The sequence below is a fragment of the Phytohabitans aurantiacus genome (assembly GCF_027923225.1).
Classification (GTDB): Bacteria; Actinomycetota; Actinomycetes; order Mycobacteriales; family Micromonosporaceae; genus Phytohabitans; species Phytohabitans aurantiacus.
Genome location: NZ_BSDI01000019.1, coordinates 1 through 115343, shown reverse-complemented (window position 1 = coordinate 115343; position 115343 = coordinate 1). Strand labels below are relative to the sequence as shown.

General features: G+C 69.3%; 95 protein-coding genes, 1 tRNA gene and 1 pseudogene (1 of these 97 running past the window's edge). 53 read left to right on the top strand and 44 right to left on the bottom strand.

The features are described from left to right. The 3 genes in view from QMG73_RS20980 to QMG73_RS20970 are tightly spaced (at most 3 nt apart) and all read left to right on the top strand, a layout consistent with a single transcriptional unit that may run on beyond the window. On the top strand, positions 1 to 15 hold the final stretch of the coding sequence (locus QMG73_RS20980; RefSeq protein WP_281898165.1) for a carbohydrate ABC transporter permease. 876 nt of this gene lie to the left of the window's left edge; 15 of the gene's 891 nt are visible here — the last part of the coding sequence; its start codon lies beyond the left edge, outside the window; it ends in the stop codon at positions 13 to 15. Continuing rightward, positions 12 to 824, top strand: coding sequence for a carbohydrate ABC transporter permease (locus tag QMG73_RS20975; protein WP_281898164.1), 813 nt, complete (start codon positions 12 to 14; stop codon positions 822 to 824). The genes QMG73_RS20980 and QMG73_RS20975 overlap by 4 nt, the downstream gene beginning before the upstream one ends. A 3-nt stretch (positions 825 to 827) precedes the next feature. Further along, complete coding sequence (locus QMG73_RS20970) at positions 828 to 2033, top strand: ABC transporter ATP-binding protein (RefSeq protein ID WP_281898163.1); 1206 nt, start codon at positions 828 to 830, stop codon at positions 2031 to 2033. Between the two features lie 46 nt (positions 2034 to 2079). On the opposite strand, the gene QMG73_RS20965 is transcribed toward QMG73_RS20970, so the two are convergent. Both QMG73_RS20965 and QMG73_RS20960 read right to left on the bottom strand, forming a co-directional pair. After that, positions 2080 to 3291: a pyridoxal phosphate-dependent aminotransferase gene (locus QMG73_RS20965; RefSeq protein ID WP_281898161.1), complete on the bottom strand. Its 1212-nt coding sequence runs from the start codon at positions 3289 to 3291 to the stop codon at positions 2080 to 2082. Between the two features lie 87 nt (positions 3292 to 3378). Then, the gene (locus QMG73_RS20960) at positions 3379 to 5271 is read right to left on the bottom strand and encodes a chorismate-binding protein (protein ID WP_281898160.1); all 1893 of its coding nucleotides are present in this window, start codon (positions 5269 to 5271) and stop codon (positions 3379 to 3381) included. Between the two features lie 200 nt (positions 5272 to 5471). Here QMG73_RS20960 and QMG73_RS20955 point away from each other — a divergent pair, with 200 nt between their 5' ends. The 3 genes from QMG73_RS20955 to QMG73_RS20945 all read left to right on the top strand — a co-directional run bounded on the left by QMG73_RS20955 (position 5472) and on the right by QMG73_RS20945 (position 9984). Then, complete coding sequence (locus QMG73_RS20955; RefSeq protein WP_281898159.1) at positions 5472 to 6866, top strand: FGGY family carbohydrate kinase; 1395 nt, start codon at positions 5472 to 5474, stop codon at positions 6864 to 6866. Between the two features lie 236 nt (positions 6867 to 7102). After that, a complete protein-coding gene (locus QMG73_RS20950; RefSeq protein WP_281898157.1) occupies positions 7103 to 9565 on the top strand; it encodes a sensor histidine kinase in 2463 nt (820 codons plus the stop codon). After that, complete coding sequence (locus tag QMG73_RS20945; protein ID WP_265253267.1) at positions 9562 to 9984, top strand: roadblock/LC7 domain-containing protein; 423 nt, start codon at positions 9562 to 9564, stop codon at positions 9982 to 9984. Before QMG73_RS20950 ends, QMG73_RS20945 begins: the two co-directional genes overlap by 4 nt. A 7-nt stretch (positions 9985 to 9991) precedes the next feature. Here the strand turns inward: QMG73_RS20945 and QMG73_RS20940 are convergent, their stop codons facing one another. From QMG73_RS20940 to QMG73_RS20930, 3 genes are read right to left on the bottom strand one after another with little or no spacing between them, the layout of a single operon-like run. After that, positions 9992 to 11470, bottom strand: coding sequence for a serine/threonine-protein kinase (locus QMG73_RS20940; RefSeq protein WP_281898153.1), 1479 nt, complete (start codon positions 11468 to 11470; stop codon positions 9992 to 9994). A 21-nt stretch (positions 11471 to 11491) separates the two neighbouring features. Further along, positions 11492 to 12481 carry a phosphotransferase family protein gene (locus QMG73_RS20935; RefSeq protein ID WP_281898151.1) on the bottom strand — a complete coding sequence of 330 codons (990 nt, stop codon included), beginning with the start codon at positions 12479 to 12481 and terminating at the stop codon, positions 11492 to 11494. A gap of 56 nt (positions 12482 to 12537) precedes the next feature. Next, complete coding sequence (locus QMG73_RS20930) at positions 12538 to 14025, bottom strand: GH1 family beta-glucosidase (RefSeq protein ID WP_281898149.1); 1488 nt, start codon at positions 14023 to 14025, stop codon at positions 12538 to 12540. Positions 14026 to 15069: 1044 nt separating this feature from the next. On the opposite strand from QMG73_RS20930, the gene QMG73_RS20925 reads away from it, so the two are divergent. Continuing rightward, positions 15070 to 17994, top strand: a complete 2925-nt coding sequence (locus tag QMG73_RS20925; RefSeq protein ID WP_281898147.1) for a glycoside hydrolase family 48 protein — start codon at positions 15070 to 15072, stop codon at positions 17992 to 17994. Positions 17995 to 18623: 629 nt separating this feature from the next. Here QMG73_RS20925 and QMG73_RS20920 read toward each other — a convergent pair. Continuing rightward, the gene (locus QMG73_RS20920) at positions 18624 to 19223 is read right to left on the bottom strand and encodes a hypothetical protein (RefSeq protein WP_281898145.1); all 600 of its coding nucleotides are present in this window, start codon (positions 19221 to 19223) and stop codon (positions 18624 to 18626) included. An 803-nt stretch (positions 19224 to 20026) separates the two neighbouring features. On the opposite strand from QMG73_RS20920, the gene QMG73_RS20915 reads away from it, so the two are divergent. Then, positions 20027 to 21073 carry an acyltransferase family protein gene (locus QMG73_RS20915; RefSeq protein WP_407676831.1) on the top strand — a complete coding sequence of 349 codons (1047 nt, stop codon included), beginning with the start codon at positions 20027 to 20029 and terminating at the stop codon, positions 21071 to 21073. Here the strand turns inward: QMG73_RS20915 and QMG73_RS20910 are convergent. Next, positions 21030 to 22850: a Xaa-Pro dipeptidyl-peptidase gene (locus QMG73_RS20910; RefSeq protein WP_281898143.1), complete on the bottom strand. Its 1821-nt coding sequence runs from the start codon at positions 22848 to 22850 to the stop codon at positions 21030 to 21032. The two genes, QMG73_RS20915 and QMG73_RS20910, sit on opposite strands and share 44 nt — an antisense overlap. A 100-nt stretch (positions 22851 to 22950) precedes the next feature. On the opposite strand from QMG73_RS20910, the gene QMG73_RS20905 reads away from it, so the two are divergent. Next, positions 22951 to 23124, top strand: coding sequence for a hypothetical protein (locus QMG73_RS20905; RefSeq protein ID WP_281898141.1), 174 nt, complete (start codon positions 22951 to 22953; stop codon positions 23122 to 23124). A gap of 3 nt (positions 23125 to 23127) precedes the next feature. On the opposite strand, the gene QMG73_RS20900 is transcribed toward QMG73_RS20905, so the two are convergent. From QMG73_RS20900 to QMG73_RS20855, 10 genes are all read right to left on the bottom strand, one after another. After that, on the bottom strand, positions 23128 to 23727 hold the full coding sequence (locus QMG73_RS20900) for a ClpP family protease (protein ID WP_281898139.1): 600 nt from the start codon (positions 23725 to 23727) through the stop codon (positions 23128 to 23130). A gap of 59 nt (positions 23728 to 23786) precedes the next feature. After that, on the bottom strand, positions 23787 to 26051 hold the full coding sequence (locus QMG73_RS20895) for a tetratricopeptide repeat protein (protein WP_281898137.1): 2265 nt from the start codon (positions 26049 to 26051) through the stop codon (positions 23787 to 23789). 28 nt (positions 26052 to 26079) lie between these two features. Next, a complete protein-coding gene (locus QMG73_RS20890) occupies positions 26080 to 27825 on the bottom strand; it encodes a hypothetical protein (RefSeq protein WP_281898135.1) in 1746 nt (581 codons plus the stop codon). Then, complete coding sequence (locus tag QMG73_RS20885; protein WP_281898134.1) at positions 27822 to 29066, bottom strand: ABC transporter substrate-binding protein; 1245 nt, start codon at positions 29064 to 29066, stop codon at positions 27822 to 27824. The genes QMG73_RS20890 and QMG73_RS20885 overlap by 4 nt, the downstream gene beginning before the upstream one ends. A 121-nt stretch (positions 29067 to 29187) precedes the next feature. After that, positions 29188 to 29802 (bottom strand): ATP-binding cassette domain-containing protein, encoded by a 615-nt coding sequence (locus QMG73_RS20880; RefSeq protein ID WP_281898132.1) that lies wholly within the window; start codon positions 29800 to 29802, stop codon positions 29188 to 29190. An 87-nt stretch (positions 29803 to 29889) separates the two neighbouring features. After that, positions 29890 to 30684: a hypothetical protein gene (locus tag QMG73_RS20875; protein WP_309299505.1), complete on the bottom strand. Its 795-nt coding sequence runs from the start codon at positions 30682 to 30684 to the stop codon at positions 29890 to 29892. Between the two features lie 11 nt (positions 30685 to 30695). Further along, positions 30696 to 31010 carry a type VII secretion target gene (locus tag QMG73_RS20870; RefSeq protein ID WP_281898131.1) on the bottom strand — a complete coding sequence of 105 codons (315 nt, stop codon included), beginning with the start codon at positions 31008 to 31010 and terminating at the stop codon, positions 30696 to 30698. Continuing rightward, positions 31007 to 31747, bottom strand: coding sequence for a hypothetical protein (locus tag QMG73_RS20865; protein ID WP_281898130.1), 741 nt, complete (start codon positions 31745 to 31747; stop codon positions 31007 to 31009). Before QMG73_RS20865 ends, QMG73_RS20870 begins: the two co-directional genes overlap by 4 nt. Next, the gene (locus QMG73_RS20860; protein WP_281898128.1) at positions 31744 to 32190 is read right to left on the bottom strand and encodes a hypothetical protein; all 447 of its coding nucleotides are present in this window, start codon (positions 32188 to 32190) and stop codon (positions 31744 to 31746) included. The genes QMG73_RS20865 and QMG73_RS20860 overlap by 4 nt, the downstream gene beginning before the upstream one ends. Positions 32191 to 32866: 676 nt before the next feature. Then, a complete protein-coding gene (locus QMG73_RS20855; protein WP_281898126.1) occupies positions 32867 to 33520 on the bottom strand; it encodes a DUF3159 domain-containing protein in 654 nt (217 codons plus the stop codon). 134 nt (positions 33521 to 33654) lie between these two features. Here QMG73_RS20855 and QMG73_RS20850 point away from each other — a divergent pair, with 134 nt between their 5' ends. Continuing rightward, entirely contained in the window at positions 33655 to 34449 is a 795-nt protein-coding gene (locus QMG73_RS20850; RefSeq protein ID WP_281898125.1) for an SDR family oxidoreductase, read from the top strand. Positions 34450 to 34511: 62 nt separating this feature from the next. Here QMG73_RS20850 and QMG73_RS20845 read toward each other — a convergent pair whose 3' ends face one another. The 5 genes from QMG73_RS20845 to QMG73_RS20825 form a co-directional block, all read right to left on the bottom strand. Then, complete coding sequence (locus QMG73_RS20845; RefSeq protein ID WP_281898122.1) at positions 34512 to 36725, bottom strand: DUF3488 and transglutaminase-like domain-containing protein; 2214 nt, start codon at positions 36723 to 36725, stop codon at positions 34512 to 34514. Next, positions 36722 to 37861, bottom strand: a complete 1140-nt coding sequence (locus QMG73_RS20840; protein ID WP_281898120.1) for a DUF58 domain-containing protein — start codon at positions 37859 to 37861, stop codon at positions 36722 to 36724. Before QMG73_RS20840 ends, QMG73_RS20845 begins: the two co-directional genes overlap by 4 nt. A 13-nt stretch (positions 37862 to 37874) precedes the next feature. Next, the gene (locus tag QMG73_RS20835) at positions 37875 to 38900 is read right to left on the bottom strand and encodes an AAA family ATPase (RefSeq protein WP_281898118.1); all 1026 of its coding nucleotides are present in this window, start codon (positions 38898 to 38900) and stop codon (positions 37875 to 37877) included. Between the two features lies 1 nt (position 38901). Further along, positions 38902 to 41529 carry a fibronectin type III domain-containing protein gene (locus QMG73_RS20830; RefSeq protein ID WP_281898116.1) on the bottom strand — a complete coding sequence of 876 codons (2628 nt, stop codon included), beginning with the start codon at positions 41527 to 41529 and terminating at the stop codon, positions 38902 to 38904. 204 nt (positions 41530 to 41733) lie between these two features. Then, complete coding sequence (locus tag QMG73_RS20825) at positions 41734 to 42777, bottom strand: fibronectin type III domain-containing protein (RefSeq protein ID WP_281898114.1); 1044 nt, start codon at positions 42775 to 42777, stop codon at positions 41734 to 41736. Positions 42778 to 43090: 313 nt separating this feature from the next. Here QMG73_RS20825 and QMG73_RS20820 point away from each other — a divergent pair. Next, positions 43091 to 43174 (top strand) — tRNA-Leu (locus QMG73_RS20820). Here the strand turns inward: QMG73_RS20820 and QMG73_RS20815 are convergent. Then, positions 43156 to 44898, bottom strand: a complete 1743-nt coding sequence (locus QMG73_RS20815; protein ID WP_281898112.1) for a recombinase family protein — start codon at positions 44896 to 44898, stop codon at positions 43156 to 43158. The genes QMG73_RS20820 and QMG73_RS20815 overlap by 19 nt on opposite strands. 467 nt (positions 44899 to 45365) lie before the next feature. Between QMG73_RS20815 and QMG73_RS20810 the strand changes: the two genes are divergently transcribed. The 3 genes from QMG73_RS20810 to QMG73_RS20800 are packed head-to-tail and all read left to right on the top strand — an operon-like array spanning position 45366 to position 47395. Beyond that, on the top strand, positions 45366 to 46223 hold the full coding sequence (locus QMG73_RS20810) for a hypothetical protein (RefSeq protein ID WP_281898111.1): 858 nt from the start codon (positions 45366 to 45368) through the stop codon (positions 46221 to 46223). Between the two features lie 18 nt (positions 46224 to 46241). Further along, complete coding sequence (locus QMG73_RS20805; RefSeq protein ID WP_281898110.1) at positions 46242 to 47060, top strand: class I SAM-dependent methyltransferase; 819 nt, start codon at positions 46242 to 46244, stop codon at positions 47058 to 47060. Then, positions 47057 to 47395, top strand: a complete 339-nt coding sequence (locus tag QMG73_RS20800; RefSeq protein WP_281898108.1) for a hypothetical protein — start codon at positions 47057 to 47059, stop codon at positions 47393 to 47395. The genes QMG73_RS20805 and QMG73_RS20800 overlap by 4 nt, the downstream gene beginning before the upstream one ends. A 992-nt stretch (positions 47396 to 48387) precedes the next feature. Here the strand turns inward: QMG73_RS20800 and QMG73_RS20795 are convergent. Further along, entirely contained in the window at positions 48388 to 48585 is a 198-nt protein-coding gene (locus QMG73_RS20795) for a hypothetical protein (RefSeq protein WP_281898107.1), read from the bottom strand. Between the two features lie 105 nt (positions 48586 to 48690). On the opposite strand from QMG73_RS20795, the gene QMG73_RS20790 reads away from it, so the two are divergent. The 3 genes from QMG73_RS20790 to QMG73_RS20780 all read left to right on the top strand — a co-directional run bounded on the left by QMG73_RS20790 (position 48691) and on the right by QMG73_RS20780 (position 51813). After that, on the top strand, positions 48691 to 49029 hold the full coding sequence (locus QMG73_RS20790; protein WP_281898106.1) for a PadR family transcriptional regulator: 339 nt from the start codon (positions 48691 to 48693) through the stop codon (positions 49027 to 49029). A gap of 33 nt (positions 49030 to 49062) precedes the next feature. After that, entirely contained in the window at positions 49063 to 50208 is a 1146-nt protein-coding gene (locus tag QMG73_RS20785) for a hypothetical protein (RefSeq protein ID WP_281898104.1), read from the top strand. A 645-nt stretch (positions 50209 to 50853) separates the two neighbouring features. Then, a complete protein-coding gene (locus tag QMG73_RS20780) occupies positions 50854 to 51813 on the top strand; it encodes a hypothetical protein (protein WP_281898103.1) in 960 nt (319 codons plus the stop codon). A gap of 751 nt (positions 51814 to 52564) precedes the next feature. On the opposite strand, the gene QMG73_RS20775 is transcribed toward QMG73_RS20780, so the two are convergent. Beyond that, positions 52565 to 52741 carry a hypothetical protein gene (locus QMG73_RS20775; protein ID WP_281898102.1) on the bottom strand — a complete coding sequence of 59 codons (177 nt, stop codon included), beginning with the start codon at positions 52739 to 52741 and terminating at the stop codon, positions 52565 to 52567. A 359-nt stretch (positions 52742 to 53100) separates the two neighbouring features. Between QMG73_RS20775 and QMG73_RS20770 the strand changes: the two genes are divergently transcribed. The 4 genes from QMG73_RS20770 to QMG73_RS20755 all read left to right on the top strand — a co-directional run bounded on the left by QMG73_RS20770 (position 53101) and on the right by QMG73_RS20755 (position 59535). Then, positions 53101 to 55833: a hypothetical protein gene (locus QMG73_RS20770; protein ID WP_281898100.1), complete on the top strand. Its 2733-nt coding sequence runs from the start codon at positions 53101 to 53103 to the stop codon at positions 55831 to 55833. Positions 55834 to 56050: 217 nt separating this feature from the next. Continuing rightward, positions 56051 to 57280, top strand: coding sequence for a CHAT domain-containing protein (locus QMG73_RS20765; RefSeq protein WP_281898098.1), 1230 nt, complete (start codon positions 56051 to 56053; stop codon positions 57278 to 57280). After that, positions 57277 to 57774, top strand: a complete 498-nt coding sequence (locus QMG73_RS20760; protein ID WP_281898096.1) for a hypothetical protein — start codon at positions 57277 to 57279, stop codon at positions 57772 to 57774. The genes QMG73_RS20765 and QMG73_RS20760 overlap by 4 nt, the downstream gene beginning before the upstream one ends. 51 nt (positions 57775 to 57825) lie before the next feature. Next, a complete protein-coding gene (locus QMG73_RS20755; RefSeq protein ID WP_281898095.1) occupies positions 57826 to 59535 on the top strand; it encodes a hypothetical protein in 1710 nt (569 codons plus the stop codon). 118 nt (positions 59536 to 59653) lie between these two features. Here QMG73_RS20755 and QMG73_RS20750 read toward each other — a convergent pair whose 3' ends face one another. The 6 genes and pseudogenes from QMG73_RS20750 to QMG73_RS20725 all read right to left on the bottom strand — a co-directional run bounded on the left by QMG73_RS20750 (position 59654) and on the right by QMG73_RS20725 (position 67062). Next, a complete protein-coding gene (locus tag QMG73_RS20750) occupies positions 59654 to 62983 on the bottom strand; it encodes an error-prone DNA polymerase (protein ID WP_281898094.1) in 3330 nt (1109 codons plus the stop codon). Between the two features lie 27 nt (positions 62984 to 63010). Further along, entirely contained in the window at positions 63011 to 63832 is an 822-nt protein-coding gene (locus tag QMG73_RS20745) for a hypothetical protein (RefSeq protein WP_281898093.1), read from the bottom strand. A gap of 33 nt (positions 63833 to 63865) precedes the next feature. Next, positions 63866 to 65092 carry an IS110 family RNA-guided transposase gene (locus QMG73_RS20740; RefSeq protein ID WP_281898306.1) on the bottom strand — a complete coding sequence of 409 codons (1227 nt, stop codon included), beginning with the start codon at positions 65090 to 65092 and terminating at the stop codon, positions 63866 to 63868. Between the two features lie 220 nt (positions 65093 to 65312). Further along, positions 65313 to 66014, bottom strand: a pseudogene (locus tag QMG73_RS20735) (DNA polymerase Y family protein); the annotation flags it as partial. Continuing rightward, positions 66011 to 66706, bottom strand: a complete 696-nt coding sequence (locus QMG73_RS20730; RefSeq protein WP_281898092.1) for a hypothetical protein — start codon at positions 66704 to 66706, stop codon at positions 66011 to 66013. The gene QMG73_RS20730 and the pseudogene QMG73_RS20735, both read right to left, overlap by 4 nt. Positions 66707 to 66870: 164 nt before the next feature. After that, the gene (locus tag QMG73_RS20725) at positions 66871 to 67062 is read right to left on the bottom strand and encodes a hypothetical protein (RefSeq protein WP_281898090.1); all 192 of its coding nucleotides are present in this window, start codon (positions 67060 to 67062) and stop codon (positions 66871 to 66873) included. Positions 67063 to 67443: 381 nt separating this feature from the next. Here QMG73_RS20725 and QMG73_RS20720 point away from each other — a divergent pair, with 381 nt between their 5' ends. The 4 genes from QMG73_RS20720 to QMG73_RS20705 are packed head-to-tail and all read left to right on the top strand — an operon-like array spanning position 67444 to position 73274. Next, positions 67444 to 68904 (top strand): tyrosine-type recombinase/integrase, encoded by a 1461-nt coding sequence (locus QMG73_RS20720; RefSeq protein WP_309299504.1) that lies wholly within the window; start codon positions 67444 to 67446, stop codon positions 68902 to 68904. Next, a complete protein-coding gene (locus QMG73_RS20715) occupies positions 68888 to 70795 on the top strand; it encodes a hypothetical protein (RefSeq protein WP_281898089.1) in 1908 nt (635 codons plus the stop codon). The genes QMG73_RS20720 and QMG73_RS20715 overlap by 17 nt, the downstream gene beginning before the upstream one ends. After that, a complete protein-coding gene (locus QMG73_RS20710) occupies positions 70792 to 72870 on the top strand; it encodes a hypothetical protein (RefSeq protein WP_281898088.1) in 2079 nt (692 codons plus the stop codon). Before QMG73_RS20715 ends, QMG73_RS20710 begins: the two co-directional genes overlap by 4 nt. Beyond that, entirely contained in the window at positions 72867 to 73274 is a 408-nt protein-coding gene (locus QMG73_RS20705) for a hypothetical protein (RefSeq protein ID WP_281898086.1), read from the top strand. Before QMG73_RS20710 ends, QMG73_RS20705 begins: the two co-directional genes overlap by 4 nt. Here the strand turns inward: QMG73_RS20705 and QMG73_RS20700 are convergent. Next, the gene (locus tag QMG73_RS20700; protein ID WP_281898085.1) at positions 73271 to 74092 is read right to left on the bottom strand and encodes a phosphatase PAP2 family protein; all 822 of its coding nucleotides are present in this window, start codon (positions 74090 to 74092) and stop codon (positions 73271 to 73273) included. The genes QMG73_RS20705 and QMG73_RS20700 overlap by 4 nt on opposite strands. A gap of 21 nt (positions 74093 to 74113) precedes the next feature. Beyond that, the gene (locus QMG73_RS20695; RefSeq protein WP_281898084.1) at positions 74114 to 74647 is read right to left on the bottom strand and encodes a nuclear transport factor 2 family protein; all 534 of its coding nucleotides are present in this window, start codon (positions 74645 to 74647) and stop codon (positions 74114 to 74116) included. A gap of 167 nt (positions 74648 to 74814) precedes the next feature. Between QMG73_RS20695 and QMG73_RS20690 the strand changes: the two genes are divergently transcribed. From QMG73_RS20690 to QMG73_RS20660, 7 genes are all read left to right on the top strand, one after another. Next, positions 74815 to 75396 (top strand): TetR/AcrR family transcriptional regulator, encoded by a 582-nt coding sequence (locus tag QMG73_RS20690; RefSeq protein ID WP_281898083.1) that lies wholly within the window; start codon positions 74815 to 74817, stop codon positions 75394 to 75396. An 80-nt stretch (positions 75397 to 75476) separates the two neighbouring features. Beyond that, positions 75477 to 76058: a TetR/AcrR family transcriptional regulator gene (locus QMG73_RS20685; protein WP_281898082.1), complete on the top strand. Its 582-nt coding sequence runs from the start codon at positions 75477 to 75479 to the stop codon at positions 76056 to 76058. A gap of 22 nt (positions 76059 to 76080) precedes the next feature. Continuing rightward, entirely contained in the window at positions 76081 to 78450 is a 2370-nt protein-coding gene (locus QMG73_RS20680; protein ID WP_281898081.1) for an MMPL family transporter, read from the top strand. 34 nt (positions 78451 to 78484) lie between these two features. After that, positions 78485 to 79420, top strand: coding sequence for an SDR family NAD(P)-dependent oxidoreductase (locus QMG73_RS20675; RefSeq protein ID WP_309299503.1), 936 nt, complete (start codon positions 78485 to 78487; stop codon positions 79418 to 79420). A gap of 36 nt (positions 79421 to 79456) precedes the next feature. After that, positions 79457 to 80974: a DHA2 family efflux MFS transporter permease subunit gene (locus tag QMG73_RS20670; protein WP_281898078.1), complete on the top strand. Its 1518-nt coding sequence runs from the start codon at positions 79457 to 79459 to the stop codon at positions 80972 to 80974. 29 nt (positions 80975 to 81003) lie between these two features. Further along, entirely contained in the window at positions 81004 to 82245 is a 1242-nt protein-coding gene (locus QMG73_RS20665) for a metal-dependent hydrolase (protein ID WP_281898077.1), read from the top strand. 397 nt (positions 82246 to 82642) lie between these two features. After that, positions 82643 to 82861, top strand: a complete 219-nt coding sequence (locus QMG73_RS20660) for a hypothetical protein (RefSeq protein WP_281898075.1) — start codon at positions 82643 to 82645, stop codon at positions 82859 to 82861. Here the strand turns inward: QMG73_RS20660 and QMG73_RS20655 are convergent. Then, positions 82851 to 83477 (bottom strand): NAD(P)-dependent oxidoreductase, encoded by a 627-nt coding sequence (locus tag QMG73_RS20655; protein WP_281898073.1) that lies wholly within the window; start codon positions 83475 to 83477, stop codon positions 82851 to 82853. The two genes, QMG73_RS20660 and QMG73_RS20655, sit on opposite strands and share 11 nt — an antisense overlap. 223 nt (positions 83478 to 83700) lie before the next feature. Here QMG73_RS20655 and QMG73_RS20650 point away from each other — a divergent pair, with 223 nt between their 5' ends. Next, positions 83701 to 84630: an ATP-dependent DNA ligase gene (locus QMG73_RS20650; protein ID WP_281898304.1), complete on the top strand. Its 930-nt coding sequence runs from the start codon at positions 83701 to 83703 to the stop codon at positions 84628 to 84630. 415 nt (positions 84631 to 85045) lie between these two features. Here the strand turns inward: QMG73_RS20650 and QMG73_RS20645 are convergent, their stop codons facing one another. The 5 genes from QMG73_RS20645 to QMG73_RS20625 form a co-directional block, all read right to left on the bottom strand. Further along, positions 85046 to 85594, bottom strand: coding sequence for a hypothetical protein (locus QMG73_RS20645; protein WP_281898071.1), 549 nt, complete (start codon positions 85592 to 85594; stop codon positions 85046 to 85048). A gap of 273 nt (positions 85595 to 85867) precedes the next feature. Then, entirely contained in the window at positions 85868 to 87106 is a 1239-nt protein-coding gene (locus tag QMG73_RS20640) for an IS110 family RNA-guided transposase (RefSeq protein ID WP_281898069.1), read from the bottom strand. Positions 87107 to 87442: 336 nt separating this feature from the next. Then, the gene (locus QMG73_RS20635) at positions 87443 to 87988 is read right to left on the bottom strand and encodes a helix-turn-helix domain-containing protein (protein WP_281898068.1); all 546 of its coding nucleotides are present in this window, start codon (positions 87986 to 87988) and stop codon (positions 87443 to 87445) included. A 141-nt stretch (positions 87989 to 88129) separates the two neighbouring features. After that, the gene (locus QMG73_RS20630; RefSeq protein WP_281898067.1) at positions 88130 to 89368 is read right to left on the bottom strand and encodes a cytochrome P450; all 1239 of its coding nucleotides are present in this window, start codon (positions 89366 to 89368) and stop codon (positions 88130 to 88132) included. A gap of 104 nt (positions 89369 to 89472) precedes the next feature. Then, entirely contained in the window at positions 89473 to 90300 is an 828-nt protein-coding gene (locus tag QMG73_RS20625) for a DUF6545 domain-containing protein (protein WP_281898065.1), read from the bottom strand. Between the two features lie 818 nt (positions 90301 to 91118). Here QMG73_RS20625 and QMG73_RS20620 point away from each other — a divergent pair. Continuing rightward, on the top strand, positions 91119 to 93194 hold the full coding sequence (locus QMG73_RS20620) for a putative bifunctional diguanylate cyclase/phosphodiesterase (protein ID WP_281898063.1): 2076 nt from the start codon (positions 91119 to 91121) through the stop codon (positions 93192 to 93194). 36 nt (positions 93195 to 93230) lie between these two features. Here QMG73_RS20620 and QMG73_RS20615 read toward each other — a convergent pair whose 3' ends face one another. Both QMG73_RS20615 and QMG73_RS20610 read right to left on the bottom strand, forming a co-directional pair. Next, on the bottom strand, positions 93231 to 94070 hold the full coding sequence (locus tag QMG73_RS20615; protein ID WP_281898061.1) for an SAM-dependent methyltransferase: 840 nt from the start codon (positions 94068 to 94070) through the stop codon (positions 93231 to 93233). Between the two features lie 32 nt (positions 94071 to 94102). Continuing rightward, positions 94103 to 94537 carry a hypothetical protein gene (locus QMG73_RS20610; RefSeq protein WP_281898059.1) on the bottom strand — a complete coding sequence of 145 codons (435 nt, stop codon included), beginning with the start codon at positions 94535 to 94537 and terminating at the stop codon, positions 94103 to 94105. Between the two features lie 551 nt (positions 94538 to 95088). Between QMG73_RS20610 and QMG73_RS20605 the strand changes: the two genes are divergently transcribed. The 15 genes from QMG73_RS20605 (at position 95089) to QMG73_RS20535 (ending at position 107309) form a co-directional block, all read left to right on the top strand. Continuing rightward, positions 95089 to 95418 carry a helix-turn-helix domain-containing protein gene (locus QMG73_RS20605; protein ID WP_309299506.1) on the top strand — a complete coding sequence of 110 codons (330 nt, stop codon included), beginning with the start codon at positions 95089 to 95091 and terminating at the stop codon, positions 95416 to 95418. Positions 95419 to 96299: 881 nt separating this feature from the next. Further along, a complete protein-coding gene (locus QMG73_RS20600) occupies positions 96300 to 96701 on the top strand; it encodes a hypothetical protein (RefSeq protein WP_281898055.1) in 402 nt (133 codons plus the stop codon). Positions 96702 to 96740: 39 nt separating this feature from the next. Next, positions 96741 to 98030 (top strand): tryptophan 2,3-dioxygenase, encoded by a 1290-nt coding sequence (locus tag QMG73_RS20595; protein ID WP_281898053.1) that lies wholly within the window; start codon positions 96741 to 96743, stop codon positions 98028 to 98030. A gap of 136 nt (positions 98031 to 98166) precedes the next feature. Next, positions 98167 to 98961, top strand: a complete 795-nt coding sequence (locus QMG73_RS20590) for an ABC transporter permease (RefSeq protein WP_281898051.1) — start codon at positions 98167 to 98169, stop codon at positions 98959 to 98961. Between the two features lie 102 nt (positions 98962 to 99063). Further along, positions 99064 to 99579: a hypothetical protein gene (locus tag QMG73_RS20585; RefSeq protein ID WP_281898049.1), complete on the top strand. Its 516-nt coding sequence runs from the start codon at positions 99064 to 99066 to the stop codon at positions 99577 to 99579. Between the two features lie 135 nt (positions 99580 to 99714). After that, complete coding sequence (locus tag QMG73_RS20580) at positions 99715 to 100380, top strand: hypothetical protein (RefSeq protein WP_281898047.1); 666 nt, start codon at positions 99715 to 99717, stop codon at positions 100378 to 100380. Between the two features lie 86 nt (positions 100381 to 100466). Next, positions 100467 to 101282 carry a hypothetical protein gene (locus QMG73_RS20575; RefSeq protein ID WP_281898045.1) on the top strand — a complete coding sequence of 272 codons (816 nt, stop codon included), beginning with the start codon at positions 100467 to 100469 and terminating at the stop codon, positions 101280 to 101282. Between the two features lie 5 nt (positions 101283 to 101287). Next, positions 101288 to 102016 carry an SAF domain-containing protein gene (locus QMG73_RS20570; protein WP_281898044.1) on the top strand — a complete coding sequence of 243 codons (729 nt, stop codon included), beginning with the start codon at positions 101288 to 101290 and terminating at the stop codon, positions 102014 to 102016. 5 nt (positions 102017 to 102021) lie between these two features. Then, entirely contained in the window at positions 102022 to 102948 is a 927-nt protein-coding gene (locus QMG73_RS20565) for a hypothetical protein (protein ID WP_281898042.1), read from the top strand. Further along, positions 102945 to 104246, top strand: coding sequence for a CpaF family protein (locus tag QMG73_RS20560; RefSeq protein WP_281898040.1), 1302 nt, complete (start codon positions 102945 to 102947; stop codon positions 104244 to 104246). Before QMG73_RS20565 ends, QMG73_RS20560 begins: the two co-directional genes overlap by 4 nt. Before the next feature lie 5 nt (positions 104247 to 104251). Beyond that, positions 104252 to 105115 carry a type II secretion system F family protein gene (locus QMG73_RS20555; RefSeq protein WP_281898038.1) on the top strand — a complete coding sequence of 288 codons (864 nt, stop codon included), beginning with the start codon at positions 104252 to 104254 and terminating at the stop codon, positions 105113 to 105115. Further along, the gene (locus tag QMG73_RS20550; RefSeq protein ID WP_281898036.1) at positions 105112 to 105981 is read left to right on the top strand and encodes a type II secretion system F family protein; all 870 of its coding nucleotides are present in this window, start codon (positions 105112 to 105114) and stop codon (positions 105979 to 105981) included. The genes QMG73_RS20555 and QMG73_RS20550 overlap by 4 nt, the downstream gene beginning before the upstream one ends. A gap of 59 nt (positions 105982 to 106040) precedes the next feature. Then, positions 106041 to 106259, top strand: coding sequence for a hypothetical protein (locus QMG73_RS20545; RefSeq protein WP_281898034.1), 219 nt, complete (start codon positions 106041 to 106043; stop codon positions 106257 to 106259). 82 nt (positions 106260 to 106341) lie between these two features. Beyond that, positions 106342 to 106758 (top strand): TadE/TadG family type IV pilus assembly protein, encoded by a 417-nt coding sequence (locus QMG73_RS20540; RefSeq protein WP_281898032.1) that lies wholly within the window; start codon positions 106342 to 106344, stop codon positions 106756 to 106758. A 125-nt stretch (positions 106759 to 106883) separates the two neighbouring features. Further along, positions 106884 to 107309 carry a TadE family protein gene (locus QMG73_RS20535; protein ID WP_281898031.1) on the top strand — a complete coding sequence of 142 codons (426 nt, stop codon included), beginning with the start codon at positions 106884 to 106886 and terminating at the stop codon, positions 107307 to 107309. 73 nt (positions 107310 to 107382) lie between these two features. Here the strand turns inward: QMG73_RS20535 and QMG73_RS20530 are convergent, their stop codons facing one another. Next, positions 107383 to 108531, bottom strand: a complete 1149-nt coding sequence (locus QMG73_RS20530; RefSeq protein ID WP_281898030.1) for a hypothetical protein — start codon at positions 108529 to 108531, stop codon at positions 107383 to 107385. A 333-nt stretch (positions 108532 to 108864) separates the two neighbouring features. Here QMG73_RS20530 and QMG73_RS20525 point away from each other — a divergent pair, with 333 nt between their 5' ends. The 3 genes from QMG73_RS20525 to QMG73_RS20515 are packed head-to-tail and all read left to right on the top strand — an operon-like array spanning position 108865 to position 113573. Continuing rightward, positions 108865 to 109338, top strand: coding sequence for a hypothetical protein (locus QMG73_RS20525; RefSeq protein WP_281898029.1), 474 nt, complete (start codon positions 108865 to 108867; stop codon positions 109336 to 109338). 27 nt (positions 109339 to 109365) lie between these two features. Further along, positions 109366 to 112596 carry a hypothetical protein gene (locus tag QMG73_RS20520; protein WP_281898027.1) on the top strand — a complete coding sequence of 1077 codons (3231 nt, stop codon included), beginning with the start codon at positions 109366 to 109368 and terminating at the stop codon, positions 112594 to 112596. Then, positions 112593 to 113573, top strand: a complete 981-nt coding sequence (locus QMG73_RS20515; RefSeq protein WP_281898025.1) for a DUF2637 domain-containing protein — start codon at positions 112593 to 112595, stop codon at positions 113571 to 113573. The genes QMG73_RS20520 and QMG73_RS20515 overlap by 4 nt, the downstream gene beginning before the upstream one ends. Positions 113574 to 114249: 676 nt before the next feature. Here QMG73_RS20515 and QMG73_RS20510 read toward each other — a convergent pair. Beyond that, positions 114250 to 114543 carry a hypothetical protein gene (locus tag QMG73_RS20510; protein WP_281898022.1) on the bottom strand — a complete coding sequence of 98 codons (294 nt, stop codon included), beginning with the start codon at positions 114541 to 114543 and terminating at the stop codon, positions 114250 to 114252. A gap of 216 nt (positions 114544 to 114759) precedes the next feature. Beyond that, positions 114760 to 114966 carry a DUF4262 domain-containing protein gene (locus tag QMG73_RS46410; RefSeq protein ID WP_407676830.1) on the bottom strand — a complete coding sequence of 69 codons (207 nt, stop codon included), beginning with the start codon at positions 114964 to 114966 and terminating at the stop codon, positions 114760 to 114762. Between the two features lie 73 nt (positions 114967 to 115039). Between QMG73_RS46410 and QMG73_RS20505 the strand changes: the two genes are divergently transcribed. Then, a partial coding sequence (locus tag QMG73_RS20505; RefSeq protein ID WP_281898020.1) for a hypothetical protein occupies positions 115040 to 115343 on the top strand: 304 nt, incomplete at its 3' end.

Genomic DNA, 115343 nt, shown 5'->3' with positions numbered 1-115343 from the left:
GAGGGGCGGCGATGAAACTCCGGTGGGGACTTCTCGACGCGGTCGTGGTGGTTTTCGCGCTGCTTCCGGTGCTGTGGATCGTGTCGCTGTCGTTCAAGACGACGGCGACGCTGACCGACGGCAACCTGATCCCTCGCGAGTGGACACTGGAGAACTACCGCACCATCTTCCAGACCGACCAGTTCGTGCGGGCGCTCGTCAACTCGATCGGCATCGCGCTCATCTCCACCACGATCGCGGTGGTACTGGGCACGATGGCGGCGTACGCGGTGGCCCGGCTGGACTTCCCGGGCAAGGGCGCGCTGGTCGGCGTGTCACTGCTCATCGCCATGTTTCCCCAGGTGTCACTGGTCTCGCCGCTGTTCGACATCGAGCGGCAACTCGGAATCTTCGACACCTGGCTGGGACTGATCCTGCCCTACATCACGTTTTCGCTGCCGCTGGCCATCTACACGCTGTCGGCTTTCTTCAAGCAGATCCCGTGGGACCTGGAGAAGGCGGCCAAGATGGACGGTGCGACTCAGGCGCAGGCGTTTCGCAAGGTGATCGCGCCACTGGCCGCACCGGGCGTGTTCACCAGCGCGATCCTCGTGTTCATTTTCTGCTGGAACGACTTCCTCTTCGCCATCTCGCTGACCTCGACGGAGCGGTCCCGTACCGTGCCGGCGGCGCTGTCGTTCTTCACCGGCGCCTCCCAGTTCGAGGATCCCACGGGAGCGATCTCGGCGGCCGCCGTCGTGATCACGATCCCGATCATCCTGTTCGTACTGTTCTTCCAACGCCGGATCGTCGCGGGCCTGACGTCCGGTGCGGTTAAGGGGTGACTCATGGCCGACATCGTGCTGGATAAGGTCAGCAAGAAGTACCCGGACGGCACCGTCGCGGTCCGCGACGTCGACCTCGAGATCGCCGACGGTGAGTTCGTGATCCTGGTCGGGCCGTCGGGCTGCGGCAAGTCGACGATCCTCAACATGATCGCCGGGCTGGAGGACATCAGCTCGGGTGACCTGCGCATCGACGGCGAACGCGTCAACGACAAGGCGCCGCGCGACCGTGACATCGCGATGGTGTTCCAGTCCTACGCCCTGTACCCCAACATGACCGTGCGGGAGAACATGGCGTTTCCGCTGCGGCTGGCGAAGCTCGACAAAGCCACCATCGACGAGAAGGTCAACGACGCGGCCAAGGTACTGGAACTGACCGCTTTGTTGGACCGCAAACCCGCCAACCTGTCCGGTGGGCAGCGGCAGCGGGTCGCGATGGGGCGGGCGATCGTGCGCAATCCCAAGGCGTTCCTCATGGACGAGCCACTGTCCAACCTGGACGCCAAGTTGCGCGTGCAGATGCGCACAGTCGTGTCGCGGCTCCAGCGGCGGCTCGGCACCACCACCGTGTACGTCACCCACGACCAGACCGAGGCGATGACGCTCGGCGACCGGGTCGTCATCGTGCGGGCCGGCGCCATCCAGCAGGTCGGCGAGCCGCAGCAGCTGTACGACCACCCGGCGAACCTGTTCGTGGCCGGGTTCATCGGGTCACCGTCGATGAACTTCCTGCACGCGTCGGTGGCGGATGGCCGCCTGCGTACCGCACTGGGCGACCTGCCGATCGGGTCTCGGGTCCGGGGTCTGCTGTCGGACGCGCCCGAAAACTTGATCATCGGGATCCGGCCGGAGCACTTCGAGGACGCGGCGCTGGTCGACGAGGCGGCGCGGGCGAAGGGCACGGAGTTCGAGGCGCCCGTCGAGCTGGTCGAGTCGATGGGGTCCGACAAGTACGTTTACTTCACGGTGGAAGGGGAGCGCGCCACGTCGGCGGAGTTGGAGGAGTTGGCGGCCGACGCGGGCGCGTCCGACCTGCCGACCGGCGGCGGAGCCAACCTGGTGACGCGGCTGTCGGCGGAGTCGGCGGTGAAGGAGGGCGAGAACTGGCGGGTGTGGGTCAACCTGGAGAAGATCCACCTGTTCGACCCGTCCAACGGGCGCAACCTGACCCTCCACGAAGGCCGGGCAGCCGGCGTGACAGCGGAGTAGCACGCGCGGGGCCGCCCAGGCGGGAGGGCGGCCCCAACGCGAGGGCTCAGTTCGCGCTGGCCAAGCGGTGGCTGCGCGACGACGGGTACGGGATCAGGTTGTCGGCGGGTGAGGTGAGCGGCGACTCGCTCTCCCCGTGCAGGACCCGGCCGTAGCTCAACATCCCATCGACCAGCAGCCGCACGTCCTCGATCGGGCGTACGACGAAACGCAGGAACTGGCTGGTCATGCCGAGCTTGTTGCCGCACTCCCGGACGAAGAGCCCGTGCCGGGTGAGCAGGAAGTCGCGCAGGGCGACCCCGCTCCACCCGACGGGCAGCTTGACCAGCAGGAAGTTGCCCTGCGAGGGGAAGACGGTCAAGCCGGGCACGCGAGACAGCTCGTCGGCCATCTGGTACCGGTCGCGGGAGAGCAGGCGCAGGCTCTCCCGGTACTCGGTGTCGTAGTCCTGGATCATGTGGACGACGGTCTCGGCGAGCGAGTTGAGGTTCCACTTTGGCAGGACCTTGGCGATTTTGCCGGCGATGCCGGGGTTGGCCACCAGGTAGCCGAACCGGATGCCGTGCAGCCCGAAGTTCTTGCCGAGGCTCTTGAGCACCACGACGTTGGGCCGGATCGCCGCGTCGGGGCCGACCGACGGTTGCCGCTCGGCCTCGACGAAGTCGATGAACGACTCGTCCACGACCACGAGGTCCAGGTCGCTGAGCGCGTCGACGAAGCGAAGCACCTCCCGGCGTGGCAGGAACCCGCCGTCCGGGTTGTTCGGGTTGCAGATGACCGCGACCCGGGAGCCGCGGGCGCGGATGAACGCCACGTACTCCTCCAGGTCCAGCGCGTACCCCTCCGACTCCTGCAGCGGATACATGTCCACCCGTTTCCCGGTCTCCAGCGGCTGGTCGGTCCAGCGGCCGAAGGTCGGGATCGGGATCGCGACGCTCTCCTTGATCATCAGGTGGTCGAGCCACGTGATGAGCTCCGTCGAGCCGTTGGCCATCGCCACCGTCTGCGGGTGCAGCCCGAGTACGCTGCACAGCTTGTTGGTGATCGAGCTGGAGTCGCTCGGGTAGTACTTGAGGATCGACTCCAGGTTCTGGGCCAGGTGCGCGAACATCTCCGGTGTGGGGAAGTACGGGTTGCACGGGATGCAGAAGTCGACAAGCGGTGTGCCGTTGTCGCCCATGCTCCTGTTCAGAGCGAACACCGACGGGCTGTGCGCGCCTGTACGAAGCAGTCCCAGATCGACGCTGCCGTGACGCACGGATCCTCCTCAGGTGGGCGATGTCGTGGACCGGTACGGGCGGGTCGATTGGACTGGTTCAAACTCTCACCGAGGTTTAAGGCCGAGCTAAGCCACCTCCGAGGTAAGGGACGAGCCGAGGTGCGCCAGCAGGTCCTGGAGGACGGCGACACCGTCCTGGCTGAGCACCGACTCCGGGTGGAACTGGAGCCCGGCGAACGCCGGCCCGCGCAACCCGTGCACCGCCCCGTCGAGCGGGTCGCGCGCGATCTCGACCCGTCCGTAGGGAGTTTCCACGAATGACGCGAGCGCGAGAGCCGTGAACGTCGAGTAGAACCCGACCCGCCGCCGCGCGCCGAACAGGTCGATCTCACGCTGTAGCCCCTGGTAGGTGGCCTCGCGGCGGTGCAGTGTCAGGCCGAGCAGCCCGCACAGCAACTGGTGGCCGAGGCAGACCGCGAGCAGCGGCTTGCCGCTGTCGAGGCGGTCGGTGACGACGCGCCGCATCGCGGTCATCTTGGGGTCGTCGCGAAGCGTCGGGTCGCCGGGGCCGGGACCGGCGATGACCAGGTCAAAGTCGTCGAGGGGCTCGACAAGGGACCACGGGCACAGCGTCACCGACAGGCCCAGCGCTCGCAGCTGATGCGCCAGCATCCCGGTAAACGTGTCCTCACCGTCCACGATCAACGCCCGCGGCGCCACGGACGCAGGCGAGGACAGGGACGGCGCGCGCTCCTCCAGCCAGAACCGCGCCAGGTGCGCGTTGCGAGCCGCCAGCGCCGCCCGTACCTCCGGGTCCTGCGCCAGGCCCGCACCCGCCGCCTGCGAGCGCGGCGCCGCCGGGCGCAGGCCCAGTGCGGCCAGGACCCCGGCGGCCTTCGCATGCGTCTCGGCCACCTCGCCGGCGGTCGTCGAATGGCGTACCAGGGTGGCGCCCACCGGCACCCGGACCACCCCGTCGGGCGTGAACTCGGCCGTGCGGATCAGGATCGGCGCGTCCAGCGTCTGCCGGCCGGCCTCGTCGTGGCCCAGCAGCGCCAGTACCGCCGCGTAGTACCGCCGGCCGCGCCGCTCGTGGCGTGCGATGACCCGGCACGCGTTTTCGATCGGGCTGCCGGTCACCGTCGGCGCGAACATCGTCTCGCGCAGCACCTCCCGCACGTCCAGCGAGCCCCGCCCGGCCAGCAGGTACTCGGTGTGCGTCAGGTGCGCCATCTCCTTCAGGTACGGGCCGACGACCTGGCCGCCCTGCTCGGCGACGGTGGCCATCATCTTCAGCTCCTCGTCGAGCACCATGTAGAGCTCGTCGATCTCCTTGGGGTCGGCGAGGAACCGCAGCAGCTCGTCGCGGTCGGCCGGCCCGTCGGGGTGGCGGAAGGTGCCGCTGATCGGGTTCATCATCACGAGCCCGTCTTCGACGCTGACGTGCCGTTCGGGCGTCGCGCCGACCATGGTCCGCTCGCCTGTGTGCACCAGGAACGTCCAGTAGGCCCCCTTCTCGCCCACCAGCAGCCGCCGGAACGCGGAAAGGGCCGCGCGCAGGGGATCCGCGACGCGGGCCGTGTACGTGCGGTGGATGACGAAGTTGGCACCCTCCCCGCGCCCGATCTCGTCCCGCAGCACCGTGTCGACGATGCCGCCGTACTCTTCGTCGCCGATGTCGAAGCCGCCGCCCGTCGCGGCCACCGGGTCGGCAGGCAGCGCGGCCAGGGCCGCGTCGAGCCGCACCTCAGCCCGGGAAGAGATGAGCAGGCACTCCAGCGGGGCGCCGTCGTCGACGCACGCGAAGCCGCGCTCCATGACCTGCCGGTACGGGACGAGCGCGAGCGTCCGCGGCCCCGGTGAGCCGGACGGGAGGGGGATATCGGCGAGCCGGTCGACGGTGGTGACGTCGCCCGTGTACACCTCGATGTGGTCCGCGCCTTCGCGGCGCAGCAGCGCGAAAGGGCGTGCGTGCGATTTGGCGACTTGTGCGGCGATCAACTCGGTGATCAGATCCATGTCGTCCATTCCTCGGTGCCGGGGGCCGCTCCGGGCGGACAGCCGGTCCGTCAAAATGAACGGCGGCCGCCTCGCTGGGCGGCCGCGTTGGTAAGTGCTACGCGCGGGTGGGATTGGCCGCCAGTGTGGCGGGCCACCAGGAGTGCAATCGCGCGAGCATGGGCAGCAGCGTAGCAGGCCGCCGATTAGGGTTGCTGGCGATGAACATCCTCGCGCTTGACCTGGGCACGTCGTCGGTACGCGGACTGGTGCTGGACGGCGCGGCCAAGCCGCTGCCGCAAGCTCTCGCGCGGCGGAAGGTCGCGGTCGCCGTCGACGACGACGGCGCGGCGACGATCGACGCGCCGGCCTATCTGGCGGCGCTGGTCGAGTGCCTCGACGAGCTGTCGGCGGCCGGCCGGCTCGACGGGATCGCGCTGGTCGCGGCGTCGTCGCAGTGGCACTCGGTGCTGCCGGTCGACGCCGCGGGCGCGCCGCTGGGCCCGCTGGTGACGTGGCTGGACACCCGGCCGGCGCCGCTGCCCGGTGTCGACGGCCCGGCCGACGCCGACGCGTTCCACCAGCGCACCGGCGCCTGGTGGCATCGCTTCTACTGGAGCGTGAAGCTGCCGTGGCTGCGCGCGATGTCCGGCAGCGCGCCGGCACGCTTCCTGGGCCTGCCCGAGTTCGTGCTGGGCGAGCTGCTCGGTGACGCGCCGATGTCGGTCTCGCAGGCGTCCGGCACGGGGTTGCTCGACATTGGCGCGCTGGCGTGGGACGGCGAGGCGTGCGCGCTGGCCGGCGTTCACCCCGGCGAGCTGCCCGCCCTGGCGCCCAGCGACTGGCAGGGGCGGCTGCGGCCGGAGTACGCGAAACGGTGGCCGGGGCTGCGCGAGGCGGTGTGGGCGCCGCCAACCGGCGACGGCGCGGCGTCGAACGTCGGCTCGGGCTGCGAAGATCCGACCCGGGCCGCGGTCACGGTGGGCACGTCGGCGGCGGTGCGGCTCGTGCAGGCGGCGCCAGCCGGTACGCCGTTGCCGCCGCTGCCGCACGCGCTGTGGCGCTACCGCGTCGACCATGACCGGATCGTGACCGGCACGGCGTACTCGGCGGGCGGCAACCTGTACGAGTGGGCGCGGCGGGAGCTGCGACTGCCCGAGGGCACGGCCCTGGAAGAGGCGCTCGCCGCCGTAGAGCCCGGCCAGGAGGTGCGTGTCGACCCGCGGCTGGGCGGCGACCGGCCACCGGGGCTGGCGCCGGCGGGCAGCGGTGTGCTGGGCGGGATCGGCTTCGCCACCAGCGCCGTCGACATCTTCGCCGGGCTCATGGACGGTGTGTGCCGCATGGTGGCGCGCGACCTCGCGGCGATCGAGTCCACTGTCGACAGTACAGTCGAAGTGGTGCTCGGAGGCGGCGCCGTCGCGGCCTCGCCGTGGTGGCGGCGGGCCTTCGAGATGGCGCTCGCACCGCGGGCCGTGACGCACGTGACCAACCCCGAGGTGGGTGCGACGGGAGCGGCGCTCGTCGCGTTGCACGCATTTCCGCAAATCGTACGGATGGGGGAGGGTGGCTCATCGGGATCGGCAAGATCCGGTGGGCCGCAGCGTCTTTTGTGAGCTTGGTATATATCCTTCGTGAGCTCGACCCCGGGTCCGGCGTTGACAGTGGGCGGTCGGCTGATTGGATGGACTGGCTCTCCGGGGACTCCAGCGGCCGGCGGATGTAAGGGGGAGGCGTGGTAGGTGCTGCCCCGGAACCGACCGACCGGACGGTTCCGAATCATCGCCGAAAGTTGGATGTCCGGGTTATCCCGCATCGTCGGCGTTCGCGCGTGCATGTACGCGATTGGCGTATGCGCACGAAACTCGCCACGGTGCTGGTGATCCCGTCGCTGGCCTTCATGGTCGTCGCGGGCGTGCAGACGTTCTCGCTGATCGGCCAGGCGACCGTGCTCGACGAGTTCGCCGACGAGGTCGCGGTCGGCCAGCAGATCACCACGCTGGTGCACGACCTGCAGACCGAGCGTGACCGCACGGCCGGCGACCTGGCCGCGCTGGCGGCCAACAAGTCGACCACCCCTCAGGTCGAGGCGGATCTCCAGCAGTACCAGGAGGTTTCCGACCGGTCGGCCGCCGAGTTCCGCTCCGCCGCCGAGCCGCTCGCCGGTGGCGCCGCCGCCTGGCGCACGTCGTACAACCGGGCCACCGACGCGCTCGACGACCTCGGCACGCTGCGCGGTTCGGTGTCCAGCGGCGCGGTGAGCACACAGACCGTGTTCGACACCTACACGCGCGGCATCGACGCGCTGCTCACGCTGCTCGCCCAGCCCACTCCCGGTGTCGAGCGGCCCGAGCTCAACGAGATCGTGGTGCGGTACGTCGAGCTGTCCCGCATCAAGGAGGTCAGCTCCCAGCTGCGCGCCAAGCTCTTCGCGGCCGCCAGCGCCGGCCGGTACGGCCCCACCGACCAGGTCGAGCTCACCGACCTGCGGGCCCAGCAGCTCGCCGCGGTCGCCGACTTCCAGGCTGCGGCCACCGACGCCCAACTCGAGCGGTACGACCAGGCGGCACGGGACCCCAAGTTCGCCGCCGCGGTGGCGATGGAGCAGACCACCATCCCCAGCGGCACCGGCGGCGCGGCGGTGCTCGACCCGTTCCGCTGGTGGTCGCTCAGCGAAGACCGGCACGACCTGCTGCGCGAGGTCGAGCGCGATGTGCTCGGCGACGCTGTCGACGAGGCCAGCTCGCGCAGCGGCGCCCAGCTGCGCACCACCATCCTGGTCGCGGGCGCGGTGCTGTTCGTACTGGTCATCGCCCTGCTCATCTCGGTCGCCATCGGCCGTTCGATCGCCCGGTCGCTGCGGGTACTGCGCGGGCACGCCCTCCAGGTCGCCCAGCAGGAGCTGCCCGACGCGCTGGAACGGCTGCGCGCCGTCAACGCCGGCGTGCCCACCATCGAGGTGTCGCCATCGGCGGTCCGCTCGATGGACGAGGTCGGCGAGGTGTCGGAGGCGTTCGTCGCCGTACACCGCAGCGCCGTCAACCTGGCCATCGAGCAGGCCGCCATGCGGCGCAACGTCAACGCCATGTTCGTCAACCTGGCCCGCCGCAGCCAGGTACTGGTCGAAAGGCAGCTCGAACTCCTCGACGAGCTGGAGAAGAGCGAGGTCGACCCCGACCAGCTCGCCAACCTGTTCAAGCTCGACCACCTCGCCGCGCGCATGCGACGCAACGACGAGAGCCTGCTGGTGCTCGCCGGCACCGAGGCGCGCCGCCGGTGGAACGAGCCCGTCGCGCTCTCCACGGTCGTGCTCGCCGCCGCCGCGGAGATCGAGGAGTACACGAGGGTCCGGCAGGACGCCTTCGACCAGGTGTGGGTCGTCGGCCACGCCGTCGGCGACCTCGTGCACTTGCTCGCCGAGCTGCTGGAAAACGCCACGCACTTCTCACCGCCGTTCGTGCCGGTGCACATCACGGCACAGTCCGCACCCGGGCGCAGCGCGGTCATCGAGATCACCGACGAGGGTCTCGGCATGACCGACAAGGCGATCCGCGAGGCCAACGCGCTGCTCGCCGAGCCGCCGGCCGCCGACGTGGCGGCGTCCGAGCGCATGGGCCACTTCGTGGTCAGCCACTTGGCCGCGCGGCACGGCATTCGAGTACAGCTCAGCGCGGGAGCCAATCGAGGGCTGGTGGCGACGGTACGGCTCGCGCCCGCCCTGCTGGCACCCGCGCCGCCGCCGCGCGAGCTGCCGGAGCCGGCCGCCCGGCCGATGCTGACCGCCGTGGCGGCGGCCGTGCCCGACTCGGTGAGCCGGGAACTTCGCTTGAACGTGGCCCCAGCGGTGATCGGGGCCGGATCGTTGGTCGGTGCCGGTGCTGGGGGCAGCACTGGTTCTAGCGGCGCGGGTGGCGCCGCGGCTCTGTCCGCCGCGCGGCGGACCCAACCGACCCGCGCGGAAGACGTGCTCAAGTCGGCCGGCGCCACCGCGTCCGCCACCGGCAGCACGTGGTGGTCGGGGGAGCCACCGACCGGCGCCGAGCCCGAACTCGGCTCCACACCGCCACCGGCGACCCCGGTCACCGGCGGCGTCATGGCCAGCGGCCTGCCAGCGCGGGTACCGATGGCACAACTTCCCGACCAGGCCGACACTCCGGCGCCGCCAGCACCCCAGGGGCTGCCGGAGCCGGACCCGGAGGCGGTCGGGAGCATGCTCGCCAGGTTCTACGGGGGAGTGCGTAGGGCGGAGGCCGAGGATACGACCGACACCGCCGCGAGGCTCGTCGCGGGGCACGTGAACCAGGAGGCACGATGAGTGAGCTCAGTCAAGACGCGCGAGATCTGAGCTGGCTGGTCAGCGCGTTCGCCGACCGTACGCCAGGCGTGGCGCACGCGATCGTGGTCTCCTCCGATGGGTTGCTCGTCGCCGTTTCCGGCCACCTGCCGCGCGGCCACGCCGACAAGCTGGCCGCCGTGACGTCCGGCCTGATGAGCATCACCATGGGCGCCGCGCAGATGTTCGACAACGACGTGGTCAAGCAGACCGTGGTCGAGCTCGGGCGCGGGTACTTCCTGGTGATGGCCATCCGCGACGGTTCGATCCTGGCGACGCTGGCGGCGGGCGACGCCGACATCGGCGTGGTGGGATACGAGATGGCGCGGCTGGCCAAGCAGGCCGGCGAGATGTTGACCCCCGCTCTCCGCGCCGAGCTACAGGGCGCCCTGCCCCGTTAGGTCGCCGCTAGGTCGACAGGAGTGGGTTCAGGGCCAGGGTCAGTTCGAACCTGGCCTCCTGATCCAGCGAGTCCTCGGTGAACTCGTTGATCTGTTCGAGGAGTTCGGCGGCCTCGCGACGCAGGTCGTCGGGGTCGCGGCCGAGGGTCTGGCGCAGGTCGTCGACGCCGTCGCGCAGGTCGTCTGCCGCGTCGTCTTCGACCCGGCCGGCGGCGATCGCGGCTTCCAGGGTCTCGTCGACCAGGGCCACCACCTGGGCCGGTGACGTCTGCGTCGGCTCTGGCGCGGCGGTGCCCGGGCGGGCGGGGCCGGTGGCGCGCGGCCGGCCCGCGGCGCCGGGGTCCTGAGGCGGCACGAACGACGCTATCGCCGCCGCTGTCAGGCCGCCGGCCAGGAGCAGGCCGGTGAGCAGCATCAGCGAGGGCCGCAGGCGGCGGCGCCGGGGTGCGACCACGGCGCCCGGGCGAGGCGGCGGGGCAGACGAGGGAACCGCGCGGGCTATGGCGGTGCGCGGCCCGGCAGACGGCGCCCGACCGCCGCCGGGATAGCGGGCGTCACCGGAGAACGAGTCGCTGGGCGCCGCCGCTGCCCGGGCCACGCCCCGCTGGTACGTCGGGCCGGCGGGACGGCGGATGTCGACGGAGCGGCGTTCCTTGGCCGGTGTGGCGGCCGCCTCGAGCGCGTCGGCGACCTGTTGGGCACGCGGGCGGCGGCCAGGGTCGCGCGACAGGCAGGCGAGGCTCAGGGCCGCCACCGCGGGCGGGAGATCGGGCACGGTGGGCGGGGCGAACGTGGGCCCCATCCGGTGGGCGGCTTCGGCCTCGTCCCAGGTGACCACCGGCAGCGGCGGTTCGCCGGTCAGCGCCTCGTACAGCAGGGCGCCGAGGGCGTACACGTCGGCGGCGGGGTCGGGCGGGCCGGCGGTGAGCCGCTCCGGCGCGGCGTACGCGGGCGTGCCGACCAGCCACGCGCCGTCGACGTCGGGGCGGGTGCCGGAGAACGCGGCGATGCCGAAGTCGAGCACCTTCGCGCCGGTGTCGGTCAGCATGACGTTGCCGGGTTTGACGTCTCGGTGAACGACACCCATCCGGTGTGCGGCGGCGAGGCCGGACGCGACCTGGGCGGCCATCCGCACGGCGTCGGGCCAGGGCAGCGGGCCCTGGGTGAGCCGGTCGGCGAGATTCTGCCCTTCGAGCAGCTCCATCACCAGGAACGGCACGATGGCGCCGTTACGCAGCGTTTCCTCACCGTAGTCGTAGACCTGGGTGACGTGCGGGTGGGTGAGCTTCGCCGTGGCTCTTGCCTCGCGCCACGTGGCGGCCATCAGATCGGGGTCGTCTTCGAAGGTCGCGGTGAGCGCCTTGACCGCCACCGGCCGGTCGAGCACCTGGTCGATGGCCAGCCAGACCTCGGACATCCCGCCGACGCCGATCTGTTCGACGATGTCGTACCGGTCGTGCAAGAGCAGCCCGGGCGCGAACGTCATGCCGCTAAGTGTGTCCGACGTTCAGAGCATCGCCAACTGTGCCTCAAGGCGCTCGCTCAGCCACGCCTCGTAACTGTCGCGCTCGGGGCCGTCCCAACCACGGGTCGCTCCTTCGATCGCCATGATTACGTAGAGGTACGTGGTGTAGAGGTTGAGGCGCCGCCGCACGCTGCTGGTCAGGGCGAACGGCGCTCCGCTGCCTTCGGCGTACCCGGCGAGCAGCTCGGGCGCGTCGGCCAGATCGCGAAAGAGGGCCAGCGATACGAACTCGGCCACCGGGTCACCGAAAAATGCCCGTTCGCCGTCGATCAGACCGGTGACCCGGCCGTTGGAGTCGACGAAGACGTTGCCGTCCCACAGGTCGAAGTGGACCAACGCGGGACGGTCCACATCGTCCAGTACGTCGGCGTGGCGGCGCAGCAGCTCGCCGATCCGCTCGGGCGCGGCGGGCAGCGGCTTGCCCAGGCGTGACGCGTCGGCCAACAGGTCGTCGACCATCGCGCCGAACGCCGCCCGCCACGATCGCTGCCAACTGTTGCTGCCGCGCAACGGGTACCCGTACCCGGGACCGGTGATGGCATGCAGGCGGGCGGTGATCGCGGCGACCTCCGCGCGCGCCACCGCGATCTGGGCGGCCGTCAGGCCGTCTTTGCTGGTGTGCAGGTCGGCGCCCGGCACTAGGCTGAGGAAGGCGTAGTCGCTGCCGATGAGCGTGCGGTCGAAGTCGGCGAACACCACCTCGGGCACGGGGATGCCGGCGACCGCGGCGCGGCGGTAGAAGTCGGCCTCGGTGCGCATGAGGTCGACCTCGTGGGTGAGCAGGTCGAGCCCGGGCGGCGGTGCGACCTTGAGCACCAGCGGGCGCCCGTCGACGGCGACCGAGTACGCGGCGTTGTAGGTGCCGTTGGTGAGCTCGCGCCATTCGTCCAGGGCCGCGGTGGAGCCGAAGCCACGCCGCACCAGCGCGACCAGCTCGTCCTCGGTGATCTGGCGTTTGGTCAGGCTCTGCAAGCGGTCCTCCAAAGAAACATGGGGGCGCGCGACGCGCGCCCCCATGAAAGATAAGGTCAGACCGCGTTTTCCGCGATCACTCGCTGGTACCAGCGGGCGCTGCGCTTGAGGATGCGCTGCTGGGTGGCGTAGTCGACGTAGATGAGCCCCCAGCGCTCCTCGTAACCCTGGTCCCACTCGAAGTTGTCGAGCAGCGACCAGACGTGGTAGCTCTCCAGCGGCACGCCGTCGCCGATCGCCCGGTGCGCGGCGGCGAAGTGGTCGCGCAGGAACGCGACCCGCTCGACGTCGTCGATGTCGTTTTCCGGCCCGAGCACATCGGGGCAGGGCAGGCCGTTTTCGGTGACGGTGAGCGGGATCGGGCCGTAGTCGCGGTGCACCCGGGTGAGGATGTCGTACATGCCCTCGGGGTAGATCTGCTGCCAGAACGCCTTGGTGGTGGCGTGCCGCTGCTCGGTGCTGCCGTCGCCCTTGACGTAGATCGGCGTGTAGTACTGCACGGCGAGCAGGTCGACCGGGGTGTTGATGATCTCCAGGTCACCGTCCTGGATGGACTTCGCGAACGGGCTGTCGGGCCCCTGGGCGGCGAGCACGTCGGCGGGGTAGTGGCCGCGCAGGGCGGAGTCGAGGTAGAGCCGGTTCTCGTACCCGTCGTAGAGTCGCGTGGCGGCGAGCGCCTCGGGGCTGTCGTCGGCCGGGTAGCAGGGGTGCAGGTTGAACGCCGGCCCGATCCGGATGTTGCTGTTCATGCCGCGCAGCCGCTGCACCGCGAGGCCGTGCGCGAGCTGGAGGTGGTGCGCGACCTGGTAGGCCGTGGGCTCGTCGGGGATGCCGGGCGCGTGGTGGGCCTGGATGTACCCGTTCTGGACGACCGTCTTGGGCTCGTTGATGGTCAGCCATACCGGCACGGCGTCGCCGAGGGCCGCGTAGACGGCCTCGGCGTAGTCGGCGAACCGGTACGCCGTCGCACGCGATGCCCAGCCGCCCTTGTCCTGCAGCGCCTGTGGCGTGTCCCAGTGGAAGAGCGTCGCCATCGGCTCGATGCCGCGCTCGTGCAGCCCATCCACCAGGCGGCGGTAGAAGTCGAGACCGCGCTGGTTGGGCTCGCCGGTGCCGTCTGCCTGGATGCGCGGCCAGGAGATCGAGAACCGGTACGAGCGCAACCCGAGGTCGCGCATCAGGTCCAGGTCTTGCGGGTACCGGTGGTAGTGGTCGACGGCGATGTCACCGGTGTCGCCGTTGCGGGTCTTGCCCGGCGTGTGACTGAAGGTGTCCCACACCGACTCACCGCGGCCGTCGTCCTTTGTGGCGCCCTCGATCTGGTACGCGGACGTGGCTGCTCCCCAGCCGAATCCTTCCGGAAACGCCAAACCGAGCCGGGCATCCGGCTCGGGTCCTGGGAAGTGCTGGTCGGTCCGGGTGGAGTCGGCGCCATCGGCGGGGCTGGCCTCGTGGGCGGCGCCGTTCGACGCGGGCGCCGGTAACACACCGGACGCGGACTGCACGGCGGGGCGGTCATCGTGCCGCCTGGTGGGTACGGACATCTTCGGGTCTCCTCGGTGGTGTTCCCATCCCCATGGTCTGGGAGCGCTCCCAAGGCTAACCCGGATCGTGGCAGATGGAAATGGGGTGATCGGGTAGCGATGCGCCCGGTGCTCCGGTTACATCGCTGGCCGGCTGGCCGCTGAGGGCGGCGTGCACCGGCCCTGGCGCGCGCGGCGGCGGCGCCGTGCGTCAGGGTGGAACTAAAGAGGTGGCAGATGTCGGTCGGCGCTGACCGACCAGGGTGGCTGTCTGGTGGTCGGTGGCGAGAGGTAAGGCACGTCCGATTGCCGATAATGCCGACTCGGTCGACCGGTTAAGCGCAGTCGACCGATTCCCCTCCTTTATGAGGGGCTTAGCGTGGGGACGGGGAGGGCAACCCCCGTCCCCACCATCGTTACAAACATGGCGTCTGAGGAATCTGCCTCCTCGACACACATGTCGCGCGGGAGCCGGGCCACGCGAGTGGCTCTGGTTCCACCTCCTCTCGACCGGGGGGTGAGACGCTGGCGGCGGAGTCCGGGCTGGCCCGCCGTCAGCTCTGCGGCTGAGATGGCTGGGGACTGGACCGTCGGTGTCGGTACAGTCCCATGTACTTGCATTGACATCAATGGAAGCGCTCCCATCGACGTTGGTGAGGACTGTAGTCCGCGTCACGGGTTTGTGAAAGACCCAAAACAAGATCGAAACAACACGCCAACCCTTGTGAAACTCCACTGTGCCGCTAGATCGCAGGTCAGGGCACGTCTGTCGATGTCACGAGGGACGGGAAAAAGCCGTCTCTTGCTGCGGGAGCGCTCCCATGCAAGACTGTCGAACACCGCGCAAGGGAGCCAAACAACTGCGCGAGCGGCGGGCCGCCGAGGGCATCCCCATCGGGAACGGCGCCCAAATGTGAACGGCGTGCGTCGTTCGCCACCCGGTCCGGGACGGGCTGCCCCACGTAACCAGCGCCTTCCGCCCTACGCGCCGCTCTCACCATCGCGTAGAAGGTGCCCCGCCGAGGCCCCACGGGCTCGGCCAGGTCCGCGAGGAGACACCCCACGATGAAGCTCACCGCAAGAAAACGCCGAGTGGCCATGGTGGCCGCTGGCGCGTTGGTCGCGGGCGGGATGGTCGGCATACCAGTCGGCATGGCCTACGCCGCGACCTCCTGCGACGTTGTCTATACGACCAACGACTGGAGTACCGGCTTCACCGCGAACGTGACGATCAAGAACGTCGGTGACCCGCTCACGAGCTGGAGGCTGGGCTTTACGTTCCCGGGCAACCAGCGCATCACGCAAGGATGGTCGGCCACCTGGAGCCAGGCCGCCGGCAGCAACCAGGTCACCGCCACGAACCTGTCGTGGAACGGCAACCTCGCCACCGGCGCGCAGACGTCGATCGGTTTCAACGCCTCGTACTCCGGCACCAACGCCAAGCCGACGGCATTCACGATCAACGGTGTCACGTGCAACGGGGCGGCCAACACCGCGCCGACCGTCAACATCACCAGCCCTGCCGACAACGCGAACTTCACCGCGCCGGCCAACGTCAACCTCGCGGCCACCGCGACGGATGCCGAGGGCCCGATCGCGCGCGTCGAGTTCTACCGCAACGGCATGCTGATCAACACCGACAGCGCGGCGCCGTACGAGTACATGATGAACGGCCTGCCCGCCGGTTCGTACACCGCACAGGCTCGGGCGTATGACAGCGCCGGCCTCACCGGCACCGACGAGGTCGCGTTCACCGTCACCGGCACCAGTACCAACAGCGTCGTCACGCCGCCGACCCTGACGGTGGCCGAGGGCAGCAGCTCCGCCCTGAACGTCAAGCTGAGCGCCGCGCCGACCGGCAACGTGACCGTCAACCTCGCCAAGACCGGCGACGCCGACGTCACCCTCGGCGCCCCCAGCGCGACGATCACGCCCCAGAACTGGAGCACGGGCGTCAACGTCCCGGTGAACGCGGCGCAGGACGCCGACGCCACCAACGACACGGCGTCCATCACCGCCAGCGCCACCAACTACACGCCGTCGGTCACCGCGGTGACGGTCCAGGACGACGAGAACACCCAGGGGCCGGGCCAGTACGGCGAGGAGTTCCTGGAGCTGTACAACAAGATCAAGGCACCGGCCAGCGGCTACTTCAGCCCCGAGGGCATCCCGTACCACTCCGTCGAGACGCTGCTCGCTGAGGCGCCCGACCACGGTCACGAGACCACCTCCGAGGCGTTCAGCTACTGGCTGTCGCTGGAGGCGATGTACGGCCGTGCCACCGAGAACTGGGCGCCCTTCAACAACGCCTGGGCGGTCATGGAGCGCTACATCATCCCGACCGAGACGCAGGGTGGCTACAACCCGAACGACCCGGCCGACTACGCGCCCGAGGCAAACCAGCCCAGCCTGTACCCCCAGCAGGGCGGCAAGCTCGACTCGACGGTCCCCGTCGGCCAGGACCCGCTCTACAACGAGCTGACCCAGACCTACGGCAGCAACCGCGTGTACGGCATGCACTGGCTGCTCGACGTCGACAACGTGTACGGCTTCGGCAAGTGCGGCGACCGCACGACCCGCCCGGCGTACATCAACACCTACCAGCGCGGCCCGCAGGAGTCGGTCTTCGAGACCGTGCCGCACCCCTCCTGCGAGACGTTCAACTTCGGCCGCACGGGCAACGGCGGGTACCTGCCGATCTTCCTCGGTGACTCGTCCTACACCCAGCAGTGGCGCTACACCAACGCCCCCGACGCCGACGCGCGCGCCATCCAGGCCGCGTACTGGGCGCTGAAGTGGGCCAAGGAGCAGGGCCAGCAGTCGGCCATCGCGCCGACCATCCAGAAGGCCGCCCAGATGGGCGACTACCTGCGGTACGCGATGTACGACAAGTACTACAAGAACCCTGGCTGCGCCTCGCCGACCTGCGCCGCGGGCACCGGCAAGAGCAGCTCCGCGTACCTTCTCTCCTGGTACTACGCCTGGGGCGGCCCGCAGGGCAGCAGCAACTGGGCGTGGCGCATCGGCTCCAGCCACAACCACGGCGGCTACCAGAACCCGTTCGCGGCCTGGGCGCTGTCGACCACACCGGAGCTGATCCCGCGGTCCGCGTCGGCGCAGGGTGACTGGGCGACCAGCCTCAACCGGCAGATCCAGTTCTACACCTGGCTGCAGTCGGCCGACGGCGCGATCGCCGGTGGCGCGACCAACAGCTGGAACGGCGACTACAGCGCCCGCCCGGCCGGCCGCCCGACCTTCTACGGCATGGTGTACGACGACAAGCCCGTCTACCACGACCCGCCGTCGAACCAGTGGTTCGGCTTCCAGGCGTGGAGCATGGAGCGCGTCGCCGAGTACTACCACGAGACCGGCAACGCGCAGGCCAAGGCGCTGCTCGACAAGTGGGTCGCGTGGGCCATCGCCAACACCACGGTCAGCGGGTCGAACTACCAGATCCCGTCGACGCTGAGCTGGAGCGGTATGCCGGGTGGCAACTGGACCAGCAGCACCACGTCGGTCAACAACGCCAACCTGCGCGTCACGGTCGTCGACCGTACCCAGGACGTCGGTGTCGCCGGCGCGTACGCCCGGACGCTGATCTACTACGGCGCGAAGTCCGGCAACACCCAGGCCCAGGCCACCGCGAAGGGGCTGCTCGACGCGCTCCTGCTCCACAAGGATGCCAAGGGCGTGTCGGTGCCGGAGACCAAGGCCGACTACAACCGCTTCGACGACGCCTACAACGCCAGCACCGGCCAGGGCCTGTACATCCCGCCGGGCTACTCGGGCGTCATGCCGAACGGTGACCCGATCAACTCCAACAGCACCTTCCTCAGCATCCGCTCGTTCCTGCGGAACGACGCGGACTGGCCGAAGGTGCAGGCGTACCTGAACGGCGGCGCCGTACCAACGTTCAACTACCACCGGTTCTGGGCGCAGGTGGACGTCGCCATGGCACTGCACGACTACGACCGGCTGATCGGGGACTGACTCCGATGAGCCGCCCCGGGATGAGGGGTCTCTCCTTCCCCCTCATCCCGGAGCCCCAATAGACAGTCCGATTCCCACGGTCGGGCTGGCTAGCGGCCTGATTCCCACGGTCAGGCCAACCAGTGGTGGGCCGGCCGGATTGGCCAACGCAGCGGTCCGGTCGGCCCACCACCCCCTACAAGACCTCCGGGCGGGTGCACCACGGTGCACCCGCCCGGCTCCATTGCGGCGCGCCCTGCGCGCTTTCCGCGCGGCGCGCTGAGCGCGTTTTCCGCGCGGCGCGCTGATTTCCGTCGATCAAGGGCGAATGCACGTGGTTGGATCTCTTTTCCGCGTGTGTTCGCCCTCAGGCCGGCCCGGCACGGCGTGTCGCCACGCCGCTTCCGTCGATCAAGGGCGAACGCACGCGCTTGGATCTCTTTTCGCGTGTATTTGCCCTTGATCGTTGCGAATGCCCTTGATCGGCGGGCGCCGCGCGCCCGCGGCGGCGGAGGCTGTTCGCCGTTCCGCTGCGGCTTGCGGCGGCGGACGCGGTCCGTTGTTCCGGCGCGCTCGCGGCGGCGCTGTTCGTTGTTCCGCTGCGGCTCGCGGGTGCGGACGCTGCGCCTTCTGCCCCGTCGGGCGCGCGGTCAGCGGCGGTAGCAGCGCCACGAGAAGGGATCGCGCCGGTTCGAGGTCTCGGCGAAGGCGCCGCGACCGTACGTGGCCAGGCACGCCGCGGACATGTCGACGACCTCCGGTGAGCGGTTCCAGCGCTGGCACCACCAGTTCCCGTCGCCGTTCTCGCCCGGCTTCGCCCAGGCCTCGTCGCGCTGGCAGTAGCCGCCGACCAGCTGCCACAACCCGTCACCGGACTGCGGCCCCAGCACGGTCAGCACGGCGGCGGTCGAGGTGGACGGGCGCGGGGCCGCCGTCGTCGGCGAGGCGGTGGCGCGCTTGCGCGGCGCCTGCGTGGTCCGGCTGGGGGAGGGCTTCGGCGTCGCGGACGGCGACGGCGCCGCCGTGGGCGTGGTCAAATCGGGCGTCGCGCCGGGTGCACTGCTCGCGACCGCCACCGGCTCAGCCGAGTTCCACGTGAGTCCGGTACCCGACACGAACGGCACCGAGCAGAGCAGTACCACGACACCGAGCCCGATCGCGGCGGCCAACCAGGCGTAGTCGCGCACCATCCGTGGGAGCCGGACTCGGGTCACCGGACGATCGGACGGTGCGGTGACGTCGTCGGGCACGGGCGCGGGCCTCCTTCAGGCGATCAAGCGGACCGGCCGCCACTCTAGTCACTGCCGTTCCACCCCGGGCCGCCCGACCGGCTGGAAGGACAGAGACTCACGGCGCTCTCCCGCGAACGTGAAATTGGGGGTACCGTGATGAGTGGAGAGGCCGCTTCCCCCGTGGCGGCCTCTCCCGCTATCTACGGCGCCGTATCGCGTTTGATCGAGGGCGCGTACCGTCCTCCGTCCTGCTTCCTGCGCAGAGCAAGCGCCCTCGTTCGTCCGCCGGCCTCGGGCCGGCGAAGCGCCCGCCTTGCCCGCCTCGGTCGCCGCGCAGCCGCCGCCGATCAAGGGCATTCGCAACGATCAAGGGCAAATACACGCGGAAATGCGATCGAACCACGTGCATTCGCCCTTGATCGGCGTGCAGGGCGTGGCGACACGCCGTGCCGGGCCGGCCTGGGGGTGGACGCGCGCGGAGAAGAGATCCAATCACGTGCATTCGCCCTTGATCGGCGGCGCCCGCGAGCGGGGCGGCGCGGCGCGGTGTGGGGTGTGCGCGGTGCGGGGGTGTGCGCAGTGCGTGGTGCGGTGCGCGGCGCGTGGGTGCGCGCGGCGCCCCCGCGCGGCGGGCGCGGGGTGGGTGCGGCGAGCGGGCGCCCGCGCTGGCGTGGGGTGCGGCGGGCGGGCGCCGGCGCTGGCGGGCGGGGTGGGTGGGGGTGTGGGGGTTTAGGGTGGATGGCGTTTTGTGCCGTCGCTAGAGCGGGAGAGACGTCCTGGCCGAGCCATCAGCCGCTGCCCGGCTGCCCTCGCTGACCGGATTGCGGTTCGCTGCCGCACTCGGCGTGTTCGGCCTGCACGCGTACTCGTTTGTGCCGCTGGTCGACCCGGCCGGCCGCTGGACCGCGAAGCTGCTCTTCGACGCCGGTGACCTGGGCGTCTCGTTCTTCTTTGTGCTGTCGGGCTTCGTGCTGACCTGGTCAGTCGGGCGGCGCGGGCCGCTGCGGTTTTGGCAGGGCAGGGTGGCGAGGGTCTATCCGGCGCATCTGGTGGCGATGGCGCTCGCGGTCGGCTCGCTGGTGGTGACCGACCGGATACCGCCGGTGTTCTGGGAGCCGCTGTTTGCCGGTGCCGCGCTGGTCAACGCCTGGTACACCAAGGATTTTTACTACCTTGGCATCAACCCCGTGGCCTGGTCTCTGTCGTGCGAGATGTTCTTCTACCTGTGCTTCCCGCTGCTGCACGCGGGACTGCGCCGGCTGCGCCCCGCTGGCCTGTACGCGATCGGCGCCGCCATCATCGTCGCCGCCTGGCTGATGCCCGTGCTCGCGACGGCGGCCGTGTCGCCGGACCGCGAGCGCTGGTTCGTGTACATCTTCCCGGTGACCCGGATGACCGAGTTCGTACTGGGTATCGTGCTGGCCCGCCTGGTGATGGCCGGCGCGTGGCGCGGACCGGGGCTGCGCCTGGCGATGCTGCTCTTCGCCGCCAACTACCTCACCGTCGGTCTGATGCCGGCGCAGATCCGCGACACCGCCGCCACGATCGTCGGGACGGCGCTGCTCATTCCGGCCGCCGCGCTGGCCGACCTGAGCGGGGCGCGGTCGTTCTGGCGGCACAAGGTCGCGGTGCACCTGGGCGAGATCTCGTACGCGTTCTTCCTGGTGCACCTGACCGTCATCGTGACCGCCGTGGAACTGTTTGAACTGCGCGGGCCCTGGCGGGCGTGGCCGGCGGTCGGGCTGACCGCCGGCCTGCTGCTCACGTCCTACGTGCTGGCGTGGCTGCTGCACCGCTTTGTCGAGGTGCCCGGCATGCGCCTGCTCAGCCCGCGCCGCCGCGCGCCAGCGGCAGCGTCACCCGGCTGACGCCGAGTGTCACGTCGACTTCGGTGCCGGCCCGGTAGCGCAGCGTGTAGTCGCGGTCGGTCGAGATCAGTACGATGCCGAGCCGGTGACCGGCGGGGAAGACGTGATCCTGCGGCTGCATGCCCCACTCGAACGTGTACTGCTTGCCGGGCGTGATCGGCTCACTGCGCCAGATCGACTTGCGGTTGCGCACGTCGAGCCAGCCGCGGCTGACGATCTGGTACGGCGTCACCGCGGTGTTGTGCACGTACCGCTCGAAGCAGCCCGGGTCGCCGGGGATGCTCGGGCCGAGGCAGTCGACCTCGCCGGTGGGGCGGCTGCCGAACACGCGCTCGCCATCGCCAAAGTCGACGAGCAGCGCGGTCAGGTACGGCGAGCGCCCGTCGAGGCCGGCCCGCACGCTGAGCTCGGGGGTGCCGGACAGGTGCAGCGGCGCCGCCAGCGGCTCGGTCAGGAACGCCAGCCGGTTGGTGCCGGAGGGGTCTTCGACCAGCTCCTCGGCGGTGCGGCTGGGCGCGTCGACGAACGTGGCCGCCTGCCCGATGCCGGCCGGTTTGCGGGTCAGCGCGTCCGGCCCCAGGAAGTACGACGCCGGCTTGCTGCCCGGTACCGGCCAGGTGCGGTAGGTCTGCCACTGGTTCGGCACGAGCTCGACGTCGGCCATCGGCTCGGACATGACGCCGTTCCGCACGCGGTACAGCCAGTAGTCGAACCACCGGTGCAGGGTCTCGACCCACTCCGCGCGCCGGAAGTAGAACGGGGTGGTGTGCCCGCCCTGGTGCAGCCAGATCTTGCGCGGCACGCCGTTCGCCGCGAGGGCGTCCCACCACTGCCCGAAGTGCTGCGTCTTGACGTTCCAGTCGTTGAGGCCGTGCACGAGCAGCACGCTGGCCTTCACCTTGTGCGCGTCGGGCAGGTAGTCGCGCTCGCGCCAGAACCGGCTGTAGTCGCCGGTCTCCCGGTCCTGCTCGCGCTCCAGGTCGGCCATGACGCCGGCGCACACCTCCGGGTTCTGCCTGGTCAGCACCGCCTTGGCGAGGATGTCGGTGTCTTCGCCCTGGAAGCCACCGGGTGCCACCACACCACCGTTGGCGCGGTAGTAGTCGTACCAGGAAGAGATGGCCGCGATGGGCACGATGGTCGTAAGGCCTCGCACGCCGGTGGAGGCGACCGCGTTGGGCAGCGTGCCGTTGTACGACGCGCCGGTCATACCGACGCGGCCGCTGGACCACCGGGCGGCCGCCGGCCGCCCGTCTTCGTCGAAGCCGCGCGCCCGGCCGGTCAGCCAGTCGACGACGGCCTTCATGCCGAGGGTCTCGTTGCGCCCGCCGGAGGTGGGGCAGCCGTCGGAGCCGCCGCTGCCCACGCTGTCGGCGACGACGACCGCGTATCCCCGGGGCACGAAGTAGTTGTCGAGGTACCCGTAGAAGAGGATGTCTTCCTCGGACCGGGTGCTCGACCGCCGCGCGGAGGCGCCCGGGTCGTCGCGGTCGATGTCGTCGTGGTTGGGCACGTTGTGGATGCCCGCCCAGTAGGGGCTCGGCTCGAAGATCGTGGGCACCTTCAGGCGCCCCTCGGTCTCCTTGGGCCGGATGATCCGCGCCTCGACCCGGTCACGCCGCCCGTCGAAGTCGCTGTCGACCTCTGTCTCGATGAAGACCCGCTCGCGGATCGCCTGTGCGTAGTCGAACACCGGCTGCGTGACGCCTCCGCTGATCACCACGCCCGCCGCCTGTGCCGGTGTGGCCGGCGCCGCCACGACGAGTGCCGTGCCCACAAGTGCAGCGCACATTAACCGTCGCACAACGAAACCTCCCCATCCGTCGATGTGCCCCGAGGCTATCGCCCGAGTGTGACGGCGGGGGCACAATGACGGTATGAACGAGTCGTTCACCGATGAGGAGTTCGCCTTCCTCCGTCATGTGCGGTTCGGCGAGTTGCCGGAGCGGATCAGGCCGGAAGACGTCGTGCCGATGACCGAGACCGATCCTCGCCGCGACCGCCCCGAGCCCGACCCGTACCCCGATCAGGTGCTGCCGAGCGCTGGCTGAGGGTTACGGCAGGGCGGGCACCTGGCGGGCGCCGCTGATCACCTTGTCGATGAAGCCGTAGCGCACGCCCTCTTCGGCGGTGAACCACCGGTCGCGGTCGGCGTCTTCGACGATCTGCTCGTACGTCTGGCCGGTGTGGCGGGCGATCATCTCCAGCAGCATCCGCTTCGTGTACACCATCTGCTCGGCCTGGATGGCGATGTCGGCTGCCGTGCCGCCCATGCCGCCCGAGGGCTGGTGCATGATGATTCGCGCGTGCGGCAGCGCGTAGCGCTTGCCGGGCGTGCCGGCGCAGAGCAGGAACTGGCCCATCGAGCCAGCCATGCCCATGGCCACAGTGGACACGTCATTGCCGATGAACTGCATGGTGTCGTAAATGGCCATGCCCGCGTACACCGAGCCGCCCGGCGAGTTGATCCAGAGGCTGATGTCGCGCTCGGGGTCTTCGGCGGCGAGCAGCAGGAGCTGCGCGCACAGGCGGTTGGCCACCTCGTCCGTGACCTCGCTGCCGAGGAAGACGATGCGCTCCTTGAGCAGCCTGTTGTAGACAGAGTCGTCGAGGGATGCGGCCGCTGAGGCACCGCCGCGGGCGTGGGTCGTCATGTCTGTGACGCTAGCGCCGCGCGTACCGCAAAGTCTCACGCGTTCGCTGTCAGCGCACCTCAGTCAGCCAGGCGATGGTTGGCCTCCGCGGCGCCCTCCGCGTCGCCCACCTCCTCGCAGACGCCGGCGGCGTCCTGCCAGCGCTCGCGGGCGCGGGTCGGGTGGTCCATGGCCAACTCCGCGTCGCCGAGGTGGAGAAGGGTACGGCCGAGCGCGGCGTCCGGGCGGCGCTGAGTGCGCAGCCGCAGGGCCTCGGTGAGCAGCTCGCGGGCCGGCTCGCCGCGCGGCGGGTCGGTGTTGACCATGGCCGCCCCGGCGTTCAGCAGGGCCGCGGCCCGCCCCGCCGGGTCGTCGATCACCTCGTACACCTCCAGTGCCGCCGCCCACGCGTGCGCGGCGTCCAGGTGCTCGCCGAGCCGCCACTGCGCGAGCACCAGGTTGGTCAGCGCGGCCGCGTACCCGCGCCGGTCGCCGGCCGCCTCGAAGGCGTTCGCCGCCTGCACGAGGTGGTGACGGGCCTTGGAGGGCTCGCCGCGGGCCAGGTAGGCGGCGCCGAGCCCGAGATGGGTCAGCGCCTGGCCGGCGCGGTCGCCAGGGGAGCGGTGCTCGCGCGCGCGGTGCAGGTGCTCGATCGCCGTGTCGACCTCGCCCTGGTCGAGCAGGGCCAAGGCGAGATTCGTGCGGGCCTGCGCCTGCCCGCGCCGGCCGCGTTCGGTGACAGCCAGCGTGAGTACCGCGGCCGCGCCGTGCGGGTCGCCCCGACGGCGCCGGATCACGCCGAGCTCGTTGTGCGCCCAGCCGGCGACGGCGCTCCGATCGCCGCCGAGCCGGGTTCCCAGGGCCGCCTGGCACACCTGCTCCCACTCGTCGGTGCGGTTCTCCGCCGCGTACCAGGCGCACAGCGCCACCGCGAGCCGGAACCACCATCGGCGTACCCGGCGCGGCAACGGGTCCACAATGGTCGCAGGACCGTCCGGTGAGGCGGTGACAAGAGCACGCAACAGGTCGTGGTGCAGGACGAGCCACTCCGCGTCCTGCCGCTCGGCTTGGCGGGCCAGGTGCCGCATCAGCCGCGCGTACGCCCAGATCCGCCGCCGCGCCGGCTCGTCGTGGCGCAGATGCAGGCGGGCGTACCCGGACAGCAGCGGCCGGACCTCGTACCGCCCGCCCTCGGCCGCGCTGACGAACCCGCCGTTGGCCAGCTCCTCCAGTGCCTGGTCGGGATTGCGGCGCAGGGCGGCGATGGCGGGCCGGTCGAGCGGCCCGGGTGCCAGTGACAGCAGCCGGAACAGGCGGCGGGCCGGCCCGCTGAGCGCCCGGTACGCGATGTCGCGCTCGGCGAGCAGCGGCAGCGCCTCGGCGTGCGGCACCTTCTGGTGCGCCGGGGCGGTGACGACGTGCCGCAGCGTCGCCAGTACCTCTTCGGCGCGCCAGCCGCGGTGCCCGATCTGCTGCCCGAGGGCGCGGATCGCGTGCGGCTGCCGGCCACACAGCTCGACAAGGTCCTTTGTGGACGGCTCGGACGGTGCGGTGCGGCGCCCGGCGGCGGCGCGCGCGTCGGCGAGCAGCCGGACCGCGTCGGTGCGGTCGGGCTCGCCCAGCCACCGCACGGCAACACCGTCGACAGTGGACAGGCTGGGCGCGCCTGCCATCAGCAGCCGGGCCTGTGGCGCGGGCGGCAGCAGGTGGCGCACCTGAAGGGGATCGGCGACGTTGTCCAGTACCAGAAGCACCTTGCGCTCGCCGAGCCGGGCGCGTAGCTCGGCACCGGTCGCGGCGAGGTCGGCCGCGCGGGGTGAGCGCGGCGGGCGGGCGCCGAGCTTGCGCGCGACCGCCGCCAGCACCTGCCGGGGTCGCATCGGCCGGCCGTAGGCGCGCAGGTCCAGGTACATCTGCCCGTCGGGGAAGCGGTCCCGCACCGTGTTGGCGGCCTGTACCGCGCACGCCGACGTGCCGACGCCGCGCCGCCCCACGAGAGCGACCGCGTGCTCGGACTCCAGCGCCTCGCGCGCCCATTCGACGTCGGCGTCCCGCCCCGCGAACCCGTACGTGTACGGCAGGTCGGTGGGCACGCCGGCGCGCTGGCGCGGCACCGGGGGCGGCGGGTCCTCCCACTCGGCGGCGCGGCGCTTGCGGAACTCCAGTGCCAGCAGCACGATCGCGGCGACCGCCGCGAGCCCGCCGGCCACCAGCCACGTGACCGGGCCGAGGTTGCTGCCCACCGCGTCGGCGATGAGGTCGGTGGCGATACCGCCGCTGAGCGAGCCGATGACGACGGCGGCGGCGCTGACGCGTTGCCACCGAGGCGCGGGCTCTCGCGTCACCGTCGCGCCCCCTTCGCGAAAGCCGCGCTCACTTCAGCGCCCCTGACACGAGACCACCCACGACCTGGCGGCGGAAGACGAGGACCAGCACGAGAGGTAGCACCGAGGCGACCACCGAGCCGGCGGCGACCAGCCCGCTGTTGGATACGAACTGTCGCGTCTGCCCGTACAGCGCCAGCCCGAGCGGCACCGCGTCGGGCCCTCCGAAGTGGAGACCGACCACGAAGTCGTTCCACACCTGCACGAACTCCAGCACGCAGACCGCCACGACGGCCGGTACGGTTGCCGGCGCGAGGCGGGCGAGAACGCTCCACTCTCGACGGCCGGCGAGGCGCGCCTGCCGCACCCGGGCCATCGGCACGTCGGCGAGCGCGTTGCGCAGTACCAGCACCGCGAACGGCACGCCCAGCGCCACATGCACCAGTGCCAGCCCCACGAAGGTGCCGGCCAGCCCAGCCCTGTCGAGCACCTCGGTGACCGGCCCGGCGATGACCTGTACCGGCACCACCGCCGCGCCGAGCAGCAACACGGCGGCGGCCTGCGCTCCCGGCGGCGACAGCCAGGCCAGCGCGTACGCGGCCAGCAGCGCCACGACGAGCACGGTGACCGTGACGACGGCGGCGAGCGCGGCGGTCAGCGCCAGCGATCTGGTCAGGCCGCCGCCCGCGAACAGTTCGCGATACGACGCCAGGCCGATCGGACCGGTCCACCAGCCGCGGGTGGCCGCGTCGCGCGGCGCGTGCAGCGACGTCGCGACGAGCACGAGCAGCGGGATCGCCCACCAGACGGCGGCCGCGGGCGGCAACAGCCGCCGGACCAACCGCGGCGCCCGCCATTCCGAGCCGGTTTCACGCACGGGCGTGGCGGGTGCGGGCGGCGGCCACGCCTGGCGTGTCCACAGTGCGGCCGCCAGCATTCCTAATAGGACAACCGCCAGCCACAGCACACCCAGCGCCGCGGACGGCCCGGTCACCGTGCCGCTGGAGGTCTGCCAGATCCGCACCGGCGCCACCATCGCCTCGTCGATGACCGATCCCGGCGCCATCACCAGGATCAGGTCGAACGTGCGCGAGGTCGCCAGCGCCACCAGCGCGAACACGATCGCGACCGTGCGCCGCAGCAAGGGCCGCCAGCGCGCGTCACGGAAGACGTCGAGCCGGGTGCCGCCGTACGCCCGCACCGCGTCGGCCAGCGCCAGCGGCAGCGCGTCGAACGCGGCCCGGAACACCAGCACCGCCAACCCCACCCACGCCCACACGAACGCGGACATCAGCGCGATCGTGATCAGCTCCGGCCCGAGCCACAGCGCGCCGGTCAGCCAGGTGGCCGTGCCCCGCTCCGGATCCGGGTCGTAGAGCAGCCGGAACGTCACGCCCGTCACCACGAGCGGCAGCGCGATCGGCGCGACGAGGATCAGCGTCACGATCCGCCCGCCAGAGGAGCGCCGCGACGCCGCCGCCAGTACGAAACCCAGCACCGTCACCACGGCCGGAACCACCATCGCCCACAGCAGCGTCCGGCCGAGCACGCTCCAGCCGTCGTCGGACAGTGCCGTGCGGAAGTGTTCCAGGCCAACGAAATCACCGCCCGCGGTGACGCTGGCGTGGCCGGTGCGCAGCACCGGCCAGAGCACCAGGCCGCCGAGCAGCAGGGCCGCCGGCAACAGCAGCGCCGTCGAGGTGCCGATGGCCGGGTACGCCCTGCCGCGTCGGGCCGGACCGACGTCATCGAGGACCACGGTCTCGCCCAGCAGCACGCCGCGTTCTGAGCTCATGCCGTCGCCTTCTTAGCGGTCGCGTTCAGCTGCGCGACGGTGTCGTCCACGGCACGCCGCAGGTCGGCCGACGGTGTGGTGACCGCCGCGAAGAAGTCTTGCAGGATCTTCCACACGCCCTGACCGTCGAACCCGGTGAAGCTCCCCGGCAACTGGTCGGACAGGTCGAAGCGCAGCCCGTCGACCGGTTCGCGGACCTCGGCCGCCAGCTCGCGGGGCTGCCCCGCGGGGTAGAGGCCGAGCGGCACCAGCCGGTTGGGTGACAGGTACCCGCCGCCGGCGATCCACGGCCGGAACGCGTCGGGCCCGGCCAACCACCGCACCAGGTCGCGCCCGCCGGCCGAACCGCGCAGCACGACCGCGGCGTCGCCGCCCACGACCAGCGGCTGCCGGCCGGCGAACGCGGGGAACCGGAACGTGCGCGGCGCCTCGTCCTGGAACTGCCGCGCGACGCCGGCCACGAAGTCGCCCTCGAAGACGGTGCACGCGTCGCGGCTGGCCACCACCTGGATGACCGACTCCTCGTTCTGGGTAAGCAGCGCGCGCCGCCCGCCGCCGGGAAAGGCGCCGGGGACGCTCCACATGCGAGCGAGTGCGGCCAGCGCGTCGCGCACCTGCCAGGCGTCCCACAGTGGCTTGCCGGCGGCCAGATCCTGGTACAGGCGCTGGTCGTCGAAGCTGGCCAGCAGGTTCTCCAGCCAGTCGGTGAGCACCCAGCCGTCGGCGGCACCGATGGCCAGCGGCGCCGGACCGCCATCCGCCGCGCGGGACTCCACCATGGCCAGCAGGCCGGACCAGCTGTCTGGCTGATCAGTCAGTACCGATGGCAGGTGCCAGAACAGCGACTTGTGCGCCGCCTTCACCCACACGCCGTAGAGCACACCGTCCACTGTGATCAGGTCTGTCCAGGCCGGCGCGTACCGCTCGCCCAGGGCGGTGTCGAGCGGTTCCAGCCAACCATCCCGGGCGTACCCGGCGACCAGTCCCGGCCGGGGCAGGATGGCGACGTCGGGGCGGGCGCCGGCCCGGTCGCGGGCCCGCAGCAGGGCGTCGATGTTGTCGCCGGCGCTGATGACGCGCACGGGTTCCGGGTATCCCCGCACGACCTCGCGGAAGCGTGCCAGCTCCCCGCCGCTCCACACGACGGCGACCTCCAGCGCGCCGCCGCTCTTCCCGCAGCCGGCGAGCGCGGCCGCGGCTCCGCCCGCCGCTACGCGAAGCAGCCCTCGACGACTGGTCATGCGCCGCCTCCCGCAGTCGGCCCGGAGTCGAGGGAGCGCAGCGACCGAGCGCAGGGTCGGCTACAGGGAGGCTTCGGGGCGCATGACCCGCGCGAGCGGAGGCGAGCGCCGGCTAGCACAGTCACGCCACCACCGTCATCGTGATGTCGGCGTCGGCGGGCATGTCTTCGTCGGCCGTGCAGACCAGGACAGCCATGGCGGGCGCGGTAGGCAGGCTGGCCCGGGCGAGCAGGTCACGCAGCCCCACCCAGGTCTCGACACCCGGCGGCAGGTCGACGACCAGCGCCTCGGGCAGGCACACCGCGGCACGGGCGACGGCCGCGCGCAGCCGCTGCCCGTCGGAGAGCTGATGGGGGAGCAGGTTGAGGGTGGGTACCAGTTCGAGGCGGGAGGTCAGGGTGGCGGCCCAGTTGCGGGACAGCTCGCGCACCGTCTCACGCCGCCGCAGCCCGTACTCCACATTGGCCCGTACCGTCAGGTGCGGCAGCAGGCCACCACCCGCGGGCACGTACCCGATCTGCCGCGTGGCGGGTGGCTGGCCGGTGACGTCGCGGTCGCCGACGACCACCCGACCCGAAACAGGCGCGGCGAGGCCGGCGACCGTGCGGGCGACGGCGGTGGCGACCTCGGGGTGTGCCGGCACAGTGCCCAGCTCACCAGCGCAAACCCGCCCCGAAAGCCTTACCCGCGCGCCGCGCGCCGGCACGCCGACGACGACCTCGTGCAGAGCCAGCATTCCGACCACCTCCCCCCAGAGACGGGCAGACGGTAACCGGACCGCAACCTATCCGCAACCCTCCGCGCTGTGCGCTGTGGAACCCCTTTACTGTGTCAGCGACCAATCGGCGTCGCCGTCGGTAACGGAGGCATCGTCGTAGGTCGAAGTTTGCGACCGTGGCCAGTGGCCCTCAGGGAAGGTGGTGAGATCGACGGCTTCGCCGTGTAGGTTGACCATGGCGGTCGCCTGGGCACCCAGGAATCCCAGCAACGTCAGTACCGCCGTGCCAATGATGGCGGTGCTGACGCCCGCCTCCTCCAGGACGAGTGCCGCGCCCGCCCACGAGAACACCGCCGTTCCGAAGGCAACGAGGGCGGTAATGGCGGCCGCGACCAGCTTGACGATCACGGCCACGAGCGTGGCGTAGAACGCCAGCCCAACGACCGCGCAGCCGAGCAGGTTGTTGGAGGTGCTTCCCGCGATGGAGGCGATGCGCCCCGCCGCCTGTGACTGGGCATCGGCGACGGCGACGTAGGCGTCCCGGCCCGCCCCGGACCAGTCGGAGTTGTCGATGACGAGGTTCTGGCCACTCAGAGCGCCGGAGATGCCAGTGGCCGCGCCGCGTACGTCCTGCCACTGCCAGGAATCGAGGAACATGTGTATCGGAGCGGTAGCGCCCTTGAGGAGGTCGATGAACAGGTCGAGCAGCTTGCGGCCGATCTCCACAGTCTTCTCGGCGAGCCATACGACCGCGTCCTGGACGTGTGCCGGGATGTACCAGTGGCCTACAGCAGCGGTCGCGACCGGGATCATCTGGTCGAGGTTGCTGGAGAAGTCAGCCATCCCGGTCCTGATATCAACGATGACGGCCTCGAACTGGGCCTTGCTGAAGTCCGCCACGATCCGCTCCGTCAGTAGAGGTTGTGTATCTCGTGCGCGTTGCTTTGGTCTTCGCGGTCGTAGGTGTCCGCGGCGGACCGGAGGGTCCGGGCGATCTCGGTCTTCGCGGTCTGACCTTCTTGGCACCGCGACCGCACCGCGTTGACGACGTCGTTGTAGGGCGAGACCACGAGCTGGAACAGCCCAGCCTCAATCCGACCGAGTTCCATGCCTGCGACCTTCGTCGCCAACTTCCCGATCACGACGCTCTGGTCGTCCCACTCTCGGGCCTCGGTACGCAGCGTCTCGGTGGCGATGTGGACTTCATGCGGAGTCGGCTGTGTCATCGGGCATCCCTTCTGCTCGACTTGGCGACGCTCCGCAGCGCCGTGAGCGCCTCGCCGACGAGTTGGCTGAAGGCGTCCGGATTCGGTTGCTTGGCCTGTGCGTCAAGGGCAGTCCGCGCGTTGCGCAGGGCCGTGGTTAGAGCCGTGGTCAGAGTCTTGCCGTCTTGCCGCGACGCCCACGCCGCTTTGACCGCGCACGCCTGAAGTCCAGCACTAGACAGTGTGACCGAGACGTTTCCCGGCGGGTCAGTGCCCACCCCGACCGGCGGTTCGCCGGTTGACTGCTTCCGCAGCCGGTCGGCGGCGCGCAACGCGTCCTCAGCGACTTCCGTGGCATCGCCGGCGGTATCGAAATCTCCGCCCATGGGCGGAGGCAACGCTGGGCCGTTCCTGTCACGAGACAGCTCGGCCTGGGCCTCCAACTCCGCGACGCGGGACCGCCAGGACATTGCATCCAGCGCATCCTCCCAGGCCCGCATGCCCGAGACGACCGCGGCGGTGAACGCATCGAGGACGGCTTGCCCCACAGACTCCGGTCCGAGGCGACCACGCCACGCGGATTCGACACGGATCGCGGTAGGCAGCCCATCGGCCGCGATCGAAACCCGGATCTGGCCGGTTGAGTCCGAGCCTTCAGAGCCCTGTGGCGCGTGGGCTCGCAGTTTGGCCATCAGGTCCCGCAGCCCGTTGACCTCTTGCTGGACGCGCTGAAGCTTTCCCAGGATCTCCTCGCTCATGGTGCTCCCACCGACCGGCTCGTGCGATCCTTTGAGGACTGGTAGACGCGGCCGGCGAGCACCACGACGAAGATCGCGGCCTGGAGCAGCGCGATGCCCATCGCGGCGTACGCCCCGCTGAGGAGTAGCCCGATCGCCGGCACCGTCGTAGCGCCAGCCACCGTGATCAGGAGCAGGACCGCCAACCGCCGCGCCCCCACCGAGACGTTGACGGGCCACGCGACCACGACGCCCCAGACCGTGATCGCGAATGCGGCGCCCATAACGAGCTGCGTGCCGGGAACCTTCAACAGCGCCGAGCCGGCGACATCCTCGGATACCGTGCACACCCACGCGGTAGCCGCGAATCCGATGCCGGCGATGAAACCCCAGAGCACCAGGAGCGTCCGGCTGCCGCGAGGTGCGGTGGTCGTCAACCCACCCACGATCACTCCCGAAGCCATATGAGGAAGCGTTCTGTAACAGAAAGCAAGCGTAGCGTTATATTGATGAGTGTGCTGTCTTGTGGCGGACTGACGTCGCACGCCCTGTCTGTCTTTGTGTCTAGCGCCCGTGAGGGCGACCATGGCCAGACAACCGGAAAGTCAGAGTTGTCCCAAGGCCGCCAGATGCGCCATTTTTTGGCATGGGCAAGCGCTTCCGGGTGTCGAGGTCCGTCCGCATCGGTCTGTTGCGGCGGCGACTGGGGCGATTCGCTGCCCCGGAGGGGCGCCAGGTCGCCGCGGCGGGGCCGCGCGTGTGTGGCCGGCTGGGTGCCGGCGTGTCCGTGCCCGTCGATCAAGGCATTTGCGTGGATCAAGGGCGAACGCGCGCGAAAAGGAGATCGAACCGCGTGCATTCGCCTTGATCGGCGGGGGAGAGCGCGAGAGGGCGCGGGAAGAGAGCGTGACCAGGATGTGGGCTACCGCGACGTACATCGCGGTGAAGACCGTTGCTCCCGCGGCCTCACCCTGCGCGATTCACGGTCAACCCCCGACGGTGTGGTTCGTGTGGACGCGTGGGGTGAGGCTGCGGGAGCGACGGTAGGGACCGCGACGAGCGGCGCGGCAGCTCAAAATCTCTGGATCTATCGGGTTGCTGAGACCTATATGGACGGACGGACCTCAACACCAAAGCTCTTTAGTCTGTTGTGGACATCGCGGGTTGCGGCTCTGTGACGGGATGGCGGATGCCGGGGTGACCGTCGGGAAGGGTGCGGCGCAGCACCCACCAGCTCACCGCGAGGCAGGCGGCCACCAGCGGCCAGGTGAGCGCCGCCCGGGCCACGCCGAGCGCCACCACCTGATCCGCGGCGTACAGCGGCAGGAACACCGCCAGCCGCACCGCGTACTGCAGCACCCACACCCAACTCGCCCGGCTGTACGCGCGCACGAGGGCCGGGTCGCGGCGCCACCGGGTGCGCTGGCCGAGCACGGTGCCGACGACCACGCCGAGCAGTGGCCAGCGCAGCACGATGCTGACCGTCCAGACGAGCGCGCTGGCCGCGTTCGACACGAGCTGGACCAGGAAGAAGTCGGCGGCCCGTCCGGTGCGCAGCGCGATCATGGCGGCTAGGCAGACAGCCAGCAGGCCGACGAGCACCGCGCGGGGCCGGTCGCCACGGCGCAGCCGCCAGCCGGCGACCGCCACGCCCACGGCCAGCGCGACGATCACGCCACCCCACACCGACTGGCCGGTGACGAGCCATCCAGCGACGAACGCGACCGGCGGCAGCGTGGCGTCGATCGCGCCTCGCCGGCCGCCGAGCAGATCCGCGAGCGACTCGTCCTTCATGGTTAGGCCAGGCTAACTTAGCGCCGCCGTGCCGTCACGCCTCGCCCCCTCTTCGTGATCAGGGCGTCCCTCAAGTCGCCCTAACGACTTCAGGGACGCCCTGATCACGAAGGGGGCTGTGGAAGGATCGGCGCATGCGGATGGCCGGGCGGGTCGTGGTGGTCACGGGCGGGGCAGGCGGCATCGGTGCGGCGCTGGCCCGCCGGTTCGCCGCCGAGGGCGCAGAGGGCGTCGTCGTCGCCGACATCGACGGGGCCGCGGCAGACGCCGTGGCTGGGCCGCTCGGCGAACGCGCCATCGCCGTCGAGGTCGACGTCGCGGACGAGGATCGGGTACAGGCGCTCGTGGCGGCCGCCGAGGCGCGGTACGGCCGGATCGACCTGTTCTGCGCCAACGCGGGCATCACCGTGGGCACCGGCATCGAGGCGTCCGGCGCCGAGTGGGCGCGGGCGTGGGCGGTCAACGTGCTCTCCCACGTGTACGCGGCTCGCGCCGTGCTGCCCGCGATGCTGGCCCGCGGTGAGGGGTACCTGCTGCACACCTGCTCGGCGGCCGGCTTGCTGACCGCGGTGGGCGACGCTCCGTACACGGTCACCAAGCACGCCGCGCTCGGCCTCGCCGAGTGGCTGGCGATCACGTACGGCGACCGCGGCATCCGGGTCAGCGCCCTGTGCCCGCAGGGTGTGCGCACGCCGATGCTCGACGACGGGCTGGCCGCCGGGCACGTGGGTGCCCTGGTCACGGCCGCGTCCGGTGCGGTGCTGACCCCTGACGAGGTGGCCGACGCGGTGGTGGACGGCCTCGCTGCCGAACGCTTCCTGATCCTCCCGCACCCCGAGGTAGCGAGTTACACCCGCAAGAAGGCCGCCGACCCCGACGCCTGGCTATCAGCGATGCGCGCTCTCGCGGCCCGAGCCGACTCCCCGTGATCAGGGCGTCCCTCAAGTCGTTAGAGCGACTTCAGGGACGCCCTGATCACGGGGGTGGGTGCCTAACGGCGGCGGTGCCAGCGCAGTGGGCCCGGGTGTAGTGACCACAGCACCCGGCGCCACCACGAGCGCCGCGCCCGCAACTCGCTCGCGTACGCCACCGCCTGCGCGCCGGCCCGCTCGGCCTGCGCCTCGTCGGTGGAGAACGGCGCGAACGTCGCCACGTTGACGGCCTCGGCGAGGTCGACCAGGGGCGGCGCCGCTGACCGTATCCGCGTCGCGCGCCTGCCCTCGGCGGCGACCGTGGCGTGCGCGGCGACCTCGGTGGCGTCCAGGTGCGAGCCCGCAGGCCGCCCGGCGAGCCGGAGCGCGTCGTTGACCTCCAGCCAGGCCCCGGCGATCCGTTCGGCCGGCGGACCGCGCTCCAGGCGGCGCCGGCGCAGCGACCGCCGCATCACGAGTACGACCAGCGCGGCCCCACCCACGAGGAACACCACCAGGCCGGTGACGCCGCCGGCGACCATCGCGCCGGTGAGCCCGCCACCGCTGCCGCCACCGGAGGCGACCGGGGTGGCCGACTCGCTGGGCGCGTCGGTAACTGGTGCCTCCGTGGGCGGCTCGGTGGGGTCTTCGGTGGGCGGCTTGAAGTCTTCCTCGACCGGGCGCGGCGTGGTGTTCGGCTTCGGCATCGGGTCGAACGGCACCCAGCCCACGCCCTCGAAGAGCACCTCGGGCCAGGCGAGCGCGTCGCCACCGCGTACCGGGCCGGTGCCGGTGGCCGACTCGAAGCCGACGACCACCCGGGTCGGCAGGCCCATCAGCCGGGCCAGCAGGGCGTACGACGCCGCGAACTGCTCGGAGGTGCCCTTCTGGCCGCCGCCGTTGCTGGGGCCGAAAAGGAAGAAGTTCAGGTTCGGGTACGCGTGGCCGCTCGGGGAGTCGGCGACCACCCGGTAGTGCGTGGCGAGGAACTCCTCGATGGCGACCGCCCGCTGGTACGGAGCGCCGTTTTCGTCGGCGATCTGATCGGCGAGGCTCTGGATGCGCTCCGGCACCTCGTCGCCGACCTTCAACATCCGGGCCACCGCCGCGCCGGACGGCACGTCGGCCGCTGTCAGCAGGCCACCGTCCGGGCGCTCGCGCGTGGACGTCACCGTGTACCGCAATCCGGCGCTCAGCCCCTCGGGGCGGATCAGCGTGCCGGTCGCCGGGTCGTACGCCACCCGGGCACCGTCGACGGACGTGGGGGTGGCCGCCGCGGGCAGCAGCTGGCCGGCGAGGTCGGCGATCGTGATCTGCTGCGCGACGGTGTCGACCTGCGAACCGGGCGCGACCGTAGGCGTGGGCAGGATCCGACCGGCGTTGCGGTAGGTCGCGCCGACCCGCCAGGTGATCCCGTCGTAGTCGCTGAGCACCGCCAGCCGGATCCGCAAGTCGCCGCCGGGCTGCGATTCGAGGTCGAACAGGCGCTGGTCGGGGGCGAGCGCCCAGCCGGAGATCCGGATCAGCGGGTTCTCGTCGAGGCTGTCGACCTGCGGCGGCTCCACGTATCGCCGGGGGTCGACGGGCTTGGTGGCCACCTGGGCGGCCACCACCGGACCGACGGCCGCCGCGAGCGCCACGATCACGGCCAGCCCCGCCGCGGCGCCGGCCGCCACGCGTACCCGAATGGCAGCCTGGACCGGCGCGGCGAGCTCGCCGGCCGCGGTGGCCGACGTGCGACCGGTCGCCGCCAAGCCCAGCGCGGCGACTGAAGCGAACGCGAGCGCCGGCCACACCGCGGCCTCCGCGTTGGGGCCCACGACGTAGAGCGTGCCGGCGAAGAGCAGCGCGGCGGGCGCGTATCCGAGCAGCACCCGACCGGCACGGTGGGCGATCTCCGCGCCCGCGAGCCCGGCCAGCCACGCGCCGACGACCGGCACGAGCACGGTGTCGGGCGTCGGCTCGACCGGGATCATCGCGGTGAGCAGGCGGGGGATGCCGTTGCGGGCCGCGTCGGTGAGCACGTCGGCGAGGCTGCCGGGCAGCTGCGCGCGGCGTGCCGTGACAAACACGGCGAGCACCGTGTACGCCGCCATGCCGACCACCGACAGCGGCGCCACAAGCCACGAGGGGAGCCTGCGGATGGCGACGCTGATGCCGACCGAGCCGATGGCGGCCCCCGCCACGAGCTGGGGGAGCAGCGAGCCGGCGTAGATGCGGCCCAGGGCGACGCCGGTCAGGGCGATGAGCGCGGCCAGCGTCACGGGTATCGCTGCCGCCTTGACGAACCTCACCAGCGCTGCACCCCCTCCCAGCGCGCGGCGAACTCGGGCCCGTCGGCGGCGTCGAGCACGAGCACGCCGTCGCCGCCGGCCGCCGTCGGCCCCTGGCCGCCGAACATCCCGACCACGACCGCCGGATACGGCCCGCGCAGCGCCCCGACGAGCCCCAGGTCGGCGCGGGCACCGGGTCCGGTGAGGAACACGAGCGTGTCGCCGAGCCGGTCGCGGCGCAGCCGGTCGGCGGTGCCGCGCAGGTCGCCGTCGCCGTGCAGTTCGGCCTCGGCGAGCCGGTCGAGGAAGTTACCGCCGCTGGTGCCGCCGCCGCTGGCCATCTGGAGCGTGACCGGTACGTCTTCGCGGACCGCCGCGGCGACGATCGACGCGGCCGCCTCGCACGCGGACTCGAACGTCTCCGCGACGCCATCGATGAGCTTTGGGTGGGCGGCAGCGCGGTCGTCGAGCAGCACGACGATGCGCGGCAGGCTGGTGTCGAGGTCTTCGCGCACCATCAGCTCGCCGACCTTGGCGCTCGTGCGCCAATGCACGCGGCGCAGCTCGTCGCCGACCACGTACTCGCGCAGTGAGTCGAACGTGATCGTGCCGTGCGACACCTTGTCGACGCGGCCGTCGAGGCTGCGCGCCACTCCTGACGGCACCGCGGTGAGCAGGTGGATGCGCGGGTGCACCCACACCTTCGCGGTGTCGCCGTGCGAACGGGCCAGCGAGACCAGCCCCAGCGCGTCGCGCCGGGTCACCCGCAGCGGGCCGACCGGGATCACGCCGCGGCGCTCGGTCGGCACCGGGTAGCTGACCGTCGTGTCGTGGCCGGAACGCAGCCGCAGCAGGGGCACCGGCACCGGCCTGGATCCGCACCGGTCTTCGGCGATCAGGCTGGTCGACCCGACCCGCCCGGTGTTGCGCACGGTCAGCGTCATCGTGGCCGCCTCGCCGCGCGCCACCCGGTCGGGGTCGGCGACCCGGCTGACGTCGAGCCGGGGCCGCCACGCGGCGTGCGCGAACGCGCAGCCGGCCGCGATCGCCGCCGCGCTGCCCAGCAGTGTCAGCTCCGGGTACCCGAACCAGAAGCCGGTGACCAGCAGCGCGACCCCGCTCGCGAGCAGGCCGATACCCCGTGCGGTGAGCCTCATCGTGCGGCCCTGGTCAGGATGGAGAGCCGGCTTGGTGGCCGGCCGGCAACGGCACCGGTACCGCCTGCGCGGCGTCGCGGACAACGTCAGCGGCCGTCACCCCGCGCAGTTGGGCGTCGGAGGTGAGCATCAACCGGTGCGCGAACACCGGCTCCAGCAGCGTCTTGATGTCTTCCGGCAGCACGAAGCCGCGCCCCTCGATCAGCGCGTACGCGCACGCCGCCCGGGTCAGCGCGATCACGCCACGAGGGCTGACCCCGATGCGTACGTGCGTGTGCTTGCGGGTCGCGGCGGCGAGCCGGACCGCGTACGCGTAGAGCGGCTCGGCGATGTGCACCCGCTGCGCCATCGCGACCATCTGGCCGATCGTGTTGGTGTCGGCGATCGCTTCGAGGGCCTCGGGGGAGCGCATCGTCGCGCCCCGCAGCACCTCGATCTCGACGGCCTCGGACGGGTATCCCACCGACAGCTTGACCAGGAACCGGTCGAGCTGCGCCTCGGGCAGCCGGTAGGTGCCGTCCATCTCCACAGGGTTCTGCGTCGCCACCACCAGGAACGGGCGCGGCACCGGGTGCCGCGTGCCGTCGATGGTGACCGTGCGCTCCTCCATCACCTCCAGCAGCGCGGACTGCGTCTTGGGGGAGGCGCGGTTGATCTCGTCGGCGATGACGACGTTCGCGAAGACCGGCCCGGGGTGGAACTCGAACCCCCGGGTCGCCTGGTTGAAGATCGTCACGCCTGAGACGTCGGAGGGCAACAGGTCGGGCGTGAACTGGATGCGTCGCCACTGCCCGCGGATGGTCGCCGCGATCGAGCGGGCCAGCGTGGTCTTGCCGACGCCGGGCACGTCTTCGAGCAGGATGTGGCCCTGCGCGAAGAGCGCGGTCAGCGCCAGCCGCACCACCTCCGGCTTGCCGAGCACCACCGAACCGATGTTGTCGGCGAGCCGGGCGGCGAGCTGCGCGAACCATTGCACGTGCTGGGGCGTGAGCCCCTCGGGCGCGTGCTGGTGGTTGACGTGATTGACGGTCGCGGTCATGTCAGCAATTCGGGAGGATGTCGATGTTGTCGCCGGCTTCAAGGTCGAACCAGGCCCACGGGATGTAGTTCTTCCCGCTGTAGTCGACTTGGATCCACCAGGGGCTTTCCTTGTTGTCGTTGTAGATCCAGGCGTTGATGTTCTGGCCCGACTTCTTGCAGAAGGCCTTGAGCCGGCTTCCTGGCGAGGCCCAGCCGACCTGGTTGCTGCTCTGGCTGGTGCTGGCGAAGATCTCGTTGCCGTTACGCGCGTTGGGGCGGTCGGAGTCGCAGTACGTGCGTTGGTCGCCGTCCGGGCCGTTGTTGCAGGTGGCGATGCCGAAGACGGCGTCCGTCGTCTGGCTGCCCTGCGCGGTGGTCGTCCCGGCGGCGTTCTTCGCGGAGACCGTGAAGTCGTAGGCCGTGCCCGGGCTCAGGCCGGTGACCGTCAACGACGTGCAGCTGCCACTGTCGGTCTTACCGCCGGCATCCAGGCTGCACGTCGCGTTGCCGCCGCCGTCTTCGACCCGGAAGGTGACGGTGACGGCCGACGTGGTGGCCGACTTGCCGGTGACGGTCACGCCCGGCTTCGCGACCGTGCGGGCCGTCTCGGTGGCCTCCGCGCCCTCGCCCGCCTCGTTGACCGCGCGCACCTTGACCGTGATCGTCTCACCCTCGCCGAAGCCGCCGACCTCGACGCTCGTGCCGTCGGTGACGTCGACCTTCTTGCCGCCCGCCTCCACGACGTACTTCGTGATGGGCCGGCCGTTTTCCACGGCGGCCGCCCACGCGGCCTTGACGGTGCCGGCCTTGTTCTGCACGGTCGTGACCGTCAGGCTCTCCGGCTTTTCCGGTGTGGTGAAGGGCACCACGCTGTTGCTGATCGGGGACGCCTCGGACGCCCCGCCCTTCTCATTGACCGACACGACCTGGAACGCGTACTGGTTGCCGTATTCCAGCTGCCCGGCCGGCACGACCAGTTCGGTCTTGGTCGACTCGCCGGCTGGCGCGGTGGCCCCGGCGGCGACGGCGGTCACCGCGTACTTGCGGATGTCGTAGCCCTGCCCGTTGGCCTCCGGCCACTTGACCAGCACGGTGCCGTCCGGCCGAGCCTCGGCGGTCACGCTCGTCGGCGCGTCCGGGATCTCGGACGTGGGCGTGACCGGGTTGCTCTGCTTCGCCGGCCCGGCACCCTTGGCGTTGACCGCGTGCACGGAGAACCGGTACTCCTCGCCGTTGGTCAGCCCGGTGACCTCGATGGAGCGCTGGTTGGCGCCGACCGAGACCTCCTTGTCGGCGCCCTCCACCACGTATCGCGTGATGGCCGAGCCGTTGGGCGGCGCGGGCGACCAGCTCACCCGGGCGGTGGTGTTGCCCGCGGTGGCCGTGACCGTGCGCGGCGCGCCCGGCTTGCTGACCGGCGGGTCCTCGCGCTTCGGCGGCGGGGGAGCCGGCGGCGGGTCGCCACCCAGCACGTCGTTCGCGTACTTGTCGACGGTGCGCACCTGGTGCTTGTCGTCGACCACGGTGGCCATCTGCGAGTTGGGCGCGTTGATGAACAGGTAGTTCTCCCGCACCTCCATCTCCAGCGGACCGCGCGCGTCTTCGATCTTGAACTGGCTGATGGGGCGACCATTGGTATCGAACACGTACACCGTGCCGCTGTCGTTGTCGGCCGCGTAGAACCGGCCCGCCCAGGCGACCGCCGGCTGCAGGCCGGAGCCCTTGCCCGGTACACCGAAGTCCTTGACGTGACCCTTGTCGACCGCCCAGACGTGGCGCTGCTCGGGCACGGTGACCGGCACCTGCGTGCCGTTGGTGCGCGGCGGCAGCGAGCCCAGGCCGTCCATAGTCAGCGGGGTGCTGCTCTGCTTGTCGCCGTCGATCGTGGTCAGCGTCTTCATGGTGCGGTTGAGGACCGCGACGCCGTGGTCGAGCGTGGAGATCGTCAGGTCGTGGCTCGGGTTGGCGACGTCGACCGTGCGCACCCGCTTGGGGCTCAGCCCGCCACCACCCTGGCCGCCCGCCGAGACCGGCTCGGCCGGCAGCGGCGCGGCCGTGACCGCCGAGACGGTGCCCTCGCTGGGCACGGCCAGCCACAGGTTGCCGTCGCCGTCGAACTGGCCGCCGGTCAGCCCCGGCGGGTAGTTGACCGGCTCACCGATCGGGGCCAGTGTGCGCGGGTCGAGCTGGCGGACGATGCCCTGGACGGCATCGATCACGAACGCCGCGTCTTCCTGCAGCGCCACGCTCACGCCAACACCGGCCGTGGTCTTGGTGGTCGCGGTGATCTGGAGCGTGGCCAGGTCGAGCGAGCTGACCTGCCCGGTGTTGAGGTCGCGCAGGATCAGGAAGCGGTCGGTCTGCGCGACCTGCATCGTGTGGTTCTGCCCCTTGGGGATCTGCAGCCGCGTGTCGACCCGGCCGGTCGTGCCGTTGACCCGTGCCATCTCGCTGCGCAGCGAGCTCCACAGCCAGGAACTCGCGTCGTAGTTGGCCACCGCGTGGTCGGCGGCCCCCAGACCGAGAATCGTGAGGCCCATGGCCGCGACGAGCGTCACGACCGTGCCGATCGTGACGAGCCCCCCGCGCCCCAGCGATCTCCGCTTCGTCGCCGCGACTTCTGCCGTGCCGTTGCCTGTGGTGACCACAGTCGGCCGTCCTCCCCACCCCGTACGCGAGCCCCCCGGCCCGCGCGATTGTCGTTGGCGTTTCTCCCCCAGGGCCTGTCAGCCAACCGACAGGCCACGAACCGCGTGTCATCATAGGACGTGCTCGTCAATGCCGGTACCCGCTGTTGAAAACCTGTGGATAACTCCACGACCTCGGCGTATGCGGTTTTGTGTAGCGGTGGACTATCGCTTCGGAGTCGGAGAACTCCGGTCCGTACACACTTGGCCCGACGTGGCGAAGATATCGGTGCTGTAATACGCAACTACAGTGAAGCAATAACTGAGCCGCGCATTGAGACCATTCACTGTGTACGAGGTTTCGCCCGGACTCACGTTGGCCATCGCCCGGTGCGGCTTGCCCGCCTGCGCGCCCGCCACGATGAAGGGCACCGCACCGTCCGACGGGTCCTTCCAGGTGATCGTGATGACACTGCCCTCGTCGCGAAGCCGCAGGTCAGTCGGAGGGTCGCCGCCCAGCTTCGGCCCCTCGGTCTGCTTGGTCTGCGGCGTGCCACCGTTACTGTCGAGGAAGAGTTGGATGCCGACGAAGCCGGCGGCGAGCACCGCCGCGGCAGCCGCGATCATCGCCGCGACGGTCGCCGCTCGCACCCGCCGTTGCGGTCGCGGCGGATCTTGGCTGCTCTGGTACCGCGGTTGTGGTAGCGGCATTGGTGCGGGGTGTGGTATGGGCTGATGCGGGGGCGGCTGAGGTGGTGCCGGCGATTGGAAAAGTTGTAGATGTGTGATCGACGGCGGATTGTGCTGCGGCTCCGATGACACCGTGAATTCGGACGACTGCGGAGCATCACCTAAATACTCGCGCGCCGCCCGCACCGTCCAGTGATCGTCGCCGAGCACGGCGGGCCCCGCGGTGGCCACCCGCCCGAACGCCCGGCGAGCCTCGTGCCGGTTGCCCAGCTCCTCCGCGACCCCGCCCAGGTCGAACGAGATCGCCAGCATCAGCGGATCGCCGTCCCCATAGCGCAACTGCCCAGCGGCGTACGCCTCCTCCAGCACCCGCCGCGCTGACGCCGGGTCACCGGCCTCCCGATGCAGCCCGGCCAGCGCGTGCGCGGTCGCCAGTACCTCGGGATGATCGTCACCGAGCCCCGGCTTGTACGTCTCGAGCGCATGATCGAGCATGAGGCGGCCGGTGTTGAGATCGCCGGCGTCGCGCAGGGCGTGGGCCTTCTGCTGCGCCGCGGCGAGGGGAGACGGCTGGGACACGCCGGACATGGTATGTCCCGCCCACATCTCGTCTTGTCCCACGGCGGTGATGTCGTTGGCGTCACTTGGGGGGTCGATATGGGCGTCTCCGACGCCGTAGGGCCCGCGGAGGTGACCGTGACGTGGCGATCTCCGGCAGTATGGTGCAGTCTGTCCGGATTGAGCCGGCTGCCCTTTCCAGACAGGGCGCGCCGGGTCGGGCCTAGCTGTGCGTGGCCCGGCACGGGCGTGTACAGTGATGCCCCGTGCGGCCCGCCGGGCAGCTACCGGGCGGTGCGCCGCTGCGGGGCGTCCCGGTAGAGTGGACGCACAGGTCCGGGTGGCGGAATGGCAGACGCGCTAGCTTGAGGTGCTAGTGCCCGTATAGGGCGTGGGGGTTCAAGTCCCCCCTCGGACACGAACCGAATCCCAACGGTGCGGCCCAAGATCGATTTGGGCACGCACCGTTTGTGTTTCTGGGGTGTAGGTCAGGTGTAGGCCGAGGCTGCGGTAGACCTCCAGTTTGTGTTCCGGCTCGGCGTCTCGCAGGGCGGTGACCATGTCGCCGAGTTCCTCGACGATGGCGATCATCTCCTCTTGGGTGATGCGACCAAGATCGTCCGGGGTCTTGGCTGCCGTTGCCGCTTGCTGGCGTTGCTCGGCACGCTTCCGCTCGGCCTGGCTGTCGGCGATCCAGCCGGCGACGACCACCGGGTCCGCACCCGCGTCCAGCGCCGCCCGGTACTGCGCCAGCTTCGCGTCACATTCGGCCGCGGTTGGCCCAGCCGGTGTCGTGGCAGTTGCGGTAGGCATGCCTACCGCTGCCTGGTCGAGCAGCTTGGTGATGGTGTGGCGACGCTGCGAGGGGCCGAACTCGCCGACCAGCCAGGTGTCCAACGGTTTGACCAACATCTCCTCGCGCATGATCACGTTGCGGGGATGGTCGACCTTGTTGGCCAGCGCGTACTCCTGGGGAAATCGGCAGCGGTAGTAGGCGACTCCGTGGGAGTGCTGGCCTTGCATCTTCCGGCCGCAGACGCCGCAGAAGACCAGGCTCTTGAAGACGTACGGATGACGCGACCGGTGCGCCCGCTTCGGCGCGGTGGCGGTGCGAGCCCGCCGGGTCAGTGTTTCCTGGACGCGGTCGAAGTCCGCCTGGTCGACCAGCGGCTCGTGCACCACGTCCTTGGAGACCAGCCATTGGTCGCGGCCGTTCCACCGCATGACCGCGGTGTGCCCGAGGGCGACGTCATCGACGTCGAGCAGCACCTCGTCGGTGCGCTGCTTGTTCCAGACCTGTAGGCCGGTGTACCGAGGGTTGGTCAGGATCACCCGGATGGCGGTCTTGGACCACGCCAGCCCGTCCCGGTGACTATTTCGGGCGCGGTCATACGCGGACGGGCACGGGATGTCGTCACGGGTAAGTGCCTCCGCGATGGCGAACATGCCGAACCCGTCCAGGTACATGGCGAAGATCCGCCGTACGACCGGCGCGGTCTGCGGGTCGGGGGTCAGGCCACGCAGGTGCTTGCCCTGCGCGGCCTTCGCTGGGTTCGGGTGGAGACCGAGGTCTTTGAGCATGTAGCCGTATGGCGGCCGCCCGCCGAGGTAGCGGCCTTCGAGGAGGGTTTGGGAGGCCATGGCGGTGCGCACGCGGACTTTGATCCGGTTCCGTTCGCCCTTGCTCATGCCGCCGAACACGGACATGACCAGGTCGTGGGCCTCGTTGTCCGGGTCGATCGGGCCACCGATTTCGGGCACCCAGAGTTGGACGCCGAAGTGGTGGAACAGCGGCAGGGTGAGCCCGAACTGGTTGCCGTAGAAGGCGCGGTGCGGTTCGCCGATCACCACGGCGGTAAAGCCGCGCCGCGGGTCGCGCAGCGCGGCCAGCAGGCGGCTTGCCTCGGGTCGTCGTTGCCAGGGCAGTGACCGGCTCTGTCCAATGTCGAAGAACTTCTCGACGACTTCCCCGCCGCGTGGGGCGATGAGGTTGGTGGCCAGGGACAGTTGCCAGCCCAGCGACGACTCGGGGTCCTGATTGTCCTCAGTGGACACCCGGCCGTAGAAGGCGAAGCTCAGCTTCGGTGCGTCGAAGCTGAGCCTCGCGAGGTCATGTGTCAGCCGTTCCGGGTCTATAGTCATTCTTCCTCTCCTGAGTTGTCGGTGGTGCCTTCGCGGCGCTTGCGGTGTACCGCGATGAGAAGCCGCAAGAATGCTCGCGCGGCGATCGGGCTGAATTCTGGTGGGTCCGACGGCACGATTACGGACGGCTTTCCATCGGGCTCAGGTGCCGCGTTTTCGTTGCTGTCACAATGGTAGCTTCGCTTGATCGAGCCTGGTCGATCGGCTTTTTTCTCTTTCAGGACGATTCTCTCTCATGCATGTTTTCGACGGTGGGCTACGTTCTCTCCCCACGCTTTTCTCCTCTCTGGTGGGGTTTTGGATTGCCGTGCGCGGACGGCGAAAGGCGTCGGCAAGTTCGGGCAGCGGTGTCATCGCCTGGGTCCTGCTGCTGCGGTCGCTGCCGAGCGGGCGCAGCCGCAGGCGGAGACCTCACGTTCTTCGGGCGTGTCCCGTACGCCGACGTCTCCAGCCTGTACCAGCGCTCGTTGGCGACGGTCCTGCTGTTGCCGGACCGGTACGCGGCGGTTGGGCATGTCACGCAGCGGCTGTTCGAGGCGGTCCTCCGTGGATGCCTGCCGCTCGTGCCAATCAGCATCCGCGACGGGGACCGGTTCGTCCCCGGCGACCTGCTCGTCCACGACGGCGCGCACGTGTTGAGCACGATCACGGAGTTGGCGAAGGTTGCCGGCAGCGACCGGCACGCCAGCCTGCTGGCGCAATGCCTGGATCGGCTCGACCTGTTCCGGCTGTCCTGGCAGCTCAACGTCGTCGTGGACGCTCTCGCCGGGTTGACCGGCCCGGCTCCACCGCCGTCACCTGGGCGCCGGCTACCGTCGCAGGTCATGGACAGGATCGCCATCATCGGCTGCGGCGGCTCCGGCAAGACCGTCCTGGCCCGCCGGCTCGGGGCCGCGCTCGGCCTGCCGGTGACCAACCTCGACAGGCTGTACTACGACGACGGCTGGAACCCCACTCCGGCGGACAAGTTTGCCGCCGCCCAGCAAGAGCTCGTCGCCGGCGATCGGTGGCTGATTGAGGGCAACTACGCCTCCACCCTGCCCATCCGGCTGGCCCGCGCGGACACCGTCATTTTCCTCGACCTGCCCGCCGCGACGTGCCTGGCCGGCATCGTCCAAAGACGCTGGCGCTACCGCGGCGGCCAGCACGCAGACGGCGTCCACGACCGCATCACCTGGTCGTTCATCCGTTACATCCTCGGCTACCGGCGCAGCATGCGCCCCCGCGTCACCGGCCTCATGGCCGAACACGGCCGTCACGCCCGGTTCGTACGACTTACCAGCCGACGCCGGGCAAACCGGTTCCTGCGCCACCTCGAAACGTAAAGCCCCCGGGAGCGCGATATGGCCACGCCGACGAGCCCGTTCACCGACCGCGCCATCGTGCGCGGCCAGTTGTACGCCACCCCGGATCGCCTCAACGACCGGACGAACGCCCTGCGCCGGGCGAAGATCAGCGGCCCGAACGCCGCCGTCACCCTGGCCACGCTCGCAGCCGAGACACTCCCAACCGCGCGGCGGATCATCGACATCGGCTGCGGACAGGGCACGAGCACCCTCCACCTGGCTCGCCAATACCCTGCGGCCGCCGTCTGCGCGGTCGACCTGTCCCCAGCTCTGCTCGGCGTCGTCCGCCAGCGAGTGCCCGAGTGCGAGCAGATCGCCGGTGACTTCCACCATCTGCCGATTGCCTCCGCCAGCATCGACCTGGCCGTGGCCGCATTCTGCCTATACCACTCCCCGCACCCCAGAAGGGCATTGGCGGACATCGCCCGCTGCCTTCACCGGGACGGGCGGCTAATCGTCGCCACCAAGTCAGCGGACAGCTACCGCACCATTGACATCCTGATGTCGCGCAGTGGGCTGGACCCGGAAGCGTCACGACGAGCGAGTCTCTACCAGACCTTCCACAGCGCGAACGCTGGTGTCGTGGCGATCACCGCTGCCCTGCGTGTGCTGCGTCGGGTCGACGAGGTACACACGTTCCGGTTCGCCGACCTCGAGCACCTGGCCCAGTACGCGGCCACCAACCCCAACTATCACCTCGGCCCCGAGCTGACGGCCGACCCGGCGCGGCTCGCCGCCGCGCTACGCGAACGACTGCCCGACACCACGGCAACCACCACCTCCACCGTCACCTACCTCGTCCTCGAACGCCCATGAGCCCGGCCGTCCACACCAAGCACTACACCGACCCGACACGCGGCACCGCCGCGCGCGGCCACCTGCGCTGGCTGACGAGCCCGCCCAGCGGAGTACGCCTGCCACACCTACACCCAGGCGACGGCACAACGCTCATCTTCGAATACGTCGCAGGACCCAATGCGGCGCCCACCGATCTGCCGGCGGTGGCGACCACGCTCGGGCGGTTGCACGCCGCCGCGTACGCCCACGAACTGCGTCACGCCCGCCTCGAACAACCATTTCGCACGGCGACCGGTCTTGTTATCCCTGCCTCGATCCCGAAGCAGTCGCCGAGTTTCGAACGATTCGGTTGACCACTTTGGACCCGCTCTATCGGGAGGACGCAGACGGGAACGACGACTTGTCGGACGACGAGATGGACGACGAGGTCGAAACGGTGTTCCATGACGAGGTGCGAGCCCGCGCCTCCGCTGACCGGCGCCGACTAGATCTGGAAGACCGCAGACAAACGTAGCCCTGCTGGACTGCGAGCGCTGCGGTGAGCCTCCGGACTGTGCGGGTGAGGTTCACTTCCAGAGCCGCATTGCGCCGCCCCGCTGGTTGAGAGTTGGTCGGAGTCGTCGGTTGGTCCCAGGACACAGGCCGTGATCGCTCGACGGGGCTGCCCACGTGCGCGGGGAGGATCGAGGCGTAGGTATCGGCGGTGATGGCGATGCGGAGGTGCCGAGCACGGCTTGGATGTCCCGCGTGTCCTTGGCCATCCTGCTCGCACGGCGGCACCGCCTTCAGTCCATGCTTGCGAGCACCACACGCCGTTACCCTGCGACCGCATCCTGCGGACTTTTAATCCTCACTAAGCGACTTTGTATCCGTTACCGAGCGTAAAACGCCGTCGTCCGGATTCTCGCCCGCTAATCCACGTGGAGGGCGCCGAGTATCGGCAGGTCAGGGTAGTCATCACGGGTCGTAGTCGCCCGACTGGCAGTCGCGCGCTGCTCAAATCCAAATTCTAGGCGTGAATTCCAGCCAGGGTCGTTGGCATCCGAGCACCCACGGAGCACCCATGGGGTCGGGGTTCGGGTCGGCTGGTTCCTCGGTGGTGGCGCCGCCACCGCGGCGGTGCTGCGCAAATACGGTTGATCAAGCCCTACGTGACCTCGAACGCGAGGTTGTACGCCTCACGTCGAAGCTCGGGCATCCAGTCGACCATTTCGGCGGCGACGCGTCGATGCTCTGGATAGGGCAAGGCTCCGGTTGGCGCACGCGGCAGGCGAGCGCGGCATCCCCCTTTTTTTGGGCTTAACCGCATGCCGTCGCGTCACGTCGGGTAGCCCCGACGCCTTGGTCATGCAGCCAGGAACAGGCCGATGACGGCTAGAACGAGTGTAAAAGCGCCGCCGAAGGCCATGCCGCCCGCGATGATGGCGGCCGCGGGGCGCTGACCTGACAGCCACGCCAGGACACCGCCGGCGACACCGACGATGACTGAGAACAGCAGCCCGACCGCGAGCCAGAGCCCGAGTAGGCCGAGGTCGATCTTCACGGTGTCCTCCACCTCGTAGGCGATTCAATAACTCTACATATAGCAGAGAAGGACTATAACGAGAGATCGGTCTCAAGTCGAGCGCGACGAGGTACAGTGGTCTACATGGAGGACATCAGGCTGACCAGCACCACGGTCCTGGTGCTACAGGTTCTTTACGAGCAGCACGTCGTGTACGGGCTTCAGGTAGCACGCGACACCAAGTTGATGACCGGCACCGTGTATCCGATCTTGACCCGACTCGAGCGGGCGGGATGGGTGGCGAGCGAGTGGGAGGCCGGCGATGACGCGGACGACGACCGCGGCGCCCGGCGCCGGTTCTACCGGCTAACGCCGCCCGCCCGTGAACACGTTAGTGAACTGCTTGCCAAGCGGACGCGAGAGCAAGAGCGTGCGCAGGAGCGGGCAGCGCGTCTTCGGCCCATCCCGGGCGTCCAGCCGTAATCGAACGACGACTCGCGAGGACGGATTACGCCCGTGGATCTCCTCTTCAACCCGGCCTTCTGGGTTAGCACACTGTTCACGCTCTTGGTCACCGCCGCCGCTACTAACGTCTTCGGGCGGCTGGCCGACTTCCGCGAACTTCGGGCCAACGAAGAGGTCCAAGCTCTCATCGACGGCGTCGAGACCGTTGAGGGCGGTGCCGAGCTTGCCCGGCGCTGGTCGCGTGCATACGACATCACTCCCCGCCGCTTGCGTCCATGGCGCGCACGGAAGATCGCTGAGGAGGCGCGCGCGTTCCATGCCGCCCATCGCGATGAACACCACACGGGTTTCGCAGAACGGGCTCACTCCGAAAGTGAGGAAGGCGGCGTAGATCAGCCGTTCAACAGCGCCGGACCAACTCCGACAGCAACGGCCACCAACGCGGGCGTGTCCTTGGCGGAGGAGAGCAAGGCAGTCGTCGTGCCGGGCGTGAGCTCGGGCGTGTCCTTAGCGGAGGAGAGCAAGGCAGTCGTCGTGCCGGGCGTGAGCTCGGGCGTGTCCTTGGCGGAGGAGGACAAGGCAGTCGTCGTGCCGGGTCGGACCGCGATCGTCGCGCTCACCGAGGAGGCGAAACCAAGCCCCGAACAGGCAGAAGACCCCGTGGCCTCTAAATCCTCAAGGGCAGTGGTCGAGGCGTTTGCCAGTGTTATGTACCTCGCTGTCGCCGCCATCGCCGGTGGCGAGGAGGGCCGACAAGTCGCCCGCCAGCTCAGGTGGGACCGACCGAACTTCGACGAGCCGTATCACCTGTTCCGCGAAGCCGTTTCGAACCTGGGCGGTGCGTTCACCATCCGGCGGGATCGGATCGTCAGCCGTATGAGGCGCACGCTGCGACGACGACTCCCGGCGCTATCGCCAACGCTCTATGCGCTGGTCGATGCCGTGGTCGCGAGCACATTCTGGTCAACAGCCGTCACAGCAGTGGCCGTGGCTATCCCGTTCGTCGCCTGCTACAACTTCCTACACCGCGCGATCGCACTGCTACTAGTCCTTCCGGCGGGTATGGCGGCCGACCGCGGCAAGGAACGCGCTAGAGCCTGGTGGCGGACGCGGCAAGCGCGTCGACGCCGCCTACGCCCCCCACCGTCGAAGACCCCTCCTCCGCCACAAGGCCCGACAGGACGGCCACCTTTCTAGCCTCGGTGATGCGGTGTCGCCTCATCGATCACGTTGCCCAGGGGCCACCTTTGTGGTGCGGGTGCTGTCCGAGCCAGTGCCGCATTGACTGACCCATGAAAACCTCGCGCTCGGTTCACGGTCGCACTCGGCCACCACGTCCGCTATGTCGACCCGACGCCCGAGGAAATGGCAGCCGCCTGATCAACCGCCATGGCCTGCCCCCAAGCATGGCGAGGTAGGCAGTCGAGACGATGACCTGCCTGGCCTCCGGCGCCTGGGGCGCCCCGACCACCGCCGTCGCGGATCTCACCGGACGCGAACCACACGCGTTCCAGGACTGCCTCGCCGACCACCTCGCCGCGTTCCGCCGGCAGCAACGCCGACGACGGCGGCGAGTAGCAGGACTGCAGCGGCGCGCGGGCTCGGCAGTGGCTGGGATTGATGAGGCTCGGTGGACAGTTGCGTTATCGAATCGCCTCGGCAGCTACAGCGAGGCGGTGCGGCGTCGGTCGAATCTGCGTTGCCGTCCTCGCGAGCAAGACAAGCCAAGCGGGGCGTACCCGTTCGCGATCCCCGCCGCGGTGGACAAATCGGATGCGCTGACAGGTCACGAGGGCGGACGATGGCCCCCAACCCTGACGAACGAGAAGTGAGGTTCCTGCGATGAACGACGCTCCCGACGTTCGCCTGCTCGCGCGGGCCGGCCGGGTGTGCCTGGACCAGGCCGACGCGTTGCAGCAGACCCTGGTCCGGGTGCACGGGGCCATCCCGCCGCCGGGATCGGCGGCCGGTGGCGACGAACGGGCGCTGCTGTCCATGGTGCGTAGCCAGGATCGGCAGAGGTTGTGGGCCGACTGTGTGCTGACTGCCATGCACCAGGGTGTGCACGTCGCCGACCACGTGCGTTCGCTGGGCCTGTTGCTCTCGCACGTGCGGGAGCAGAGCGCACCGGTTTATGCGCACGCCACGCTGGCCCGCGGCGCGGTCGAGTCGGCCGCCTGGCTGCGGTGGCTGCTCGCCGACGGCGAGCCGTTCCCTACCCGGTTCGGTCGGGGGATCGCGCTGCTGATCGAGGACATTGGAAAGGCCGCCCACGCGGCTGAGCAGTTGTCCGGCAAGTCGTATCTGCCAAAGCCGGCGCTCGTCGAGGAGCACAGGAAGCAGGAGCTGCTAGGCCGGCTGGCCGCTGCCCGGATCGAGACAACGCTCAACGCGCCCGGCACGGCGGTCGCCGCCGTCCGCGTCAACCCAACCACAGATCCGATCCCAGTAAGCAGGCCAGTTAGCGGACTGGTGCAGGATGCCTTTGCCGACCTGCCTGCGGTGTACAGCCTGCTGTCTGGGGTCGCGCATGCCCGCCCCTGGGGTCTCGCTGACAGCGCCCAAGTCATTGGCCGTGACGCGTCCTGGCGAGCGGACCCGGTCGTGGTTACCAACTCCGTACTGATTTGCCTGCTCGCCGCGCATCGGACAGCAGCGATCTTCGCCGCCTACCGAGGCTTCCCCGACGACGCGGGCGTGCAGCAGATGCGGCGCCGCCATGACGACCTCGACCGAGAACTGGTCACCTTCGGTCGCCGCAACGGCCATCTCGCCGTACTGCGACGGCCGACTTCTACGTGACCAATACACCGAGTTGGTACTCGAAGCGCTCGGCCCCGATGCCGGCCTTCCGCAGGCCTTGTGGCCGCACGGCCCGATGTAGAAGGAAGGCTGTAGCCCCGCTCCGCCCCTTCGCCATGGCGGTGGGAGCCGATGGACCAAATGGCTCGTCCGTTGTCGGTGTAGAGTCTCGGCGCTGATGGCATATCGCAGCGCCTCGACCTCGGGTTCCGGGCCTTGTCTCAGGCGGTGTCACGGGGGTTGAGTCTCAAACTGAAGGCATTTCCTCGGCTGCCCCGGCGCCCACGTAGTGCCGTAGGGCACCTCCAGAATCGGCCACGCGGGTACGCCCGAGCCACTGGGCACGGGGCCGCTCGGTTCCGAAGGACCGGGACGGCACCCGAGCTCGGGCGTCAGGAGCGTCGAGTTGTGACCACGGCGGCGGGACAAGAGGTACCCGTAATACTTGGCAACCCGCCTGTGCGTGTGCGGGCATGGCGCTTGTTGGGCGGACCACAACTTGCCGCTGTAGGCGGCTGGTCAGCCTTACGGCGTTCGGCCGGTGCCTGGGCGCCCATTCGAGCGCGTAGTCGGCAGGTGCTCCCAGCCAGGTACGCCACAGGTGAGGTTTGGGCTTCCGGAACTTTGTCGGTCTCAGTCATCGCCTCGAAGTTGCGATACTTTCTTCGTGTTCGAGCCGTTCATCAAGGGCGGCATCAGGTGGTCTTTGCCGCCCCATGATGAACAGCAGCGGAGCGTGGTCGTCCAGGTTCTAATCTGGTCGGCCGAGGTCTCCTGGTGGCCAGGCTTCCAGTTGGCTATCGGACCGTAGGTTCCACACCCAGTAGCCGGACGCCGGGATGTGGAAGCCGTCGTACGCGGCGTCGAACTCGTCCCGACTGACCGTGTTGGTGAACGCATAGTGGAACTGCTCCTTGGCGAAGCCCACCGCGCAGTGTCGGTTACCGGGTTATTGACGATCGGGAACAGGGACTTGATCTGGGACGGCGGATTAACCCGCCGCCCTCGGGTGGCGCCGAGTCGATCACCGCAGCGGCGGAGCCCAACCCGCGATTGACCAGGAATGGGTGATGGTCTCGCCGAAAAAAGTGGGCCATGATGATCGGTGGACGGTCCTCGAACTACGCCGCTGCTATTCGTCGCTCGTCGGGTTTGTGTTGGCGCGTCGTCGCTGCAGTGGCTGCTTGGTCGAGAGGCTATTGCGGCGTTATCACGACGGCATGGTGACGCTGGCCGATACCTGACTGAAGGTGCGACCTTCTGTGGCTTCGGCGGGATCCTAGATGCATGCCCACCGAACTGGCATTCCAGGCCGACACCATGATCCAGCCGGGCGATCCGGTGTCGCTTGGCAGGGCTCTGGTCCGGCCGTATGAACGGATCCGGCTGCTCGCGCTCTGCCCGTACGACGCGCAGGCCGACGTGGAGGTCGTGCTGACCCACGTGGTTGGCGAGGGCGGCGCCGGCCCGCTGGACCGGATTGTGCTGGTGCCGGGCAGTCTGCTCAATCGGGTGTACGACGTGCCCGGCGAGGTCCTCGCCGTGACCGCCACCTCGATGGCGGACGCGCCGACCGGCGCGATCGTCTACCTCTGGGGTTTCCGCTCGGGTGAGGGCTCGCCACCGGCCCCGCCGCGGCCGGCTCCGGTGACCGCCCTACGCATTAGCGCCGTCCTCGGCGACGGGGCCGGCACCGTGCTGGAACCGCTAGGCGCGGGCGTATTGGTTGCGGTGGACGGCGGCCCGATCGAGATGACCGACGACTCCGGCGAGGTTACCGTCCCGGTCGAGCCGGGGACCCATCAGATCAAGGCCGACCTGCCCAGCATGCTCGTAGGCATCACCGCGGCCGAGGCGGTCGCCGGTAGCACGACCAAGGTGACGATCGCGCTGGTGGAGTCAGCAGACCGGACCGAGCCGGTGGACCTGAACGTCGCCGAGCTGGTCAACGGGGCGCTGCCGCTGGACGCCGCCACCATCACAATCGGCTTCGCCCGACCCGACGGGAGCCCGGTGCACATCGAGACTGCGGTGCAGGTGGAGGCGTCGGCAGCGGGCACCGTCGAAGACCTGACCGACTACTTCACGGTGGACGGCGGGACCCTGATCGCGACCGGAGCGTCCGCGACAAACGTGGTGGCCGTGATCGCCGGCCTGACCAGCGACGCCCGGCTGTACGCGCGCGCAATGGACGCCGACGGACATGTTTACGAGGACGACGTTGTCGTGGGGGCCGGTGTTTATCGAGTCGAAGGTCTCCTGGTCGCGCCAGCCTCGGCGATCGACCTGCCGCTAACCGGCCTCACCATTTCCTCCGAGTCCGCCAACGGCACGCAGAACCAGGTGGAAAGCGCGGCGGACGGCACGTTTTTGCTCGCCGACCGGCCCGGCGGGATGATCGCCGTACGGGTCGCCACTGAGCACGACGGCCGGGTGTTCACCGCCGAGGCGCTGTTCCCGGTCGACGGCGACAAGCAGCTGACAGTGCGCCCGCTCACCACCGCGGACGTGCAGGCCGGGGTCGCCGAGTTCGAGGTCGTGAGCCTCGCGCCGCCGCCGCTGTCCCGCTCCGCGGCCCGGTCAGAGCCCGACACGCCGGCGCCGATCACTGCTCTGTCTGCCGACGCCAGCGTGTCTGTGACGGCCGTCGGCGAGGGACAACGGGTCACTGCGGTAGAGACTGTCACCGTCCCGCAGGGCACCGGCACGGTGCTACTCGACTACGCCGTGAGCACCGCCGAGTACCCGAAATGGGTGCTGGAGCAGAGCCGGTTCAACGACACATGGGACGTCCTCCTGCTGGCGGACGGCGGCACCGTACTGTTCCGCCTTGGCCGCTGGGTGAACAGCCAGCTCTGGACTGCGCCGACCTGGAACGCGACCGGCGGCACTGGCACTTACCAGGAAGAGATCGACGTGTCAGCTCTGACCGCCGACGCCGACGCCGGTCTCACGCTGCGGGCCTCCGCCACCAACATCGGCGATGACCTCCTGCCCACCCAGCTCGTCGCCGCGATCGCCGCGGTGCGCCGGTTCGCTATCGAGAGCGTGGACTGGCCGGACCCGGACCGGTTCGTCAGCATCCCTCGTCCCGGCGTGAACAACACTTTCCCCCGCCGGCTTTCCGTCCAGTACGCCAAGCCGGAGGACTATCAGCTGACTGGCCTGACCGTCGAGCTGTTGGACAGCACAGGTACGGCACTGCAGACGATATTTGATGGCGGCCTGGACAGCCCCCGGGTGACGCTCGTTGGTGACGACCGGCTGGAAGTGTTTGTCACCTTTGACCCGGGGGCGCCAGCCTGCGAGGTGGAGTCGACGCCGCCGCCATCCGACACCGTCGGATACCGCGTAGTGCTTCGCGGCACCGACGAGAACGGCGCCGCGAAGGAGACCGATCCAAAGGACCACACCGGCCTCGTCGCGCTATGGCGGATGCCCGACAACATGCCCCGGTACTCCCGGCGCGAGCTGGGCGGCGACGACTGGTCGCGGCGGTTTACCTACGAGTGGCTCGATGCGCATCGGCTCACCATCACCGCGGTCAACGACATCTCTGGCGAGCACGGCGGCTATTTCAACCCGCACACCAGCCACCGGCAGGGCTACGACATGGACGTCTTCCACCCGCTGCCGTTGCTCCCTCCGGGGTCGTCCGGGGGCCAGAACTACTTCGCCCTGGCCGCCCTGAGTCGACGCACGCTCGCCGGCGACCAGGTCGCGCTCGGACAGCTCAAAGGCTGGGTCGCCTATACCCGGCAGTGGCTCGACGCGATGATCGCGGACCCGGACGTGTTAAAGATGTGGTACCTGCACGGCTTCGGCGACACCTTCTCCGGCGTAACCGAGCTGCGCGCCGGCTGGGGGGAGGAACTGCTGACCAGCGGCGGGTACGCCGGGCCTGGCGGCCACACGATCGACCTCGGCCTGGGCTGGTGGCCGAACCGCACCAGCACAAAAATCGGCTTCGACAATGGCCACAACGACCACGTGCACGTCCGGCTGCGGCCGGCCCCGTGACCTGGCCGGCCACAGTGAACTCGCGCCTTTATAGGAGTCTGTCAACTTCCTGGCCGGTGGGTTGCGGACGGAGGAAACCCGACCAGACAATCGCGGGATCTCCACTAACCCCGAATTGCTTTTCTCATTCGCAAGATCGAGCCTGCGTTTCCGTTGATAGGGCGTTCGATGGGCTCCCAACACTCGCCGTACGGTCGGAACTAGGTGGTGGACCCGATTGAAAGTCGATGACTTAAGCGTTCACGCTCTGCTTTACTCCGTGCATCACGACTCGCTGCGGGCGCTGTGGATCGAGGATGAGGATCGCCGAGAGGTCGTCCTGTGTCGCACCGACGAGTTCCTGCACGAGGCGGACGCCCTGCGCGAGGAGCTGGGCCGCACATTTGAGGTCGCGATCGGCAGGATGCCATTGCTCAACCGGTTCATGACAACGTGGGGACGCATGCTCGTGCCGGCGGAGATTCGCGCCCATCCGCCTGACGTGCTCGTCGTCGTGCCGCACGCCCTGGTGCACGACCTGCCCCTGCACCTCGTCGTGACTGACATCGGAGGCCCGCTCGGCACAGTCTGTGGAATCGCGTACTGCAGCGGGATGACCCTGTTCCAAAGATGCGCGTCGCGTAATCCCTTGCGACGACTTGACCTCGACACCTGGCGGTTCGAAGAGGAGGCGGCGCCGCGGGGTCACCGGACCGGACGCACCCTGCGGGTCGGCGGGGTCGACGTCTTGGCCGCCCACGACGACGGGTTCGAGCGGCTGGCGGCCGCCCTTGCCGCGTCCTTTCGGGATGGAGAGGTCACGACGGTGGGTGGCCAGGACCAGGAAGGGGCGTCCTGGATGCGGCCCATGCGCCTTGACCGCCGCTTCGTCCTCTCCCAATTCGACGCGCACCGTGAGTCCCTCGTCGACCGCGGACCCGACGTCCTGTGCATCGTGGCGCACGGCGATCTCGATCTGGAGCGGCATCAGCTCTCCGGCCTGCTGCTGGCTGCACCGCCACGCGGCATCGGGCTGCACAAGGTGGATTTCACCGTCGACGGGAAGCGGGTCAGGCGCACCCTCCTTCCGCTGCGAGTGGCCCCGCCGGTTAACACGGCGCTGGTTACCGAGGTGCTAACGGCAGCGGAGTTGGAGCTGTCGGGTACCAGCAGCAGCGAGCTTGTCTGTCTGCTGGGCTGTTCGGCCGGATCGGGACGGCTGCTGCAGGCCGATGAGCCAGCGAGCTTGGCCGAGTCGTTTTTGAAACTCGGCTCGCCGTCGGTCGTGGCCCCAATGTGGGATGCCCACGTCGATGCCACCTACGAATGGATGGCCTGCTTCTTCGAGGCGTGGATACAGCGTGGCAAGCCGAAAGCGCTCGCTGGCCGGGACGCAACCGCCGAGGTGTCTACTCGATACGGCCCTGAGCGCGCTGGCGTTCTGACGTTGAGAGGAGACTGGCTGTGACTGGACCGGTGACCGCAGGGGATCCGTGGGGTCGGCTGCACGAGCTGAGCGATCCGGAATGGCAGGCCCTGACGGACGCGACCTTCCACGTGATCCAGGACGAAGCCGACGGGGCAACTCTAGTGGACGCGACGAGCCCGCCGGTCTGGCTTCGCCGCCAACTCCGGTCGGAGTTAGCCAGCGAGGGCCTGCCCACGGACGACCGGACGGTCGATCGGCTCGTGACAGATGACCGTACCGCGCGACAGGTATCGCTGGCGATCATCGAGGGGATCGCCAGCGATCCGGATCTTAGGGAACGGATCGAGCAGGCATACCGTGCACGCCGCGGCATGATGGTCATCGAGGGTGGCGTGCTCATCGGCGCCGCGCTGCTCCTGCTGGTCGCCAAGCTCCGGCGGATCCGGGTCGAGAAGGGCAAGCTCGACGTGCAGTTCTACCAGGCGAGCGACACCGCGTTACAGCAGGTTCAGGACATCCTGGGTCAGCCCTGATGTGCCGCGGGCCTACGCCCGCACCTATAGCGGACACCGAAGCGGGGTTCGATGTTGACGCAAGTCCTCCACTGGGATTTGGTGCGCGATCCGTGGTTCTTCGATTTCGGGCGTGACGCTCTGCCCGACCCCACCGCGATCGCGCTCTACCAGTTCTGGGGAAGGGCGGAGTACTCCGAGGTCGCGGACGGGTTGCGCCTTCCCCACCAGCGCCGGGAGCAGATGACCGATTGTTGGATGACGCTACTGCGCGGTCGCCGGGTGGGTTCCTACGACACGTGGCAGCACATCGCCCGCGCGTCCCGCGACGTCGCGGCATCGAATCCGGTGGCGGCCGCCATCATCGCGCTCTACGCGTTGGCATGGTGGGAGGGACAACTGGGGACTCGCCTCTACCAGGAGCGGTGGCCCCACCTACCGTACGGACTGCACCCGAGCTGGCATCTGTTTCCCCTCGTTGCGGCGCAGAACCTCCTGGAGTCGAATGCCATCTGGGCGTCGCGGCGCCTGGCCCGCACCGTAGTCGGGGCTGTCGAGAACTCCAGCGGTTGGAACGGCGACCGCAACCCGGACGTCACCGCGGACTGCAGGGCGACACTGCGAAGTGTCGATCGCCGGTACACCGAATGCGTTGACAACCTTGCCTGGGAACTGCGCGAAAGCTGCCGCACCGAGCAGCCGAACTTCCGGCCCGAGGTGGCCGCCCTGTTCTGGAGCCTGGGCGACGTGCCGCACGCAAACCTGTTGCGCGACACACTGCTCGTGCCCTCGCGTGAGGTGATCAACCGCTTGGTCCAACGGTCGATGCAGGTAATCCACCTCGATCCCGGCGTGCAGTGGATTTGGCTGGGGCTGCGTGACCGGCCACCGTTCCGGTTGCGAGAGCACCGTGAACTTTTCGTGTCCATCAACATGGTCTGGAGCGACATGCGAAGCCTCGATCTCCAGCGCGGGGAGATCGAGGGTGAGCACCTCGTCGACCTTCATAGCACGAGCGAGGTGACCCCCAGCCGGGCATATGCCAGCGCCATCGTGGAGTTCCACGCAAGCGGCGTGACCCCCACGACGCTGGCGCAGCTGTCGGACGCGCACCTGGCGAACGCCGGGCAGTTCGGACTGCATGCCCCGGAGTCCCTGCTCCGGCTCCGATCGCTGCTGACCCTCCTGGTCGACCCCGCCGAACTCGGCTCCGGGACGCGGTCGCGGAGCGAGTTGTGGGAGATCCTCGCCGGTTTCGCCGCCGACATCGTCGAGGCGCGTGAACGAGACCGGCGTGACGCCTACGACCGCAGGCTCGACATTCCCTTCTACTACGTCGAACGTAGCTACCCGGGATCGCTGGCGCGCGCACTCGATCTGACCGAGCGCTACAGGGCAGCGGGTCAGTGGTACTGGCGGTATGTACTGGCGCACCCGGCCGAGTCGACCAAAGCCGAAGCGCGGCATCTGCTCGCACGCGAGCGGCAGCTGGTAGAGGAGCTGCGCAGCAACCATTTCCTGCGCCTTCTCCCCTTCCTCCCCCAAGGGTACGGCCGACTCGTCGCCTCCGATTTCGGCGCGGGTGGCGAAGGCGATGCCAGCCACGTGGAGCGCGACCTACAGCGGCTCGCCGAGGCGGCCCGCGACACCGCGCAATACCTGGCCGCCGAGCTTGACGACGTGGCGCAGCGGTTGGCCGCAATCGATCAGTGCTACGCGGCGGCACGCCTGCCGCGGCACGCCACGGTCGATGACTTCGCGGCCCTACTCAAGCCGAAGTAGCGCCACCACCAACGAGTCCAGTCCCACATCGGTGTCGGAAATGACATCCATCCGACATCGGTGATGGGATTCCGACATGGAAACGGGACCCTACAGTCGGCGACGTCAGGGGCGGCGGTCACCGGAAGTCGCGCGACGCTGGGCGGGTTGCGATGGTCAGGGGGCGTAGCTGGTCGGCGACGAGGTTGAGGACGCCGGAGGCGGATTCGAGGATGCCGCGGACGAGTAGTGCGGAGCTGGTGCGGGCGATCTTGCGGTAGCGGTTCCACGTGCCCTCAGAGACGACGACGTTGAGCATCCCGGTTTCGTCTTCGAGGTTGATGAAGGTGATGCCGCCGGCCGTGGCGGGGCGTTGTCGGTGGGTGACGAGCCCACCTACGAGAATTCTGGTCTTGTCGGGGACGGTCTTGAGTCGGGCGATCGGTAGCGCGCCTTGCGAGTCGAGCGTGGCGCGGATGAGGGCGATGGGGTGGTTGTCCGGGGACAGGCCGGTGGCCCAGATGTCGGCGACGAGGATGTCCACATCGTTGAGACCTGGCAGGGGCGGGGCGGTGTGGCCGGTGATGGTGCCGGGGAGGCGGTCGGGTTTGTCTTGGCTGGCGGCGCCGGCCGTCCACAAGGCTTCGCGGCGGTTGATGCCGAAGCAGGCGAAGGCGTCGGAGGTGGCGAGCGCTTCCAGGTGTGCGGTGGATAGTTCGGCGCGGCGGGCAGTGTCGGCGATGCTGGTGTACGGGCCGTCTTGGGTGCGGGCGGTGACGATGCGGGTGGCGGTGTCGTCGGTGAGGGTGCGGACCTGATCGAGGCCGAGGCGGATGGCGGGGCCGTCGAGTCCCCAGTGGTGTGGTGGTTCGCGGGGTGCGGAGCCCCACCGGGTTTCTGGTGTGGATTCGAGGGTGGCTTTGACGTGGGAGGCGTTGATGTCGGGGCGGCGGACTTCGACGCCGTGTCGGCGGGCGTCGTCTACAAGGGACTGTGGGCTGTAGAAGCCCATTGGTTGGGCGCCGAGTAGGGCTGCGGTGAACGCGGCGGGGTGGTAGCGCTTGAGCCACGCGGAGGCGTAGACCAGGTAGGCGAAGCTCATGGCGTGTGATTCGGGGAAGCCGTAGTTGGCGAACGCGGACAGTTTCAGGTAGATGTCGTCGGCGACCTCGGGGTTGATGCCGTTGGCGGCCATGCCGTCATACAGCCGGGCCTTGAGTTTGGCCATGCGTTCGGTGGAGCGTTTGGAGCCCATCGCGCGGCGCAGTTGGTCGGCTTCGGCGGGGGTGAAGCCGGCGCAGTCGATGGCGAGCTGCATCATCTGTTCCTGGAACAGCGGCACCCCCAACGTCTTCTCCAGACTCGGCCGCATCAGGGGATGGCCGTACACGGGTTCCTCCAGGCCGTTCTTGCGCCGAATGTACGGGTGCACCGATCCGCCTTGGATCGGCCCGGGGCGGATCAACGCGACCTCGACGACCAGGTCGTAGAAACAGGTCGGCTTCAACCTAGGCAGGGTCGACATCTGCGCCCGCGATTCGACTTGGAAGACGCCGACGGTGTCGGCGGCGCAGAGCATCGCGTACACCTCCGGATCCGTGCAGTCCAGACTTCCGAGGTCCAATGTGGATTCGAGGAAGTCGAAGGCGTAGTGCAGCGCCGACAGCATGCCCAAACCGAGCAGGTCGAACTTCGTCAACCCGATCTCGGCGCAGTCGTCTTTGTCCCACTGCAGAACGGACCGGCCGGGCATGCGCGCCCACTCGACCGGGCAGACCTCGGTGACGGGCCGGTCGCAGATGACCATGCCACCGGAGTGGATGCCCAAATGTCGGGGCGCGGAGAGAAGGGCGGTGGCGTAGGTGACGACGGGTTCGGGGACGCCTTCGACGGCATCGGGGGTGAGGGCGTGCCAGCGGTCGATGTGTTTGCTCCAGGCGTCTTGCTGGCCGGGGGAGTGGCCGAAGGCGCGGGCAACGTCCCGGATCGCCGAGCGGGGCCGGTAGGTGATGACGTTGGCGACCTGGGCGGTGTGCCGGCGGCCGTGCTTTGTGTAGACGTATTGGATGACTTCTTCGCGGCGGTCGGATTCGATGTCGACGTCGATGTCCGGCGGCCCGTCCCGCTCCGGGGCGAGAAAGCGTTCGAACAGTAGGCCGTGGGCGACGGGGTCGACGTTGGTGATCCGCAGGGCGTAGCAGACGGCGGAGTTGGCGGCGGAGCCGCGGCCTTGGCAGTAGATGTCGTGGTCGCGGCAAAACTTGACGATGTCCCACACGACCAGGAAGTAGCCGGGGAAGGCGAGCTGGTCGATCATCGCCAGCTCTTTGTCGATCTGCCGGTAGGCGTCCGGATGCGCCTGGACGGGCCCATATCGTTGTTGGGCGCCTTGGTAGGTGAGGTGACGCAGCCAGGAGGTTTCGGTGTGCCCGGCGGGCACGTCGAACGGCGGCAGTTTCGGCCCGATCAGGCTCAGGTCGAACGCGCATTCGGCGCCGAGGCGGGCCGCGGTCGGGACAGCGGTCGGGTAGCGGGCGAACCGGGCGGCCATCTCCACCCCGGAACGCAGATGGGCGGTCCCGGCCGCGGGCAGGTAGGGGTCGAGGTCGTCGAGGGCGGAGCGGGCACGGACCGCGGCGACGACGGTGGCCAGCCGCCGCCTCGACGGCGCGTGGTAGTGCACGTTGTTCGTCGCGACCACCGGCATCCCCGCCTGCTGGGCGAGAGCGGCGAGGGCGTCGTTGCGGTCCCGGTCCAGGGGGTCGCCGTGGTCGATCAGCTCGACCGTCACATGGTCTTTGCCGAACAAGGCGACCAGGCGGTCGAGCTCGCGGTTGGCGGCGTCGGGTCCGCTGGCGGCCAGGGCGGCGGGGACGGTGCCTTTGCGGCAGCCGGTCAGCACGGTCACGTGCCCGGCCAGGTGTGCGGCGGCGGCGTCGAGGTCGTAGACCGGCCGGTTCTTTTTGCCGCCGGCCAGGTGGGCCTCGCCCAGCACCGTCGCGAGGCGGTGATAGCCCTGCTGTCCTCGGGCCAGCAGCAGCAGATGCCGGCCGACCGGATCCGGCACCCCCGCCTGCCCGCTGGGCAGATCGAGGGACAGTTCGGCGCCGTAGACAGTGGGGATGCCGACCTCGGCGGCGGCGGTGGCGAACCGGACCACGCCGTAGAAGCCGTCATGGTCGGTGATAGCCAGCGCGTCCAAACCGAGCCGGACCGCGTCGGTGGCGAGTTCTTCGGGGTGGGAGGCGCCGTCCAGGAAGCTGAAGTTGGAGTGGCAGTGCAACTCCGCGTACGGCACCACACTCTGGCCGCGTACCAGGGTTGGTGCTTGGAAGCGGGACCGTTTGCGGCTGAAGGCCGGGCCGTCGCCGCCGTCCGCGTGCGCGAGCGGGTCGTCGACGGGCCCGCCGGCGAGGCGGCGTTGCAGCTCGTCCCACGGCATCTGCGACAGCGCATCGAACTGGGACATCACCAACCGCCGTAACCGTGCGAGGGGTCAGTCGAAGAGGCCGACCAGCAGCCAGCGGCCGCCGGTCTGGGCCAGGGCGACGGCGGTGCCGTCTTCCAGCAGCGCCTGCAACCGGGCCGCCCGCCGGCTGCTGGTTTCGTCCCACCAGCGTTCGTCTACCGGCCACGGCCCGAACCACCGGGTCACCTCCACCACGCCGGTCTTGCCGGGCATGCGTAGCTGGGTGGGTGGGCCGGACATTCGCAGCCGGGCGTCGACCACCACATCCGTGCCGTCCGCGGCGAGCAGTTGCACCGGTTCCTGGCCTGCGGTCAGCACCGGATGCGGTGGTGGGAGCGCGCCGGGCCACGGCCCATCGGGCCGGGCCGGAACCTTTTCGTCGCCGAACGGCAGCAGGGTGACCTGCTGGTCGGGGTCGCGGCCACCGCCAGGGACGCCGACCAGGACCGCGTCCGGACCTAACAGTCCCTGTACCCGGTGTGCGGCCCGGTGGGCCCGTTCCCGTCCGGGGCCGGCCTCACCCCACAAGCCGGGCTGTAGCCCACCGGTGCGGACCAAACCGTGCGGGGACAGCCGCAACCGCAAAATGGCGGAGGTGAGGCGGCGTTTGGTCAGCCAGCCATCGAGCTGCCAGCGGGCCCGGTCCGCGATCGCGGTCGCGGTCAGCAGCCCGTCGTGCCGCCACACCCGATCCAACTCTTGGCCGTCGACGGTGACCGCGGCGATCTCCAGCCGGGTGCACGCCAACCCGTGCCCCGCCAGCCGTTCGTGGAGCTTGACGGCCATGGCGCGGGCGGCGAACGCACCGACATCGACCCGGTCGATCGGATCCTCGAACTCTTCGACCACATCCAGGTCCGGGGGGTGTCCCTATGGTTTTTGTCAAGCAGCGAGGGCGAGCTTTTCTGCTGGTTTGTGCTGGTAGGTGGTGCGGGTGCGGAGCATGGCGTGTAGGACGTCGACGCGGCGGCGGGCGAGGCAGATGAGGGCGGCGTTGTGTTTCTTGCCTTCGGCGCGTTTGCGGTCGTAGTAGGCGCGGCTGGCCGGGTCGGACAGGGCGGCGAACGCGGACAGGAAGAACGCGCGTTTGAGCTGTTTGTTGCCGCCTTTGGGTGGGTGCTCGCCGCGGATGCTGGTGCCGGAGCGGCGGGTGACCGGGGCCAGCCCGGCGTAGGCAGCCAGGTGGCCGGAGGTCGGGAAGCCGGTGCCGTCACCGACCTCGAGCAGGATCCGGGCTGCGGTCCTGACTCCGATGCCGGGCATCGAGGTCAGGACCGAGGAGAGAGGGTGCGCATCGAGCATCCCCTCGACCTGGGCGGCGAGCTGGTCACGCTGGCGCAGCAGGTCCCGCAGAACCTCGGCCAGCCGCGGCAGGATCGTCTCGGCGGCGGCGGTGCCGGGAACGACTACGGTCTGGGCGTCGAGGGCGGTGAAGACCTGCTCAACGAGGCGGGTGCCCATGCGGGGTGCGCGTGCCTTGACGATCTCGGTCAACTTCGACCGGCCGGCCTTGCGCAGCCCGGCCGGGCCGCCGCACCGCGACAACGCTTCCAGGACGGCAGGATGCTGGACCTTCGGGCCCAGCACCCGCTCCAGCGGCGGGTGGATCTGGGTGAGCAGGCCACGGATCCGGTTGGCGATGCGGGTGACCTCGCCGGCGAGGTCGTCGTCGTAGCCGACCAGCATCTCCAGCTCGGCGAGCGTGTCGTCGCCGACGTCGACCCGGCGCAGCGTGTGCGGCAGGGTGCGGGCAGCGTCGGCGATCACGTAGGCGTCGCGGGCGTCGGTCTTCGCGGTGCCGGGGTGCAGGTCAGCGAGCCGGCGCATGACCAGACCCGGCAGGTAGCCGACCTGGTGCCCGCAGGCTCGGGCCACTGCGACAGGCAGGGCACCGATCGAAGCGGGCTGGTCGACCACGGCCAGGATCTTCCCGTGCCGGGCGAGCTTGTCGAACAATTTCCGCAGCCCGGCCTCGGTGTTCGGCAGCGCCGCGTCGTGCAGCCGCTTACCCGCCGGATCCAACGCGACCGCGTGATGGTCGGTCTTGCCGACATCCAAGCCCAGGAACACGCCGTACTCGTCGTGCACGCCTCGCCTCCCACGATCCATCATGGACTCGGCCGCTGGTCTGAGCGTCGGACTGCCGGCAGCCACGTTACGGAGAGACCTACCCCGAACACGGGACGGCCGGGTCCCTATCAGCGGTCTCCCGACGCCACCCGGCCCGGCGACAACACCCCCCGGATCATGCGAACGACAGGGGCAGTAAGTCATACCGGACCGAGCGACCGAGCAATCCCCGGCTGGGGACGATCAAAAAGGTAACGGGGGGGGGCTGCCGCACGTGCAACGGCCGATCGTCGTGTCCGGCGGCCAGCCGGTGTGCCAGGGCTCCGTCGATGCCGAACCGGGCGAACACATCCCCAGCCGGCAGGGTCGCGAACTGGCCCAGAGTGTGGATGCCGAGCCGGCGCAGCAGATCCGCCAACGGTGGCCGTTCCAGCTTGGCCACCGGCACGTCCGCCAGAAACGGTGGGGTGTGCCCGGCCGGGATGCTCTGACCGGCGCGGGCAGCCAGCACACCGGCGAAGATGCCGTCCGCGACCCCGACCTGCGCCTCCACCCCGGCCTGGACCGCGACCTGCTCCACAATCCGTTCCCCAGCGGCATCTTCACCGCCGAAGTAGCCGGCCGGGCCGCGGGCGGCGAACGCGCAGACCCCCGGCCGCAGCACCGCCACCCCGGCCGCGACCTGCTCTACCGCTGCCACCACCGGCTCAAACCCGGCCGCGTCCCGACCCTCATCGAACGCAACCACGACCAGCGTCGGGCAGCGGCCCTGCGCGTCCCGCTTACGCAGCCCACGCCGCACCCCGTGCGCACGCGCCGCCTCCGAACACGCCACCACCCGGTTGGCGTGCAACACCGCCACCGGATCCGTCGCCCCGGCCTCACCGCCCAGAACGGCCGCCACCACCGGCCAATCCGGACACCACACCACCATCGTCCTGGTGGCAGTCGGGGAGCTCATGCGACCACCCGCAGCTGCCGACCCGTCCTCACGTCGGACACATCAGGCTGGTCCAGGGTTCGCTGGAAGTCCGGGTCCGCGGGTAGCCACACCTGCCCGGTCCGTGGCCGGGCGGCCGAACCCCGACCGGACACCGCGATCGACAGGCGCCGGCACCGCAACCGGCCCCGCCCGAACCACACGCCCTCGTTCACCGTCAGGGTCAGCTGCGCCCCCGGCCACGCGCCCAACGCCACCAACACCGCACCAGCGTTCCGAGCACGCGCCGACAACTGCGTGTACACCGATGGCGCCAACCCGCCGGCAGCCGCCACTGCCACGACGTCGAACCCGTCTAGCAGACTCGCCGCCACCGTGGCCACCTCGGCACCGGGCTGCGGTACCACCATGAGCTGTTCGAGAACGACACCCATGCTCCGTGCTGCCGCCAACGACAGCCGCGGCACCCCGACCACGGCACACCAACTGCCCTGCCGCGTCGACTCCGCCACCAGCCCCAGCAGCAACGACGTCGCCCCCGAACCCGTCGCCGTCACCGCCACCGTCGAACCCCGCACCAGCCCTTTCGGCAGCAACCCTCGCAGCTGCGACCCGACCGGCAGCACCCGGTCGGTGCCCTGACCTGCCAGGGTGGCCGCCAAGGCACTGGCTGGCTTCACCCCGAGTTCCGCCGCAAGGCCCGCCACCGCCATCCACCCACGGTAGAACATTCGTTCGAAGGAAGCGAGAAGTGGCAGGTCAACGGTGGGCGTTATGCCGCCAGTGCTCGCCTCGTGTACTAGATGCCGGGTTCTTGATCGAGGCACACCGCCCGCGAGGGCGGTCCTCTGGCTCCGTGCGGTGGGCGACCGGCTGTCTATAGCGGTTGGTCGTCGGCGTCTGCCGTGATCCTCGCGTACTCCGTGCCGTCCAGGAATAGGCGAGCCGCGGCCACAGCGTGAGCGGCGGCCCGTTCCAGCCGATCGGTCGGTATCTCAGGCAGATCCGCGGCGAGGCTGTGCGCGGCGGCGGTCACCGCGGTGTAGTCCAGGTCGTCTCGAAGACTCATGCCCGTGAGCGTGCCGGCCGCTGGTGCGTGGTGGAAGCCGCCCAAGTCAGGCGATTCGCGTCGCCGAATACGCCTGCGGTGCCTACGTAGGGCAGCCGAGGATCGGATCATGACCAGCCCGCATGCCAGGGGCCCAACGGTGCGGTGACACCGCGCAGCCGGGCACCCGACAGCCCGCCGGACACCCTCCGTCCGCCGGTCGAGCCGATGCTGGCCACCCCGGTCGACCAGCTACCAGAAGGCGACGACTGGTGTTACGAACCGAAGTGGGATGGTTCTCCAGAGAGACTGAGGTGTCTCGGGTGACCCTTCCTGCGTGCCTGCCGAGGGTGTGGCTTCGTTAGGCGGTCGCATACTTTTCGATCGCTTTCGAGGTTCTCCATGCATCTGTTCTTTGCGGACGTCCAGAAGGTTCACAGGGTTGGCGGTGTGCCTGGGCTGAATGCTGCGGAGCTGCCTGGGATGTTCGCGCGGTCGGCGCCGGCTGCGGGTATGCCGGTTCTGCTGTCGGAGTCGATGTGGCCGGTTGAGCCGTTGTGTAGTTGGTTTCGGGAGCTGAGTTTGAATCGGCGCAGTGTCAAGACGATGCGCGCGTACGCGTACACGGCGTTGATGCTGCTGCGGTTTCTACGCGCACGGGGCCTGGACCTGGCGTCGGCCACGGAACAGGACGTGCTGGAGTTTCGGCGGTGGCGGCTCGACGACGCTGAGGAGACCGTCAGCGAGGCGGCCTGGGATCGTGACGCGGCGGCGGTCGGGTGTCTGTACGACTTCCTGGTGCGGCAGGGTGTCGTCGAGCGGCGGCCGTGGCGTAGTAAGAGGCGGCAGCAGCGGTCGTTGTCCAGCGGGACCCGTCGTGACCTGCGGGTGCGGCATATGGAGTTGGACCAGTACCTGTACTTGCGAGACGTTGGGTTCGGCGGTCTCGCCGCGGACGGAGGACTGGACGAGCGGTTCCGTGGCTGGCGTCCGCACCGCAACCGCGCGTCCTGCGAGCTGGCGCTGCTGACCGGGATGCGGGTTCAGGAGTGGTCGACGCTGCTGCTGATCGAGCTGGGGCTGCTCGACGAAAGGCGGCCCCGTGCGGTCGACGTGGAACTGGGCGCGTGCGCGAAGTTCGGGCATCCCCGCTCGGTCTATGTTCCAGCGGACGCGATGAATCTGCTGGAGGGGTACCTGCTGCTGGAACGTCCCGACATCGTCGCCAAGGCCCAGGACACGCTGCGGCGCGCTCACCGGGAACTGTTCGTCGTCACGCGGCTGGAGGCGGACGGCGCGAAGGTCCGCGGCGTCCTCGACGGACACACGGTCACCCGGTCGGTCCGGGGCATGGACCCGCAGTTGCGGCGTATCGCGGTGCGTGAGACTGGCGACGGGCTCGACCCGCTGGCGTTGTTCATCGGCGCCGGCGGCCGGATGCTGACAGCGTCGGGGTGGGATCGGGTGCGCTGGACGGCCTGGGAGCGAATGACGGCGCGTGCGACCGGCTCGACGGCTGTCGTGTTGCCGCGCCGGTGCTGGGTCTACCACGACCTGCGGCACACGTTCGCGCTGAGGCTGTTGATCTATCTGACCAGGCAGGCGTTGGATGATGGTCGCCGGCAGCAGGCGCCGATGTCGACGCTGCTGGACCACATGAGCGGGAACCCGCTGTTGCAGGTGCAGCGGCGACTTGGGCACGCGAGCCCGGCCACAACCTACCGCTACATCCGCTACTTGAAGGACCCGATGCGCGAGGTCGAGGAGGCGTTTCGGGCGTGGACCGCGGCTGGCGGGGCCAACTACGCCGACATCGCCCGGCACCTGCTGGCGTTGGAGGTCGACGATGCCGCGCCGCGGTGAGCACCGGTCCGGGTTCCCGGCGGCCAGCGCCCCAGACCCCCACGTCTCCCGGATCGGCATCCGCCAGGTGACCGTGCCGCGCAACGGTCAGCAGGCCATGAAGTCGGCCACGGTGGTGCTGTCGTTTCGCCCGGAGGCGTTCCGGTGCGCTGGGCTGGCCGCCGAGCTGGCCGACGAATGGGTCGAGCTGGTGCAGGTCGGGCGCCTACGTGAAGGCGCGAGCCGCAGTTACCTGAGCGCTATGCGCTGTTTCCTGAACTACGTCGATGCCCAGGTTCAGAACGCTGCCACGGCGTCGCTGGCCAGGGCTGAGCCGGACCTGCACCACGCGGTCAATGAATGGGTGCGCATCCTGCCGTCCAAGTACGCGCCGGGCTCGCGGATGCCGGGCTGGCACGCCGGCCACGTCCGGACGCTGATCGCCCGACGCGCCGAGCACCCCGATCGTCCGCTCGTCGGGCACTTGAACGGCTGGATCGAAGGCGCCGTCGGTGTCCGCCGCGGCGGCAGCACCGAACTGGACGAGTTCAGCCGCGCCGAGAAGAAGAAGCTGATCCGGGCGGCCTGGGCGGCACGCCGGGCGACCGAAGCGCGGATTCGGGCTGGACGAGAGTTAGCCGCCACCGCCACGACTTCGCCGGTCGGTGACCCCTGGGCGGTGGAGAGCCTGCTGGCGGCCATCGCGAGCGACCGCAACGCCTGTGAGGAGATCCTCGCCCGGCTGCGGGACATGAACGCGATCCCGCCGGCCCTGCGGAAGCTGGCGCCGGAAAGATCGACCTGGCCGGCCAAACGCGCGCTGGTGCGGATCCTGGTCTCTCAGCTGTTCCTGACGAGTATGGATTTGCACGCCTACCGGATCCTGCTGATGGCCGCGACCGGGCGGGCCCCGGAGGAGGTCACCGGCCTGACCGAGGACGATATCGAGTTCCACCCGCAGGGCGTGACGATCACATTCGCCAAGGGCCGCGCGCACGCGCGGATGCGGCAGGCGTTCAGCTCCGACCCGGCTCCGGCCGGGATGATGCATCCGGCTGGGGCACGGCTGGACGCTGCGGAGATCCTCCGTGTGCTGCTGGAACTGAACCGACCGTTGGCCGACCTGGTGGGTATCCGGCCGGTTCCGCTGTTCCTGCGGGCGTCGGTTTCTCAACCTTCGCTGGTGGTGGGGCTTCTGACTCGGATGCAGGGCCCGACGTTCGCTGACTGGCTTCGCGTCCACGACGTGACGGTGAACGGCGTCGCCGACATTCGCCGGCTCCGTAAGTCGACCAAGGTCGAGAAGGCTCTCACGTTCGGCGGCCGGATCAGCGACGTCGCCGACGACCACTCCGAACAGACGTTCCGCGGTCACTACGCGCACGGCACGACACTGCGGGTGATCGCCGGGGAGGTCATCACCACCGCGCAGCAACGATGGCTCGACAAGGCTCTGGCCGGACCGACCGTCCTGGATGAGCAGGCCGCCGAGTCCTTGACCGATCCGAAGGCGGCGGCCGTGCTGGGCCTGAGCCCGGCCGAGGTCGACGCGTTGCGGACCGGGCAGCTTGACATGGGGGTCACCGACTGCACCGACCCGTTCGCGTCGCCGTTCGGCCGGCCGGGACAGCTTTGCCCGGTGGCGCCGCTGCGCTGTCTGGAGTGCCGCAACGCGTTCGTGCTGCCGTCGAACCTGCCGCAACTGCTGCTGTTCGCCGACCACCTGGACCAGCTCGCCTTGAAGCTCGAGCCCCGGCACTTCCACGCGTTGTGGGGCCAGAGCCGAGCGAACCTGACCGAGGTACTCGCGTCCCGCACGGACACCGAGCTTGTCCAGGCGCGGCAGCAGATCGCCGAGAACGGCACCGTCCTTCACCTTCCCCTGGCCAGCAGAGTGGAGTTCGACGCGTGACCGCCGCAGCCGCGGCCTCGGCCCGTTCCTCGGCGCTCTACCGCGACGGCGAACCGGTCATCCAGTCCCACCCGCTGCTGCCCGGCGCGGTCACGCCCCGGTTCGGCGACACCGACCGCTGGGACCTCAACGGTGTGGTCCACAACGCACCCCACCACCCGGCCGCCGCCGTCCGCGTGCTCTTCCACGACCTGGACCCGGCCTGGAATCTGATGGCGCGCGAGCTGGCAATGCTCTGGCTCAACCCGCGCCACCCGGCACCGTTGGCCGCCGGTGTCCACCTGCGCGACGCTCCGCTGTCCCCAATGACCGTCACGCAGCGCGTCGCGCTGCTGCGGCCGCTCGCTGCGTTCGGAGCCGAGCAGCGGCTTCCCACCAATCTGCGCGACTGGGTCGATGACGACTTCAAGACCTACGTGCAGCACCTGGCAGCGACCTACGAACCCGGCAGCGTCTGCAACCACGTCCATGTGATCAAAGCCCTGCACCGCTTCCGGGCGGCGCTCACCTGCGGCGGTCTGCCCCGCGACCCTTGGCCCGGCGTCTCACCCAACGCCGTGGCAAACCACCCGATCGTCCCTGCGCTGCGCACTCCAGCGATCCCACCACAAACCTGGTTCCCGCTGGTGCGCAACTGCTGGACCTACATCAACGTGTTCGCCCCCGACATCCAGCGCGCGAACGCCTACTGGACCGACCTGAAAGCCCGGCCGGGCACCGACAACGGCGGCGACCAACGACTACGTGCCTGGCTGGACGACCCGACGACCACGGTGCCGATGCGCCCGGCCAAGCCGAGCGAGCCCGCCGGCATTTTCCCGAACTTCGCGCTGCTGAGCCGCATCATCGGCGTCGGACCAACGTTCTTCCAGCACGGTCGGCCAGCCGGGCGCCGCCGCAGGGACGCCGTCGCGGCCCTGGTCGCCGCCGGCTGCACTCACGCCGGGCTGCTGCCGGACCTGACCGAGGTGACCCGGCCAGACGGCAGCCGCGGACCCTGGCACGACAACCTAGGGCCGACGGAGCTCGGGCTGGAACAGATCATGCTGCGCAACGCCTGCTTCGTGTTCACCGCCGCACTGTCGATGATGCGCGACTCAGAACTACGGATGATCAGCAAGGACGCCTTGGTCGAGCACTACGGCAGCCCCGCGGTGAAATCCACCAAGCACAAGCTCGACCCCGCCCTACCCGTCAAACACTGGTGGATCACCCCGCCCGTCGCCCACGCGATCGAGCTAGCCGGGCAGCTATCCCAGCACGAGAGCCTCACCTTCGCCGCCGTCAGCAGCCAACGATCCGGCCACCGGTTCGCGAGCATCACCGCCATCGGCCAGTTCATCGACCACATCAACCGCAGGCGGCACGCTACCGGCCTGGAAGCCATCCCCGACGGGTCCATCACCCCGCACATGTTCCGGCGCACCATGGCCATGCTCACCCGCGACTTCCCCGGCTCCGAGATCGCCGTCGGCATGCAGCTCAAGCACGTCACCACCCGAGCCCTAGCGAACCGGGTCACCAGCAGCTACATGGACAACGACCCCTCCTGGGCCCGTCACCTGGAAACCGCTATCGCCGACCGCCGCTTCGATCGGCTGATCGAACTCTTCGACGCCGACACCACCGGTGACCACATCGGCATCGGCCCCGGAGCGGATCGCATGCGCGAGGCGTTCTCCACCGTCCGCGCCCAAGCAGACCAACTGCGTGCCACCGGCCAAGCCCGGCGCGGCGACATCCGCGTCGAACACGACCTACTACGCCGCACCCGGATCTCGATCCGCTTCGGCAAGCTCAACCACTGCACCATGAGCGACGACGACCCCACCGGCGCCAAGTGCCTGGAAGACGCGATCACCCCCGACGGGCACCGCGGCCCCCTGCTCGACCGCTGCCAGCCCGGCCGCTGCGCGAACAGCATCATCGCGCCCGAACACATTCCGATCTGGACCGCCGAGCAGTCCTCCCTGCACCGGATGCTGGACACCAGCAAGCTCGCCCCGAACCGCCGGCGCAGCATCGAGGCCCAGCTCAATGAAGTCAACCGGGTCATCGACCGGAGCATCCAATGACCGAGCACGTGTCACCCGCCACCCGGCAACGGCTCCGCGACGCGATGGAACGTCTCTTCAACGGCCAGCCGCAGCACACCGACGGCAAGCTGACCAAGAACAACCTCTGGCGTGAAGCCCAGGTAAGCCGCGCGACCATGAACCGCGCCGCCGATGTCCTCGCGGAATGGGACGCCCGCGTCAGCGAAAGTCCTGCCGGCGTCGCCGCACGGCAACGCGACGAAGAATTCGAACAATTGCGCAGCCGCCTACGAACCAGCCAGCGTGAACGCCGCAAACTCCAGGACCAGATCGACGCAGCCGCCACCGTGATCGCCGCCTTGCACTCTGAGAACGCCACGCTCCGTCGGCAGGCAGCCAATTCCACCGCCCGTATTGTCCCGCTCTTCGGTGGCGGGGGCTAAATCTTGGGAGCTACCGCGATGTCCGTCGTGGTCCCGGTCCGCCGCTCCCGCAGCCTCACCCTCCGCGTTCCCACGAACCACGCCGCCGCATGCCTCCCGATCGGCACGCCAATCCATTGTGGAGAGTCGCGGTGGCGGCTCAGCAGAAGCAGGATGGCGCCGAGTAGCGTCAGCGCGACGGCGGCGTCGAGCCAGTAGTGGTTGGCGGTGGCCACGACGACGGCGAGGGTGGCCAGCGGGTGCAGCAGCCACAACCAGCGCCAGCGGCCGCCGGTGGCGTGGATGAGCACGATGGCGACGACCGCCGCCCAGCCGACGTGCAGCGACGGCATCGCCGCGTACTGGTTGGTGATGGCGTCGGTGCTGGCGGTGTAGACGTTGGGCCCGACGACGGCCGCGGTGTCGACCATGCCGGCCGCCGCGAGCAGCCGCGGTGGTGCCAGCGGGATGAGGACCTGCACGGTGAACGCCGCAGCGGTCAGCGCCGCGAGGGTGGTGCGGGCCCAGCGGTAGAGGTGCGGGCGGCGCAGGTACGTCCACAGGAGAAATGCTGCGGTGGCGGGGAAGTGCACCCCGGCGTAGTAGAGGTTCGCGGCTCGCACCAGCCAGCCGTGGCCGAGGATCGTCTGTTGCAGGGCCGCCTCGTTGGGCAGTCCCCACGCCCGTTCGAGATGCCAGATGCCGGCGGCGTTGGCGTACGCCGTCGGCAGGTCGCCCGCCAACGCCTGGCGGCCCAACCGGTACGCCAGGAAAAGGACCGCGACGAGCAGCAACTCCCGGACGGGCTTCGGTCTTGCCGCGCGGTGGCCGCTGCTCATCGCGGTGTCCGCCTGCCGGGGTCAGAACATGGTGTTGTCGTTGGCCGAGGTCTCGGGCACCGGCTGGCTGACGTCCCAGTGTTCGACGATCCTGCCGTTCTTCAGCCGGAAGATGTCGGCGACCGCGAAGCCGCGGTCGGTCGCGGAGAGCGTGAAGTGGCTGTGCACCATTACGAGATCACCGTCGGCGAGGGCCCGCTTGACGTCCACCTTGACGTTCGGCGCCACGGTGATGAGCCCTTGCGCCCAGGCCACGAATGCCACCTTGCCGTCGGGATTCTGGGGGTTGTGCTGGATGAAGGTGGTGCCCATGTAGAGGTCGGCCGCCTTCTGCGGCTGCTTCTGGTTGATGGCCAGGTCCATGAAGGCGAGTGCAACGCGCTTGTTGCGCGCCTCCTGGTTGGCCGGGGCGCCGTGGGAGGCGGCCGTGGCGGCATACCGCGGCGTCGTCTCGGCGTCGGCGAATGCGGCGTTGCCGCTGGCGGTCAGGGCGGCGGCCGCGAGAACGCCGACGCTGACAAGGGTGACGCGGCGGCTGGGTACGCGGAGTTTCATGGCTGTCTCCAAGGCTTGTATGCGGCAGGTCTACGGCGCCGGGACTGCCGCTCGCCTCGGCGGCGGCTGGCGTTAGGCTGGACCTAAGCGGACTAGTGTCCGTTACTCGGAACGTAGCGGACAGTTGTCCGCTTGGCAAGAGCAGGCGTGAGCCCGGAGGTGGGGCAGTGGAGTCCAGGATCGGTGGGCCTCAGCGCTCGGACGCGCAGCGCAATCGCGAGCGGATCCTGCAGGTGGCGCTGGCTGAGCTGTCGCATACCGCGGACGTCCCGCTGAGCGTGATCGCCAAGAAGGCCGGGGTTGGGCAGGGCACGTTCTACCGCAACTTCCCGAGTCGGGAGGCGCTCGTGTTGGAGGTCTACCGCCACGAGGTTCAACTGCTCACAGACGCGGCGACGGAGTTGCTCGCTACGCGCAAGCCCGACCAGGCCCTGCGCGAGTGGATGGACCAGCTCGCCCGCTTCGCCGTCGCCAAGGTCGGCCTGTCCGACGCGATGCGCCAGATCATCGGCACGACGGACGGCCCGGCGCAGCCGGGATACGCGCTGGTGGTCCAGGCGATCAACGCTCTGCTCGCCGCCAATCACGAGGCGGGCGCCATCCGTCCGGGGGTAACGGTCGACGACTTCATCCTGGCCATCGCCGGCATCTGGCAGATCGATGCCCGCGGCGACTGGCGGGCCCAGGCCACCCGGCTGCTGGACCTGGTCATGGACGGGCTCCGTGCGGGAGCGCCCGGGCAGAGATGACGCCCGGAAGGCTGTGATGCACTCCACCTTCATTAGTGCAATGCTTGCACCCTGACGGCGATCGTGTAAAGGTTGCACTTGTGGCTGAAAGTGCAACCTCGCTGAACCGGAAGATGACCGCCGCCCGGATCACCCGCTGCGCGCAGGATCTGGCCGAAGAGCGCGGTCTCGACGGGTTCACCATGCACGACGTCGCCGACTGCGCGGGCGTCTCCCGGCGGACCCTGTTCAACTACGTGTCGGGCAAGCTCGACGCCGTCCTCGGCGTACCGCCGGCCCCCGACCCGTCAAGGCTTATCGAGTTCCGCGCCGGCGGCCCGACCGGCCGCCTCGCGGACGACGTGAAGGCGACCATCGGTGCGTTCCTTGACAGCAAGGACCTCGCGCCCGAGGACTGGGAGCGAGTGCGGCGACTGATCGCCGCCGACGCCCGACTACACAAGGCGATGCACGAGAACTTCGCCAAGGTCGCCGCGTTCCTCGCCGACGCGATCCTGGAGCGCGAGGGCGCGAGATTCGACCCGCTGCGGGCACGCGCGGCCGCCACGGTCACCTTGTCGCTGTTCGACGTCGCGCTCGACGCGTTCGTCGCCGACCCGAGCACCAGTCTCGCCGCGTACTTCATGGCCGCCTTCGACGGCGCTGCCGCGCTCTTCGACTGACTCAATCTTCTGGAGACTTCTGATGGCAACCCTCCTGTACCGGCTCGGAAAGACCGCTTACCGGCGCTGGCCGCTGGTATTGGCCGTCTGGATGGTGGCGCTGATCGGGGTCGGCACGGTTGCCGCCACGATGTCGCAGCCGATGTCGGACCAGTTCTCGATCCCCGGCATCCCGTCTGAGAAAGCCACCGACCTGCAGCAGGAGCTGTTCCCCGGCTCGGGCAACGCGATCGACGAGGCATCGGTCTCGATCGTGGTGGCCGCGCCCGAGGGCCGCACCCTCGCCGAGCAGCCATACGCGGGCCGGATCTCCACCCTGCTCGACGGGCTGCGGTCGGTGCCGCAGATGCCCGAAGAGCCGCCGGTTGGCCCGGTAGAAGCCGCCGCGGCGATGGAGAAGCGGATCGTCGACATGGCGGTCCAGAGCGCCCAGAACTCGGGCGGCGACGCGGCAGCGGTCGCCGCCGCGAGGCAGACGGCTGAGAAGAACGCGGCCGCTGTCTCGCCGCTCTCGCCAGACGGCCGCGTGGGCACCATCGACTTCGCTTTCAACGTCGCCACCACCACCGACGTCGAGGCCGGCACCCGCGAGCAGGTGCTCGACCTGGTCAAGACCGCCCGCGGGGATGGCCTGCAGGTCGAGGTCACTGGCGCGGGCATGGCGGCCGGCCCGGGTGGCGAGGAGGAGGGCGGCGTCAGCGTCGAGCTGATCGGTATCGCGATCGCGCTGCTCGTGCTCGCGTTCACCTTCGGGTCGCTGGTCGCCGCCGGCCTACCCATCCTGACCGCCGGCCTCGGCGTCGGCCTCGGCGTCACCGGCATCACCGCCATGACCGCTTTCGTCACGCTGGATTCCAGCACCCCGCTACTGGCCACGATGATCGGCCTGGGTGTCGGCATCGACTACGCCCTGTTCATCCTGGCCCGCTACCGCAATGAGCTCGAACACACCGAGGATCGGGCCGAGGCGATCGGCGTCGCGGTCGGCACGGCCGGCTCCGCGGTGGTGTTCGCCGGTCTGACCGTGGTCATCGCGCTCGCCGCGCTGAGCCTGACCGGCGTGCCGTTCCTGGCCGCCATGGGCTGGGGAGCGGCTGCCACCGTCATCATCGCGGTCCTGGTCGCGCTCACCCTGCTTCCGGCGGTCCTGGGCATCTTCAAGTCCAAGGCGTTCGCCGGCCGGTTCCGCCGCTACACACCGGCCCGCGACAAGTCCGGCCAGGTCGTCAACAACGGCGTGCGCTGGGCCCGACTCGTGGGCCGGGCACCGATCGCCTTCGCCGCCCTCGTTGTCGTAGCGCTCGGTTTGATCGCCATCCCCTCCACTCGACTGCACCTGGCCTTCCCCTCGGACTCCACCGCGCCGACCGACACCACCCAGCGCAAGGCCGCCGACCTGGTCAACGACGCGTTCGGTGAGGGCCGCCTGGCGCCGATGCTGACCGTCATCGACGGCCGCGGCGTACCCGCCGCACAGCGTCCCGCGGCCTATCAGCAGATCGTCCAGTGGGCCAGCGGCCACGAGGACGTCGCCAACGCGCAGCTGGGCGGGATGAACGAGGACGGCACCGGGGCGCTCGTGCTCATCACCCCGGTCCACGGACCGGAAGACACCTCGACCGAGAAGCTGCTGGACAACCTGCGCGACACACAAGCCGATATCGAGACCTCGACCGGTACCAGCATCGGCATCACCGGCCTCACCGCCATCCAGACCGACGTCTCCCAGCGGCTCGCCGAGGCCCTGCCGCTCTACCTTGGGGTCGTCATCGGCTTGGCGTTCCTCATCCTGATGGTCGTCTTCCGGTCCATCCTGGTGCCGCTGACCGCCACCCTGGGATTCCTGCTCTCAGTCATGGCCACCCTGGGCGCCACGGTCACCATGTTCCAGGAAGGCACGTTCGGGCTCTTCCCCGGACAGCCGATCATCAGCTTCATCCCGATCTTCCTGATCGGTCTGGTCTTCGGCCTCGCGATGGACTACCAGGTCTTCCTGGTCACCCGCATCCGTGAGGCGCACGTCCACGGCGCGTCCTACCGCGAGGCCGTGGTCGACGGGTTCCGCAACAGCGCCAGGGTGGTCACCGCCGCGGCGCTGATCATGACCGCGGTATTCGGTGGGTTCATGTTCATGGGCGAGCCCGTCATCCAGTCGATGGGCTTCGCCCTCGCCGTCGCCGTCCTGTTCGACGCCTTCGTCGTGCGCATGTGCCTCATCCCGGCGCTGATGTACCTCATGGGCGAACGCGCCTGGTGGCTCCCGCGATGGCTCGACCGCATCCTGCCCAACATCGACGTCGAAGGCCAAAGCCTTAACCGACCCCACCTCACCGACCACTACCGCGACAGCGACCGGGAAGCCGGCGCCGACACGCAACCTGTCAGGGCCTGAGCGTCGTGGTTCCTACGATTACGAGGCAAATGAAATGAAGGACAGAGTCGGACCCAGCGCCTCTCGCGTGGTCGTGATGACGGGTGCTACGTCCGGGCTCGGCGTGCACGCGCTCCAGCACCTCGCGCACGAGCCTGGCACCCGGATCATCGTGGGTGCCCGCGGCTCCGGCCGGGCAGTGCCCGCCGGCGTCGAGACGTTGCCGTTGGACCTCACCTCCCTGGCCAGCGTCCGTGCCTTCGCCGCCGGGTTGACACGGCAACTCAACGGAGCACCGATCGACGCGCTGGTCCTCAACGCCGGCATGCAGACGACCAACTCAACCCAGGTGAGCGCGGACGGATTCGAGCTCACCTTCGCGGTCAACCACCTCGCCCATTACCTCCTGGTCCGCCTGCTGCTGCCGCTGGTGGCCGACGGCGGCCGCATCGTGATCACCACCAGCGAGACCCATGACCCGGCCATGTCCCCGCTCGCCCCGAAGACCTTCGAACCGCAAACCTGGGCGCGCCCGCGCAAGGAAGGCTTCGCCTCCGGCCAACGTGCCTACGGGGCCTCCAAACTCGGCAACATGCTCACCGCGCGATCCCTCGCCGCGGCGGGCGAGGTAAAGGGCCGCGGCATCACGGTGATTGCCTTCAGCCCCGGCCTCACCGGCGGCACCGGCCTCGGACGGGACGCTCCGCGCGCCGCGCGGATCATCCTCCCGCTCGTGATGCACACCGTGTTCCGCGTCATCAGCATCTTCCGGCCGCACTTCGCCATCGGCACCCCCGAGCGTGCGGGCCAGGTGCTGGCCCAGGCCGCCTCGGGCACCCTCACACCGCCGCCGGGCCGGATCTACATGAACGTAGTCAGGGGAAACGTGGCCTTCCCCGAACCATCGAAAATGGCCCTGGACAACGAGATCCGGGACCGGATGTGGAACGACAGCGCCGCCATGGTCGGCCTCACCAATCAGCCGGCCTAAACCCCGCGTCCCCGAACCTCGAAAAAGGGGCCAGTAATGGCAACTTCCACCGCTGAACAGTCCGACAAGCTCGACCGCAGCGTCATCGTCACGGGATTGGTCATCGTCGCCGGCATGATCATGGTGGTTCTCGATACCACGATCGTGAACGTGGCTCTGGACTCGCTGAGCACCGAGCTGGACGCGTCGCTGTCCACGACCCAGTGGGTGGTCACCGGCTACCTGCTCGCGGTGGCCGTCGTTATCCCGGCCACCGGCTGGGCGATGGATCGGTTCGGGGCGAAGACGGCATGGATCACATCGGTGATTCTGTTCGGGGCGGGCTCGGCCCTGTGCGCGGCCGCCTGGTCGATCGAAAGCCTGATCGCGTTCCGCGTGCTCCAGGGACTGGGCGGCGGCCTGCTGCTGCCGGCCGGGCAGGCGATGATCGCCAGAGCCGCGGGGCCGCAACGCATGGGGCGCGCGATGGCCATCCTCGGCGTTCCCGTGCTGCTGGGACCGGTGTTCGGCCCCGTGCTCGGCGGCCTGCTCGTCGAGTACACCAGCTGGCACTGGATCTTCCTCGTCAACGTCCCCGTCGGCGTCCTCGCCATCGCGCTGGCGGTGTGGAGGCTGCCCGCCGGTGGTGCTCTGGCAGAGCGCGGCCGTCTCGATCTGCGCGGTCTTGTCCTGCTCTCCGGAAGCCTCGTGTGCCTGCTCTACGGGCTCTCCCGCGCCAGTTCGCAGGGCGGCTTCGCAAAGTGGAGCGTGCTCGGGTGGCTCATCGGGGGAGCGGTTGGCTTGGCCCTCTACACCTGGCACAGCCTGAACAGGGGAGCCCGCTCGATCATCGATGTCCGCCTGCTCACCAACCGGCTGTTCGCCAGCGGCACGGTGGCGGTCTTCCTCGTCGCCATCGGAATGTTCGGCGGCATGCTGCTACTCCCGTTGTACTACCAGACCGTCCGCGGCGAGGGAGCGCTGAACGCCGGGCTGCTGCTCGCCCCGCAGGGCCTGGGCGCGATGGTGGCGATGGTGATCGGGGGCAGGCTCACCGACCGGATCGGCGCGGGCTACGTCGTGCCCGCCGGCATCGTGCTCGGGCTGCTGGGCACCTTCCCGTTCACCCAGGTGGGCGTCGACACGTCGTACGTCTGGCTGAGCGTGGCCCTGTTCGTGCGCGGCATGGGTCTCGGCGCGGTGATGATGCCGACGATCTCCGCCGCCTACACCAAACTCAGCCACGACGCGGTATCCCGGGCGGCGCCGACGCTATCGGCCATCCAGCAGGTCGGGGCCTCCCTCGGCAGCGCCCTGCTGGTGACAGCGTTGACGCAACGTCTCACCGACCAGCTCACCTCGCAGGGCATCCAAACCAACGGCGGCGGCGCCGACCAGATCAGCTCGCTGCAACCCGACGCGATGCCGGTCGTCGGCCCGCTGCTGGCCGACTCGTTCGGGTTCGCCTTCTGGGTCGCCTTCGCGCTCACCGCGATGATCGCCATCCCAGCGTTGGCCCTGCCCCGTCACGCGGCCCGGAACCGGGAACAAGTCCCGGCCGCCCCCGGCATCTGACCCGTGCTCCGCGTGCCGACGAGGGGACTATGGACAATCTGACGCACACGTTGATCAGCATCATGGTGGGTGAAACACTCCATCGGTCCGTCCCACCGTCGGCGATACTGACCGACCGGGCCCGCCGAGGCGTCGTTATCACCGTCATGGCGATCGGCGGCAACCTTCCCGATGCCGACATCATCTACACCGGGTGGGCCGGAACCACGCCGGACTACCTGCTGCACCACCGCGGCCACACCCACACCATCGTCGGCTCACTGGCACTGTCGCTGGCGCTGTTCCTGGCGGTACGACTCTGGTGGCGGCATCGGAAGATCACGCCGCGGCCGGTCGACACCTGGTTCCTCGCCGGGCTGTCGACCCTGGCGACACTGCTTCACATCGGGCTCGACTTCACCAACAACTACGGGGTCCACCCGTTCTGGCCCGTCGACAATCGCTGGTACTACGGCGACGCCGTCTTCATCGTCGAACCACTGCTGTGGGCATGCGCGGCCGTTCTGCTGTTCACGCTGCCTGGCAGAACCATGCGGGTCCTGATCGCAGTCGTGCTCGCGGCCGGGCTCGGACTGAGCTGGTTCAGCGGCTTCGTACCACCTTCCCTCGCTGCCCTGCTGACCCTGCTCACCCTCGGCCTGGCCGCGGTAAGCCGCTTCGCGTCCGCCCGGGTAGCGCTCACCAGCGGCATCGCCGCCTGGCTGGCCCTCACCGCCATGTTCGTGGTCACGACCCGGACGGCCGAGAGCCGGTTCGAGGCGCTGCTGGCCGACCGCTTCCCGGCGGCTGACACTCTGGACATCGTGCTGACCCCGATGCCGGCCAACCCCGTGTGCCGTGAGGTCCTAGCAGTACAGACGACAGCGGACCACTACGTCGTCCGCCGAGCGTTCCAGTCACTAGCGCCCGCCTGGATCCCCGCCGACAGGTGCGCACAGTTGTACCCGTCCGGCACCGGCGCGACCGCCCGACTCGGGCCGGTCGCCCAGGCGTCCACCGACGAGGTCGCCTGGATCGGCGAGCTGACGATGCGCGCCGACCTGCTCGCGAGCCTGGCCACGAAGTACTGCGCCGTCGACGCCCTGCTCCAGTTCGCGCGCGCTCCCTGGGCGGTGCCCAAGGACGACGGCTGGGTGGCCGGCGACCTACGCTTCGACCGCGAATCAGGGCTCGGCCTCTCCGAGGTCGAAGTAGGCCCCGCGAAAGACGAATGCCCGCGCCTACCCGCGCCGTGGGTGCCGCCCAGAGAGGACCTTGTGGAGGTCAAGTGATTCTGGAATCACTACCGGACCGTCATGGTCGCCGGGCGGCGATCCCCCCGGGTAGCAGGTCCACGGTCGATGGCTCGGTGGCGCAGACCCCGATGAGGGCGCGGTTGGCGCAGACCCGATGGGGGCCGGTCCAGGTGCGTATCACCGTGGTCGACGGAAAGAGCAGCCACATCCAGGCCAGTCAGGTGCCCGAGGCCAACTTTCACGAACAGCAGCTCAACGAGTACGCAACGTCGGTCCTGCGTGATGCGGCGATCGAGGCGCAGAGCGCCGACATCGACACGGTGTCGGGGCGACCGCGACCAGCGACGGGTACCGCGAGTCGCTGCAGGCCGCGATCGACGCGGCGAACCTAGGATAACCGTGCGGACCGACGATCGCCCGAGCCGAGCAGATCATGGGAACGCCGATCAGCGTGCACGTGCGCGGCCCGGAGCGGGGGTCAGCCGCCGAGCACGACGGCACGGCGCAGGACGGCACGGCAGGTTCGGCGCCGCGGGCCGGGCCGGTGAAGCCGCTGGCGGACAGCCGCATGGCGCCGAAGCCGATGCGGTTGATCGGCCGGTCACCGCGGAGCAGGAAGGTGTGGGAATCGGGGCTCATCGTCAGTCCGTGATGACGGCGTCGCGGCGGATCCAATCGCGGCTGTGCGCTGCCTTGTACATGAAGTCGGCGACGTCCGCGCGGCTGATTGTCGGGTTGCCCTTCATCGGGAGGCGATCGTCCACGCGGTAGATGCCTTTGGCAGGGTCTTTAGTCAGCATGGTTGGGTAGACCAGCGTCCAGTCCAGCCCACTGGAGCGGATCTCCTTTTCGGAGGTCTCCTTGTTGGCGTAGATATTCCGCAGGAACGTCCGGTACATGACCTTCTGGGCCGGACTCGCCGACCGGTAGGTGTCGCCCACGCCGAACGAGGACAGCCAGACCAGGCGGGAGACGCCCATCTCCTTGGCCGCGCTGATCACGGCTGTCGCCGCGCGGGTGAACAGGTCGCCGGCGCGCACGGATGTGCTCCTGCCGAGGGCCGAGATGACGACGTCCTGCCCGATCATGGCCTTCGCGACATCGTGGTGCGAGGTGGCGTCTCCGGCGACGACGGTGACCTGATCTGTCAGGTCGCTGAGCGCCTCCGGCCGGCGTACCAGGACGGTGACCGCGTCGCCCGCCCGGAGTGCGAGGTCGACGACATGACGACCGGTGGGGCCGGTCGCTCCGAGAACGAGCAGTTTCATCGCGAGGAACCTCCGTCTGCAGCTCAAGCGGACACCTGTCCGCTACACCGAACGTAGCGGACAGGTGTCCGGTACCGCAAGCGTGGTGTCGGCCACTCACGCGCAGGGCGGGGATCAATCCTGATTGTGAGAGCGAACATCGAAGAAGGTGGAGCTACGCACCGCAATGTGGCCGCAAGCTAATCAAAACGGACGAGCCGCTGCCTCCTGAGACAGTCGGAATCTGGAGAAGGACGGTTGGCGCTGTATCGGATACCGGCACGCCGACCGAGTCCGGCTGCAATCGCGCACTAGCAAACCACTTGCTGGATACTTTCCCGAACTCACCCGCGCGCTGCGCGCGCACCTACCTGCCGGCACGGTTGTGGACGGGGAACTGATCATCTGGGACCAGGCCCGAGGCCGCACGAGCTTCGCCGACCTGCAACGCCGGGTCACGGCCGGGCCGCGGCTCGTCCGGCTCGTCCGCGAGCACCCCGCCAACTATGTGCTGTTCGACCTGCTGGCCGACCCCAACGGTGTGCTACTTGGCCGGCCGCTCGCCGAGCGTCGAGGACGACTGGAACGGCTTTTAGAGAATGCGCCGCCCGGGCTGCAACTGTGTCCCCAAACCCACGACCTGTCTGAAGCACACGAGTGGATGCGGACATGGCCCGCTGCCGGAGTCGAGGGCGTCGTGGCCAAGCGGCTCAACAGCCGCTACGAACCAGGGCGCCGCCGCTGGTGCAAACTTCGGGTCAAGACCACCACCGAGGCGATCATCGGCGGCGTCACCGGAACGGTCAGCGATCCAGAAACCCTCCTGCTTGGCCGCCACGACCTGACCGGCAGGCTCCGCTACGTCGGCCGCACCCACACACTGACCGCGTCCTTACGCCGCGAGCTGTCGGCGCGTCTGACCCGATCACCGCAACGCCGTGCTGGAGGCGTTGACCACCCGTGGCCGCAGCCGCTGCCGCCGTCGTGGTCTGGGCAACTGGAACGCTCCGAACCACTGCCCTACGTTCAGGTCGAACCTGACACGGTGATCGAGATCCAGGTCGACACAGCTTACGAGCACACCCGCTGGCGCCATCGCGTCCAGGCGATCGGGTACCGGGCGGAGTTGTCCGTCTTCGACGTGCCGTTGATCGGAGCTGAGGATCCTGCCTAACCGGACGCAACGCGTCTTCGCGTCCAGGAGGCGGCGGTCCGGTCGTCGTGGCGGCAAAGGTGAGCGAGCGTCCGGCCCTCGGCGGTGTTTGGTTCGAGGATTTCGGCGGCGTGGTCGTGTTTGCGGTTAACGACCACGCCGTAGTCTTATACCGTAGCCCGCTTGGCCAGGCTTGGAGCCAACCAGCGGCGTACGTGCCGTGCCGGTAGGTGTGAATCCATGCCGGTGCGTCGTTGCCGTTATCCAGTGGATTGGACGAAAGGTTCGGCCTGGGGCGTGACGAACTGCGACCGAGGCTGGTTGTCGATGCGAGCCGCCTCGACCGGTTCGGATACGGCGGCAGTAGGGCCGAATATGGTCCTCTTCGCGGGCGGTCTCGGCCCAGGATTTGAGCGGTAAGCCTCTGCGGGTGCATCTACAGGGTGCCAGTGCGGTACCAGAACCAGTCGGGGAGGCCGGGTGCCTGGAGGCCGAGTTCGGTGAGTGCCGCGTCGAGCAGGCTGTCCCAGTCGATGCGATGGTCCCGCAGCTGCACCTGCTCGTCTTCGTCGTTGTAGCGGGCGTGGTCGGCGGATTCGATGTCCTGGGCGGAGTCAAAGATGATGAGCACGTATCGGGGGGTGGTCGGCCGGTCGAGGGCGTACACGTCGGATGTGGGCGGCAGAAGGTATGCCGGACCGGGTGGCGCGTTTGCCTCACGTGTCCAGCCGGGCGGGGATAGGTCGACCGCCGCATCGATCCAGAACGGCAGGCGCGCCTCGCGGTTATGCCGGATGCGGCGGCGATCCACGGTGGCTGGCAGCGCGTCGGTGATTTCGGCGATGGCTCGCTCGGGAAAGTCGTGGGTGGGATCGGTCTCGTCGTACCAAGGGACGCGGAGTGGGTCGCCTGGGTTGAAGCCGACCAGGTTCCAGTTGCCTGGACCGCCGAGTTGGTGTCCATAGACGATGAATGTCTGGATCATCGGGCGTCCTCACGTAAGTGCCGGTGGCATCATTCTGTCCTGGGTTGAGGACATACGATTGTCGGTAAAGCGTCGCAACGTTATGCCGTTGTTGGATGTGGAACTGTCAACGACGGCGCCTGTGGGGGCAACAGAACGACCCGTGGCCGATTGGAGGCACCGGGGAAGGCTCGCGGTGTATGGGGGTCGGCCGGGCACCAACTCCCACGTTAGAGCTCACGGGCTCGGGATTGACTCAGGTGTCTCCGGCCGACCTCCACACACCGCGCGACGTCAGCCAGTGGTCGGGAACAGGGCGTGTTCGTGGTAGGTCTGGTTGGTGGTCAGGCAATGGTGCAGGCCTCCGAGGAGGCGGCCGGCGACACGGCGAAGGGCGCCGCCGTAGGAGTCGCCGGCGGCGCGTCGACGGTCGTAGAGGGCGCGGCAACCCGGTGAGCGGGTGAGGGTGGCGAATGCCCACCAGTGGCAGGTGGCTTTGAGGCGACGGTTACAGATGCGGCGGTGCATGACTAGCCGACTGGTGCCCGATTCCCATGTCAGGGGTGCGAGGCCGGCGTAGCTGCGTAAGCCGGCGGCGGTGGTGAACCGGCTCAGATCGTCGCCGAGCTCGGCCAGCAGCCGGGCTCCGGTCAGGGCGCCGCATCCGGGGAACGACAGGAAGGTTTGGGCTAGTTCGTGGGCCAGGAATGCGTCGGTGAATTGGGCGGTGAGGTGGTCGGTGAGCTGGCAGGCGTGGTCGAACTGGGACAGCAGCGCCCGTACCTCGATGGCCATCGCCTTTTCCAGATGTGGTGGCAGGCGTAGCACCGGCGCCGCGAACAGGTCTCGGAGCCGGTATGCCTCGGCGTCGACCAGACGGATTCGGCCAGCTTGGGACAGAATCTTCGACAACCGGTACGCGGTCAGTGTTTTCGCGGTCGCCGCTGTCGGGCCGGCGGCGAGCACGGCTCGTGCCTCGGCGCGCCGCAACCCATGGTCCAGTGCCGCCCAAGCGGTCACCGCAGCTGGGTGCGCCTGTGCAAGCAAGGCCCGAAGTGTGGCCTGTAGCCGTTCGCGACCGACCTGGGCTCGCCGTTGTGCGTGGGCGAGCACTCGAATGGACGCGGCTTGTGCGCTCACCTCGGGCAGCGGTCTCAGCCTTCCCCAACCGTCACGCACGATCAGCGCCAGCAGTTCCGCGTCGGACTGGTCGGACTTTTTCGGAGTCGGTGACAGACGGCGCCGCCAGACAGCGACCAGGCTAGGCGGCACATGGAACACAGGCTGTCCTTTAGCTCGCAGCGTTTCCACCAGCAGGCCCTCAGTGGTTTCGATCGCGACGGGCACCTGCCGGCGTCCGTGCGTGTGACTGGCCCGCAGGCCCCGCAGCAACGCGAACAACTCGTTGAGCCCATGCGGTGTAGTCGGTACCCGTGCCCGGGCGACGACCACACCACAGCGGTCGATGACCGCGACGTCGTTGCCGTGGTGCGACCAGTCGATCCCGGCAAAGAACCGCGGTCCAGATCCCAATGTCGACCCCTTCCATTCGGACATGAGGCCCCGCGGCGGCAGACGGCGGCACCGTCGTCCCGACCCGGAACCCTTTACCCGCGCCCACAAGGATGCTTGTCATAGTCGGCGGACAATCCCGTCGACAGACGCCAGCCCGACGTCAGGCACACAAGAACGGCCGCCAAAACCCCACGATGGTGGGGAACACCCCGGCCGGCAGGGGCTCCGCAGCAGAACACGCCGCGAAAATAAACCCCGCTATGGCGGGGACAACGGATCCGGCCGATGACGACAATACCTCAACACGGCCAGTCGCATGGGGCGTGGCGACAGGTCATGGAGCGTCTGTGATCACTACCGGCCGATGGCATGTCCCTGGGTGCGTAGCCGGCGTGCCCATCCGGTGACGGTGTGCCGGGGGACGTCGAAATGCGCGGCGAGCGCAGCGATTGAGCCGGTCTGCCGGTACGCGTCCATCACGAGTTCCGGGTCCGGCATCCGCCGATATGCGCGCCCACCACCGCTGGTCGACCCTTTCGCCGCAGCTGCCGTTGTCGCCTTCTTGGCCGTGTTCGCCTTTGCCCTCTTTCCCGGCGTTGTTGATGCCGTCCGGCGCTGACGTGCGGCGGCGGCCGGTTCGACGGCTGGCAGTCGGCTGGTAGGCGCGGCGGGCTCGTCGGCCGGGGTCACCGCTGGGGTGGGCGCGGGAGCGGTGAGCGCACGGACCAATAGATCCAGATCGACTGGAGGCAGGTCGGCTGGAGCTAGGCCCGCACCAGTCCTTGCTTCGACAATCAATTCGGTGATACGAGTCTGCCCGGTGGAGGTGTCGACCCGAACCGTGGTGTGCGCCGACGCGCCGCCGCCAACCGGTGTGATGGTGATGATGTACCTACTCATGATTTGCTCCTCATATCTGGTTGCCTGGCAGGGCATGCGCTACTGGCCACGATGGACCGGATCCTTGATCAACCCATACTGCTGGGCAACCATCGCGTCCATGTTGCCCGTACACGGAAGGGTGGTGTCGATGAGCTGGACTCACCACTCGATTGGCAACCGTTCTGGGCTGATGAGACTGTGTCCTGCCTTCCAGGGGATCTGGGCGGCGGGTACAGCTAGTCGAAGGTCGGGTAGCTCTCGCAGCATCTGGTGGATCGCTGTGCGTACCTCCATTTTGCCCAGGTGGGCACCGATGCAGTAGTGCGGGCCGTGGCCGAAACCTAGATGCGGGTTCGGAGTCCGGTCGAAGTCCATCTCGGTCGGGCGTGGGAAGACGGCGGGATCGCGGTGGGCGGCGTCCAGTGAAGGAATGACGATGTCGCCTTTGGACAGTCGCGCGCCGCTAGGTAGTTCGACGTCGGCCATCACGCGTCGGGGCATTTCGTCGGCGGCGGAGGTGGAGTACAGCCGTTGGAGTTCGGCGATGGCGGAGTCAAGCCGTTCCGGGTGATCGAGCAGATAGTCCCAGGCGCTTGCATACGTGAGATACGGGCGGGTGTGTAGGACGAAGACGAAGGTGGCGATGGAGCTAGCGGTGGTTTCCCAACCACCGACGACCAAGGCGACAGCTAGCTTGATCTGCACGTGCGCCGGTTGATCTGCGGCCGCTGTCGCGATTCGCGTCAGCAGGTCTTCGGTTGCCTGTGCGCGCCGCTGTTCAAGCTGCTGCCACAGGTAGGCGCCCATCTCCATTGAAGACTGCGCTGCTTCCTGCTGGGTAAGCCCACCGGTGGCAAGGAACGCGTCACCCCAGGCGCGAAATCTCATGCGGTCTTGGCTGGGTAGGCCAAGCAGGTCGCTGATGACGTGCAGGGTGAAAGGGAGCGCGAAGTCCTGGACCAGCTCGGCGTGGCGCCGGTCGTTCGTCATGGTGGCCAGCTGGCCGGCGGCGGTGCGTTCGACTATGCCGCGTAGGGCGTGGATCGCCGGCCTGGTGAACGCGTCCTTGATGGTGCCGCGTACCTGTGCATGTTCATCCCCGTCCATCCCTAGCAGGGTCCCGGACACGTCGATGGGATCCGCGGCGGCCGCCTCGGCGCGGGAGAAGATCTCCTGTCTGCGGAAGACCTCCTTAACGTCCGAGTATCGGCAGACAAGGAACGCGTTGACGGGTGCCCCTTGGACCATGCGGATGACTGGCACGAGGCTGGAGCCGGAGGTGGCGAACTGAGTGTAGAACGGATGCTTGTCTGGCCCGGGAGGCCGGTTGATGCCATCGGCGTCCACATAGAACGGATGGCGGATCCGCGTTGCGGGCATGTCCTGCGCGGCAGTCATCGGCGTTGCCCTTTCCTGGACTACGGCTCGAGAACAAGGGCTCGTTAACGGCTCATCGCCGCATGCACCGGAACCAGAGCGTTGAGTTCGCGCCGCGTCGGTGCTTATGGGGCGTGGGACAGCTCGGGGCTTTGTGTAGGGATCGGGCGTTGGCTGGCGATGGTGGCCGAGACCAGAGGCGATCGTTTGATGGAGTGGGCGATTGCCGCGAGGCGGGCGGCGTCGGCGTCGACGTCACCGGATCCGTGAGCGGCCAGGGGCCGTGATGATTTGTCAGAGGTTGGAGGTTGGCCAGTGCGGATGGCCGCGGCGATGGCCGCGGCGTGTCCCTCGATGTCGGCGCTGTGCTCGTCGAGTCCGAACCGGTGGGCGCGGTGGCGTGCAGCGTCGTAGACGTGGGGGTTGAGGTGCTCGCGAAGGTGCCAGAGGCTGTCGTAGATCTGAACAACGCGACGGCGCAGTGCGCTCCAGGTGCGGCGTATCGGTAACTGGGTGTCTAGTTCCGGGTTGAGTAGAGGCTCGGTGATGTGGGGGGTAGCCGCGGTGAGGGCGAGCCAGAGCGGGTGCAGCTGTCGATAGAGGATGTGGCGGGCGGCGGCGGTCGCCAAGGCGGAGCGGCGCACCCGGTTTGTCAGCCAGCCGCTTCGCTGTTGTTGCCGAGGCGGGCTGGCGGACCAGGTGGGATGGTCCTCGACCGCGGTCGAGTTGGCGTTAGACCTCGGGCGAGGTGTGATCACCAGCTTGGCCATCGTTTCGGCGTAGCGTTCGGCCTCGGCTTCCTGCCGCAGGCGCTGGCCGCAATGTGCTGCGCCGCGCCGCTCATGGTCGAGTTGGTCGTGGCCGAGAAGCAGGTGCGCCAACTCGTGTAAGACGATGTGGTCACGCAGCAGTGGTGCGGCGTCGTCAGCTACGGCGATCACGTCTGCGTCCATGCCGTGGTCGTCGCGGTGTAGCAGCATTCCGGATGGGCCGCCGATGGGCACCGAAACTGGATACACGGTGATCGGCCGGCCGCGATCGCGCGCGATGATCGCGCACAGGTCTTCCACACCCTGCGGTGCCATCCCGGCGATCGGCGGCAGCGGGGGAACAGGCTGATGCCAACCTTGGTTCACCCCGTCCTCCTCACCTGTTGGTCCGGCCCGGCGGTTCGACAGCCCAGGGCGGCTCAGTGGTGTCTGGCTCTGCCCGGTGTGGGCGACACCGATTGTCTTTGCTGCGCTCAAGTCTGCGTGATCGGAGCCGGACGCGGAAGTTGACAATCTTCGACGAGCTACGGCTCCGCGGCATGGCCGCATCCAGGGCCGATAACTCGTGAGGCGGTTAGCAATCCACCGGCAGGAATGTGGTTGTTGTGCAACTCCCACTATGATCGGGGCTCCTGTGCGATCGGTTGGTCAGCCATGGAGGTCAGGCCGTGGACGTGCGTGGCGCGGTGCGGCTGCGATGGCTCGCGTTTGGAGCGGGCGGTCTGGGTTGCGTCGTGTGGGCGGTGCGGGACGCCGGTTCGGCGTCGTCCGTCGTCTGGGCCTCTCTTCTGTCCGTCGCCATCTTGATCGCGCTCGGCCATGCGAGCAGGATGCGGGTTCCCGTTCGGCCCAGCGGAGCGGTGTCGCTAACGCCGGCGGCGATTGTGGTGGCGGCGGCCGTGGTACCGCCGTATTGGATGGTCGTGTGCGCGGCCTGCGGAATCGTTGCGGCGGCGGCTGGACTACCCCGGCAGGACCACCGTCGGCTGATAGCAGCTGGGGTGGACTTCCTAGCGGCGTTGACAGCGGCGGCGGTCATGGCTGTGTCCGGTTTCGCGCCGACGGCAGTCGGCTCGCCAGCTCCGGACTTCCCGATCGGTGTCGTGCTGGCCGGCGCGGTGGTCGTCGCCGTGGTGGAGGCATTGTTCGCGATCGCTGGAGCGGCGGCAGCGGACGCATCGTGGTGGGAAGCTGCCCGAGCGGGATGGGCGAGCCGGCTCGTGGCGGGCGCCTGTCAGATCGGAGTGGCTCTGGCGGTGACCGCGCTGGTCGACGTTCAGCAACGGCTGCTGTTGGTCCTGCCGGCCGTCCTACTGCTGGCGCACGCCGCGCGGGCACACCGAGCGACGTTGGTCGCCGAGCGGCGGGCGTGGGAACGCCTCGCGACGCTCACTGATGCCCTCCACGCGCGCGATACAACCGATGTGGTCTACACAGCGGTGCGGGGCGCGGCGGACTTGTTCGCCGGCCGTGGCGTCGAGATCGTCGAGGCGGAGTGGGACGACCTCGACGGCCGGCGCCTAGTCCGTGCCGCAGGTGACCTGGTGTGTTTCGACGGTTCGCCGGCGCAGGCCCCCACGGTTGGCTGGCCATGGTCAGTGGCGCACGTGATGGCGGGCCAGTCAACGGTGCAGCCGGGCCAGGTACGGCTGCTAACACGGGACCGACGGGCGTTCGCGGACCGGGACGCCCGGGTGCTGGGAGTCTTCTGCGCGGCCCTTGGCAGCTGCGTGGAGTCCGCGTTGGCACACGCCCGCCTGGAGTACGAGGCGAACCATGATCCACTCACCGGACTCGCCAACCGTCGTTTGTTGAAGGCAGAGGCAACCGAACTGCTCAAGCGGGGACCGCTCGCATTGCTGTTTCTGGACTTGGGCGGGTTCAAGCACGTCAACGACACCCTGGGACACGAGGCCGGCGATCGTGTCCTGGTCGCGGTCGCCGAGCGCCTACGTCATGCCGTCGCTGCCGACGGACATGCGGCGGCACGCCTGGGCGGTGACGAATTCGCTGTGCTGCTGCCGAACCTTCGTGGTACGGCGGCGGCACACCGGGCGCGGCAGATCGAGGTGGCGTTGTGCCAGCCCGTCGAGCTTGACGACGTGCAGATCCCGATCCGTGCGAGCGCGGGCATGGCGATGGGGACACCGACAATGGATGCGGCGGAGCTTCTACGCCGTGCCGACATAGCGATGTACCAGGCCAAACGTTCCGCCGCGAGCGTGACCGTGTTCGACCCGAGCGACGACACCGCCGACGCTCTACGCCTCGAACTCGCCGCGCAGCTGCCCACCGCGATCGCCAGCGGCCAGATCACCGTACTGTTCGAGCCCATCCTCGCCTTGGCCACCGGGGAAGCCGTCGCGGCCAGAGCCAAACCGACCTGGGAACACGTCGCGCATGGAGTACTGCCTGCAGACCTATGGTGGCCGGTGGCCACGCAATACCATCCGGCCGCGCTCACCAAGCTGGTCTTGTACGAGGCAGCGGCCGCCGTGAAGACCTGGCGAGACCACGGTCACCCGATACCAGTCGAGATCGCGATCTCTCCCAGTAGCCTGCGCGACCCTCGCCTGCCCGTGTCCGTGCTGGCCGCGACGACCCAGTATGGGGTCCATCCCGGTGACCTGATCATCGACATCGTCCAGGTGGAGCCTGATCCGGTGCTGGACAAGCTGCGCGCGGCGGGAGTTCGTTTCGTGCTGGACCGGTTCGGCACCTCAACAGCCTCGCTGGCGATACTCGACCAGATGCCGTTCGCCGGCCTGCGGGTCGACCGGTCCTTCGTCGCCCAGCTGACAAAGCGCACCGCTGCCGCCGTGGTCAAGGGCGCGGTACGACTCGGCCAGGACCTCTCGATCGCCGTCTGCGCGGAGGGTATCGACACTCCCGCAAGACGCCGGGCCGCGCTCGCACTGGGCTGCACCTACGGCAACGGCGAACTGCTCGGAGCGCCGCAGACAGCTTCGGATCTCGCACGGCGGATCGAGGGCGGCGTGGACGGCGTCCCCGGCCGGCTCATCACAGCCGTGGCGACCCCGTCGACGGTCGTGGCCATGCCCCGCCGCGCGAGCTGACGGCCGCCCCCAAGCACGCGGTGATTTCCAGCTCCGTCATCGGGCCCTTAGGCCGACGCCCGCGTGAGACCCGGAACGGCGCGGGTCATCGTTGAAGAACGAGGGGTCGTTCGGCTCCGGGCGCCACTGCGGCAGATACACCAGCCCAGGGTCTTGAAGCACCAACCCGTCGAAGAACCGGCGCGTCTGTTCCCAGGTTCGAGCCGTGGGGATGGCCGCGCGTTGGCCGGCGTACGCGGCGCGGATCTGCGCGATCTCCTCCGGCGTGTACGACTCGACGGCGCCTTGACTTAGCGCCATGAAGCTGCCCGGTGGCAACCACTCACGCAAGGTCGCGACGTGATCATGGAGGTTCTCCTCGTCAGAGACGAAATGCGTGACCGCCATCAGCAACAGGCCGACCGGCTCTTGTGGATCGATAAGCCTGCGTATCTCAGCGGTGGCGAGTTCCGCGAGAATCTCTTCCGGGCGGGTGAGGTCACCCTCCAACGCGGTGGCGAACGGTGCTCCCGCCAGCAGTTGCAGCGACTGCATGACCGCCACCGGGTCGCAGTCGACGTAGACCACCCGACAGCCCGAACTGCGCATCTGGGCGGTCTCATGAACGTTTCCGACGGTGGGGATGCCGGAGCCGATATCGAGGAACTGCTTGATGCCGGCATCGACCATGAACCGGACGGCTCTGCCGAGGAACGCCCGGTTGGTCATCATCTGGAGCGGGACAGCCGGCTTGGCCTGCTGGATCGCCGCACCGACCAGCCGGTCGGCTTCAAGGTGGTGTGTGCCTCCCAGCAGGTAGTCGTACACCCTGGCGGCCGAGGCCTTCTCCGGGTGCGAGACTTCCCTGGCCCATTCGGGGACCGTGCGGTAATCCATCTACGCTCCTGTCACCTTGCTCGGCTCGGGCGCTAACCGCCTGGCCTGTCGTTGTCGAGCCTCTGAACCTGCTCCATGATCGAGATGATCGCTTCGGCGGCCTGCGCGGAAATCGGCCCCTGCTCGGCCAACCGCATCGCGACGGCGCGTACGTGAGGGCTAGATGCCATCGCGGCCAGAACGCGCCGCTCGCCGTCATCGTCATCGGGATCCGGGAAGAAGTAGCGGACCGGTACCTCCAGTGCGGCCGCGAGAGCCTCAATGTCGGCGAAATCCGGCTGGCTTTCAGCGCGGCGTAACCGACCGATCTTGGCGTGGCTAGCGGCGTGGCCTCGCTGTTTTAACGCCTCCGACAGGGAACGGTTGGTCCAGGCTCGGCCGGTCTCCCCATCGACGCGCGTGCGCATCGCACGGTCCAGGCGCGCGGCGAAGACCGCGGTGGGGGCATGCCCAGCCTCGCCCGTCATTGGGCCTCCTCCGCCAACTCGGAACGTGATTGTTCCACGGCGGCGAGACGTGGAACAACAGTTGACCAGCCGTGGGTGGTATAGATACCATCGCGAAGTCTGGATCAGATTTGTTCCAACCCCGGTGTCGGCCTGGGTGGTTTGTCGCCGATCAGGGGGACGGTCGGCGGTACGGGGGAGGCTCATGACATTTTTGGCCGATACGTTCGTTGGTGAGGCATGGCCGTGCGTGCTGTCCCGGGGCCGTGCTAGCCGACTTGGGCGATGTGACGGCCGTGCCCGCTGATACCGATCGCTGGCTTGGGAAGTGAGCCGGGTCGACCAAGGCCAGTGCGCCGGGTGCTGTCCGGCGGGTGTCACGCTGCTTGTCGATGTGGGGGGCGGCCACGCGCTCGGCGCGAACGGTTGCCGAGTTGTCGGGACTCTGGCCTTCCGGCCTGTCCGCTCGTGACCCGCACCGAACATCGAGACAAGTCAGGATGAATCCGCGACCGTCCACTTAGTACGAACATGCCTGGTGGCGGAGCTTTGCCGTGCGCTTCTTGTGGGAGATGGCCGGCGACTTGACATCGAATTCCCATCGGAGGAGTACACGCATGCCCACCAGACCTCGACCACCCTCGGGACTCTCGCAAGGGCGCCCGTTCGCAGAGGTGCTCCGCGAGCGTCGAATGTCCAAGGGCTGGACTCAAGCAGACCTCATACGCGAAATGCAGCGCGTTGCTCGCCGGCAGGGAACGTCCTTGCCGACGGCGAAGTCGCTCAAGGCCATGATTTCCCGTTGGGAACAGGGGCGGCACAAGCCCGACCGGCACAACCGCGCCATTCTCTGCGCGGTGCTTGGGCTGGACGAGAAAACGTTGACAGTCAAGGAACGATAGAGGGCGGGTGAGAAACGATGTCCAAGTGGACACTCGTCTCGCGCTGCGCGGTTGTCAACCAGATGTCAACTTCCGCACCAGCGGCACCGGGTGCATGCTCGATCAGTGAGCCGAACAACAGTCCACATCGGTCTATGCCAGTCACGTCAATCAACCGGGCACAACACCTCGCCTCATGATTGTCGCGGCTTCCGGAAGGCAATCGGGTGCCAAGATGACCGACACCATCAACCCAACCCGCTGCAGGCGCAACAACCGTGGGCCTCCGTCCACACACGACCATGCTGACGACATCAAGGCATGGACCGCATATCGGTGCATGCCAACGCAACCTAGGGCTCCCGTGAACCCATAGAAATCATGTCCAGATACACCCTCGGCCGCTCCGCTGGCCGGTAGACGGCGCGGGCCAGCCTCTCTCCTCAGCACCGCGGCGCGAATTGGTTCACGAGTGAACGACCACGACACTGCAGGACTTGTCTGCTCAAGAGCCGACGCCTCGCCAGTGGGTAACCTTCTCGACCGACGTGATGTCTGCCGTATCTGCATGCGACAGGGCCGGGTGCCCAGCGGTACTAGACAAGCTCACGGCCGTTCGGCACATCAATAGGTGACATTCGTGCGCGACGACGCGCATTCACGACAAGAAACGTCCTGTTGCTTCGGTCCCCCCGAACAACGCACCGGTCGCACCGCCTTCCGATCGAAGAATTCCGCCGGGCGACGCACATTTGGCGTCAGATGGAGGTTCAACCATGTCCTCGGACCCACCACGACACGACACCGTAACCATGCGACCGCCGTGCCTGAGCCCACCTCCCGATGCGGTTTCGGAATTCACGGCAGATCTGTGGCGGGCCGCCAGCACGGTCACCGACCTGATGCATCGGACCCTCGTCGCGCCCAGACTCGGGCTGACCTGGCCACAGTGGGAGCTTCTACGGCTGGTCTGCGAGTTCCACGTCGTCACCGTTGGGACCGCGTCGCAGCGACTTCGTGTACCGAAGCCGGACCTGATCCGGGCCGCAGCAGTACTCAATGCCCACGGAATGGCCTGCCTGCTACCGGCCCGCGCCGGCCGACCGGCGGCTGTGGCCGCTACCAGCTACGGGCACGCCCTGGCGCCCGGCGTGCAAAACGCCATCGCCGCTGGGGAGAGCGTCCTGCTCTGTCCACTTCCAGCAGAACTCGTCTGGACAGTCACGGCCGTTCTGCAGCGGATCGAGCAGCGCGCCAGCCACTCGATCTCCCCACTACGGCGCTGCGCCACCGCCACGCCCTAACCCTGCATCGCAGCGACTACCGAACCAGGAGTGACCACTATGGATGATCTGAAGGCGTGGCTCTCACAACCTGAGGTGGCCACGTTCCCGTTCGCCGGCGTGCTCGCCGAGATCCGAGCAGTAGGCAAACACGCCGTACCGGTCGAGCTTCTCAGTGATCTCGACAACGCCCGCCAGCGACTGTCCGTGGGCCGTACTGAGGGCACCGACCTGAACTCCGAACAGTTGGCCGCGTTCCTGGACACGGTGCTGGACCGTCGCGACGGCCGGTTCGACGCCGCCACCTATCTGGCCCTGCGGCTGCTGCCACTACCTGAGACCCGTGATGGGGAACTGGGCGAGGCGTGGCGACGCCACGACCGGTTGATGGTGGCCCTCGTCGCTGACCTGCTCCGTTTCGAGCAGGAGGCCATGGACGGCAGTACCGGACTGCTGCCCAGACACCGGCCGGGGCCTGCGTTGGTGGACCGGCGGCTGCGGCTGGGGATGCGGGCGCTGGCCCCGGCATATACCCGGCTCGGGTTGCCTGTCCTGGGTGGCACCGATCCCGCGGATGCGGATCGGGTGTGCGCGAGCGTGGCGGCTCGGATGCCCGCGGCGCAGCGGTTGGCCGTGGACCTGTCGATGCTGCCGGTCGACATCTCCCATGACGAGTTCATGTTCATCCGGGTCCTGCAGGCGTACGAGACCGTGTTCGCGTTGATGGCCGCACAACTGCATACAGCGGTGTCCGTGCTCACCATGGGCAATGTGCGCCTGGCCGCGATCTTCACCGACGGCGCCGCCTCAGCGTTGCGGGACGCATCGCCGTTGTTCTCCCTGATGGCGACGATGCAACCGTGCTCGTTCGCGGCGTTCAGGACTCACACGCACGGCGCGTCCGCGATCCAGTCGGCGGCGGCCAAGACGGTGGAGGCGCTATGCCGCACTCCCGACCCGCAACGGCTGGCCTCCTGCGCGTTCGATCAGGTGCCGCAGGTCCGGCAGGCCATCCTCGACGGATCGCTGGTCGGTTTGGAGGACGTATACCAGCACCACCTCGCCGCCGGGAAAGTGCAGCCGCGACATGGCCGCAAGCTCGAGGAAGCGATGTACGGCCTGGGTGTCGTAGTGGACCGGTGGCGCACCACCCACCATCGGCTGGCCACACGGTTCCTCGGGAACGAGCCCGGCACGGCAGCCTCGCAGGGAGCCGCCTACCTGGACCGAGTGCGGACGATCCCTGTCTTCCACCGCCCCGCTGTCGCGTCTGACACGCCAGGCGGCGGGCCGCGAACCCGCAGCGCACGCCCACCTGCCGTGATGCCTGCCGGCCGGGCCCGGTCTTGAACAGACCGGACCATCCCGACGGCGAGGGGCGGCAGGGCCCTGCGGACAGCTCAGCAGAACGGGCCGCGAACAACCGAGATCCACCAGCGAACGGGCACACCAACGATGCGTCAGCGGTAGGACAGGGGTGGAGACGATGCCAGTGCTGGTCGAGGGGTGCCGCCGCACCCGATCCCCCTTGCCGGCCGGTGGTTCCGCCGGCGTGGGGCTGGGGCTAGTGATCGCCGTGTGGTGGCTAACCGCGCACCTGCTGGCCGCTGATGGCCTGTTGCCCGCGCCGTCCGAGGTACTCCACGCGTTTGTCAGCACGCCGGGAGTTCTGCTGGCGCATGGCTGGGTGACGCTGGTGGAGACGTCTGTCGGGTTCGGCGTTGCCGCGGTGGCCGGTATCACGGCGGGCGCCGCGCTGGCCACGTCGCGCTGGGTACAACTGCTGCTTTCCGGTCCGCTGATGGTTCTGCACGCGGTGCCGAAGGTAGCGGTCGCGCCGTTGCTGGTGGTGTGGCTCGGGTTCGGTGAAGGCCCACGGATCGTGATGGTGACGCTGGTGTGTTTCTTCCCGATCATGATCGCTACTACCTCCGGGCTCATGTCCACACCGGCCCACCTGCAGGAACTGGCCCGGTCGCTGGCGGCCAGCCGCTGGCAGACGTTCACCAAGATCCGCCTCCCGGCCGCGCTCCCGCAGATTTTCGCCGGGATTCGCTCCGCGCTGCCGCTCGCGCCGGCCGGTGCGGTCCTGGGTGAGGTCGCCGGCGGCTCCACCGGCCTGGGGTTCGTGATCACCAGATCGAGCGGGTCGGGCGACATGGCCACGGCCCTCGCCGCCGTCGCGGCCCTGTGTGCCATCTCGCTCGGGTTGGTGCTCGCCGCCCGGGGCGCGGAACGGCTATCCCATCGCTGGGTCTCAAACCCTGTTGACCCTCGCTGATCAAGGTTGACCTGCCGGGCCGGGTCGGGCACGCGTGTGCCCTGCCAGGTGTTGGCCTCAGACGCGGCGCCGCGCTCGGCGCACCCGGACGGGAGACATGAGATGACCTTCACCTGGACTGGACGTGACGATCGCCGGTGGGCGTGGATCGGAATCGGCATCTTCGCCGGCACCGTCGTCGCCGGCGCCCTTCCAGCCGCGACGATCGGGGGCCCCTTGTGGGCGTGGGCGGTGTTCGTGTGGTGTCTGGGGCTGTGCGCCCTCGTCGCCGGTGCGGTGATGTTCATCGGCTCGCTTCGCACCGTGCACATCTATCTCGACGAGTCCGTTGTGGACATCCGCATCGGAAACCTCGTCCTCACGACCGGTTGGGAGCACGTCGCGGCCATCAACGTCGAACAGGTGCCCGAGGCATCCCGACCGCAACCGCAAGAGCTGTTGGTGCTGTGGCTGACCGACGACAGCCTGGTCAAGGCCCGGCCCCGATACCCAGCGACAGGTGAGCCCAAAGGCCATGTGCTCGCCGACCTGGCCAACCTCGAGCACAGCCGAGCCGAGATCACCGAGGCGTTGCGCCGGTACGCCGGTGACCGGTTCCGCTCCGCGATCACCGCATAGACCTCAACGCCGGCCGCTGCGCTCTTGCCGCTACTTCCCTTTCGCAAGGCATCCACTGGCCCTCGCGCAAAAGCCCAGCGCAGGCACGCGAATCGCACAGGCGCTACGCCTGCGAACGACAGAACGGAGACAGACATGCAGACAGCCATCGAGTCAGGGCACCCACCCCGCCAGCTCCGACGTGGCACGGCGAGCCGCCAGCCGACCGAACGCGACGACCGGCAGGTACCGCGTGAATCCCCCGGCCGGTCCCACCGGTTGGCATTGGCAACCGCGTTCGCGGCGGTCGTGCTCGCGGCCGCGGCATGCGGCAGCGACCCAAAGCCGGAACCTCCCGCATCGACGGCGGCGGCCGATCCTGGTACGGCTTCGGCGCCGGTGGATCAGCGGGCGGCGGCGGTCGCCGCCTACCAGGGCATGTGGCTGGCCTACCAGCAGGCCGGGCTGACCGCGGACCCCGGGCATCCGGATCTGCCCCGCTACGCGACCGGGGACGCGCTGGAGATCCTCCGCGATGGGTTGGAAGACTACCGCGACCAAGGACAGGTCCTCAAAGGACAGCTGGTTACCCACCCGCAGGTGCAGGACGTGTCGCCCCCGAACGCTCCGACCACGGTGCGCATCCGCGACTGCCTGGACACCCGTGACTTCCTGGTCTACTGGCGTGCGGACGGCCGGCTGGTCGACGACGAGCCGGGCGGTGCCCGCGACGCGAACGCGACCGTCACCCTGACCGACGGTCAGGTGTGGAAGGTGTCCAGCTTCGGGGTACAAGCGGTGAAGGCGGCGGACGTATGTTGACCGCCGGCGCTTCATCCACCGTCTCGACATCGGGGCGAGCCAACGCACGGGCACGGGCATGGGCCCGGTGCGGGGCGCGGGCCGGCGTGACGGCCACGGTCACACTCCTACTGCTGGCGGCCGGCCATTCCGGTGCGTCAGCCGGGGATGGGGCGGGGCGGGTGGACTGTGCGCAGGCCCGGCTGCCGGAGTGCGACGTGCGGGCCAACATCCCTGACCGGCCCGGCCGCGCCCCGACCGACGAGGGCGGCACGGACGGGGGCACGGTGTCAGGGCCGCCGCCGCGTTGTCACTACGAACGGGTGCCGGTGCAGGAGCCGCCGCCACCTGGCGCCGGGCCGGGCGCCTGGCACCTGCAGGTGTGCGTCTCCGCGGACGGTATCGCCTCGCAGTCGCAGCCGCGGTGGCTTACCGACGGGCAGGCCCAGGATCCGCGGCTGCTGGGCGAACTCGCGGTGTCGCGGCTGCGGTTGCCGGCGCCGCAGATCCGGACCAGCCCGGACCCGGCACTGGGGCCGGTGTTGGTGTGGGTGCCGGTGTGGGCGTGGATCGGCCCGTCGACGTGGGGGTCCAGGTCAGCGACCGCCGCCGTGTCCGGGGTGGCTGTCACCGCCGTCGCGTACGCCCGGCGGGCGGCGTGGCGGTTCGGCGACGGTGCGAGCCCGACGATTTGTGGGCCGGGCACCGAGTGGACGCCCGACAGGGACGCGGCGGCGCCCTCGCCGACCTGCGGACACACCTACCAGAAGGCAGGGCGAATGACAGTGACTGCCACCGTCACGTGGCAGGTCGTGTGGTACGGCGCGGGCCAGTCCGGGACGGTGCCGGACCTGACGGTCACCTCAACGATGGTGGTGCAGGTCGTGCAGGCTCCAACCGCCAACACGACCGGGCAGAGGTGAGGCGGATGTCGGCCATTCCCCTGCGCCAGGCACCTCAGCGGTCGGCGCCGCTGCGATCGATGACCGCCCCCACCGCCGCCGCTACGGGTGGGGGTGGCCAACCGCCGGGTGCGGTGTTCGGGCGGCGGGTGCGGCCCGTCCGGTTGCTGGCCTCGGTTCTGCTGGTGCTGGCGTTCGCGGTCGCGGGCGCGGTGCTGGCCGGACGTCTGGATCAACGGCTGCCGGTGCTGGCCACCTCACGGCCACTGGCAGCAGGGCAGACGATCACGGACGCCGACCTGACCGTCGTCCACGTCGCCGTGCAAGGGGTGAGCCTGGTGCCGGAAACCCAGCGAGATGATGTGGTCGGCGGCACCGCCGCGGTGCCGCTGCCGGCCGGTGTGATGCTGTCTGCGGACCAGGTAGGCGCCCCGGGATGGCCGCCGGCCGGTAAGGCGGTGGCCGCAGTCGCGGTCAAGGCCGGCCGGCTGCCGTCCACGATCACCGCCGGCGCCCACGTCACCGTCATCGCCGTCCCCGCCGCCGACACAGTCGACCCGAGCACGCAGGACGTGGCGGTGCGGGCCGAGGCGACCGTCGTGCACCTGGGCACCGCAGACCAGTTCGATGCCGGTCAGGCCGGTGTGGTCGGCGGTGAGGTGCCGGTGTCGCTGCTGATGGACGCCGCGGCGGCCAACCAGTTGGCTACCACGCGTGGTGACGTGTCGCTGGTGCACCACGGCCCGGGCAGGTGAGGAACATGTTGATCGCGGTGGCATCGGTCAAAGGATCACCAGGGGCGACCACGCTCGCGCTCGGAATGGCCGCGCTGTGGCCGCGGCCGGGCGCGGTATTGGTCGAGTGCGACGCGGCCGGAGGGGACCTGGCGGTCCGGTTCGGCCACCACCCGGACCATCCAGACGGTCCGGGCCTGTCCGGGCTAGCCGCCGCGACCCTGCCGGCTGCCCCCCAACCGCAGCCACCGGCCAGCACGCCGCCCGGCCCGATACAGCCGGCCACGGCGGGCGGGTTGCTGGCGGGGTTCGCGCAGCGGCTGTCGGTCGGGGCGGATGTCGTGCTGGCCGCGCCGGGGCCGGCCGCGGCCGCGGCCGTGCGCACCCTCACCGAGCACGGGATCACGACGTTGCGCCAGGCGGCGGCAACCCGGACCGTGGTGTTGGACGTGGGACGCCTCGACGCCGCCAGCCCGAGCCTGCCGCTGGCCGCGGCAGCGGACCATCTGCTGTTGGTGGCCCGCCCGGAACCGGCCGAGCAACATCAGGTCGGCGCCCGTCTGGCCTGGCTGCAGTCGCTGCTATCGGGCCGGCTGTGGCTTGCACCGGCCGGTGACGGGCGGCTCCCGGCGGCGGAACTCACCAGCACGTTCGATGTCCCGGTAATCGGTGTGCTGCCGCACCACCGGTGGGCGGCTGCGGCGCTGACCGGCCGGATGCGGGTGCCGAACTGGCGGCGCCTGTCCCTGGGCACGGCGATCGGTCAGATCGCCGTACGGCTGGCCGATCTGGAACCGATCCCGGACCTGGGCACGGTGCCACACCCACCTGTCGTAGCACCGGTCATCACCGCACCCCGCACCCGCACAGCCGACCGCAGACCCGGCGGCAGCGGTGGCGTCGAAGGTGGCAGCGCTGATGGCGACGATGGGCGGCCGAGGGAGAAGCGATGAGTATCCGAGCGTTGCCGCCCGTGCCGGGCTGGAAGTTCTCCCCGCACCAGGATGTGATCGACCAGCTGCGCGGTCAGGCCGCCACCCGACTGTCCACCACCGCCACGTCAGGCGCTCAGCGGGACGCCGCCGTACACCGTGTGGTCACCGAACTGCTGGACGAGCACGCCCGTACCAGCCTGGCCGCCGGGCGGATGCCTTTGGACCCGCCGGTTGAGGCCCAGGTCGCCGCTGCGATCCGCGACGCGTTCTCCGGCCTGGGTCCGCTGGCCAATCTGCTCGCGGACAAAAAGGTGACCAATATTTTCCTCAACGGCCCGGCGGTGTGGGTGACCTACCTGGATGGCACCAAAAAGCGGGTGCCGCCGCTGTTCTCCTCCAAAGGCGAACTGGTCGACCGGATCAGGGACATCGCCGCGCGGGCCGGCACCGACGAACGCCGCTTCGACCGTGGCGTGCCCCGCGTCTCGGTACGACTGCCGGACGGCTCACGCCTGTTCGCCACCCTGCTCTCACGCGAGCCTGCGGTGGCGATCCGACGCCACACCCTGCTCGACGTCGACCTGGACATCCTCACCCGCCAACACGCCGTCATGCACCCGACGGTCACACGCCTGCTGCATGCGATGGTCCGCGCACGCAAAAATGTGGTCATCTGCGGCGGCCCCGCCACCGGCAAGACCACCTTTCTGCGCGCCTGCGCCAAGGCGATCCCGCCGTGGGAACGGCTGGTGACCATCGAGGACACCGACGAACTCGCACTCGACCTGGACCCGGCCCATCCGGACTGCGTCGCCCTGCAGGCCCGCGAACCCAACGTCGAGGGCGAGGGCGGCATCGACCTGGCCGAGTTGGTGCGGTGGGGGCTGCGCATGTCCCCGGACCGGGTCATCCTCGGCGAGGCCCGCGGCGGCGAGGTCGTCCCGATGCTCAACTGCATGTCCCAAGGCACCAACGGCTCCATGACCACCATCCACACCTCCACCTCGGCGCAGGCCTTCACCAAGTTGATGACCTACGCCGCCCAGTCAGCCGAGCGCCTGCCGTTCGAGGCCACCGCGCCGCTGATCGGCACCGCCGTCCACTTCGTGATCCACCTCGCCTGGTCCACCGACGGGGTTCGCGTGGTCTCCTCCGTCCGAGAGGTCGTCGATGCCGACCACACGCAGGTGATCTCCAACGAGATCCTGCGGCCCGGCGGCGACCGGCGGGCCACCCCGGCCGCGCCACTGCGCCCGGACACGCTCGACGAACTGGCCGTCGCCGGGTTCGACCCCGACCTGCTGGCCGGGTGGTGACCGGGATGCCCGCGCTATTCGCGATCGTCGGCGCCGCCATCGGCGGCTCCATCCTGCTGCTTTGGGCTGGGCTGCGACCAGGCCCCGCCGACCGGCGTCGCCGAGCAGGGCTGAGGATGCCGGCGCCGGGCACCGTCCTGCGCGGCGCCGGGGCCTTTACCGCCGCCGCGTTGGCCGGGGCGGGCACCGGCTGGCCGGTCGCCGCCATCCTCGCCGGCGTCGCCGGATGGACGCTGCCCGGCGTCCTCGGCCCCGACCACGCACACCAGCGCACGATCGCCCGGATCGACGCGATCGCCGGCTGGGCCGAGGACCTGGCCGGCACCCTACGTTCCGCCGCCGGCCTGGAACAGGCCATCACGCAGACCGCCCGAGTCGCACCGGCACCGATCCGTGTCCAGGTGGCGGCGCTGGCCGCCGCCCCGGCCGCCGGCATCCGCCTGCCACAAGCGTTGGCGGCGTTCGCGGACGAGCTGGCCGACCCCACCGCCGACCTGGTGACCGCGGTACTCATCCACGCCTCCCAGTACCAAGCCCGGGACGTCGCCGCCAGCCTCGCAGGCGTCGGCCACACCGCCCGCCGGCACGCCGCCGCCCGGGTCCGGATCGCCACCAGCAGAGCCCGCACCCGCACCGCCACCCGCATCGTCGTCACGGTCGTCCTCACCTGCGCCGCGGGACTGTTCGTGTTCGCCCGCGACTTCCTGGCCCCCTACGGCAGCCCGCTCGGGCAACTCATCCTCGCGATCCTCGGCGCCGCGTTCGGCGGCTGTCTGCTGTGGATGATCCGTATCGCCCGGGTGCCGGATCTTCCCCGCATCCTCACCGGAGCCGACACCCGCACCCACCTTCAGGAGGTGGCCAGGTGACCGTATTCGTACTTGTTGGCGCCGGCCTCGGCGCGGCGATCACGTTCCTGGGTTGGACGCTGGCACCCGCCCAGCCCACCCTCGCGCACACCCTCGCCGTGCTGCGCCACCCACCACCGGCCCCGGTAAGAGACCGGCGCGCCCGTATCACCGGTGCCGTCGCCGGGCCGCTGCACCGCATCGGCCTGCCCCGACCACGGACACAACAAGACCTCACCGTCCTGGACCGGGACCCCGCCACCCACCTGGCCGCCCAAGCCGCGCTCGCCGGCCTCGGCCTGCTCACCCCAGCCGCCACCGTGGCAGGCCTGCACCTGATGGGTGCCAGCATCGGCTGGACCACCCCACTGTGGCTGGGCTTGCTACTGGCCGCCGGCGGCTACCTGATCGCCGAAACCGGCGTCCGCGAAGACGCCGAACACCGCCGGCAGCTGATGCGCCACACCCTCGCGGCGCTGCTGGATGTCATCCCGCCCGCGCTCGCCTCCGGAGCCGGCATCGAACACGCCCTCCACGACAGCACCCGCATCGCCACCGGATGGGCCGCCGGGCGCATCCGCGACACCCTCGCCACCGCACGCCTGACCCGCCAACCAGCCTGGCAAGCCCTGCGAGAACTCGGCCAAACCACCGGGGTGCCCGAACTCACCCAGCTCGCCGGAAGCCTGCAACTGGCCGCCGGCGAAGGCACCCGCATCCGGCAAGCGCTCACCGACCGCGGCCAAGCCCTGTCCCACCGCCTGACCGCGGACCTGGAAGCCCAAGCCGAAGCCGCCACCGAACGCATGTCCATCCCCCTGATGGCGTTGACCAGCTGCTTCCTGCTCCTGCTCATCTACCCCGCCATCGCCGCCTTCCACACCTGACCGACAAACACACAGCCCGCCATCCACGCCCACAACCCAACAAACACGAAGGGGGAGCCGTGACGACCACGATCAGAACCGTCCACGCCACCTGCGCCGCCGTGCTTCGCCGCCGGATCCGAACCCGCCACCGACCTTCGGGCACAGACCGGGACACCGGTAGCCACGCCGTCGAGTACGCCCTGGGAATCGGCCTGGGCGCCGCCACCATCCTCGCTCTGTTCGCCGCCTACAAATCCGGCGTCGCCGCGCTGATCGAGAGCTGGATCTTCAAGTAGCCCGGCAGGTCCCCGGCGGTCAAGCCCCCGAACCATCGACACACCTCTCAGCTCAACCGGTGCGCGGAAGGGAGAAACCGGAATGCTCCACATCAGACGCCAGACGTCCGCACCGGGGCGACGGGCCGGAACAGGATGCGCGGACGGCGGCTCCACCGCTGTCGAGCTTGCCGTCAGCGCACCGATCCTCATCGGACTGATCCTGCTGCTCGTCCAAGCCTTCTTCTGGGGCGTGGGAAGCCTCGCCGCCCGATCCGCCGCCGACCACGCCGCCCAAACCACCCGTGTGATCGCAGGCAGCCCCGCATCGGGTCAGGCCGCCGGCGCCGACGTGCTCACACAACTCGGCGGTCAGCTCATCGACGAACCCACCATCGCCGTGCACCGGGGGACGCAAACCACGACCGTCACCGTCACCGGCACCGCCCACGGGCTACCCCTGCCGATCCACGTGACCGTGCGCGTGCCCACCGAAAAAGCACCGACAGGCCCGTCATGACCGACCCACGCCCCCAGCCCTCCAACCGTCCCCGAGCCCGGAGCGGAACACGTTGGCCGTCCTTCCACCCAGCTAGCCAGCACCGCTGGAGTCGGCGACCTGATCGCGGTGCGGTCGCGGTCGAGATGGCGCTCGGCATACCCATGCTCGCGATCGTGGTCCTGCTGGCCACGTTCTCATACACCGCGGCCCGCGCCCGCCTCGATGTGCGCGCCGTCGCTGCGGCGGCAGCCCGTGCCGCGTCCCAATCCCGTACCCCCGCACAGGCACAGACCGCAGCCGCGACCACTGCGAACGCGAACCTGGCGGGCCGCTGCGCGACCTACCAGGTGCAGGTCGACACCAGCACCTTCGGCCGCGGCGGGTCCGTAACCGTCACCGTCTCCTGCACCGTCTCCGTACCCGCCCTCAACGGCCTCGGCCTACCCGGGACGACCACCCAGACCGCCACCGCCACCAGCCCCGTCGACCTCTACCGCAGCAGAAATCTCGGGTTCGAGATATCTGAAGCACCTTCGGCCGCGAACCTGAGCACGGGTGGTGTGTTATGAGCGCAGCGTTGAGCTTGGGTTCGGTAACCGCGATCGTGGTGCGACGTCGCAAGCCTTGGACGGCCGCCCGCTGTCAGCGGGCGTGGTCGGCAGCCTCCAACAATGCGCCAGCGGTGAGGATCGCGTCGAAAAGTCCAGTCGGCGGCATGATGAGGTGGACGCCGGGCATCGCCAGTTCGATTAGCGCTTCCTTCACGAGCACCGCGATCAGCTCCTCCATGGCGGCCACGAACCGATCGGCAAACGTGCGTCGTTCCTTCTTGCCGCCGGCCGGGTCCTGGTCGGTGAGGCTATCGGGAAGGAACGCGTACGGGTCCTCCCGATACGCGCGCCACCGGTTTCTTTCGGTGATGTCACTGGCGATGGTGTTCGCGAGAACGGTGGCGACTCGTATCCGGATCCTCTTGGCCGCGTCCTGCCGGTCCTTTTCGTCCGCGCTCGCGACAAGCTTCTCGAACTGCTCCTTGATGAACTCGCGATCGTCCCCGCGCATGTGCTCGCGTGCGGCGTCGAGGATCGACGGTGCACCGGCCCGATGGTGCGGTGGAACCGACGGCCCGTCGACGGAGGGACGCCTCTGGTCGCGGGAAGGCTCAGGGGCGTCCGGAGGCTTGACGTCGGCGACCAGAGGTTTGTCGTCGATATCGGCATCCGGGTGGCCATCTGGGATCTTGCGGTCGTCTTCGCTTGACCGGTCGCTGAAGTTCACTGGTTCTGTATGCGGCTGGCGGTCGACCTCGGCGTCAGCAGGGGGAAGATCGGGAAGATCCGGTATATCGCAGTCTTGTGCTATCACGGCGTCGTATCTGTTATCGGCGTCTGCCGCATCGTCGTCTGTGGTGATGGCCGACAGGTCAGTAACGAAACGGAGTGTCGACCCCTCGCCGGATCCTTGGGCGGGAGGACTCTTCCGGTCGCCTGGTTCCTGCGCTTCAGTGGCCTCCATCCCGGTTTCAGGAGGCGAAACCGTCGGGGCCGCGGCCTCGTTTGACGCGGCGGCTTTGTCGGTGGGTTGCCCGACAACGGGCGTGAGTGGGGGCGCGGGACTTGCCTGCCTGACGAACTCGGCCGTGACGGGGGATGCCGTTGACGTGGGCTCGGCAGGAACCGACCGGGTGGGCGGCGTGTCGGCTCCCATGGTCCGGATGACGTCGTTGATCCGGTCGACTATCTCGTCCGGCGGATCGTCGGGGGTGTGGTTTCCGGGTCCGGGGGGATGCATATCGGCCGTCTCCGTTCGGCGTTGGCCCCTTCGACGGTATCGCCGGCCGTCAACACCAGCGGGCGTGGCGCGTCCAACGAGCGAACCACCGCCAAGCCCACGACAACCCCACTGCACGAATGTCCCGCCGGCACGTCCACAAGCGACAACGAATCGAGGATCCCGACGACTCGTCCGTACTCTTCGCGTGAGAAGAGACCGGTGATGACCTGGACCTCTAACAGCTCAATGCGAATCGGACGGTTCGGAACTCGCAAGCGTTCTCAGGGTCTTTCTTGGGTTCCGAGTTGCCGAAACACCCGCCGCGGCAATCACGCGTGCCGATGGTGCGTGATGAAAGCAGTGCTGTGCTCGGCTTCCGGACCGTGGACCATGACGGGAGCCTGCCGCCGCCGACGCTCACGGCTGGCGGACGCGGATCGCGGTGGGGCCAGCATCCAGATTCTCTACATCGCCATCATCGGGCTGCTGTTCACCGCCGCGCTGCACGGCGGCGGGACCGTGTTGGCAGCCCGCAGCCATGGCTACGGCCTCGCGCAGTCCGCCGCCCGCGCGGGCGCCCAACAGATCGACGTGGCCACCTATCGCGCCACCGGTGAACTACGGCTAGATCCGACCCTGGCCGCGCAGGCCGCTATCCGGTTTCTCGCCGAGGCCGGCGCCACCGGCGTCATCAACCGCATCACGGCCGCCGAGATCACTGTTACCGCGATCAGCAGGCAACCTACCCCGGCACTGCGGACCTTAGGCCACCCGACGGTGACCGTCACCGCGACCGCGACCGCCGCCATTACCCCGCAGCCCTGACCACGCCGGCGAAAGGAGAACCGCCTAATGATGCTGATGTATCGGCTTGGTCGGCTCGGCGTGCGCGTCAGCAGCGCCGTGGTTCTACTTGCGACAGTCGTGGGCATCCCCGCCGGCCTGGTCTGCTTCGTCGGCTGGCCGCTACCCACCGATCCACCCACCACGTGGGAAGAGTTCTCCGCGATCCTGACCGGGAGTGTCCCCGACACCGCCGTCCTCGGGCTGCTCGCCCTAGCGCTGTGGCTGACCTGGGCCGCCTTCTGCCACGCGCTGGTCATCGAGTTGGCAGCCGCCCACCGGGGCAAGCCGGCGCGACAAAGCCGGCTGATCTCCCCGATGCAGGCCTTGGCCGCACTCCTGCTCGCCGGCCTAGCCGCCAGCCCCGCAGCCGCGTCCGCCGCTGTCATCGCGCCGGCACCGGCCCTCGCCCCGCATGTCGCCGGACCGGCCGGGGCCTTGCAGACCGGCCAGGCGGCGGCCCCCGTTGCCGCCTGGCCCCCCGAGCTGCACCCAGCACGGTTCGCCGACGCCACGCCCAGGACACAGCCGGCGGCTCCCGCCGCCGCAGCGGCCAGCGGTGACACCATGCCCTCCGCCATGCCCACCAATGTGCCTGCTGCATTGCCCCGGTTCGCGCTCGCAGCACGCGCCGGGCCGATGACGGTCACCGCCGCCGGCACCACGTACACCGTGATCGTGCAGCGGGGCGACACCCTGTGGGACCTCGCGCAGGCATGGCTGGGTGACCCTCACCGGTGGCCGGAGATCTACCAGCTCAACGCCGACCGCTACGACGCAAACGGCCGCGTCCACCACGGTGAGGGCCGTATGCAAGGCGGCGACCACATCGAACCAACCTGGCAGCTGATCCTGCCCGACGATGCGACGCCACCCACCACCGCGAAACCGGACACGTTCATCCCGCCCGCCACCGCCAAGCCACCCGCCAACACCACCCCGACGTCGCCGCCGGCCACCCCACCGCCCGCTACACCCTCGACCACGGCACTCCCGTCCGCCCCAGCAACCGCGGAACCCACCGCAGTCTCGGGCGATGACGGTGTGGTCGGCGACCGGCCGGGCCAGGTGGGCCCCTCGGCCACCGCCACACCGCAGGCCAGCAGCAGCGCCATCACCAGCCCGTCGGCGACTGCGACACCCGACTTCGCACCTTCACAATCGGGTCGGTCGGCACCGCCGGGGGTGTCGCTGACCGGCGACAGTTGGGTCGACCTCGGCCTGGCGCTGGCCATCGCGGCCGCTGCCACCCTGGTGTGGCGGCTGCGTCGCCGCCGCTATACACCCCGCCCGCCCAGCGCACACGCCCGGCTCGACGACCCCGACCTGGCGCCGCTGCCGCAGGTGGTGACCAGAGTGCGGCGTGGCCTACGCACCCCCGCCCCGAACACCGACAACAGCCCGCACCACCGTCCCGACCAGACCCACCAGCTCGAACACACCCTCGACCAAGACATGCACACCGACGACGTGCCCGACGACCAGCTACCCGACGACACCGACGAACCAGAGCAGACCAGCCCACCGCCACTGAACTTGCCCGCACTGGGCAACCCGATGCTCGCCGCGTGGCCACCAGCCGGGCTGGGACTGACCGGGCCCGGCGCCGAGGCGGCAGCACGCGGGTTCCTCGCCACCGCGCTAGCCGCCGGCGGCGTCAACGACCCACACGCACGCGCCAGCGTGGTTCTACCCGCCGCCACCCTGGCCACCCTGCTCGGCGCCGCCGCCGTCCACGCGCCAGAAACACCCCGGCTCACCGTCACAGGGGACCTGACCGAAGCCCTGGAAATATTGGAGGAACAGACCCTGCACCGCACGCGCCTGACATACGGACACGAGGTCGACACCATCGCGCATTTGCGCGACGCCGACCCGGACGAAGAGCCACTGCCACCGATCCTGCTGCTCGGCGACGCCCCCGCCCCCCACGAACGCGCCCGGATCGCCGCGCTGCTCGTCCAAGGACAGCGGCTGGACATTCACGGGGTCCTGCTCGGCCCTTGGCCCGACGGCGGCACCGTCAACGTGGCCGGCGACGGCACCACCACCCCCGCCGACGGAGAAAAGGGGCGGCACGGCAGCCACCCCGCCGACGTTGGCCGCCTCACCGTCATCACAGCAGCCGAGGCGGCCGCCCTTCTGCCCACCCTTGCCGAATCCCACACCGGCCTGCCTCAGCCGCAGCCACCCGCCCAGCCACAGCCCCATACCCTTGCCGCTACGGCCCAGCCCGCTATCGCCCAGGCCGCGCCCCGCGACCGCGACCACAACGAACCCGCCGCCGGTGTCGCGTGCGCCCCAGAGCCCACGCAAGCCGCGACCCTCGACCAGCTCGCTGCCGCTACATCGGCCTCGCACACGCCTGAGGCCTCTACGGTCGGGGCGCGAACGATCAGCCCGGACACGGTGGCATCGGCAGGCTTGCGGACCGACGGGCAGGATGGTCAGGACCTGGACGACGGCGAAGCCGCCGACGGACCGGGCGTCGTCGCGGTGCGGGTCCTCGGCCAGCCCGCCATCGTCGGCGCCGATCCCGATCAGCCGCTGCGCGCCAAAGCCATGGAACTGCTGGTATACCTGATCGCCCGCAACGGCGGCGCCACCGTCGATGCCATGAAAGAGGACCTGGTGCCGGACGCCACCGTCTCCAAGGCACCCAACCGCATCCACACCTACGTCTACGCCCTGCGCCAAGCCCTACGCCGCACCGGCGGACGAGCCTCCTACATCACCCACCCGCCCCACCGGTACCTGCTCAACCGCGACACCCTAGACGTGGACCTGTGGTGCATGCGAGATGCGTTGACCGCAGCGGAAACCGTCACCGGCGACGCCCGGATCGCCGCGCTGCGCCAAGCGGTAGCCGCCTACCACGGCCCGCTCGCCGACGGCACCCAATACGAATGGGCCGAACCCTACCGGGAGGCCGTGCGCCTGCAGGCTCTCGACGCCTACCTCGCGCTCGCCGAGGCGCTGCGCGAGCAACCGGACGAGGCACTCGCGGTGCTGGACGCCGCCATCGGCCACAGCCCGTACGCGGAACAGCTGTACCAGGCGGCAATGCGCACACACGCGGACCACGACGACGGCGACGCGATCGCCGCCCGACTCGCCGAGCTGACCCGCCGCTTGGAAGAGATCGACGCCGAACCCACCGACGAAACCAGCGAACTGGCCGCCGCACTCATCAACGACGTGCGTCACCGCGTGCGCCGGCGCCCAGGCGCCGCCGCATGAGCGCGGTAACCCTGCCCGCCGCCAACCGGGTGTGGCGAGCCGCGCGACCGACCGAAACATCGGCCACCGTCCGCGCTCTCAAACGCATCCGGTGGGCGGTCCGGGCCACCCTGGTCCTCGGTGTGGCCGCCTCCGTGGCTGCGAACGTCCTGCACGCCCAACCACACCTGATCAGCCAGGCCATCGCCGCCTGGCCGCCGGTGGCGCTGCTACTCACTGTCGAGCTGATCTCCCGCGTCCCGATCCACCGTAAACCGCTGGCCGCCACGCGGCTGATCGCCACCACCGCCATCGCCGGCATCGCCGCCTGGGTCTCCTACTGGCACATGGTCGGTGTCGCATCCCGCTACGGCGAGACCGGCCTATCGGCCTATCTACTACCTGTTTCAGTGGACGGTCTTATCGTCGTCGCCAGCATCAGCCTGGTCGAGTTGTCCGCGCGGCTGCAACTGGCCCAACCCACGTCGTCAGCGGCACGACCCGCACCCCCGGCGGTACACACGGCGCCGCCACCCGTCGAACACGAGGCGGCGACGTCACCTGCCAACCCGCCCGACACATCCACGACTGCAGGACCGGCCGCCGAAACGTTGATCGGCGACCCACCAGCGGCAGCTCCGGCCGATCACGCGCCGCACGACCAACCCGAGCCCGCAGGCCACCTCAACACGGCTGCCCACAACGACCCCGACGGCGCACAGGGGTCCTCCGATGCTGGCAGCGACCACGAACCACATCGCGGCGACGACGACGGCGACGATGCCCGGCAGCGGCGACGCCGCGGCGCCACCAGGAAGGCCGTCATCGACGCCTACCAGCAAGACCCGACCCAGCACCCGACCACCATCGCGGAGATTGTCGGCACTTCCGAACGCACGGTGCGCCGCTACCTGGACGAGTTCCGCGCCAGCCCCAGCAAGGACTCGCCCAACGGCACCAACGGCGCGCAGCACGCCCACAACGGCAACACTCAGTAGTCTAAAGACGCGGCTTGCGCCCGCCGGACGGCCAGAGATCCAATCCGTCACTTGTTGGCGGGCAGGACATGCTCCGGAAATCCTTGCCCGACAAAGCAAAAAAGACCTGCGGTTCTTACTCTCGCCGAACAGCGCCCGCCCACCTGCAGGGGCCGAGTGCCGACCCCCAGTCTTTGGCCGACACCTCCGACACTGGTTGGCAGCGATGCGCTATGCAGCGATCTGACTCAACTGCACCTCGCCGAGCTACTTGACTAGGTCGCGACGGCACAGGGCTCCCTGGCGAGCCGGGGAGCCCTGTCGACGCCGAGCCGGCCGAGGAGCCAGACGCTGAGACGGAGCCGGAAGGCAACATCCAGGTCGCCCACGCCTGCGGCAACAGGGCCGGACCCGGATCGTAGCGGCCGCGTCGGGGTACTCGCTGGAGTGCAGAGCTAAGTACGACTGACCTTGCATAGCCTGGCCTGGCGCACAGGGCCATTCGTGTCGATGGATCATGCTTGTCGTGACAGCTGCAGATCTGCACGAAAGGCCCTTCAAGTGACCTGATCAAGGCATGGTTCAAGTTCGTGGCGTGCGAGGACTGGTTGGCCTGGCTGGTCGACATGTCGTTCGGCGGAGCTGCGAACCAGGCGGTGCGCGCCGAGGCGGCGAACCCGCCGTCGGATCTGCCGGGTCAGGCTGGGGGCAGAAATGGGCCTTGGAGCAGATGCTCGACCGCGATCGGGCCGTCGTAGTGACGGCAGGTGCACGGCACGAACCTCACGCCGACGCGACGGCCGGACTCGGTGTAGACGTCGCGCGGCACCTGCGCGTTGCAGGCCTTGGTGTCGAGGTGGTGGTGTGCGTAAGTGTGGTCGCAGCTGCAGATCGCTTTGGACGGCGGGGAAGCGCGGCGCCGGAGGTGACCGGCGAGGTAGCCGACGGCGAGTAGCGCCGCGCCGGTGGCCAAGCTGACAGGTTCGAACACGATCGGGTGCCTCCGTTCTGTTTGCGTCGGCGCGCAGCCCGCAGGCGCGGGCAACACGACGACGCACACGCAGGGTTGGCTTCATCGGTGAGCACCGGTGGGGCGTCGGGATTGGCAGTTGCGAATGCAACGACGGCATGGCCGTGTTCGCAAGTCGTTCTCGTCGGCGCGAGGTCTACGTCCATCGGACGACCTCCGGCCGCTCTCGCGACCGCCTTAGCCACGCCGTTGAGCAGTGCCCGTGCGATGCCGGGATCCGGTCCCGCCAATGATGAGCTCGGGGCGTCCGTGGGCGGTGAGGCCGATGGTGTAAGCAAAGGAGGGTTCCCGGGCGTTGTCGGTGGGGTACATGGCGGTGACCGTCCACCCGTGCCGGTTGACCAGTTCTTGGCGGCGTCGCAGGAAGTTGTTTGTTCCAACCATGGGTCAGAGCCTCGATTCCGTCGAGTGTCTCATGAGTTGAAAACCGCTTTCCGGACCGGCGGATATGCGGCCCGTGAAGGTGCGGTGGCTATGGTCGCGGTGCTTCATCGACTGTGTCGGTTCCTGCGGATTCCGGCTGCTCGCCTGGTGGCTCGACTTCGATAAATCCCCACAGCCGGCCGATGATCTGCAGCGCCTGAGTGGTGTACTGGTCGGCGAAGCCGCGGCAGATCGCGGGTTGCGCGTCTACTGGTGGAGAACACCTATTCGAAGGCTGCGCTATTCGTCACGCGGCGCCGGCGGCGAGGTCCGGGCGAACAACGCTGGCGATCTCCTCGGCGATCTCATGGATCGTGAACTGAGCGGTGCTGCGAGCG

Bases quoted from the DNA above. Each gene is read 5' to 3' on its own strand.
- QMG73_RS20975 (WP_281898164.1), top strand. From the start codon at position 12: ATGAAACTCCGGTGGGGACTTCTCGACGCGGTCGTGGTGGTTTTCGCG.
- QMG73_RS20970 (WP_281898163.1), top strand. From the start codon at position 828: ATGGCCGACATCGTGCTGGATAAGGTCAGCAAGAAGTACCCGGACGGC.
- QMG73_RS20960 (WP_281898160.1), bottom strand. From the start codon at position 5,271: ATGGATCTGATCACCGAGTTGATCGCCGCACAAGTCGCCAAATCGCAC.
- QMG73_RS20955 (WP_281898159.1), top strand. From the start codon at position 5,472: ATGAACATCCTCGCGCTTGACCTGGGCACGTCGTCGGTACGCGGACTG.
- QMG73_RS20950 (WP_281898157.1), top strand. From the start codon at position 7,103: ATGCGCACGAAACTCGCCACGGTGCTGGTGATCCCGTCGCTGGCCTTC.
- QMG73_RS20945 (WP_265253267.1), top strand. From the start codon at position 9,562: ATGAGTGAGCTCAGTCAAGACGCGCGAGATCTGAGCTGGCTGGTCAGC.
- QMG73_RS20940 (WP_281898153.1), bottom strand. From the start codon at position 11,470: ATGACGTTCGCGCCCGGGCTGCTCTTGCACGACCGGTACGACATCGTC.
- QMG73_RS20930 (WP_281898149.1), bottom strand. From the start codon at position 14,025: ATGTCCGTACCCACCAGGCGGCACGATGACCGCCCCGCCGTGCAGTCC.
- QMG73_RS20925 (WP_281898147.1), top strand. From the start codon at position 15,070: ATGAAGCTCACCGCAAGAAAACGCCGAGTGGCCATGGTGGCCGCTGGC.
- QMG73_RS20905 (WP_281898141.1), top strand. From the start codon at position 22,951: ATGAACGAGTCGTTCACCGATGAGGAGTTCGCCTTCCTCCGTCATGTG.
- QMG73_RS20900 (WP_281898139.1), bottom strand. From the start codon at position 23,727: ATGACGACCCACGCCCGCGGCGGTGCCTCAGCGGCCGCATCCCTCGAC.
- QMG73_RS20890 (WP_281898135.1), bottom strand. From the start codon at position 27,825: ATGAGCTCAGAACGCGGCGTGCTGCTGGGCGAGACCGTGGTCCTCGAT.
- QMG73_RS20885 (WP_281898134.1), bottom strand. From the start codon at position 29,066: ATGACCAGTCGTCGAGGGCTGCTTCGCGTAGCGGCGGGCGGAGCCGCG.
- QMG73_RS20880 (WP_281898132.1), bottom strand. From the start codon at position 29,802: ATGCTGGCTCTGCACGAGGTCGTCGTCGGCGTGCCGGCGCGCGGCGCG.
- QMG73_RS20870 (WP_281898131.1), bottom strand. From the start codon at position 31,010: ATGACACAGCCGACTCCGCATGAAGTCCACATCGCCACCGAGACGCTG.
- QMG73_RS20865 (WP_281898130.1), bottom strand. From the start codon at position 31,747: ATGAGCGAGGAGATCCTGGGAAAGCTTCAGCGCGTCCAGCAAGAGGTC.
- QMG73_RS20860 (WP_281898128.1), bottom strand. From the start codon at position 32,190: ATGGCTTCGGGAGTGATCGTGGGTGGGTTGACGACCACCGCACCTCGC.
- QMG73_RS20855 (WP_281898126.1), bottom strand. From the start codon at position 33,520: ATGAAGGACGAGTCGCTCGCGGATCTGCTCGGCGGCCGGCGAGGCGCG.
- QMG73_RS20850 (WP_281898125.1), top strand. From the start codon at position 33,655: ATGCGGATGGCCGGGCGGGTCGTGGTGGTCACGGGCGGGGCAGGCGGC.
- QMG73_RS20840 (WP_281898120.1), bottom strand. From the start codon at position 37,861: ATGAGGCTCACCGCACGGGGTATCGGCCTGCTCGCGAGCGGGGTCGCG.
- QMG73_RS20835 (WP_281898118.1), bottom strand. From the start codon at position 38,900: ATGACCGCGACCGTCAATCACGTCAACCACCAGCACGCGCCCGAGGGG.
- QMG73_RS20815 (WP_281898112.1), bottom strand. From the start codon at position 44,898: ATGACTATAGACCCGGAACGGCTGACACATGACCTCGCGAGGCTCAGC.
- QMG73_RS20805 (WP_281898110.1), top strand. From the start codon at position 46,242: ATGGCCACGCCGACGAGCCCGTTCACCGACCGCGCCATCGTGCGCGGC.
- QMG73_RS20800 (WP_281898108.1), top strand. From the start codon at position 47,057: ATGAGCCCGGCCGTCCACACCAAGCACTACACCGACCCGACACGCGGC.
- QMG73_RS20790 (WP_281898106.1), top strand. From the start codon at position 48,691: ATGGAGGACATCAGGCTGACCAGCACCACGGTCCTGGTGCTACAGGTT.
- QMG73_RS20780 (WP_281898103.1), top strand. From the start codon at position 50,854: ATGAACGACGCTCCCGACGTTCGCCTGCTCGCGCGGGCCGGCCGGGTG.
- QMG73_RS20770 (WP_281898100.1), top strand. From the start codon at position 53,101: ATGCCCACCGAACTGGCATTCCAGGCCGACACCATGATCCAGCCGGGC.
- QMG73_RS20755 (WP_281898095.1), top strand. From the start codon at position 57,826: ATGTTGACGCAAGTCCTCCACTGGGATTTGGTGCGCGATCCGTGGTTC.
- QMG73_RS20750 (WP_281898094.1), bottom strand. From the start codon at position 62,983: ATGTCCCAGTTCGATGCGCTGTCGCAGATGCCGTGGGACGAGCTGCAA.
- QMG73_RS20740 (WP_281898306.1), bottom strand. From the start codon at position 65,092: ATGGATCGTGGGAGGCGAGGCGTGCACGACGAGTACGGCGTGTTCCTG.
- QMG73_RS20730 (WP_281898092.1), bottom strand. From the start codon at position 66,706: ATGGCGGTGGCGGGCCTTGCGGCGGAACTCGGGGTGAAGCCAGCCAGT.
- QMG73_RS20725 (WP_281898090.1), bottom strand. From the start codon at position 67,062: ATGAGTCTTCGAGACGACCTGGACTACACCGCGGTGACCGCCGCCGCG.
- QMG73_RS20720 (WP_309299504.1), top strand. From the start codon at position 67,444: ATGCATCTGTTCTTTGCGGACGTCCAGAAGGTTCACAGGGTTGGCGGT.
- QMG73_RS20715 (WP_281898089.1), top strand. From the start codon at position 68,888: ATGCCGCGCCGCGGTGAGCACCGGTCCGGGTTCCCGGCGGCCAGCGCC.
- QMG73_RS20705 (WP_281898086.1), top strand. From the start codon at position 72,867: ATGACCGAGCACGTGTCACCCGCCACCCGGCAACGGCTCCGCGACGCG.
- QMG73_RS20700 (WP_281898085.1), bottom strand. From the start codon at position 74,092: ATGAGCAGCGGCCACCGCGCGGCAAGACCGAAGCCCGTCCGGGAGTTG.
- QMG73_RS20695 (WP_281898084.1), bottom strand. From the start codon at position 74,647: ATGAAACTCCGCGTACCCAGCCGCCGCGTCACCCTTGTCAGCGTCGGC.
- QMG73_RS20680 (WP_281898081.1), top strand. From the start codon at position 76,081: ATGGCAACCCTCCTGTACCGGCTCGGAAAGACCGCTTACCGGCGCTGG.
- QMG73_RS20675 (WP_309299503.1), top strand. From the start codon at position 78,485: ATGAAGGACAGAGTCGGACCCAGCGCCTCTCGCGTGGTCGTGATGACG.
- QMG73_RS20670 (WP_281898078.1), top strand. From the start codon at position 79,457: ATGGCAACTTCCACCGCTGAACAGTCCGACAAGCTCGACCGCAGCGTC.
- QMG73_RS20665 (WP_281898077.1), top strand. From the start codon at position 81,004: ATGGACAATCTGACGCACACGTTGATCAGCATCATGGTGGGTGAAACA.
- QMG73_RS20660 (WP_281898075.1), top strand. From the start codon at position 82,643: ATGGGAACGCCGATCAGCGTGCACGTGCGCGGCCCGGAGCGGGGGTCA.
- QMG73_RS20655 (WP_281898073.1), bottom strand. From the start codon at position 83,477: ATGAAACTGCTCGTTCTCGGAGCGACCGGCCCCACCGGTCGTCATGTC.
- QMG73_RS20645 (WP_281898071.1), bottom strand. From the start codon at position 85,594: ATGATCCAGACATTCATCGTCTATGGACACCAACTCGGCGGTCCAGGC.
- QMG73_RS20635 (WP_281898068.1), bottom strand. From the start codon at position 87,988: ATGAGTAGGTACATCATCACCATCACACCGGTTGGCGGCGGCGCGTCG.
- QMG73_RS20630 (WP_281898067.1), bottom strand. From the start codon at position 89,368: ATGACTGCCGCGCAGGACATGCCCGCAACGCGGATCCGCCATCCGTTC.
- QMG73_RS20625 (WP_281898065.1), bottom strand. From the start codon at position 90,300: ATGGACGCAGACGTGATCGCCGTAGCTGACGACGCCGCACCACTGCTG.
- QMG73_RS20615 (WP_281898061.1), bottom strand. From the start codon at position 94,070: ATGGATTACCGCACGGTCCCCGAATGGGCCAGGGAAGTCTCGCACCCG.
- QMG73_RS20610 (WP_281898059.1), bottom strand. From the start codon at position 94,537: ATGACGGGCGAGGCTGGGCATGCCCCCACCGCGGTCTTCGCCGCGCGC.
- QMG73_RS20605 (WP_309299506.1), top strand. From the start codon at position 95,089: ATGGCCGGCGACTTGACATCGAATTCCCATCGGAGGAGTACACGCATG.
- QMG73_RS20600 (WP_281898055.1), top strand. From the start codon at position 96,300: ATGCATCGGACCCTCGTCGCGCCCAGACTCGGGCTGACCTGGCCACAG.
- QMG73_RS20595 (WP_281898053.1), top strand. From the start codon at position 96,741: ATGGATGATCTGAAGGCGTGGCTCTCACAACCTGAGGTGGCCACGTTC.
- QMG73_RS20590 (WP_281898051.1), top strand. From the start codon at position 98,167: ATGCCAGTGCTGGTCGAGGGGTGCCGCCGCACCCGATCCCCCTTGCCG.
- QMG73_RS20585 (WP_281898049.1), top strand. From the start codon at position 99,064: ATGACCTTCACCTGGACTGGACGTGACGATCGCCGGTGGGCGTGGATC.
- QMG73_RS20580 (WP_281898047.1), top strand. From the start codon at position 99,715: ATGCAGACAGCCATCGAGTCAGGGCACCCACCCCGCCAGCTCCGACGT.
- QMG73_RS20570 (WP_281898044.1), top strand. From the start codon at position 101,288: ATGTCGGCCATTCCCCTGCGCCAGGCACCTCAGCGGTCGGCGCCGCTG.
- QMG73_RS20565 (WP_281898042.1), top strand. From the start codon at position 102,022: ATGTTGATCGCGGTGGCATCGGTCAAAGGATCACCAGGGGCGACCACG.
- QMG73_RS20560 (WP_281898040.1), top strand. From the start codon at position 102,945: ATGAGTATCCGAGCGTTGCCGCCCGTGCCGGGCTGGAAGTTCTCCCCG.
- QMG73_RS20555 (WP_281898038.1), top strand. From the start codon at position 104,252: ATGCCCGCGCTATTCGCGATCGTCGGCGCCGCCATCGGCGGCTCCATC.
- QMG73_RS20540 (WP_281898032.1), top strand. From the start codon at position 106,342: ATGCTCCACATCAGACGCCAGACGTCCGCACCGGGGCGACGGGCCGGA.
- QMG73_RS20535 (WP_281898031.1), top strand. From the start codon at position 106,884: ATGGCGCTCGGCATACCCATGCTCGCGATCGTGGTCCTGCTGGCCACG.
- QMG73_RS20530 (WP_281898030.1), bottom strand. From the start codon at position 108,531: ATGCATCCCCCCGGACCCGGAAACCACACCCCCGACGATCCGCCGGAC.
- QMG73_RS20525 (WP_281898029.1), top strand. From the start codon at position 108,865: ATGAAAGCAGTGCTGTGCTCGGCTTCCGGACCGTGGACCATGACGGGA.
- QMG73_RS20520 (WP_281898027.1), top strand. From the start codon at position 109,366: ATGATGCTGATGTATCGGCTTGGTCGGCTCGGCGTGCGCGTCAGCAGC.
- QMG73_RS20515 (WP_281898025.1), top strand. From the start codon at position 112,593: ATGAGCGCGGTAACCCTGCCCGCCGCCAACCGGGTGTGGCGAGCCGCG.
- QMG73_RS46410 (WP_407676830.1), bottom strand. From the start codon at position 114,966: ATGGTTGGAACAAACAACTTCCTGCGACGCCGCCAAGAACTGGTCAAC.